Raw genomic sequence first — 115,343 nt, 5'->3', positions numbered from 1 at the left:
TTAACGGCCATGCCGCGTTTGATCTCATTCGCTCTTGCCATGAAATGTACCTTAAATAAAGAAGAGAAATTTTTGTGGCGACACGTTACTCGTCAGGATGGGTTCAGGCAAGAGGGATTTGTGGCTGTTTGGCACCAGACAAACTACCTGAGGGATAAACACCGCAGAAATGAAAACGATGCTAAACCGACCGCGAATGGCACGGATAGCACGAGTAGAGAGTAGTAGCCTTGCGGCCGCCAGCCTGTTAGGCTCTGCGGCCAGCACTAGCGAGGGGAATCCCCGGAGGTCACTGATGGAATGTCGTTCTGATTGTGGTGCTTGCTGTACCGCACCGTCTATCTCCAGCCCGATCCCCGGCATGCCGCAGGGAAAACCCGCTAATACGCCCTGTATTCATCTTGATGAGCGTATGCGTTGTGGCCTGTTCTTTTCGCCCTTACGTCCGGCGGTGTGTCGTGGGTTGCAACCCAGTTGTGACATGTGCCGCAACAGCCGTGATGAGGCGATGCAGTACCTTATCGAACTGGAAGATGCCACTGCGCCCTGAGCGCACCAAACGCCTGTGCATCCATCCTCTATATACTAAACAGCGCTGTCTCAAACGTCGCGGATGCGCCACATGCAGGCGGCAGCACCCGCCAGCATCGCGATAGCGATGACAAAACCGGCATGATAACTCCAGACTTCGGCCACCACCCCAGCCAGTGAGCCGGAAATGATCCAGCCAACTCGGGTGGTATTAGTAAATAGCGTTGTGGCGGCACCGGCCTGACCCGGCATCAGATCCTGAAAATACAGCATGCCCATTCCGGCCAGAATACCGATGAAAATCGCATTCAGCAGTTGCAGCGCCAGCAATGCCCAGTCATTGTTCAGCAATGTCAGACCGGTATAGAAAACCAACCCGGCTATCACCGCTAAACGCATCAGCAGGCGTTTTCCCAATCGACTGGCCAGATACCCTGCCAGCAGCATCACCGGAATTTCCAGCCCGGCGGCGGTCCCCATCATCACCCCGGCTAGTTTCTCCGGTAACTGTAATTCATGCACCAGATATAACGGCATATTGATCAGATAAATACCGTTGCAGGTCCACATCAGGGTACAGGCACTAAACAGTAATAGCGTATCGCGCCGGTTTTGCCGCGGCGATTCCAGCGTAGCGGCGGACTTAACCCGGGTCTTCGGCATCGAGGGCAATAACAGCCATACCAACACCCCGCATAACACGAACACCGCGGCTGCCGTCAGGTACATCACCGGGAACCCGAATCCCAACACTAACGCGAAAGCCACCGGCGGCCCGATGACCCATGACAGTGAAATCTGCGCTCGCATCACGGAGCTGAACATGGCCGCGCCCCGGCCGGTGCGATCAGCGTGTTCCCTTGCCAGCGCAAACAGCTGTGGGTTAGCGGTGGAACCAAAGCTCGACAGCAAGACGCCGATGAACAGCAAAACAAAGTAGTTGCGGTTCCAGGCATACAGCAGGCAGGAAAGCGCACCCAGCAGGCAGCATTGTAGGATCAGTGTTTTACGGTCGCCCTGGCGATCGGAATAGGTTGCTAAAACCTGGCTGACGACGATGCCTATCACCGCGCTGCCGGTATAAAACAGCCCCACCATAACGGGGCGGACCTGGACTTCTGTGGACAAAAACAGGCTCAGGGTGGGGAGTTGCAGCGCACCGGCAATCCCGGTCAGGAAGGCAATCATCAGAAATGCCGAGGATGTCAGGTCGGGCAGACGTCGGGCTACACGGGTGGAAGAAAATGTCATGCTGAATTCAGGTCAAAAAAAGAACAGGAGGAAAACTGAACGCGCTATCTTACGCTGATAGGGTAGAAACGAAAGCCCGTTTCAACTTTTTTTCTTCAGCACCTATTCAGCACAAGTGTGACAAGCTGTTAATGCGCACTGAATTTTCGGGTGAAAATGTGCGTGACCTCTAAGATCTGTCATTTCATCCATGCAGAATGCTTGCATAGCCATAATGAAAAACGCAAAATTTTTGAAACGTTTCAGCGAGGTTTTGCTGAAATTACCCTGAGCGAGTCAGCAAATTATTTCTCATAAAAGCTGAAACGATTCAAGTTCAGCAAGAGAGGAGCATTATGTTTCAGTTGTCACAGCACGACATTCATTTAGGTGCTTCCGCCGGTACGAAAGAGGAGGCCATCCGTCAGGTGGCCGCCGCTCTGACCGAAGCGGGTTGCGTGAGCGAAGGCTATGTCGCGGGGATGCTGCAGCGTGAGCAGCAGACATCGACCTATCTTGGCAGTGGTATCGCCATCCCGCATGGCACGACCGATACGCGAGATCTGGTGAAGAAAACCGGTGTTCAGGTATTCCAGTTCCCGCAGGGCATTGCGTGGGGGGAAGACCAGACCGCGTATGTGGTGCTGGGCATCGCTGCCCGTTCTGACGAACACCTGGCGCTGTTACGTCAACTGACCCATGTGCTGAGCGATGACCGCATTGCGGCCCGTTTGGCCAGTACCACCTCCGCTGACGAACTGCGTGGGTTGCTGATGGGTGAACAACTGGCAGGTGCGTTCCGCTTTGATACGTCGCTGATTAACCTGAATGTGGCGACGGATAACCTGATGACCCTGCAGGCGCTGAACGCTGGTCGTTTGCAGCAGATTGGCGCAGTTGACGCCAGTTTCGTCAGCCATGTTGTCGCCACTAAACCGACCCATCTGGGGCAGGGTATTTGGCTGAGCGATAGTCTGAACGGCAACCTGGTGAGCGCGCTGGCGGTAAGTCGTCCAGCCCAGCCATTCGCACTCGACGGTGAAACCGTTGCACTGTTGCTGACCGTATCGGCTGCCGACGAGCAAGTATTTGCATCGCTGGATTATCTCAGCACGTTGTTGATTGCCGGTAAAGCTGACAGCCTGCTGTCTGCTGACGAAACCACATTGTTGGCGTTGCTGACCAGTGACGAGGCAACTGAAGGTGAAGCCGAGAGCGACGCTCTGGAAGCCGAATTTACTGTCCGCAATGAGCATGGTCTGCATGCCCGTCCCGGCGCGATGCTGGTCAACGTGATTAAACAGTTCTCCAGCGAGATAACGGTGACGAATCTTGACGGCACCGGTAAACCCGCCAACGGCCGCAGTCTGATGAAAGTGGTAGCGCTGGGGGTTAAGAGCGGTCACCGTCTGCGCTTTACCGCCCGTGGCGAAGATGCTGAAGTGGCGCTGAAAGCGATTGGCGAGGCCATTCAGTCTGGTCTTGGGGAGGGCGCAGCATGAGCAGACGCGTTGCCACCATTACCCTGAATCCCGCCTATGATTTAGTAGGGTATTGCCCGGAGATCGAACGGGGTGAAGTGAATCTGGTCCAGACTACGGGGCTGCATGCCGCAGGTAAAGGCATCAACGTTGCCAAGGTACTCAAAGACCTCGGCATTGATGTCACCGTCGGTGGGTTCCTGGGCAAAGACAATCAGGACGGCTTTCAACAGCTGTTCAGCGAGTTGGGCATCGCCAACCGTTTCCAGGTGGTGTCGGGGCGTACCCGTATTAATGTCAAACTCACCGAGCAGAATGGTGATGTGACCGATCTGAATTTCTCCGGTTTTGAAGTGACCCAGCAAGACTGGCAGCGTTTCGTGAACGATTCGCTGAGCTGGCTGGGGCAGTTTGACATGGTGGCTGTCAGTGGCAGCCTGCCGAGTGGTGTTGACCCGGATGCGTTTACCGACTGGATGTCGCGTCTGCGTAGCCAGTGTCCGTGCATTATTTTCGACAGCAGCCGCGAAGCGCTGGTAGCAGGCCTGAAAGCCTCGCCGTGGTTGGTGAAACCCAACCGCCGTGAGCTGGAAATTTGGGCCGGGCGTAAATTACCTACGCTGGCGGATGTGGTAGATGCAGCGCATGCGTTGCGTGAACAGGGTATTGCTCATGTCGTGATTTCGCTAGGAGCGGAAGGCGCGCTGTGGGTCAATGCGTCCGGTGCCTGGCGTGCAATGCCGCCAGCCTGTGAAGTGATCAGTACGGTAGGTGCGGGTGACTCCATGGTGGGGGGATTGATTTATGGCTTATTGATGCGTGAGTCCAGTGAACATACGTTGCGTCTGGCCACTGCGGTGGCAGCGCTGGCCGTTAGCCAGAGTAACGTTGGCATTAGCGATCGTCCGCAGCTGGCTGCGATGATGGCGCGTGTTGATCTACAACCCTTTAATTGACAGCAGGAGATAAACAATGAAAACGCTGCTGATACTCGATAAATCACTGGGACTGGCGAAAAGCCGTCTGGTGAAGAATTTGCTCGGTGCTGCCGCAGCTAACGCAGGACTTACCCTCACTGAGCAACTTGCTGATGCGGAGCTGGCGATCGTGCTGGGTGCTTCCGTACAGGCAGACAGTGGATTGAATGGCAAGAGCGTGTTTGCCGGGGATGTGGAGTTGGCATTGAGTCAGCCTGCTCAGTTCCTGGAAAAAGCGAAAGCTGAGGCGAAGCCGTATCAGGCTCCGGCAGCGGCAGCTCCAGCGGCTGCGCCGACTGCGGCCAAGCGTATTGTGGCGGTGACAGCCTGCCCGACTGGGGTGGCTCACACCTTCATGGCGGCTGAAGCAATTGAAAGTGAAGCGAAAAAACGTGGCTGGTGGGTGAAAGTGGAAACCCGCGGCTCCGTAGGTGCCGGTAACCCGATTAGCCAGGAAGAAGTTGAACAGGCGGATTTGGTTATCGTGGCGGCGGACATTGAAGTTGATCTTAGCAAGTTCGCCGGTAAAAAAATGTATCGCACCTCGACAGGTCTGGCATTGAAGAAGACGGCGCAAGAGTTTGATAAAGCGCAGTCTGAAGCGGTGGTCTTCCAGCCTTCTGCCCAAAGTGGTGCAGCGGCGGCTGACTCGGCCAAAAAAGGCGGCGCAGGTCCGTATCGTCACCTGCTGACCGGCGTGTCCTACATGTTGCCGATGGTGGTGGCAGGTGGTCTGTGTATTGCCTTGTCATTCGTGTTCGGGATTACCGCGTTCAAGGAAGAAGGGACGCTGGCAGCAGCGCTGATGAAGATCGGTGGCGGCTCTGCGTTTGCACTGATGGTGCCGGTATTGGCAGGTTACATTGCGTTCTCCATTGCTGACCGTCCGGGTCTGACTCCGGGTCTGGTTGGCGGTATGCTGGCTGTCAGCACCGGTGCAGGTTTCCTTGGTGGTATCATCGCCGGGTTCCTGGCAGGTTATCTGGCGCGTGCCATCAGCAACCATGTGACGTTGCCACAGAGTATGTCGGCGCTAAAACCGATTTTGATTATTCCGCTATTCGCGACGCTGATAACCGGCCTTATCATGATTTACGTGGTCGGTACCCCGGTTGCGAAAATCCTGACTGGCTTGACTGGCTGGCTGCAATCCATGGGTACGGCGAATGCGGTCATTCTGGGTGCCATTCTGGGCGGCATGATGTGTACCGATATGGGTGGCCCGGTAAACAAAGTGGCCTACGTGTTTGGTACCACGCTGCTCAGTAGCCAGGTGTATGCGCCAATGGCTGCTGTTATGGCTGCCGGTATGGTGCCACCGCTGGCGATGGGTCTGGCGACATTCATTGCTGCCAGGAAATTCACGGCTGGCGAACGTGAAGGGGGTAAAGCGGCGGTGGTGCTGGGACTGTGCTTCATCTCCGAAGGGGCCATTCCTTACGCTGCTCGTGACCCGATGCGTGTACTGCCGTGCTGTATCCTGGGTGGTGCGTTAACAGGTGCCATTTCTATGGCGATTGGCGCTAAGCTGATGGCTCCGCACGGTGGTCTGTTCGTCCTGCTGATTCCAGGTGCGATCACACCAGTTCTGGGCTACCTGCTTTCCATCGTGGCGGGTACGGTTGTGGCTGGCGTGCTGTACGCTGTGCTGAAACGTCCGGAAGAGCAACTGGCTAAAGCCTGACACGTCATGACAATGCAGTGATAAAAACGCCGGTGCGATGTACCGGCGTTTTTTTTACGTTTTTTTCCGCGAGTTTACGCTTTTCCCGCAAGAGAGTTCACTCAACAGCGGTATGATTTCGTCATGCTATGCTCGCTGAAAAGGAGAATGCCATGCCGCGTCATCATGCCAGCCGGGGGATTTTGGTGCTGGAGTCGCCCTGGGAGCTGGATGCGCTGGATGCCAACCGCTCATCCGTCGTGCCGTTTATTGAGGGTATTGCCAAGGTCGCCGGTGACACCGAGGTGTATTGCGCTAATTTCTACGACAAGGCCAGTTTTCGCACCGCACTACAGTGTTTGTGCAAAATCCCCTTCAAAAACATCATTATTTATGTCGCCGCGCACGGTCAGGGGAAAAGAGTAGGAGGCACGCACATTCGGGATGTGCTGCTACCTATCGGCGAGTTGTCGCATCAGTTCAATATTACCGGGTTGCTGCTCGGTGCCTGTTTTGTGGGCGCACATACCGAGTTAATCGAAACCTTTACTCGTGGCAACCCGTTACGCTGGTGTGCCGGGTATGCCTGTGAAACCGAATGGCTCACTGGTACGTTGATCGACTGCGCTATCATCAATCAGATGCTGTCGGTAAAGAAGAACGCCTTCGCTTATCGCGATACGATCATTGATAATCTGGCGCTGGCGATTTCGCCCTTTCACGATAAATACGCTATCGGGCGTGATGAGCAGGGAAGAGCGATGCAACTGCGTGATGCATTTCAGTGCGTTGTGCAGCCTGATGGGCAGGGCCATAAACCGCGCACGGTATCAAACCGAATATTCGAGCGGGCGGCGCAACTCCGGCGGGAGGAAACGGCCTGATTACGCCGTGTAGCGGCCAGTACTGGCCGCGATTTCTGTGTTAGCAGACGAGGTTAACCGGCGACTGTTGTGATTTGAGCCAGGCGATTTCCTGCGGCCAGATATCTGGATTGATGGTTTCCAGAATCAGTGGAATGCCGTCAAAGCGCGAGTCGCGCATAATATAGCTGAACACGGTTTTACCGATGTTGCCTTCGCCCAGACTGTGGTGACGATCCACCCGACTATTAAACTCGCTTTTCGCGTCATTCAGGTGCATACCGCGCAAATAGCCGAAACCGACGATACGCTCCAGTTCAGCAAAGGTCCGCTCGCAGTCAGCCTCGGTGCGCAGGTCATAACCGCCCGCGAACGCATGGCAGGTATCGATACAGACGCCGACCCGACTTTTGTCTTCCACCTGACTGATGATTTCTGCCAGATGTTCAAACCGAAACCCCAGGTTGCTACCCTGACCGGCGGTGTTTTCTATCACTGCGGTGACGCCGCTGGTTGCTTCCAGCGCCAGATTGATGGACTGGGCGATGCGGCGCAGGCAGGTGCTTTCGTCTATCTGACGCAGGTGGCTACCGGGATGAAAATTCAGTAATGTCAGCCCCAGTTGCTGGCAACGCGTCATTTCGTCGATAAATGCCGCCTGCGATTTGCGTAAAGCCTCGTCATCCGGATGACCCAGATTGATCAGATAGCTGTCGTGCGGCAGTATCTGCGCCGGGGTAAATTGATACCGGGCACAGGTAGCCTGAAAACGGTCAATCACCTCCGCCGTTAATGGCGCAGCCTGCCACTGGCGCTGGTTTTTGGTAAACAGCGCGAATGCGGTGGCACCGATGTCGTGGGCGCGGGCAACCGCCTGATCCACACCACCCGATGCGCTGACGTGGGCTCCGACATATTTCATGGTTTTCTCCTTTTTATGCCCGCGCATTATGACATTACCGCGTCACGGTCTGTAGCCCTGTTTCACCCAGACGTTATTTCATCCTGGGGACCGATTCAGGCGAAAAGATGCTGTATCGCCAGATTGATAGCCGCACCGCCTCCCACCAGCCAGATAAACAGCACTGCCGCCAGCAGTAAGGGTTTGACCCCTGCCTGTCGCAGCGTGCTCAGGCGGGTGGCTATCCCCAGCGCTACCATTGCCATGGTCAACAGCACGTTATCGAGTTGCGTGATCAGCGCGACCCAACGAGCGGGCAGCCAGTTCAGCGAATTAAAGCCACACATCAATACGAAGCCCAGCGCAAACCACGGATAACCGGTGGTAGCGGATGTCGCGGTCTGGTGGGCAGGCTGACGCTGTTTGACCCACAAGCCAAGCAGGAACAGGAACGGTGCCAGCATCATGACGCGTAACATTTTACCGATGACCGCCGTATTCTCCGTCTCCGGGCTGATAGCGTGACCTGCGGCGACCACTTGCGCCACTTCATGCACGGTGGAACCGAGGTAGAGTCCGAAAGTCTGCGGGGTAAATAACCAGCCGCTATACTGGATAAAATGTTGGTACATCCAGGGGTAAAGAAACATGGCGGTGGTACCGAACAGGACGACGGTGGATACCGCAACCGCGACTTTATCGGCGGTACTTTTCAGTACCGGGGCGGTGGCCAGTACCGCGGCGGCGCCGCAAATACTGCTGCCAGCGCCAATCAGCAACGCGGTATGTCCGTCCAGTTGAAACCAGCGCCGCCCCAGCCAATAGGCGAGCAACAAGGTAGAGGTCAGCGTCAGCACATCGATAACCAGGCCAGCGCTACCGACGGCGGTGAGTTGCTGGAAGCTCAGCCGAAAGCCGTACAGGATGATGCCCCAGCGCAGCAGGTAATGCCGGGACCACTGAACACCAGCATCACACCAGGGTTGCAGGTGCGAATAAGCCGTATTGCCCAGTACCATGCCAACCAGTATCGCTAATGTCAGGGAACCGAGCCCCAATCCGGCAATGGCTGGCAGGCCGGATAACCATAAGATGCCACGGGTCAGCAGGCCAATCAGGATGATGCCAGTCAACAGATGGCCCACCGAGGATAAAGGGGAAAGTCGTTGTACCCTGGAAGAAAATGAAAACATAGCCATACCCGCTATCAATGTGAGGTTGAGGGCACAGCCTATGATCAGCGCGCTTAAAATAGAAATTGATTATATATTTATAACCTATAGATATTTACGATAAGAGCCCCTATGCACATTACGTTACGTCAACTGGAAGTGTTTACCGAAGTCCTGAAAAGTGGTTCAACCACACAGGCATCGGTGGTGTTGTCGCTGTCACAATCCGCCGTCAGCGCGGCGTTGGCTGATCTCGAAAGCCAACTGGGGGTACAGCTGTTTGATCGTGTGGGTAAACGGCTGGTGGTTAATGAACACGGTCGCCTGTTGTACCCTAAAGCGTTGGCCTTGCTGGACCAGTCGGCGGAAATTGAACAGCTTTTCCGGCGTGATAACGGCGCGCTGCGCATTTATGCCAGCAGTACCATCGGTAATTATCTGATGCCGGCGATGATTGCCCGCTATCGTCAGGATTTCCCTGCCATCCCACTGGAGCTGTATGTGGGGAATACCCAGGATGTGGTCAACGCGGTGTCTGAGTTTCGGGTTGATTTGGGGCTGATAGAAGGGCCGTGTCATCACCCGGATTTGGTCACCCAACCCTGGCGGGAAGATGAACTGGTGGTGTTTTGCGCCCCCGGCAATCCGCTGATTGACCATGATTTTTCGTTACAGACGCTGGCGGATGCGCCGTGGATCCTGCGTGAGCACGGGTCAGGCACCCGTGAAGTGCTGGATCATTTGCTGCTGGCTCGTCTGCCGCATTTCCGGCTGGTGATGGAGCTTGGTAATTCAGAGGCCATCAAACACGCGGTGCGACATGGCATTGGGATCAGTTGCCTGTCGCGTCATGTGATAGCTGAGCAGCTCGCTACCGGGGTGTTGGTGGAGTTACCGGTACCGTTACCGAAACTAAGCCGCACGTTATACCTGGTACACCATCGCCAAAAGCACTTATCGGGCGTACTGCAATGCTTCCTGGAATATTGTCGGGGAGAGGAACGCCCCTAACAGCCCGGCAACATCAACGTTACAAATCTGGCGTGTGTTCCAGAGGGATTACTTATGATACCGGGTGAGTTATGAAGGTCTCTTATAATCCGCGCTATGCGCTATTCAGCAGGTAGCAGATTGCCTACAATCCGCCCTCAAATTTTCAAGGGCATGGATTGTAATGGCTCAACATGATACTGACCTCGCGCAACCGCGGGGAACCACGCTACGCCGTGAGCTGAAAGCGCGGCATTTGACGATGATCGCCATCGGCGGTTCGATCGGTACCGGGTTATTTGTCGCGTCTGGTGCGACGGTATCGCAAGCCGGGCCGGGTGGGGCACTGCTGTCGTATGCGCTGATTGGCCTGATGGTCTATTTCCTGATGACCAGTCTTGGCGAGCTGGCGGCATTTATGCCGGTATCGGGTTCGTTTTCCACTTATGGCGCACGTTACGTGGAAGAGGGATTTGGTTTCGCGCTGGGGTGGAACTATTGGTACAACTGGGCGGTGACCATCGCCGTTGACCTGGTGGCGGCACAACTGGTCATGGGATACTGGTTCCCATCGGTGCCTGGCTGGGTCTGGAGCGCGTTGTTCCTGTCGCTGATGTTTTTGCTGAACTACATTTCGGTGAAAGGCTTTGGTGAAGCGGAGTACTGGTTCTCGCTAATTAAAGTGGTTACCGTGATTCTGTTCATTGCCGTTGGGGTGCTGATGATTATCGGTATTCTGCGCGGTGGTGAACATGCAGGCTGGCACAACTGGCAGATTGGCGATGCGCCGTTTGCGGGCGGATTTTCCGCGATGATCGGTGTGGCCATGATCGTCGGTTTCTCGTTTCAGGGCACCGAATTGATTGGTGTGGCGGCGGGGGAATCCAAAGATCCGCAGACTAACATTCCGCGTGCTATTCGTCAGGTCTTCTGGCGTATCTTGCTGTTTTATATCTTCGCGATTCTGATAATCAGCCTGCTGGTGCCTTATACCGACCCTAATCTGCTGCGTAACGATGTGAAAGATATCAGCGTTAGCCCGTTCACGCTGGTGTTTGAGAATGCAGGCTTGCTGTCGGCGGCTGCCGTCATGAATGCGGTTATCCTGACGGCGGTGCTGTCGGCAGGTAACTCGGGTATGTATGCCTCTACCCGCATGTTGTTCACGTTGGCGCAGGAAGGGAAGGCACCGGCGTGCTTTGGCAAGCTCTCACAAGGCGGGGTACCGCGTAATGCGTTGTACGCGACGACGGTGGTTGCAGGGTTGTGTTTCCTGTCGTCGATGTTTGGCAATCAGACGGTGTACCTGTGGTTGCTGAATACCTCCGGTATGACCGGGTTTATCGCCTGGCTGGGCATTGCCATCAGCCACTACCGTTTCCGCCGTGGTTATGTCGCGCAGGGGCATGATTTGAAGGCATTCCCGTACCGCTCTGGCTTTTTCCCGTTAGGGCCTATCTTTGCTTTCATACTCTGCCTGGTGATCACGTTGGGGCAGAATTATCAGGCGTTTCTGGCTGATAAGATTGACTGGTATGCCGTGACGGCGACGTACATCGGTATTCCACTGTTTCTGGCTATCTGGCTAGGCTATCGTCTGGTGAAAAAATCACGGCTAGTAAAATACAGTGAGATGACCTTCCCGGAATACAAGTAACAGTCCTATAGACCAAAAAAGCCAGTCGGGTTACCAACTGGCTTTTTTTATGCCTAAAAGATTACGCCTAAAAGAAGTCGTATTTAAATGCGGGAATGCACCAGTTTCACACTGCGATACACCGTGAGCAGCAGCGCGAGCAGTGCGAACAGCACCAGCGGCGCGCCGACATAACCGATTTTATCCATGCCCAGATGCAGACTCACCTGGCTCCCCAACAGTGCGCCCCCGCCAATACCGAGGTTGAACAAGCCGGAGAAAATCGACATGGCGACATCGCTGGCATCCGGTGCCAGTGACAAGACTTTGGCCTGCATCGCCAGACCAATCGCCATCATCGCCAGTCCCCAGACCAGACACAGCAGCGTCAGGCTGAAGGGGTGAGCAGACAGCGGCATCAGCAGTGTCAGACAACCTAGCAACAACAACATGGCCGTTACCAGAAACGCCAGCGGGAAACGCTCGCTGTAGCGGCTGTAGAGCATACTGCCCACAATACCTGCACACCCGAATAGTAACAGAATCAGGGTAGTGAAGTTTTCCGGCAGACCCGCTACGGTCTGGATAAAGGGTTCAATATAGCTGTAAGCCGTGAAGTGTGCCGTCACGACCACCACCGTTAGCAGGTAGATACCGACCAACGCCGGGCGGCGGAACAGTTTCGGCACACTGGACAACGAACCGGAATGCTCGCTCGGCAGTAATGGCAGCAAACGTGCCAGCAGGATCATGGCAATAGTCGCGCCTGCGGCGATGGTCAGGAAGGTGATTCGCCAGCCGAGGTATTGGCCGATAACCCTCCCCAGCGGCAGCCCCAGAACCATCGCCAGTGACGATCCGGTGGCGATGAGTCCCAAGGCCTGCGCCCGCTTGCCGTGGGGGGCCATCCGAATCGCCAGGGAGGCGGTAATAGACCAGAATACTGAGTGCGTCAGCGCGACACCGGCTCGGGAAAGGACCAACACGGTAAAGTTCCAGGCAACAGCAGACAGCAAATGGCTGAGAATAAACAGACTGAACAGCCCGATCAGTAACTTGCGGCGCTCAATGCCGCTGGTCAGCAACATGCAGATCAGCGAGGCGAGCGCCACTATCCAGGCATAAATGGTGATCATCAGCCCAACATCTTCAGTTTTCATGGCAAAGGTATTGGCGATGTCACTCAGCAGCCCCACCGGAATAAACTCCGTGGTGTTAAAAATAAACGCGGCCACGGCCAGCGTCACCACGCGTAACCAGGCGGTGGCGCGTGAAGGGGAAGCGGATGTCATAGTCAGATTCCAGTCGGGTATTACTTATGGGGAACGACCCCATTGTAATCAATGGATCGTGACAATGCGATGTAGATCACACTTATTAGCAGGTCTTTTTGTGGGCTACGGATGGAAAGCAGAGGAAGGCATCCCCGCCCTCAGAACCGGCGGGGTGGTCAATCAGTTTTTATGAAGCAACGCGTTAGCGTTTATGAAAATAAGTCATCGCCAGCGCCAGTGCCAGTACTGAGCCTTTGATAATGTCCATCGCGTAGTAGGGCACGGACAGCATGACCAGCCCGTTTTGTAAGACGCCGAGGATCACGGCACCCACCAGTGTACCCAATGCATTCGGTTTACCGGAGCCAGCCAGCGAAAAGCCAATATAAGCCGCCGCGACGGCGTCCATCAGATAACCGCCCCCTGCGTTGACCTGCGATGAACCGATACGGGATGCCAGCAGAATACCGCCCAGTGCGGCTAACAGCGATGAAAGCAGATAGGCCAGCACCCGATAACGCGCGGTGCGGATCCCAGCCAGACGCGCTGCCTCCGGATTACCCCCAATGGCATACATGCGTCGGCCGTGTTTGGTGAGCGACATATACAACTGCACCAGAATGGTTACGACCAGCATGATCACCACAATCACAGGTACATGACCAAGGGTGGAGAACACCTCGGGGATCTCGCCTTCTGCTATCTCGCCACTCGGCAACAGCATATTCTGGGTGATGGAGCCGCCGTAACTGTACGTCATGGCGACCCCCTGAATCACAAAGAGGCTCGCCAGCGTTGCCAGCATGTCCGGAATACGCAGAATCACGATTAAAAAGGCATTAAACAGCCCGACTAACAAACACAAGGCCAGCGTCAGAACGATAGCGCCGGTGGTACTAAAGCCATGCCAGACGAACAGCGATATCACCAGCGCATTCGCCAGCGAGGCGGTAGACCCGACCGACAGATCAAATCCACCCACTGACAGTGAAATGGATACCGCTATCGCTATTACCGTGACGATGGCGATAGAACGCAGGATGTTGATGATGTTGTTTGGATCCAGAAAGTTGTCCGATGCCAGCCCAAACAGGGCAATCAACAAGACGACGGTAATCAGCATTCCCCATTTATAAAACAGGTCGAACAGACGATGGTGAAAGGGGATCGCGTCCTTAGGGGCGCTGTTGGATACGATTGGCTGACTCACGCGGGAGTTCCTCCGGTTGAATAAAGTAACAACGTTTCTTCGTCGGCATCGGCACCGTCGAGTTCAGCGACGATGCGTCCATCCCACAGAACACAAATGCGATCGCACAGCCCGACCAGTTCGGAGAACTCGCCGGAAGCATAAATCACGCCTTTGCCCTGTCGGGCCAGAGCGTCGATCAGGGTGAACAAGTCCTGCTTGGCTTTGATATCTACACCTTTAGTGGGCTCATCCAAAATCAACACTTGCATGTCGCTGCGTAACCATTTGCCGATAGCGACCTTTTGTTGGTTGCCGCCGGACAGGCGTCGCAAGCGCTGCTGCGGCCCGCTGGTGCGAATGGTCAACCGCTGGATCAGCGAGCGGGCCCAGGCCAGTGCCTGACCGTGCCCGAAGAGTCCGTAGCGGGAAAAACTGTCGCAGTCGCTGATGCTGAGATTCATGGTGACGGAATCGTCAATAAAAATACCTTCTTTGCGCCGTTCTTCGGGTACCAGCGCGATCCCCTGCTGCACCGCGTCAGCCGGTGAGGTGGGACGCCAGGGTTGACCCAGATAGTGCCCGGCGTCAACCCGACTGCGGGTTGCACCGAATAGCGCTTTGCACAGTTCCGTCTTGCCAGCACCGGCGAGACCGGCGATACCGAGGATTTCCCCTTTACGCAGCCGCAATGAAATGTTGTGCAGCAGTGTGTCATCGTGCAAGCCGTCTACCTGCAATAACACATTGCCGTCATGCTGCTGGCGACGTGGTGGGAAAATATCATCCAACTGATGACCCAGCATGCGCTCAACAATTTCTTCACCGCTGAGTCCTTGCATTGGGCTGCAACTGACGAACTGCCCGTCACGCAGTACCGTCAATGTGTCGCAGATAGCGCTCAGCTCATGAATGCGGTGTGAAATGAAGACGATGCCAATACCGTCTTGTTGCAGGCGACGCACCACCGCAAACAAACGCGCGCTCTCTTCCTGATCAAGCGGTGCGGTGGGTTCATCAAGAATTAAAAAGCGGCAACGATGAGAGAGGGCACGCGCCAGCAGGATTTGCTGTTTTTCCGCCAGCGTGCAGCGCTCCAGCCGCTGGCGAACGTTGATGCTGACCCCTAACTGTGTCAGCAGCGCCTGTGCCTGTTGATAGAGTGCAGGCCAGTTGAGCACATGGCCGCTTTGCGCCAACTGATCCAGCATAATGTTCTCCGCGACCGACAGCGTCGGCACCAGTGCGGCGTCCACTTCTTGCTGCACCAGATGAATGCCGTGACGTTTGGCGTCTCGTGGCGAATGAATTGCGACTTTTTCGCCATCCAGCAGAATATCTCCGCTGTAATGGTCATAAGCGCCAGAAAGAATCGCCATCAGTGTGGATTTTCCCGCGCCGTTAGCGCCAGTCAACGCATGGATAGAACCGCCTTCCAGCGTGAAATTCACCTGTCTGAGGGCCGGGAATCCGGCAAAAGAGATGGAAATGTAGCGCATTTCCAGACGCGAACGCGGGTTTATGGACATAATTGACAACAACGTGTTCTTAATAGCGATAATGACGAGATGTCGACGTTGAAAAATATCACATTAACCGCAGAATGGAATGCCTGAATGGCACTCCAGACGTCTTAAGACAGAAATGAAAAAGCATAACTTAAGTAAAAACGTTATTAACACGGTGATCCGTTATCCCTAAATATGGTTTTCAATGTGGTATCTCCGAACAGGGTTTCCGGGTAAACCGGGCGTTTATCCCCTCACTAGTCGAACAGGAACGTATCCGTAATGAGTACAACAGATATCCGAGTCCAGGTAGGGCCGGCCAACTATTTTTCTTTTCCAGGGGCGATTGACCAACTCAGCGAGTTTTATCCACACGAGAGACTGTCGCGTGCATTTTGGATTCACGGTGAGCGTGCACTGGCGGCAGCCCAGCCTTATTTGCCCGCAGCGTTTTCTGCGCCGACGGCTCGCACGGCCTGCTTTTCCGCCCATTGCAGCGAAAATGAAGTTACGCGATTAACCGCAGCGGCGGGCGATGATCGCACGGTGGTGATTGGCGTGGGGGGCGGTGCGGTATTAGATACCGCCAAGGTGGTGGCGCGTCGTCTGGGCTTGCCGCTGGTGGCGATACCGACTATCGCGGCAACCTGTGCCGCCTGGACGCCACTGTCGGTCTGGTATAACGAAGCCGGGCAGGCGCTGCGGTTTGAGATTTTTACCGATGCCAATCATCTGGTGCTGGTGGAGCCGCGTATTCTGCTGGCGGCACCGGCGGCGTACCTGTTGGCGGGCATTGGTGACACGCTGGCCAAATGGTATGAGGCGGTGGTGCTCAGTCCCGAACCACAGACGTTATCACTGACTGTGCGGCTCGGGCTGCAAACTGCACAGGACATCCGTGATGTGCTGCTGCGCCAGAGTGAATCTGCGCTGAAGGCGGTGAATACGGCCACACTGAATCAGGATTTTCTGGATGTGGTCGACGCGATCATTGCCGGGGGCGGAATGGTCGGCGGGCTGGGCGAGCGTTATACCCGGGTGGCGGCGGCGCATGCGGTGCACAATGGGCTGACGGTGTTGCCACAAACAGAGTCATTTCTGCATGGAACCAAGGTAGCATACGGTATTCTGGTGCAATGCGCGTTGCTGGAGCAGTTCGATACGCTGCGTCAGTTGAAAACGGCGTTCCGGGTGTTCGGGTTGCCGGTGTCGCTGGCGGAGTTGGGGGTGGATATTGAGGATAACGCGTCAATCAAGGCGGTGATCACGCGAACATTGCAGGCAGGCGAATCCATTCATTATTTACCCGGTGTGCCAGATGCCGGTACGCTGCTGGCGGCGTTTCGCGCTGTAGAACAGACAAACGCGTGATAAAACAACGGGGCGGTTTACCACCTCGCCCCGTTGGTGTGGTATCTGGCAGGGTTACTGCAACTTGTCATACGGAAAGGAGTTCCTGATGTAACGTGCGTAGTAGCGTGCTTTGGCGTTAGAGGCCATCAGCTCTTCATAAATCATCAGTGCCACGTTTTTGTACTGATACAGACTACCGTTCAGTAATTCTACTTCTAATATGCGGTTTTCCGAATCGTACCCCACGGCAAACAGCTCGCTGGAAGATACTCGTTTGCGTTCCAAAACAAATTACTCCCTGTTAGTGGTTGCAATACAACGTTAAATACAACAGTGATGTTACACGCTGTGGTGTTTTGAACAGTTCCGACCTCCCAAGGGCCGGTATGCACCATAAAAACAGACGAAAAATGAGAAAAATATCTCGTTGTTTTTTTAACCTGTATTTCGAGACTGCACGTTAGCAGTGGATGCCACAGCGACAGGCCTCTGTCCTAATGTCAATAATTGACCTTCAGAGTCGATTCCCATCAATCAGTGGCGAACACACTGGCTAAATACGACATCACCACAGATCGCGACAGCCCACGATGAACCGTCCCGTTCTGTGAGGTAATGTTATTAAACAACTCCGTTTAGTTTTCATGCAAGTGTTTTGCATGAAAACGCAGATGATCTTCAATAAAACTCGCGATGAAATAATAACTGTGGTCGTAATCGGGCTGTATACGCAACGTCAACGGCCACTGGCGGGCATGGGCGATAGTTTCTAGTTGCTCGGGCTGAAGTTGCACAGGCAAGAAACTGTCACCATCGCCCTGGTCGATAAGCGTGGGGAGCGGCGAGTCGCTGTGGGCGAGCAAGTGACAACTGTCGTAATCCAACCAATGTTGTGGGTCATCCCCCAGATAAGCGCTGAAGGCTTTTTGCCCCCAGGGCACCTGCGTCGGGTTGACGATAGGGGCAAAGGCCGATACGGAACGAAACCGGCCAGGATGACGCAGTGCCATCATCAGTGCGCCGTGCCCTCCCATCGAATGACCGCTAATGGATAGCCTGTCGCTGGCGCTGATGTGCTGACGTACCAGTGCAGGTAGTTCATCGCTGATATAGTCGAACATTCGGAAGTGTCGATCCCAGGGGGCCTGGGTCGCATTGACGTAAAAGCCCGCACCTTTACCCAGATCGTACTGCGCATCGTCCGGTACGTTGTCACCGCGAGGGCTGGTATCCGGCATAATCAACACCAGCCCCAGTTCGGCGGCGAAGCGCTGAGCACCGGACTTGGTGGTAAAGTTCTCGTCGTTGCAGGTAAGCCCCGACAGCCAGTACAACACGGGCGGCGAGGTATCTCCGGCCACAGGCGGATAAAACACGCTGAAGGTCATGTCACAATTCAGCGAGCTGGACGCATGGCGATAGCGCCGTTGCCAGCCGCCGAATAACCGGTGTTCTTCCAGCAATTCCAGTGATGTCGTCATGGCGAGTGGGTTCTCCGTCATCAGTTGAAATGCACCACAGAACGAATGGATTTGCCTTCGTGCATCAGATCAAATGCCTCATTGATGTGCTCAAGTGGCATGGTGTGAGTGATGAAGTCGTTGAGCTGGAACTCGCCATCCAGATAGCGTTGGACGATCCCCGGCAGCTGGCTGCGACCTTTAACGCCGCCAAACGCGGAGCCGCGCCATACACGCCCGGTCACCAGTTGGAATGGTCGGGTCGCGATCTCTTCGCCTGCGCCTGCCACACCGATAATCACCGATTCCCCCCAGCCTTTGTGACAACACTCCAGCGCGGAGCGCATTACGTTGACATTACCGATACATTCGAAAGAGAAATCCACGCCGCCGTCGGTCATCTCGACAATCACTTCCTGAATCGGCTTGTCGTAGTCTTTCGGGTTGATGAGATCGGTCGCGCCCAGTTTGCGTGCCAGATCAAATTTACTGGTGTTGATATCGATACCGATAATGCGACCAGCTCCGGCCATTTTGGCACCAATAATGGCAGACAGCCCGATCCCCCCGAGACCAAATACCGCCACCGTATCACCGGCTTTCACTTTAGCGGTATTGGTCACCGCGCCCATCCCGGTCGTGACGCCGCAACCTAACAGACAGACTTCTTCCAGTGGCGCGTCTTTGCTGATTTTTGCCACCGAGATTTCCGCCACGACGGTACGTTCTGCGAACGTTGAGGTTCCCATGTAGTGGAAAATCGGTTTGCCGTCTTTAAAGAAACGGTGGGTACCGTCTGGCATCAGGCCTTTACCCTGTGTGGCGCGAATAGCCTGACACAGGTTGGTTTTACCTGATCGGCAGAATTTGCACTCCCCGCATTCAGGGGTATAGAGCGGGATGACGTGATCACCGACAGCAACACTGGTGACGCCTTCTCCCACTGCTTCGACGATGCCAGCACCCTCATGGCCGAGAATTACCGGGAATACGCCTTCCGGGTCTTTGCCGGATAACGTGTAGGCATCGGTATGGCAGACACCGCTGGCGAGGATACGCACCAGCACTTCGCCCTTCTGCGGCGGCATCAGGTCCACTTCTTCGATTGACAGCGGTTGGTTGGGGCCCCAGGCGATGGCAGCACGGGTTTTGATCATTTGCATGGTGAAGCTCCTTGTACAGGTATTGTGAGGTCTATAGATAACAGTCAGTTTTTAGCGAGTTGACTCAGCCTGTTGACGGTGAGGCATCAGGTGCCGAGTTCAATCATCAGTTTTTTCAGTGCCTCGACGTTGGGGCCAAACGCATCCCGTCGCCAGATAAGCCAGGTGGTGACCGACGCCACATCGCCCGGTAATGGGTGGGGCTGAACCTGCTGTCCGGCAGGCAGTGCGTTCAGAACGTCGACAGGCACCATCGCCACACCACTTCCTGCTGCAACGCCTGCCAGCAGCGCGCTATACGATGGCATTTCCACGATAGCAGTCGGGGTGATGCCTTGCCCACGAAACCAGCCTTCCAGTCGCTGCCGGTAGCCGCACCCGGTGGAGAACGCTAGCAAAGGCAGGTGTTTGACCTGAGAGGCCTGGGAGACTGGCGGAATGCCTGCTGCGGTAATCAGCACTAACTGCTGTGAAAAAATGCGGCAACTGTTGATGGCATCATGGGTGACCGGGCCGGTGATCAGCGCGGTTGCCAGCTCGCCCGCATTCACGGCTTCCAGCAATGCGCCGCAGGTATCGCTACGCAGCGCTATCTGAACCTGGGGGTAACGGCGATGATATAACGCCAGTAGTTCGGGTAGTGCTGTGATAAGCAGGCTTTCTACCACCCCCAACGCAAACAGACCGGCGGGTTCACTGGTGTGCGCCATGGCTAGTGCTTCATCACTGAGTGACAGAATACGCTGGGCATAACACAGAAAATTATGGCCTGCCGGTGAAAGACGGACACGTTGGCGTTCACGAATAAACAGATCGGTCCCCAGCTCTTGTTCCAACTGGCGCAATCGGGTGGTGAGGTTAGACGGCACACGTCCAAGCTGGGCGGCAGCTCGCACCAGAGAACCGGTTTCCGCCACCAGACAGAACATGCGCAGTTGAGTCAGGTCCATGTATTCTCTTTTCGTGAATAACTCATTTTAAGTTGTTTATTTCTATTGAGTGTAGCGGTTGTAACGGCGGCTGACAACCCGGGTATGTGCCAGCTTATTTATGCCATATGAATAACGGTGACTGTAGCCACGCTTCAATGATGACTAACGGGACAGTTACCTGATTTTTAATAACGGTATAAATTAAAAAATGAGTTTATTGGATATGGTGTAACGTGATCAACGTCGTTTTTATTTCTTTTATTTAAGGCTTCCTTAATTTTCATATTGTAGCATTAATAGTGAAAGAACAGGTATGTGTTAGCAAATGCAGTTATGTAGAAGAGTATGCGTAAAATAGCGTACCGATGTTATCGATGTTATTACATGCCACGTTTAAACATTATTGTGAGTGATTTTATAGGTTTTTTCAGGGGATGTAAGTAAACCGTACTGAGCAATACTTCTGACAAGATTCGGGAATAGCCAGCTCAGGTGACTATCACTATCTACGTGCCAGACGTGTAAAATTATTTGGAGCCTATTATGACTTTCTTGAGAGATATTACTGTCAGAAGAATGATGTTAATTATTCTCACGCTGTTTACTATTGTATGGGGCGTCACTGCTTTTTTTACACTGTACTCACTGGGTAGCGTCAGTACACTGTTAAATAATGATCAGGTTCAGAAAAAAACCTATTCCATTCTGGTCCATGGCAATGACCAATATTCCCGCGCAGTCACGCGTTTGTCTCGCGTGGCTGAGTTTATCCAGCGAGGTGACCTGGATAATGCACAAAAAACACTGGTGAGTGCGACCGAGGCATTTAAACAAACCAAAGACGCGTTAGCGCAATTCAGAAATAGCCGTCAGGTCGGTGTCAGTGATGAGCTGGTGCAAAAGCTGGTGACATCCTGGGAGCACATTCTTGGTAATGCGATAGAACCAATGACAGCGGCGTTGCAAGCGGGGCGTATAGACGAGTTTAAAGTACTTTATCTGAAACAATACCCGCCGATGAGTGTGGAATTCGGCGAGCTGACGGAAAAATATGCTGCTGCCATTCAGGATGATGCAGGTATTGCAGATGCAAAAAAACACATTGAAGTCAACAAAGGCACTTTACTGGCTGCATTAATGCTGGGTATCACGATACTGTTCCTGAGTGATCGCTACATGGTGAACTATCTGGTGAAACCGATTGGTCAGATCAAACGCCATCTGGAACTGCTGACCGGCGGCAAACTGGGTGTGGAACTCGACGAGTTCGGCCGTAACTGTGCCGGTCAGTTGATCCCTTACATCCGGGCGATGCAGCACAGCCTGCGTGATACGGTGCAGACCATTCATGCCAGTTCGACGGTGATTTATACCGGTGCCAGTGAAATTCGCCAGGGGAATGACGAACTGTCACGTCGTACCGACCAGCAGGCCGCCGCATTGCAGGAAACCGCCGCCAGCATGGAAGAACTGACCTCGACGGTAAAAAATAACGCTGATAACGTGCGTCAGGCACGGCAAATTTCGGAAGAAGCGCAGCAGATGGCACGTCAGGGCGGCGATATTACCAGCAGCGTGGTCACCACCATGCAGGGTATTTCGGAGAGCTCCCGCAGAATAGCGGATATCACCAACGTGATTAACGGCATTGCCTTCCAGACCAATATTCTGGCGCTGAACGCGGCGGTGGAAGCGGCGCGGGCCGGTGAGCAGGGGCGTGGTTTCGCGGTGGTGGCCGGTGAAGTGAGAAACCTGGCGCAGCGCAGTGCGCAGGCGGCGAAAGAGATTGAAACGCTGATTGGCGAATCGGTCAACCGGGTAGATACAGGCTCGACACTGGTTCGCGAGGCAGGCAGCGCGATGGAGGGAATTATCTCCTCGGTCTCGCGGGTGCATGACCTGATGGGTGAGATTTCGGCGGCGTCTGACGAGCAGAGCCGGGGTATCGAGCAAATTGGTCAGGCGGTAACGGAAATGGACGGGGTGACGCAACAGAACGCGGCGCTGGTGCAGGAGGCCTCGGCGGCGGCAGCCTCGCTGGATGAGCAGGCACAGAGCCTGGCAACCGCAGTGGCGTCGTTTGACCTGGGTGACTCGGCGGCAGCGTTACACTCGCCACGCACCGTGACACCGGCACTGAAACGGCCGGAACTGAAATGGCCAGCGTCGAAAACGGCGGCGCTGACAGCCCAGTCATCGCACGGCAACTGGGAAACCTTTTAAACAGGGAAACCTTCTAAGCCTGTACCGACCCTCCTGTTTTACACGAATGCACCGGCTTGCCGGTGCATTTGGCTGCCTGCGAAGCGGTGAGTCATACAGAAACATGTATCAACCATTTAAGGTTCATTTAAGATTCAAAAAACAGTAACGTGGGAAATTAAAAATAAATTGTTGAAAGGAGGTAACGTGATCATCGTCATTTTTATTTTTTTCATTTAAGGCTCACTTAATTTTTGTCCTGTAATGTTAACCATGAAAACACAGAGAACGTGTTGGCAGACGTGGTAGAATGAATGTGAAGAGATAAAAAGGAAACACGGTTTTATTTAACCGTACCTTAGCCGGAATTAAAAAGTGTTATTTGGTTTTTAAGAAAAGTTAGCCAGGGTTTTTCTTGTCACGATACGAGTCAGGTGAGCAACTTAAAAAACTGCTCATTATTTAAGCTGGGGAATAACCAAACACCGGTGGCCATGACTAAGCAAGCGCTGAAGGCGCGACTAATTATCCGGAGTCTACTATGAATATTTTAAGGCACATTACCGTCAGAAAAATGCTGCTCATTATCCTGACGCTGTTTACTGTTATCTGGGGAATAGCCTCTGTTTTCACACTGAGTTCATTTAGCGATATGGCCGATTTGCTGAATGACAATATGTCACAGAAAAAAAGTTATACCCTACTGGTCAAAGGTAACGACCAGTATTTTCGCTCCATGACCCGGATGTTGCGCGCAGTGGACTACCAGCAAACCGGCGATGTAGAGAATGCACAGAAAACGCTCAGCTCAGCAGGCGTTGCACTGAAAAACAGTCAGGATGCACTGGAGCAGTTTAAGCGCAGTGAGCACGTCGGGGTCGACAAAGCGGTCGTACAGCAAATGGCTGAAGTGTGGGGTCGGTTACTGCAAAATGCGGTGGAGCCGATGCTGACGGCGGCTAAAAACGGGCAGATGGAGGATTTTCGCCAGATGTTCCGTAAACAGTACCCACCACTGAGCGTGGAGTTCGGCGCTATCGCGGAGAAATATGCCACCGCCATCCAGTCTGACGATGGCATCATCCAGGTCGAAAAACACATTGGCGTAAATAAAGATCTGTTGCTGGTCGCGCTGATTCTGGGGGTTATCGTGCTGTTCCTGAGCGACCGGTATCTGGTGAACTATCTGGTGAAACCGATTGGTCAGATCAAACGCCATCTGGAACTGCTGACCAGCGGCAAACTGGGTGTTGAACTCGACGAGTTCGGCCGTAACTGTGCCGGTCAGTTGATCCCTTACATCCGGGCGATGCAGCACAGTCTGCGTGATACGGTGCAGACTATTCATGCCAGCTCGACGGTGATTTATACCGGTACCAGTGAAATCCGCCAGGGGAATGATGAACTGTCACGCCGTACCGACCAGCAGGCAGCTGCGCTGCAGGAAACCGCCGCCAGCATGGAAGAACTGACGTCAACGGTAAAAAATAACGCCGATAACGTGCGTCAGGCACGGCAAATTTCGGAAGAAGCGCAGCAGATGGCACGTCAGGGTGGCGAAATTACCAGCAGCGTGGTCACCACCATGCAGAGCATTTCGGACAGTTCCCGCAGGATAGCGGATATCACCACCGTGATTAACGGCATCGCTTTCCAGACCAATATTCTGGCGCTGAACGCGGCGGTGGAAGCGGCGCGGGCCGGTGAGCAGGGGCGTGGTTTCGCGGTGGTGGCCGGTGAAGTGAGAAATCTGGCGCAGCGCAGTGCGCAGGCGGCGAAAGAGATTGAAACGCTGATTGGCGAATCGGTCCGCCGGGTAGATACGGGCTCGACACTGGTTCGCGAGGCAGGCAGCGCGATGGAGGGAATTATCTCCTCGGTCTCGCGGGTGCATGACCTGATGGGTGAGATTTCGGCGGCGTCGGATGAACAGAGCCGGGGTATCGAGCAAATTGGTCAGGCGGTAACGGAAATGGACGGTGTGACGCAACAGAACGCGGCACTGGTGCAGGAAGCCTCGGCGGCGGCAGCCTCGCTGGATGAGCAGGCACAGAGCCTGGCAACCGCAGTGGCGTCGTTTGACCTGGGTGACTCGGCGGCAGCGTTACACTCGCCACGCACCGTGACACCGGCACTGAAACGGCCGGAACTGAAACGACCAGCACCGAAAACGGCAGCGCTGCCAGCCCGGTCATCGCACGGCAACTGGGAAACCTTTTAAACAGGGAAACCTTCTAAGCCTGTACACACCCTCCTGTTTTACACGAAATGCACCGGCAAGCCGGTGCATTTTTTATTGAAGATGAATACACGATGAATAAAGTGCGAGAGTGTGACTGTCGCGTGATATTGCTGTTTTTCTGACGTGGTTTTTATACGAATAACCAGCTGTGCCATCTCATTTTTTCTATCCCTGCCTATACTTGCTGATAAATCAGAACGTGTGTGCGCGTAGTGATTATCCTGCTTATAACTACCCACTGGTATCATTTGCGCTATATGACGACCCCTGCGGTGATATTGGGTGCTGTGCGTTCTGATAGGGTAACTGTCGTATTAATGAGTAAAGGACTCTCTGCTACTTAGCCAATCCTGGAAAACGTCAAATAACATTCGGGAGTTAATTATGTCTTTTCTAAGAAATATCCGTGTAAGAGTGATGATGTTATTTATTATGGGGTTTTTTGTGGTGCTCTGGGGGGGGGTATCCGGTTACAGCCTGCATTCATTAAAACAGGTTACGTTGCTGTTAAATGATAACTCAACCCAAAGTAAAACCCAGAGTTATCTCACCTACGGCAATGACCAGTATTTCCGCTCTGTTACCCGAATGGCACGTGTGATGGATTATCTGCAATTCAACGATGCAGAGAATGCTAAAAAGACATTGGATATGGCGATGACGGCCATCAAAAATACCAAAGGTGCGCTGGAAAAATTTAAAGCAGCACCACAAATTGGTGTGGATAAAAAAATTACTGATGAAATGGTATCAAGCTGGTCAGCATTGATTTCGACGGCGATAGAGCCAATGTATGCCGCACTGCAGAAAAACGATCTGGAGGCGTTTCGCAGCGTATTTCGCAAAGTGTATCCGCCAGCCAGTTGGGCATTTGGTGATGCCGCACAGAAATACACAGCAGCGGTGACAAACGCGGATTTTCTGGGGGTAGTGAATACCCATAATGACTGGACCCGAAATGCTTTAATACTGGCACTGATTATCAGTGTGATCATTTTCCTGGTCAGTGAACGCTATCTGACCAAGTATCTGGTAAACCCTCTCGCTGTCATCCAGGCACACCTTGGCAAACTGATCGCCGGTCGGCTCGATCAGCATCTGGAAGAGTTCGGCCGTAACTGTGCCGGGCGTATGATTCCCGACATCAAAAAACTGCAACTGAGTTTGAAAGATACCGTCTCGTTGATTCGTGATACCGCCGAGACGATTTATCAGGGGGCGACTGAGATCCGGCAAGGCAATAATGATCTATCGGGACGAACCGAGCAGCAGGCATCAGCATTGCAGGAAACTGCCGCCAGCATGGAACAACTGAGTTCTACCGTGCAGCACAACGCAGAAAACGTCCATCAGGCCACCAAGCTGGCGCAGGAGGCCTCCGACGCGGCGATACAAGGCGGGAAAATCACCAATAATGTGGTGGAAACGATGGACAGTATTACCGCCAGTTCCCGTAAGATTGCTGATATTACCTCGGTCATTAACGGTATTGCCTTCCAGACCAACATTCTGGCGCTGAACGCAGCGGTGGAAGCGGCGCGTGCTGGCGAGCAGGGGCGGGGTTTCGCTGTGGTTGCAGGCGAAGTGCGCAGCCTGGCACAACGCAGTGCTCAGGCCGCCAAAGAGATTGAAGGCTTGATTGCGGAATCGGTATCCCGGGTGGATGTGGGCTCAACACAGGTCAAGCAGGCCGGGGAAGCGATGCAGACGATTATCGACACGGTATCGCACGTCAGTAATCTGATTGGTGAGATTGCCTCTGCGTCAGATGAACAGAGCCGCGGGATTTCGCAAATCGGTCAGGCAGTCAATGAAATGGATGGTGTGACCCAGCAGAATGCGACCCTGGTGCAACAGGCAATGGCGGCGATTGCCTCACTGGAAGAGCAGGCACGGCAACTGACGCAGGCGGTAGAGGTCTTCCATCTTGGCACTGAGTACCATTCGGCTACAGGGTATCAGAGGCAGGACAGCAATCTGGCGCTCAAACGCCCGTCACTTAAAGCAACGGCACCCGCGTTGCCACCAGCCGGTAAAAGCAGTGGGCAGGGTAACTGGGAGAAATTCTAACGCCACCATGGGTTAACGTCTGCTGCATTCATCGGTGTGGATGCGGCAGCACATGTCACGATGGCAGGGGCGTGTGATGACAGGGTGGCAAATTGAAGTCTTTTCATCAGCTATGGCACACAATCGCTGGATAATCATCAGTCACTCCATTAGAGTTGTGGCCGACGTTGGCCTCGGGCAACGTTAGCGTGCGAACACCTGCAGGAGAAAAACATGTCGGCTGTATTAACAAAAGAAGCGGCCCTGGTTCACGAGGCGTTACTGGCGCGTGGACTGGAAACCCCACTGCGCGGCGAAATGCTGGAACGTGAAACCCGTAAGCGCCTGATTGCTGAGCACATGACGGAAATCATGAACCTGCTGAACCTCGATCTGGAGGATGATAGCCTGGCTGAGACCCCTCACCGCATCGCCAAAATGTATGTGGAAGAGATCTTTTCCGGCCTGGATTACGCCAATTTCCCGAAAATCACTATCATCGAAAATAAGATGAAAGTCGATGAAATGGTGACGGTACGTGACATCACACTGACCAGCACATGCGAGCACCATTTTGTGACGATTGATGGCAAAGCCACCGTGGCCTACATCCCGAAAGACGGTGTGATTGGGCTGTCTAAGATCAATCGGATCGTGCAGTTTTTCTCTCAGCGCCCACAGGTTCAGGAACGTCTGACGCAGCAAATTCTGGTTGCGTTGCAGACACTGCTTGGCACCAATAACGTGGCGGTATCGATTGACGCGGTACATTATTGCGTTAAAGCACGGGGAATTCGTGATGCCACCAGTGCCACCACGACAACGTCGTTGGGGGGGCTGTTCAAATCCAGCCAGAATACCCGTCAGGAATTTCTGCGCGCGGTGCGCCACCATCATAATTGATCGGTATTGCCGATGTTTTTCTGGCGGTTAATCGCCATCGCCAGAAAAGCATGGGCATTTGTTGTCCCAGTCACTACAATTTGCGCACATATCCCGTCTTTGCTGAAAACCATGTCGCCAACGTCGCCTTCTTCATCTCGTATCCCTATGCTGGACTTCGCCCGTGGGCTGGCAATGCTTGGCATTCTATTGATGAACATCGTTTCATTCGGTTTGCCCCATGCTGCCTACCTTAACCCGGCGTGGCAGGGGCCGCCTTCTACGGCGGATGTCTGGGCGTGGGCGTTAATGGACATGCTGGCGCAGGGAAAATTTCTCACGGTGTTTGCCCTGTTGTTTGGTGCCGGGTTGCAACTGCTGCTAAGACGCGGCAAACGCTGGATTCATGCCAGATTGTTTTGGCTGATGGTTTTCGGCCTACTGCATGCGATTTTCATGTGGGACGGCGACATTCTGCTGGATTATGGCCTGATTGGTCTGGTGAGTTACGGCATGCTGCGTCATGCCGACAGTACCCGCATGCTACTGCGTACCGGTGTGGCGCTGTATCTGATGGGGCTGGCGATGCTGGTGGTTTTGAGCCAGGTGCTGAGCCAGGATGGCGGCAGTTTCTGGCAACCCGGGCTTGCTGAGGTGAATTATGAAGCCTGGTGGTTAACGCAGGGCGGGCCGGAGGCGTGGCGAAATCGACTGTCATTACTGAATGAAAGCCTGCTGTCGCTGGGGATTCAGTATGGCTGGTTGCTGGCCGGATCGATGTTGCTGGGGGCCGCGTTAATGCGCAGCGGTTGGCTGCGAGGCCAGTTTAGCCAGCAGCATTATCGGCGCGTTGCTCTGTGGTTGTTGCCGCTGGCGCTGCTGATTAATGGGGCGGGTGTGATCGCGCAGTGGCAACTGCAGTGGGACTATCGCTGGTGTGGTCTGTTGCTGCAAATTCCGCGAGAGACTGGCGCACCGCTACAGGCGATTGCTTATCTGGCGTTGTGCTACGGATATTGGCCGACGTTGATGAACTGGCGGCTTACCCGTTGGATAGCCAGTGTCGGGCGTATGGCGCTGAGCAGCTATTTGCTGCAAACCCTGATTTGTACCACGCTGTTTAATCGCCTGGGCGGGTTCATGCACTTTGACCGCTGGCAGTTGCTGCTGGTGGTGCCGCCCGTCTGGCTGTGCAATCTGCTGGTAGCACGCCTTTGGTTGGGCACGTTCCGACAAGGGCCAGTTGAGTGGTTGTGGCACTGGCTGACAGCCAAAGTCGCCGGTCCGGTTTCAGCGCAGTCAGCCAATGAGTGATGACTAGCGGGAAGGGGATGTTGTTGGCTTCTGGCGTAGCGGCGGTTCTACTTTCGACTCCTGGTCGGTCATGAATTCTGGCGGCACCGCCGGGTAGCTGGGTTCGTCATGCGAAATTTTGTATTCGGACGGAATCGGCACTTGTGGCCCCAGGAAGCGGGGTTCACGTTTTAGAACATACAAGTCAAACAGGGTGCCAAGCCGGGCACCAAATTCCCGTAATCGTACCTGCCAGATATCTTTCGGTGAGGGGACCGCAAAACACTGTGCCTGAATGCCCTTGTGCAGCGCGATAAATAGCGCGCGCTCGCAATGGAAGCGCTGAGTAATGATCGTGAAATCGTTGGTATCGAATACCTTGCGGGTTCTGACGATGGAGTCCAGCGTGCGAAAACCGGCATAGTCCAGCACGATGCTGGCAGGGGGAACTCCGGCGGCGATCAGGTCGCGCCGCATGGTCATCGGCTCGTTATAGCTGTGCTGGGCATTGTCGCCACTGAGTAGCAAATAACTGACTTTGCCGCTGTTAAAGGCGTTGAGCGCACCCTGAATACGAAACAGGTAATACTGGTTGATCACACCCGCGCGATAGTACTTGGCTGTACCCAAGACCACCCCAACCTGACGTGGCGGCAAATCCTCTACATCCTCGTAGATATAAGGTGCGGTGCGCCAGCTGATACAGCGATCAAGCAGAAAAGCACTGCAGGCTAACACCAGAATGGTGGCGAAAAGACCGAATATCAGGCGTTTCCACATGCTGCTGCCTTCGTCCGCATGGAGTAAAGAGTCATTATGGCGTCGGTAATCATCAGGCAAGGCTACTTGAGGTACTGAAATGACGCAAGGCGAACTGTCTGGAAGTAGTCAGTTGCGCTGTTTTTTTGAGCAAAATCAGGATGGGATGCATTACTGGCCGAGTGATCCCCGGCCAGTTGTCAAGACGATTAGACCAGTGAACCCCACAGATCATATTCATCGGCATGTTCAATTTTGACTGTCACCAGATCGCCCACCTTGACCCGGTTTTCACCGTTCAGATACACCGCCCCGTCGATCTCCGGCGCATCCGCCATGCTGCGACCGATCGCACCTTCTTCGTCCACCTCGTCGATCAACACTTTCAATTCCCGGCCGACTTTGGCCTGTAGACGCTGGCTGGAAATCTGCTGCTGTACCTGCATGAAACGATGGTAACGCTCTTCTTTCACGTCTTCTGGTACCTGATCTGGCAGGTTGTTCGCCGCGGCACCTTCCACCGGGCTATACCGGAAACACCCTACGCGATCCAACTGTGCTTCTTGCAGGAAATCCAACAGCATCTGGAAGTCCTCTTCCGTTTCACCGGGGAAGCCAACGATAAACGTTGAACGCAAGGTGAGGTCCGGGCAGATCTCGCGCCAGCGCTTGATGCGCTCCAGCGTGCGTTCTACCGCACCGGGGCGTTTCATCAGCTTGAGGATTTTCGGGCTGGCGTGTTGCAGCGGGATATCCAGATACGGCAACACTTTGCCTGCTGCCATCAGTGGGATCACATCATCCACATGCGGGTAGGGATACACGTAGTGCAGACGGACCCACAGCCCCAGCGTCGATAATTGCTCACACAGACTGACCATACTGGTTTTCACCGGCTGACCGTTCCAGAACCCGGTACGGTGTTTGACGTCAGCACCGTAGGCAGAGGTGTCTTGAGAGATGACCAACAGTTCTTTCACACCGGCTTCCGCCAGTCGTTTGGCTTCATCCAGCACCGAACCGATAGGACGGCTATCCAAATCACCACGCATGGACGGAATAATACAGAAGGTACAACGATGATCGCAGCCTTCGGAAATCTTCAGGTAAGCGTAGTGGCGTGGTGTCAGTTTGACCCCTTGAGCCGGTACCAGACTGGTAAACGGGTCATGTTCCGGTTTGGGAACATAATGATGCACGTGGTTGAGCACTTGCTCGTAGCTATGTGGGCCGGTGATTTCCAGTACTTTGGGGTGGACCTCACGGATCTGATTCTCTTTCGCCCCCAGACAACCGGTCACAATGACTTTGCCGTTTTCATTGAGCGCTTCGCCAATGGCTTCCAGCGACTCCTGTACCGCGCTATCGATGAAACCGCAGGTATTGACGATAACCAGATCGGCATCGTTGTAGCTTGGCACCACCTGATACCCTTCGGTACGCAGTTCGGTCAGAATTCGCTCCGAATCCACCAGATTTTTCGGGCAACCGAGGCTGACAAAGCCAATTTTGCGGGACAACTCTTTGCTGGCGTCAGTGGATTGATCATTCAGCGCTTTTTGCGGTGCCGACAGTGTGGTGGTTTGTGTGGGATCGAAGGTGTTAACAGTCATAGCATCTCATACATCGGGTTGGGGCGGAAAAATGCGGCGGATTATACCTGAATCGCCGTCAGGAAACAGTCCTGTGTGATTATAAAACAATCAGTGCTCGGGTGTACGTCAGTTCGGGTGGCTGCGATAAGCAGGATGCAAATTTGAGTAAATTCTGCCTGATGGCTGAGGCCAGCATGCTATTAATTTTACCGTCTGCTAATTTTACCCTCTGTATCGTTTTTCATGTGACGAGTGTATCGCTACCACCAATAACTGGGAGAGCCTGGCATGTTGTTTCCCCGCTTTCGTTTTTTTACCTTGCCGGTACTGGCGGCAAGCTGGTTGTTTTCTGCGGGGCTGCTGGCTGCGCCGACCGTTACCGTGTTGCAGGATAATCTTGATCACCCCTGGTCGCTGGCCTTTTTGCCGGACGAGCAAGGCTTGTTGCTGACGGAGCGTTCAGGTCAGTTGCGGCGTTGGCAAGCCGGTAAGGGGCTTTCTGCGCCGATAGACGGTGTGCCGACCGTGTTTGCACATTCACAAGGTGGTTTGCTGGATGTGGTGTTGTCGCCGAATTTTCGTCAGGATCGCCGGGTCTACCTGAGTTATGCCGAAGCCGGGCCGCAAGGGCTGGCGGGAACCACAGTAGGATTTGGCGTGCTATCGGATGATATGCAGCGGCTGAATCATTTTACGGTGATCTTCAGGCAACAACTGCCGAAGCGCTCGACCGGTGCCCATTTTGGCGGGCGGATGGTGTTTGATAAACAAGGTCATTTGTTTATCGCACTCGGCGAGAACCAGCAACGGATGCTGGCTCAGGATTTAGGAAGCCTGCAGGGTAAACTGGTGCGCCTTACGCCGGATGGGGGTGTTCCCATCGATAATCCCTTTGTGAATCACTCCGGTGCCCGGCCGGAAATCTGGGCCTACGGATTGCGAAATCCACAAGGGCTGGCGCTTAATCCGTGGTCTGGCGATGTGTGGGAAAGTGAACACGGGCCGCGTGGCGGCGATGAAATCAATATCCCCCAACCGGGAGAGAATTACGGTTGGCCATTGGCGACCTATGGTATCGACTACTCCGGGCAGAGAATCCCGGAATTTCAGGGGGCGGAAGTGGCGGGCACGGCCCAGCCTGTCTATTACTGGAAAGTCTCGCCCGCTATCAGCGGTATGGCATTTTATAACAGCAGTCGTTTTCCTGCCTGGCGTCACTCGCTATTTATTGGCGCACTGGCGGGAACCAGCCTGATTCGTTTGTCACTGGAAGGCGATCGCATTGTTTCGCAAGAACGTCTACTGACGGAACTGGGGGAACGTATCCGTGACGTGCGCGTCGGGCCAGACGGTTATCTGTATGTGCTGACCGATCAGGATAATGGCAAGTTGTTGAAGGTGGGGCTACCGGATTACTGATGCAGATATGGATGTGCGCCCGGCTTAGGGCGCACGACAAGCGATGACGTCAGGCGAGATGTAATCAACGAGATGCAAAGAGAGACGTTACGTGAGCGGCAGCATGACGGTCTGACGGAAGGCTTCCCGTTCAGTCAGTTGCTGATACCAGCGCTCCAGATGTGGCCGGGGCTGGCGTTCCATCGGCAGGTTGAACCAGCTATACGCGATGCACCCGGTCGGGATATCACCGATACCGAACTCTTCGCCGGAAAGCCAGCGCTGTGTCGCCAGTACGCTATCCGCGATAGCAAAGCGTTTTTCACAACCGGCGATACCCGCTTCGACGCTCTTCATGTCGCGTTTGTCCGGTGCTGTGCGTATCAGATTGATGAATACCTGCTTGTAGGGCTCGGAGAACCCTGCCGCCCAGTCCAGCCATTTGTCGATGCCAGCCTGGGTTTTCGCATTAGCATGATAAAAACGCCCCTGGCCGTACTGTGCCGCCAGATAACGCACGATAGCGTGTGACTCCCATAGCACCAGATCGTCGTCTTGCAGGCAGGGTACCAGCCCGTTAGGGTTCATGGACAAATAGTCCGCGTCATGGTTACGACCGAATTGCCCGCCCGCTGGCACCAGTTCATACGCCAGTCCAAGCTCTGCCGCGCACCAGCGTGCTTTCTTCACGTTAGTCGAGTTTTCACGACCCCAGATTTTCAACATGGCACTACTCCTTTGAGTTGACGTTTGGCGCAATAAAGCGATGTGGGAATGTCGCATGCTGCTCATGCTAATGTCAGACTCTGGCCACTATATCCACAGCAAGGGTTTGATGTCACCGGTTGTTCTAAGCAGTGGTTGTTCTAACGCATGAGGGCTAATGTCAGATGATTGAGGGGGAACCGTCGCTAAAATGCGCGAATATCAATAATTAGTTAGTATTATTTGACTATGTACCCAATGGTCAGGCTGCTGGAAGCCATCCAGCAGCCTGACGGGGAGACGCGTTACGCGAAAAATGAGATTATTTTCTCCGCGACTTGCTTTGCCGCTTTTCTGTTCTCAAGGTCGAGGAAGTGACCCGCTTCAGGAATAGTACTGAACTTGCAGTTATGAATGTATTTTTCCATTTTTTTGATATCATTAGTAGTGGTGTACTCGTCATTTTCACCATTCAAAAAAAGTATATCGGCGTTAATGTTCTTGAATATTTCTATATAATTCTCTTCTTTGAGTGTGAGTACCTGCTCTATGTGGAAGTTAACCTGCTGAAAGGCAAATTCATTCATCGATGAGATATGTTTCAAATTAATGTGTTTTAGTAAAGGAGGTAGAAATTTGCCTACTTCATTATTGAGTAATTCCGCCGCTCTTTCGAATTCTTTTGAGTGAATATAATCCCTGGCGCGTTGGATGTAGTCGCGCATTTTATCATTAAGATGTGCCGAAAACGATGCGATCACCGCCTTCTTAATATGTCTGGGCTTGTTTGACAAAGCTAACATAGAAGACAGCCCACCCCATGATATCGACAGTATGTGGTCTGGTTCAAAGATGTCGATGAGATGGAGCAGGATATTGACCTCATCGTTTTTGGTTATGACCCTGTTTAGCGTGTTGTGGGGCAATGATTCACCAATAAACGGTAAGTCAAAAAGAATGATATTAAACCTGCCGGATAGATTTTTGACGGTATTTTTGAACGCTGCCGTTGTCGATAGTGCTCCGTTAACCATAATGATGGTTTCATGTGCAGGATCGGAGATATGCCTTTCAACATATATTTTCCATGAGTCATGTGTGATAATGCATTTTTCTATTGACATAATAAAGTCCCTTTTTTTGCCCGACAGGGCATGGCGCTATCGTTAGATTTTTTCGTCATGAAATTTAACCGTATTAATAACGCTCCCTTTTAAAAAAGCCGAGGGAAATTTCCTGTTGTAGTTATTGTTAATATATTTACATGGTTAATTTAACACATTATTCGGAATGAGATAAATGCCAGTTAATTTATTTGCACTATTAATCTTCTGAAGTGAAAATAACAGAATAAAAATGTTGGCCTAAGTAGTATGTGAAGACTATTTTATAAAAAATTTTAATCATTTCGAGAGATGTGTGGGGCGACTGAGTCATCGGTGGTGTAATCAAGGAGATTTTCCCCTTTTCGCAGTGTCTGTGACTGATCCTGTCGACAGATTCCGCTGATTTTTTCTTTTTCTTTGATGAACTTTACAGTGTGGTCGGTTTTATTCTCAGATATGTCAGGCTACCTTGTACCGGTTAGGCCCAGTAAACTGTTTGATACTCCTCATTTTTAACAATTTATGGACAGCGCGCATGAAGATAGTGACACCTCGCATTTCCTGGCGACGCATCGTTGCCGCCGCTACCGGGATGTTGATGGCGGTTTCGCCGGTACTTCAGGCCGAGCAGATGACGCCTCCACCGCAAATTGACGCCAAAGCGTTTATCTTGATCGATTACGCCAGCGGTCGGGTGCTGGCCGAGTCAAATGCAGATACCAGACTCGATCCCGCTAGCCTGACCAAGATCATGTCGAGCTATGTGATTGGGCAGGCCATCAAAGTGGGTAAGATCACACCAGACGATAAAGTGACGGTTGGAAAAGACGCCTGGGCTGGTGGTAATCCGACGTTACGTGGGTCGTCACTGATGTTCCTCAAGCCGGGTGATCAGATTTCGGTGTCCGATCTTAATAAAGGGATAGTGATTCAGTCGGGTAATGATGCCAGTATCGCACTGGCGGATTATGTCGCCGGAAGCCAGAACGCGTTTGTCAGCCTGATGAACCAGTACGCCGCGACGCTGGGGTTGACGAATACCCATTTTCTGACGGTACATGGTCTGGATACGCCAGGGCAGTACAGTACGGCCCGTGACATGGCACGTCTGACACAGGCGTTGATTCGCGATGTACCGAGCGAATACGCCTTACATAGTGAGAAAGAGTTCACATTCAATAATATCCGCCAGCCAAACCGTAACCGTTTGCTGTGGAGCAGTAACTTGCGTGTGGATGGGGTGAAAACCGGCTATACCGATGGTGCTGGCCACAGTCTGGTGGCCTCGGCTGTCGATAGTGACATGCGGCTGATTTCGGTGGTACTGGGTGCGCCTTCCGACAGCATCCGTTTTCGGGAAAGTGAAAAATTGCTGACCTGGGGGCTCCGTTTCTTTGAAACTGCGACGTTGATACGCAGCGACACCCCCTTTACGACCCAACGGGTATGGCTTGGTAGCGAAAAGCAAGTCAGATTAGGGGTAGCGCAGGATGCCGCGATGACGGTGCCAAAAGGGCAGGCTAAAAATCTGAAAGCCAGCTTTACGTTGGCGCAGCGGCAGTTGCAAGCCCCGCTGAAAAAAGGGCAGGTTGTCGGCACGATTGATTTCCAACTCGATGGCAACAGCATCGGCCAACGCCCACTGGTGGTGATGGATGACATACCGCAAGCAGGCTTTTTTGGCCGCTTATGGGATACCATTTTGATGACGTTGTCCGGCTGGTTTGGCGGATTATTTGGCTGACAGGAATAAGGCGCTGCAGTGGGCTTAAAATGCCGACTGCAGCGAAGGGTTAAGGGGTCAATAGCTCGATGTTGTTGGCTTTGAGGTAGTGGAGATAGTCATTATCCGGTGCACGGTTAGTGATAATCGTATCAAATAATGTCAGCGCACCAATGCGGGTGGGTTTACGCTTGCCGAATTTGCTGCTGTCCACTGCCAGAATGACCTGTTGAGACAGCGCCATGGCGCGATGCTTTATCGCCAGTTCAGCGAAGCTAAAGCAGGTCGCTCCGGCTTGTGTGTCAATGCCGCCTGCTGAAATGAAGGCTTTGGTTGGACAGATCTGATCCAGTTCGTGCTGGTGCCCCAACGGGGTAAAAATAGCATTGTCAGGATGAAACTCTCCGCCGCACAAAATCACCCGACCGTTCGGTTTGTCCTGTAATGCCATAAACGTATTGAGTGAATAACAGATCGCGGTAAACGGCAGGTCGTCTGGAATAGCGGCAATAATGAACGGGATGGTCGTGCCGCAGTCGAAGAAGAGTGTATCGTTGGGTTCGATGCAGGCAGCCGCCAGTTCACCCACGATGTTCTTTTCTACCACGTGTTTGGTCTGCTGATCGGAGACAAAATAACTGGTCGCACCGTTGTTTTTTGGGTCACAAACGACATAGCCGCCCAGCAGCACTACAGACACATCGGGGTGTGCGTTCAGGTCACGCCGGACCGTCATTTCAGAGACGCCGAGCAGTTGTGCTGCATCCTTCAGGTGCAGTTTATCGGCCTTTTTTAAAGCCTGAGCCAGTTTGTGAAGCCTTGCTGCGCGACGCGTTTCCATGTTTTCCTCAATAAGACCGGTCCAACGCGTTCCAATGCAGGATCACCCCACGCTGTACCATCGTTCATGGCTACACCTGAATCAGGATAAAAATGGGGTAAAAGGAAATGCACCGGGAATGGTTAACCGCAGGCAATGTGTGCTGATTCCTCAGCAGACGGAGCATTAATATAACCTTCATGAAATGCAAGGCGCAAATCTATCGTGCAAATGTTATAACGCGGCGGCGCTTATTAGACCGGCTTATTAACGTAACGCGTCTGCTGTTTACAGTGAGGACGAAGATAACAGAATAAGACAGGAAGCATCGGGGCGGCACAGGTGACGTAAGGTGTGGAAGGGAACTCTTGGGTCATACCTAACGGGCATACCTAAAAGAAAATGCCCGTCGTTCTTGAACCTAACCGGCGTGAACGACGGGCTCCTCAATTCAGGGATATCAAAGAAAAGCAGTGGCATTAACTCAGACTTTACCCCTGGAAAAAAGTTCTGCGTAATTTGAAAAAAAATTGACGTTGCTTTACAAAATCACCTCAGCCGGGCAATTGCGGCCAGATAACCACAATCAACGAACCGGCCAGTGTCAGCAGTACGTTGGCGATGGCATAGGTTCCGGCGTAGCCCAACGCCGGGATATTACTGCGAGCGGTATCGCTGATAATCTCCATAGCGGGTGCACAGGTACGAGCGCCCATGATGGCACCAAATAGCAACGCCCGATTCATGCGCAACACATAGGCACCAAACAGGAAGCAGACCACGACCGGCAGCAGGCTGACAATCAACCCGGACAGCACCATCTGAATGCCAACATCGCCAAAGCTATGATTGATGGTGCTGCCTGCGCTGAGTCCCACCCCAGCCATGAACACCATCAACCCGAACTCTTTCACCATATTCAATGCGCCCTGAGGGATATAACCGAACGTCGGATGGTTGGCGCGTAAAAAACCGAGCATGATGCCGGAAAACAGTAAACCGGCGGCGTTGCCGATACCGAAGGAAAAATTGCGGAACTGGAAGGTAATCAACCCGACCATAATACCGATGATGAAAAAGGCGCAAAACGCCAGCAGATCGGTGACCTGGCTGTGGATGGAAATAAAGCCAATGCGATCCGCAATGCTTTTTACCCGGCGGGCGTCGCCGCTGACTTGCAGGACATCACCTTTGTTCAATACCACGCCGTCATCAATGGGCATCTCGATTTGGCTGCGTACGATGCGGTTGAGGAAGCAGCCGTGATCGGTCAGTTTCAACTGACTTAAACGCTTACCTACGGCATTGTGGTTTTTCACCACAATCTCCTCGGTCACTATCCGCATATCCAGCAGTTCGCGCTCGAACACTTCTTTGCCGTCGCGGAAGTTGGGGTTCAGGCGAGCGTGCGCGTCGGGATATCCCACCAGTGCGATTTCATCCCCTAATTGCAGTACGGCGTCGCCGTCCGGTGTCGCCAGAATGCCATTACGCCGGATACGTTCGATATAACATCCGGTCTGGCGATAAATACCCAGCTCGCGTAGGTTTTTACCATCAGCCCAGGCCACCAGTTCAGGGCCGACGCGATAAGCACGAATGATTGGCAGATAGATTTTACGCTGACTGTCGGTGTCCAGCCCGCGTTCACGGGCAATCTGCTGGGCGCTGGTCGGCAAATCCTGATGCTGTAATTTAGGCAGATAGCGAGCACCAAATATCAGGCTGACCAGACCAATCAGATAGGTCAGAGCGTAACCGAGGCTCAACTGCTCCTGCGTTATCGACAACTGTGGCCCAAGGCTAATGGTGTTACGCAGCGCATCGCCAGCCCCCACCAGTACGGGGGTTGAGGTCATGGCACCGGCCAGCATACCGGCGGTCAGACCTATCCCCCAACCGAATACCTTGCCCAACACCAGCGCTATCAGCAATGCGCTACTGACCATCACCATCGCCAGCATCAGGTAATTTTTACCATCCCGGAAAAAAATCGAGAAAAAGTTGGGACCGGCTTCAACACCTACGCAAAAGATAAAAAGCATAAAGCCAAGGTTCAGCGCCTCGGTATTAATAGCGAAATGTTGTTGTCCCAGTAACAGCGACACCACCAGAACGCCAATAGAATTACCCAGTTGAACCGAGCCGAGCCGCAGTTTCCCCAGACAAAGACCTAAACAGAGAACGACGAATAACAGCAGAATGTAATTCCCGTTTAACAAATCAGCGACGTTTATATTCATGGAATGTAACTTGTTGTTTACTGGTAAATTATTGATATAAAAAATAATTTAGACTAAATTTACCCCATTAAAGGGGCGCTGACCATGTCTGGACGACACTATGATGATAAGAAAGGAGCGGACCCCATTGTTTTTTATCCGGCAACGTCTCAAAAGACGGGAAATACCGTCTGGCATGACGCAGTCATTTTAGTGATTTCTCCGGCGGACAACCAGCCGGTGATACCGATAAATCACCGCGAAGCTGGCTTTTCGTCCCATCAGGGATACCTGCTGCGCATGATGGTAGTGGGCGACAACCGTTGCTCCGTTATGCGCAGGTTTAGTCTATTTCGGGGAGGCTCACATGGCAGGCAATAGAGGGTGGCTGGGCGTTGTCAGCTGTTTTGTCTTGTTTACGTTAGTATTTTTAAGTCAAAAGATGCGTATCGTGGGGACTTCGCTGGAAGACGGCTTTCATGGTGATCCGGGGATGCTGTTGTTTTTATTGCCGGGAATGGCATCAAGCTACTTGTCGCGTAATCGGCGATTGCGTTATCCCCTTATGGGCGCGCTGGTGGCGATACCTGTTTGTCTGTTGGTGCTGCAACTGTGGTATTTCCCCAGTCTGTCGTTCTGGCAGGAACTGGCTTATCTCTGTAGCGCCGTGTTCTGGTGTCTGATGGGAGCGTTAGCGTTTCTCTTCTTACGGGCGGTGAGTCTGCATTATTTACGTTAAGCGCTGATATGCCCGCGACGGGGAGTCACAATCACCAGGGCACTCCCGGTGCCTTGGTGATGAGCAGATAAACTCAGCCGGATTAATTAAGCAGATGCTCTCTGGCATAGGCTTCGAAGTCAGTGCAGCCGCCAATGTGTTTTTCATCCAGGAAAATCTGAGGTACGGTCTCTACCGGTTTACCCACTGTCTTAGACAAATCCGCTTTGCTGATGCCTTCTGCATGAATATCAACGTAGCGGTAATTGAAATCGTCGCGCTCTTCGGTCAATTTTTCAGCCAGTTCTTTGGCTCGGACACAATAAGGACAACCAGGACGACCAAAAATAACTGCGTACATGTAAACTCCTTAACATCTCTATGTTATCTGGGTATCTCTGTTATCACGACCTACCCATAATTGTAAACGGTTTTCGCCAACCGCGTTACTATGCCCGCAATCCGTGGCGATCTGAAGTAGTCATTGCCTGTTATAACGATTAGCGTCATCTATGTCTTGTTTTGTTTGCCTGTACTCATATTGTGTCGTGGTTCGTCGCATCTATTGACCACGATTGACTAAAATCGCGTGTAACGTTGGTCTACCGACAGGTCTGACATATACTCACTGATGTTCTTGATGGCGTGAGACTGCGGTGGTGCCAGGGCGTAGCCTATTGATGCGTGACATTGATGGGGAATGTGAGTGGGCAATGAGAAAGCCAGCGCCTCTGCAACGTGACGTATGGCGGATATAAGTTGTTTATCGCTAAACGATGCGCCCCAAGCCCTATAATTTGTGCAGCCCACGTCGTCAGCGTGTGTCATCTCACCATTGTTTTTCAGGGATATTCAACGTGACGCCAACCATTTCACTGTTACGCCAGCACCGTTCCATCCGATCGTTTACCGACCAGTCGCTTAGTGATGAGCAGCGGACCGCGATTATTGCCGCCGCGCAAAGTGCCTCGACGTCCAGCTTTCTGCAATGCAGTTCGATAATCCGTATTACTGATCAGGCGCTGCGCTCGCAACTGGTGCACCTGACCGGCGAACAGCCGTGGGTGGGGCAGGCCGCTGAGTTTTGGGTATTCTGCGCCGATTTTTATCGGCATCAGCAAATCTACCCGCAGGCCGAACTGGGCCTGGCCGAACAATTGCTGCTTGGCAGCGTTGATACGGCGCTGATGGGACAAAACGCGCTGGTGGCAGCAGAGTCGCTGGGGTTGGGCGGTGTTTTCATTGGCGGCATTCGTAATCAGATTGCTGAGGTTACGCGCCTGCTGGCGCTACCACAGCAGGTACTGCCGTTGTTTGGGTTATGCCTTGGGTATCCGGCGATGCAGCCTGACCTCAAACCGCGTTTACCGGCGGCATTGGTCGTGCATGAAAACCGCTATCAACCGTTGGATAGTGTCTTACTGGCACAATACGATCAGCATATCGTTGAGTATTATCGCCATCGCGACAGCAATCAGCGTATGGAGTGCTGGAGCGACCAAATTCGGCGCACCCTGAGCAAAGAGCGCCGTCCGTTCATGCTAGACTACCTGCACCAGCAGGGCTGGGCCACCCGGTAGTACTGGAGCGCTATGAAAATCGCCATTTTGTCACAGGACGGTTCTCTCTATTCTTGCAAGCGGCTATGCGCGGCGGCGGAAGAGCGGCAGCATGATATCGAGGTGCTCAATCCGCTGTCGTGTTACATGAACATTAATTCTGCCGCGCCATCAGTGCATTACCGTGGGCGTCATCTCGGGCACTATGACGCCGTGATCCCGCGCATCGGCGCCGCCATTACTTTTTATGGTACGGCGGTGTTACGGCAGTTTGAAATGCTGGGCAGCATGGTGCTGAATAATGCGATGTCGGTCATCCGTGCCCGCGACAAACTGCACTCATTGCAACTGTTGGCACGCCAGGGTATTGACTTACCGATCACCGGATTTGCCCATTCACCGGATGATACCGCGGATCTGATCAAAATGGTCGGTGGGGCACCGCTGGTGGTGAAGCTGGTGGAAGGCACTCAGGGTATTGGTGTAGTACTGGCGGAAACCCAGCAGGCGGCGGAAAGTGTTATTGATGCTTTTCGGGGCCTTAATGCGCATATCCTGGTACAGGAATATGTACGTGAGGCACAAGGGAAAGACATCCGTTGTCTGGTGATTGGCGAGCGCGTGGTAGCAGCTATCGAGCGGCAGGCTAAACCGGGCGATTTTCGCTCCAACCTGCACCGGGGGGGAACGGCCAGCCGGGTACGCATCACGCCGCAAGAGCGTGCAACTGCGGTAAAGGCCGCAAAAACATTGGGACTGAATGTGGCGGGTGTTGATATACTGCGTTCGGCACGAGGGCCTCTGGTCATGGAGGTCAACGCCTCACCCGGGCTGGAAGGTATCGAAACCGCTACCGGGCTGGATATCGCAGGGATGATGATCGAATATATTGAACAACATCATCGCTCCGTATCCCGGGTAGCCAGAACCGGGTGAGAGTATTGCGGGTGATATATGTTGCGCCCATGTGTTTTTTAGCGCGTTGACGCGCTGTAATGGCCAGTTCGTGATGACGAGTGGCCCGGCTATTCCTGAGTTAGGCATTGCGTAGGTCAGGTTTTTATCTCCATGAAATATGAGGCGGTCAAGATGGATTCAATCATCGTCCCTGATTTGAATTTGCTTCGGCGGTGGCTGGATCAACTGGGCATTATTTACTTCGAATGTGATTCTTGTCAGGCGTTGCATTTGCCGCACATGCAGAATTTTGACGGGGTGTTTGACGCCAAGGTTGATATGGCCGACAGCGTCATCCTGTTTTCCGCGCTGGCGGAAGTGAAACCCACCGCCCTGATCCCATTGATGAGTAATCTAAGCCAGATCAACGCCAGCTCACTGACGGCTAAAGCGTTTCTTGATATTCAGGACGATAACCTGCCCAAATTGATCGTTTGCCAGACATTCAGTGCCGGTGCGGGGATGACTCTGGAACAGTTCCGCCATTTCATGGAGCAGGCTGAGCAGCAGGTTTCCATGGTTATTATGGAAGCCAGTGCCAATAATCTGCTGTTTTTGGGTGATGAGGAAGAGAGCCCTGCTGAACGATTCAACACCTCAAGCCTGCATTGATTACGTTATGGATCAATAGCTGGTCATCAGTTTTGCTTATTTATTTAAGCCGCATTTACTGCGGTTTTTTATTATCTAAACCGGATGTTTTTCTGCCTTTGCCGTTTCAGGGCGTAGCACATAGATAAATTGTGAATAAATAATCGATAAAACCTGTTTTTTCCTTTCTGGTATGGTACAGGCGGAATAGTGCGGTTATGCTTTATTTCTGTATGGTTCAGATAATAACGTTGTAGCCAATAATGTGTTAATGATGAAAAACGCGGATGCATAGCCATGCATCATCGTTGTTATTCAGAGCCTGTTGTTATTCTGAGCATGAAGAAACATAGAACGGTGTTATTTGCTGACACTGTGCATTCACCCCCCTGTATTTACCCCTGGTATGGAGGAAGGAACGGATGTTCACCCAACGTAAAAAATGGCTTTCGGGAGTGTTAGCCGGCTTAATGGTGGCCGCGTCCGTCACCGCATCGGCGGAAGAGAAAACGCTGCACGTCTATAACTGGTCTGATTATATTGCGCCTGACACGCTGGAAAACTTCCAGAAAGAGAGTGGCATAAAAGTCGTGTATGACGTGTTTGACTCCAACGAAGTGCTGGAAGGCAAACTGATGGCCGGCAGCACAGGGTTCGACCTGGTAGTGCCTTCTGCCAGTTTTCTGGGGCGCCAGATCAGTGCTGGTGTCTTCCAGCCACTGGATAAGAGCAAACTGCCGAACTACAAAAATCTTGATCCTGAGCTGATGAAGCTCATCGAAGAACACGATCCGGGTCATAAGTACGCGGTGCCGTACCTGTGGGCAACCACCGGTATTGGTTATAACGTCGACAAGGTTAAGGCCGTACTGGGTAAAGATGCGCCGGTTAACAGCTGGGATCTGGTGTTGAAGCCGGAGAACCTGGAGAAGCTCAAGAGCTGTGGCGTATCCTTCCTTGACGCACCGGCTGAGATTTATGCCACGGTGCTGAACTATCAGGGTAAAAATCCGAACAGTACCAATGAATCGGATTACACCAAAGACGCCACGGATTTACTGCTGAAACTGCGTCCGAGCATTCGCTATTTCCATTCATCCCAGTACATTAACGATCTGGCCAACGGTGATATTTGTGTGGCGATCGGCTGGGCTGGCGACGTCATGCAGGCAGCCAACCGGGCGAAAGAGGCGAAAAATGGCGTGAATATCAGCTATAGCGTTCCGAAGGAAGGCGCGCTGGCATTCTTTGACGTCTTCGCCATTCCGAAAGATGCCAAGAACCTGGATTCAGCCTATCAGTTCCTTAACTATCTGCTGAAACCGGAGGTGATTGCCAACATCAGTAACCATGTGTATTACGCCAACCCCAATAAAGAGGCGACTGCACTGGTGAAAGATGACGTGCGTAATAACCCGAATATTTATCCGCCAGCGGATATTCGCGCCAAGTTGTTTACGCTTAAGGTGCAATCACCCAAGATTGACCGTGTGATTACACGCTCGTGGACCAAGGTAAAAAGCGGGAAATAACTGCTGTCCTTGACTCCACTTCCATGCAACAGGCGGCTTACCCCGCCTGTTTGTGCTATTTGTGTCGCAGTCATGTGGCTGCGATTTTGTTCTGCTTTTGCCGGAGAGCAAATTAAGTGAACGAAGCGATCCCCCGCCCCAAACCCCAGAAAGCGGCCACGCCGTTGCTGGAAGTGCGTAACCTGACCAAAGCGTATGATGGTCAGTTTGCGGTTGATGACGTCAGCCTGACCATCTATAAAGGCGAAATTTTCGCCCTGTTGGGGGCTTCAGGGTGTGGTAAATCCACACTGCTGCGTATGCTGGCGGGTTTTGAGCAGCCTACCCAGGGACAAATTGTGCTGGATGGACAGGACCTGTCTTTGGTGCCGCCTTACCAGCGCCCGATCAACATGATGTTTCAGTCCTATGCGTTATTTCCGCACATGACGGTGGAAAAAAATATCGCTTTCGGCCTGAAGCAGGACAAGTTATCGCGCGGTGAAATCAACGATCGCGTGGAAGAGATGCTAACGCTGGTGCACATGCAGGAATTTGCCGGGCGCAAACCGCATCAACTTTCTGGTGGTCAGCGTCAGCGTGTGGCGCTGGCGCGCAGTCTGGCGAAACGTCCGAAATTGCTGTTGCTGGACGAACCGATGGGCGCACTGGATAAGAAATTGCGCGATCGCATGCAACTGGAAGTGGTCGACATTCTGGAACGGGTGGGGGTGACCTGCGTGATGGTGACCCACGATCAGGAAGAGGCCATGACCATGGCAGGCCGTATCGCTATCATGAATCGCGGTAAATTTGTGCAGATTGGCGAGCCGGAAGAAATATACGAAAACCCGAATACGCGCTTTAGCGCCGAATTCATCGGTTCAGTCAATATGTTCGAAGGGCTGTTGAAAGAGCGTCAGGACGATGCGCTTATTGTGCAAAGTCCGGGGTTGGTGCATCCGCTGAAGGTCAATTCCGATGTATCGGTGGTGGACGGCGTGCCGGTCTATATTGCGCTGCGCCCGGAAAAAATCATGTTGTGCGACGAAGTGCCAACAGATGGGTGTAACTTTGCCGTGGGCGAGGTGGTGCACATCGCTTATCTGGGTGATCTGTCTATTTACCATGTCCGGTTAACCAGCGGGCAGACGATCAGTGCCCAGTTGCAAAACGCCGACCGTTTTCGCAAAGGTTCGCCCACCTGGGGAGATGAAGTGCGCCTGTGCTGGGATGCGGACAGTTGCGTGGTGTTGACGGTATAACGGGAGAAGACGCAATGGCGATGTTATCTGAACAACATGAACCGCCGGGCCAGCCGATGAGCCCGTTGCGCGCAACGCTGGCGCGCCTGCGCCTGGCGCATGGCCGCAAACTGGTGATCGCGCTGCCTTATCTGTGGCTGTTGTGCCTGTTTATGCTGCCGTTTCTGATTGTCTTTAAGATCAGTTTCGCCGAAATGGCACGTACGGTACCACCGTATACGGATCTGATCGCATGGGCGGACGATCGGCTGCAAATCAGCCTGAATATCGGCAACTACCTGCAATTATTGTCTGACCCGTTATATATCGATGCTTACCTGCAATCGCTGAAAGTTGCGGCGGTTTCGACGTTGTGTTGTCTGGTGGTTGGGTATCCGATGGCCTGGGCGGTAGCGCACAGTAAGCCGTCTACCCGCAATATTCTATTGTTGCTGGTGATCCTGCCCTCGTGGACCTCGTTCCTGATTCGCGTGTATGCGTGGATGGGGATTTTGAAAGATAACGGTATCCTGAATAATTTCCTGCTTTGGCTTGGGGTCATCGATCAGCCACTGGTGATTTTACACACCAATCTGGCCGTGTATATCGGCGTGGTTTATTCGTACTTACCGTTTATGGTCTTACCGATTTATACCGCGCTGACCCGACTGGATTATTCGCTGGTGGAAGCCTCGCTGGATTTGGGGGCTAGGCCGGTCAAAACCTTTTTTAGCGTGATTGTGCCGCTGACCAAAGGTGGCATTATTGCCGGGTCGATGCTGGTGTTTATTCCGACAGTAGGGGAATACGTGATCCCTGAGCTGTTAGGCGGGCCGGATAGCATCATGATTGGCCGTATTCTGTGGCAAGAGTTTTTCAATAACCGTGACTGGCCGGTCGCCTCGGCGGTAGCGATGGTGATGCTGTTCCTGCTGATTATTCCGATCATCTGGTTCCATAAACACCAGAATAAAGCCGCGGAGGATCAGGCATGAACAATTTACCGGTTGTGCGTTCACCGTGGCGGACGCTGATTTTGGTGCTGGGATACAGTTTTCTGTATGCACCGATGCTGATGCTGGTTATCTACTCCTTCAACAGTTCCCGGCTGGTGACGGTGTGGGCCGGGTGGTCTACCCAGTGGTATAGCGCGCTGTTTGAAGATTCAGCCATGATAAGCGCGGTGGCGCTGAGCCTGACTATCGCGGCGGCCTCGGCCACCATGGCGGTGGTATTGGGCACGCTGGCGGCGGTGGTGATGGTACGTTTTGGCAATTTCCGTGGTTCTAACGGGTTTGCTTTTATGCTGACCGCACCGCTGGTGATGCCGGATGTGATCACCGGGCTGTCGTTATTACTGCTGTTTGTGTCGCTGGCGCAAGCTATTGGCTGGCCTGCAGAGCGCGGAATGCTGACCATTTGGCTGGCGCACGTCACTTTCTGTTCGGCGTATGTCACTGTGGTGATCAGTGCCCGCCTGCGTGAGTTGGATCATTCGATTGAAGAAGCGGCAATGGATTTAGGCGCAACACCGCTGAAGGTCTTTTTCATCATTACCGTACCGATGATTGCTCCGGCACTGGTATCGGGTTGGTTGCTGGCCTTTACCCTGTCGCTGGATGATCTGGTGATTGCCAGCTTTGTCTCCGGCCCTGGTGCTACGACCCTGCCGATGCTGGTGTTTTCCAGCGTAAGAATGGGCGTTAACCCGCAGATTAACGCACTGGCATCTCTGATATTGTTGGTGGTAGGCATTATCGGTTTGATTGCCTGGTGGTTTATGGCTCGGGCGGAAAAGCAGCGCCAGCGTGATTTGCAAAAAGCGAGGCGTGGCTGACAGCATTTTGCTTTCCTCCTGAACTTGCCAATTCTCACCACGCCGCCATACTTTTGGTGGCGTGGTCATTTCAGGGGGAATGCAATCATACTGTACGGCAAACGGGAACTGCTACAGCGTGGCGTATTCGCACCTGTCGCGGTGATGGTGGCGGGATGGGCGATTATCGCCACCCGGTGTATGGGTATCGTCCTGACCATCAGTGAACTGGGGTGGAGCGGCTTTGGTGGCTGGCTTAGCAGTAGCGCAAAGCAGTGGGACAGTACGCTGGTGTTGCTGGCGGCCCTGCTGGTGGTATGCCTTGAAATCCGCTGTGGGTTCGCGGTTCTCAGCGGGCTGAACTGGGGACGCTGGTGTTTCCTGATAACCCAGTGTTTGGTTACGGTTTATATGCTGACGGCGTCGTTAGTGGAGTTTTTGCCACCGATTTTTCACGTCAGCGGCGACGGCGTCGGCGAAATCCTTCACCATTTGTTGATGCAGCGATTGCCGGATTTTCTGCTGATTTTGCTGTTGTTCCTGCCCCGGCGTAGCCAGCGTTTTTTTACTCGCCATCCCTAACTTTCCTGCGTGGGGGTGATACAATCGGCCCCCTTTGACGTTAACGACAGATTTCAGATTTTCCATGCAATGTTCCCGCTATACCGACGGTTCGTGCCGTTCCTGCCAATGGCTGGAAACCGACTACCCACAGCAGATAATGGATAAGCAACAGCACTTGTCGACGCTGCTGGCCGCTCACCCGGTCGAACGCTGGCTGACGCCGTTCACCTCACCACAGACCGCGTTTCGCAATAAAGCCAAGATGGTGGTCAGCGGTAGTGTGGAACGCCCGCTATTGGGGATGTTGCACCGTGACGGTTCGGCGGTGGATCTGTGTGACTGCCCGCTCTATCCCGACAGTTTTGCACCGGTGTTTAGCGTGTTAAAAGTCTTTATCGCCCGAGCAGGTTTGACGCCCTATAACGTCGCCCGGCGGCGGGGAGAGCTGAAGTACCTGCTGCTGACGCAAAGTACCCTGAGTGGTTGTTTTATGCTGCGGCTGGTTTTGCGTTCCGAAACGAAACTGGCGCAACTGCGCGCCGCGTTACCGTGGTTACAACAGCAGTTGCCGCAGTTGACGGTGATATCGGCGAATATCCAGCCCGTTCATCAGGCGATACTGGAAGGGGAGCAGGAGATTCCGTTAACGCCAGCACAGGCGTTGGAAGATCGCTTTAACCAGGTGCCGTTGTATATTCGGCCGCAAAGTTTCTTCCAGACCAACCCGACGGTTGCCGCCGCATTGTACGACACGGCACGGCAGTGGGTGTCGACGTTGCCGATACGCAGCCTGTGGGATCTCTTTTGTGGCGTGGGGGGATTCGGTTTGCATTGCGCCGGGCCGGATAGCGCGCTCACCGGTATTGAAATTAGCCCGGAAGCGATTGCCTGTGCGAAGCACTCGGCGACACAACTGGGGCTTCATAATGTCAGTTTTGCCGCGCTTGATTCCACCCGCTTTGCGGTTGGTGAAATGCAGACGCCGGATCTGGTGATCGTTAACCCACCGCGGCGGGGGATTGGTGCTGAACTGTGCGACTACCTGAGTCGCATGGCGCCGCCGTATCTGTTGTATTCCAGTTGTAATGCCGAAAGTATGGCGAAAGATATCGCACGTTTGCCCGCCTACCAGATACAGCAGGTGCAGTTGTTCGATATGTTCCCGCATACCGCGCATTATGAGGTACTGACATTACTGCAATGGCGTGCCTAATCCAGAGAGAAGAGAGAAGAGAGAAGAGAGATACGCCAGAGAGGGGCGTTTGCCGATGTAACCGTTGTCTTTAGTCCTTCCTCGCTCCACCGTTTTTTCCTCAGTACGCTGCCGGCAGCTACCGGCAGCGTGAGGGGCATCAGTTTTACTGCTGCGGGAACCACTTGTCGTTGATGGCTTTGTAGGTGCCATTAGCCTTGATAGCATTCAGCGCACCATTCAGTTTTTCCAGTAACGCCTGATTATCCGGGCGAACGGCAATGCCTAACCCAATGCCGAAATAGGCCGGATCAGTGATCTTCTCGCCGACGGTGGCTAAGTCCGGATTGTTCTTCAGCCATTCGTTGACCACGGCAGTATCGCCGAATACGCCGTCAAGGCGGCCGTTTTTCAGGTCGATAAGCGCATTCTGGTAACTGTCATACGGGACGGTTGTCACTTCCGGGTGTTTTTCCTGCAGGAATTTCTGGTGAGTCGTGCCGTTTTCCATACCGATGCGCTTACCTTTCAGGTCAGCCAATGAATGGAACTTGCCTTTCTGGGCGATGACAATAGCTGAGTTAGCGTAGTAAGGCTGGGTAAACGCCACCTGTTTGCTGCGTTCCGGGGTGATGTCCATACCGGAAATAATCGCGTCGTACCGACGGAATTTCAGCGCCGGAATCAGGCTGTCAAATGCCTGATTGGTGAAGCTACAGGTCGCCTGTAATTGTTTACACAGCGCATTAGCGAGGTCGATATCAAACCCGACGATCTGGTTGTTGGCATCCAGTGATTCGAACGGTGGATAGGTAGCTGATGCAGCAAAACGAATGGTTTCTGTTGCCAGTGAGCTAAAGGTGGTGCTGGCCAGCAGTGCGGCAAGAATAAGTTTTCTCATGGGGTACTCCAGATTATTTTATATATACCAACATAATAACTGTTGGTAAGGATGTAGATACCATGCCATTAAATGTATTTATATGCAAATAATATGACTATAAATTCATTTTATTTTGCGTATTACTGGCTTGGATGCCACAATCAGGGGCTGATCTGAGTAAAAATAAAGCATAATTTACGTTGGTTTTTTCTGGCAGGGATGAGCTTCGTGCATAAAAAACGCCAGCGTAAACGCTGGCGTAATCAGTTATTACGTTATGCTTGCTGATGATTCAGGTGTTGCGTTGTTCAAACCGCAGTGCGCGTCGTTCGATCAGGCGCATCAATAGCGTCAGCAGGCCATTGACGCACAGATAGACGATGCCTGCCGCGCCAAACACCAATACATCGTAAGTGCGACCATACAGCAATTGGCCGTAGCCCATTACTTCCATCAGGGTAATGGTGTAAGCCAGCGAGGTCCCCTTGAACACCAACACCACTTCGTTGGAATACGAAGAGAGCGCGCGTTTAAACGCAAACGGCAGCAGGATACGCAGCGTCTGGCGTTGATTCATCCCCAGCGCGGCACAAGACTGCCATTGGCCGGATGGAATCGCCCGCACGGCACCATAAAACAGCTGTGTGGTATACGCGGCGCTGTTCAACGCCAGCGCGCTGACTGCACACAACCACGGCTGTGATAACAGATTCCATAGCCAGTCTATATGGCGAATCGACTCAAACTGACCCGGACCGTAATAAATCAGGAATATCTGCACCAGCAACGGGGTACCGGTAAACAAGGTGATATAGCCTTTAGCCAGAACGGACAGTACCGGGGTTTTTAGCGTCAGAATCACTGTCAGCACTAGCGAGAGCACTAATGCCAGCAGTAACGACGCCAGCGTCAGCATCAGACTGGTGTGCAACCCTTTAAGCAGTTCGGGAATGTAACCCAGCATCAGGACGGCCTCCGTTCAAAGCGTGTGGCGCGTGTTTCAATTTTCTTCAGGATCACCTGACTTAACAGCGTAATCGCCAGATAGATAGCGGCTGCAATCATGTACCAGGTAAAGGGTTCCTGCGTGCGGGTGGCGATACTTTTGGTTTGCAGCATCAGGTCATTCACGCTGATAAGCGAAACCAACGCGGTGTCTTTGAGCAGTACCAGCCACTGGTTGCCTAATCCAGGCAGGGCATGACGCCACATCTGTGGCATGATTAGACGGCGGAAAATCACGCCTTTGCTCATGCCCAGAGCCTGACCAGACTCCCATTGCCCTTGTGGCACCGCTTTCAGCGCGCCACGCAGCGTTTGCGATGCGTAGGCGGCATACAGCAGCGACAAGGCAATCACACCACACAGAAACGGGCTGACTTCAAAATTATCTATCGCCAGTTTAACGGGGATCTGTACCACACCGAGATTGAGCATGAAGCCATCTGACAGCATCAGCATCAATTGCGATGAGCCAAAATAGATAAACAGCACCACCAGGATTTCAGGCAAACCGCGCAGTAACGTGACGACAGCGGTGCCGCAGGCGCTGATAACTTTCCAGCGCGCGGTTTCCCACAGGGCAAACAGCATTGCCAGCAGTAGCCCTAGCACCAGAGCGCAAACGGCAAGGCCGACGGTCATCCCGGCGGCGCTTGCTAGAGGTTGAAATTCAATCATTGATTTTCTATCGGATTACTGCTGGAACCATTTCTTGTAGATGGTCTGGTAGGTGCCATCCTGCTTGATGTTGTTCAGCGCATCGTTGAATTTTTTCACCAGTTCATCATTGTTCTGGCGAACCGCAATACCTAAACCGATGCCAAAGTAGTCTTTATCGGTCACTTTAGTGCCGACAGATGCCAGGTTCGGGTTCTCTTTCAACCACTCATTCACGACGGCGGTGTCACCAAAGACGGCATCCAGACGGCCATTTTTCAGGTCCAGCACAGCATTCTGATAGCTGTCATACGGCACAACGGTGATGTCTTTATGCTTATCCAGCAGGTATTTCTGGTGTGTGGTGCCATTCTGTACGCCGACGCGTTTGCCTTTGAGCGCGGCGATGTCAGCCAGCTTATCTTTCTGGGCGATGAACAGCGCTGAGTTTTCATAGTACGGCTGGGTAAATGACACCTGCTGCTGGCGTTCTGGGGTGATATCCATACCGGCGATGACCGCATCGTAGCGACGGAATTTCAGGCCAGGGATCAGGCTATCGAATGCCTGATTGCTGAAAGTACAGGTAGCCTGAATCTGTTTACACAGTGCGTTAGCAAGATCGATATCAAAACCGACGATCTGGTTGCTGGCGTCTACCGACTCAAACGGAGGGTAGGAGGCTTCCGTGGCAAAACGAATGGTCTCAGCTGCGCTAGCGGAAAGACTTAAGCCGCCGAGCAGGGCGGCAACGAGCAGTTTCTTCATGTTATTATCCTTATCTATCAGTGAGATAAATAGCCAGCAAACTCGGGCGTTTGTGGTTGGGAAAAGTGTGAGGCGTCGCCATGTTCCACAATGCGGCCATTTTCCATATACACCACGCGGCTGGCGGTTTTACGTGCGAAATCGACTTCATGGGTGACGATGACCTGAGTAATACCGGTTTCGCTCAATTCTTTAATGATACTCACCACCTGAGCGGTGATTTCCGGGTCGAGAGCGGCGGTCGGTTCGTCAAACAAGAGTACCTGCGGTTCCATCATCAACGCGCGGGCAATGGCAACGCGTTGCTGCTGACCACCCGAAAGGTGGAGCGGGTAGCGGTCGGCAAAGTCGCTCAGTCGCAGGCGGCTCAACAGTTTTTCCGCTCGGGTATGTGCTTCCTGACGGTTGAGGCCCAGTACGCGGCAGGGGGCTTCGACCAGATTTTGCTGCACCGTGAGGTGCGGCCACAAATTATACTGCTGGAACACCATGCCGACATTGCGGCGCAGCACACGGATCGCGTTCTCACCGGGTGTCTGGCTAAAATCAAACGTCGTACCGCCGATGCTCAGGGTGCCGGAACGGGGCGTTTCCAACAGGTTCAGTACCCGTAATAATGAACTTTTGCCAGCACCACTGGGGCCGAGCAATACCAGCGTTTCGCCGGATGGACAATCAAGGGTGACATCGAACAGCGCTTGATGTGCGCCATAGAAACAGTTAATGCTGTTTAGTTGAATACTCATGCGCAAGAATTGAATAGACATTGATGCCGCAAATGGTAGCCTCGGCAGAATAGTTATGCAATCGCCACGGGTTAAAATTTGCGAATACACGACTTATTGTCGCTATTTTAGCACAAAATCTCGCTTTGCCGCGATGGTGGTGGATTTGTCAAGGCAATCGCCGTACTGTGGCACACAATCTTCAGCTATAAGGTTACCCGGTTCTGGCGCAGTTCGTTGTTAAAACAGGCGATTGATGACTTCTGTGTTGTAAAATGCGTTGTTAATGGCGGAAATTGCTATAAAAGCGTAAGAAGACTGTGAAAAACACGGTTGGTCAGGCAAATGAATATTGAATACGGGGAGGCATGATGCTGTTATCGACAACACCCACGCTGGAAGGACGGGTTATTGAAACTTATTGCGGCGTGGTGACCGGAGAAGCCATTCTTGGTGCCAACATCTTTCGGGATTTCTTTGCCGGTATTCGAGACATTGTTGGTGGTCGTTCCGGTGCCTATGAAAAAGAGTTATGCCATGCCCGGCAAATTGCCTTTCGTGAAATGCAGCAGCAAGCCGAGGAATTGGGGGCGAATGCTATCGTCGGTATCGATATTGATTATGAAACCGTGGGGAAAAACGCCAGCATGTTGATGGTGTCCGTCAGCGGCACGGCGGTTGTGGTCCGTGGTTCATGACAAGAAAGGCGATTCGGTTGGTGTGGCGAAGCGCAGTACTGATGGCGGTGATCGTGCTGGCAGGCTGTCAGGCACATAAGCGGTATGTCGATGAAGGCGATTACCAGCTAGATCTATCGTCTTCGGCGGTCAGTCGCGGTGAGCGAGTCCGTTTTTTGGTGTTACATTACACGGCTGAAGACCTGGATTCGTCGCTGGAGACGCTCACGGCTGAGCAAGTCAGTGCGCATTATCTGGTTCCCGCTTATCCGCCGCAGGTAAACGGTAAACCCGTGGTGTGGAGACTGGTGCCAGAATCACAGGCTGCCTGGCATGCGGGTGCCAGTTACTGGCGTGGCTACAGTCAGTTGAACGCGACGTCCGTCGGCATCGAGCAGGAAAACTCCGGCTGGCGTCAGACGGCGTCTGGCACGCATTGGTGGCAACCCTACACACCGCAGCAAATTGCACTGGTCACCCATCTGGCGCGTGACATTATCGCACGCCATCACATTGCCCCGCAGGATGTGGTGGGTCACAGCGATATAGCACCCCAGCGCAAGGTTGACCCAGGCCCGTTATTCCCTTGGCGGCAACTGGCACAGTCGGGGATCGGTGCCTGGCCGGACGCGGCGCGAGTGCGTTTCTATCTGGGTGACAGAGAGAAAACGATGCCGGTCGACAGAACCGTGTTGCTCACAAAACTGGCGTGTTATGGCTATGAGGTCAAAGAGGGGATGACCGACCGTCAGCAGAAACAGGTCGTGGCGGCATTCCAGATGCATTTCCGGCAGCAGCGCTACGACGGTGAGGCTGATGCGGAAACCGAAGCGATTGTTGATGCTCTGTTGGAAAAATACGGCGCGGCATCGTGTAAGGGCGCAGCATGAGGTTTTTCCTGCGTCTCCTCTGTGACAACACGAACGGTATGGCACTGCACCGCACAGTGTGAAACCTGCCTTGTTAGCCAAGGCAGGTGGGCTGTCAAGGTAGATGATTAATCGTGATGAGAAAGGCGAACGATGTCTTGTTGTTCCACTTCCTGCGCCAGCGCGGCGATACGGCGTGCCATGCCACGGAATATGAATAAATGTGCGGGCATCATCAGGAACCAATAGCCTAACCCGCTGCAACCTGCCGGATGCCACCAGGCTCGAACATCCAGCACCCGGTAGGTGCCACGCTCGTCAATAGAAAACGCCAGTCGCCCAAGCCCAGGGGCTTTCATTCCAAACAACAGCACCAACTGGTGCAGCGGTTTTAGCCGAATGACTTTCCAGCCGTTGATAAGGTCGCCTTCCATCAATTCCGACCGCTCCGGGCGACTATAGACCACCTGATTGCCATACAAGTCATCTATTTTGGCCCTAATGGTCCACAACGGATTGGCGTAAAAATAACCGTGCTTCCCACCGACTTGCTGCACGATGTTCCACAGTGCCTGACTACTGGCGTTGGTCTTGTGGCTGTAACCGGCTTGTTTCGGGTAGAAGGCGTAATCAGGACGCCAGCGCGCCTGTACATCCGGGTCAAATGCCCAGTCAGGGTGTTGTGCCGCCGCTTTCTCATCATCCAGCGTAGCCCGCACCGCGTCGTCAAAGGTCAATAACCGCTGCGGAATCAGACGTCGCAGTTTGCTATCGTCCATTGGCAAGTCATGCCGTAGCCCTTGCACCAGCGCCCGGGCGGTAGAACTGGACACTGAGGTTATCAGGTTGAGAAACCAGGCGGAGATCAACGCGGTTGGTACGGGAACCGGAAGCAACAGACGGCGTTTGCCGGTCAGGCGAATAAACCGTTCGAACAGGGTTTGGTAGCTGAGGTACTCCGGCCCGGCGGCATCGAAAATGCGATGCTGTTCGGCAGGGTGGTGCCGTATTTCTGCCAGATAGGTGAGCAGGTTTTCCAGCGCGATCGGTGAGGATTTCGAGCGTACCCAGCGTGGTGGTGTCAGCACCGGTAAATTGTTGACCATATCACGCATGATTTCGAAAGCAGCGGAACCCGGGCCGACGATGATCCCCGCACGCAGTTCAGTGACCGGTATACCGCTACTGCGCAGAATATCACCCGTCAGTTTACGTGCCTGCATATGGGTCGATGGGTGCTTGTCGGTCTGTGCTGAACCCAGATAGATAATCTGGCGGATACGACTGGTACGGAGTACCTGACGCAGGTTTTGCGCCGACTGGTATTCCCGCTCCAGAAAATCGGTACCGTCACCCATGCTGTGCGCCAGATAATAGAGCGTATCGGCCTGCCATAGCCCCTCAGGCAGCGTATGGGGCTTCATTAAATCGATGTATTCACAGCGCACACCGGGAAGATGGAGCGCTGCCAGAGAGTCAATATGACGTGAGGCGGCGATCAGCGGTTGACCTTGTTGACTCAGTCGTGTGAGGAGGTGTCGGCCGATATAGCCGCTGGCACCAAGGATAAGAATCGGGGCGGGTTTGACGGTCATCATGTATCTTTGCTCCTGCCACAACAACGCAACTTAAAACGGCAGCGGTGTCCCTGTCGATATTTACGTCCGCCATGCAGACCCTACGAAATAATAGGCCATACGAGCTAACCGGCCATAAGAAACAATAGATTATGTAAAAGATAGATTATGTAAAAATCAGCTATGCAAATGTAGCCTAAAAACAGGCAGTCAGCGCACGGCATGTCTTAGCGTGTAGGCATGCTATAGCGCGGCGATTGCATCACGTACCAGGCGTGATACCGCCTAATATAGCGGGAAGCTGGAAGGGGAAAAACCCCGCCTTATTGGTTTTGTAACGAAAATGCGGGGTAGGTCCAGAGGTTGATGAGAACCATTGGCGGGTAGGGTAAGGGAAATCAGGCTAGCTCAACATCCCCTTGTAACTGGCAACTGCAGGCCAACACATAACCGTTTGCAATGTCTTCTGGCGTCAACGTCATGGTGCTGCTGGTGGTGTAGTGGCCGCTGAGAATTCGTGTCTTACAGCTACCGCATACGCCAGCACGACAGGCGGCATTCACCGGTAACTGGTGACTTTCCAATGCCGCTAGCAGGCTGATGCCGATTGGAACTTTCACTTGCTGTAATGAATGGCGAATAGACATCGTGAGTTGTTCGCCGTCATCATCCACTGCCATATCCGGGGCGCCAAACTGCTCTTTAAAAATACGATCGCGTGGCACACCGGCCTGTAAGCAGAACGTTTCCACCTGCTGCATATACGGCTGAGGACCGCAGGTCATCACGGTACGGCGGGTGATATCAGGTACCTGTTGCAGCAGGACTGATTCCGTCAGTCGCCCGCTGAGGAAACCGACTTTTGCCTGTTGCTCTGCCATCAGCGTGAGGTGCAGTTGCTGCGGGTAACGCTGACAGAGCGTTTGCCACTCCGAAGCAAAAATCACGTGTTGCGGGTCGCGGACGTTGAAGATGACCTGAATGTCGGTGTGTGGGCGATTCGCCAGCAGCCAGCGGGTCATCGACATAATCGGCGTGACACCACAACCAGCAGCCAGCATCAGGTAACGGTCACTGACGGCGTGGGTGCAGGTGAATTCGCCTTGTGCGTCGGAGATCCACAAATAATCGCCGGGTTTTACCTGCTCTGTCAGCCAGCGTGAACCAACGCCGTTTTCCAGCCGCCGTACGGTGAACGTGATAAAGGGACTGACTCCCGGTGATGAAGACAAGGTATAGGCACGCAGCGTTTCGCTACTGTTGGCGATGCTGACCAGTGCGTACTGGCCGGGTTGCCAGGGATAAAAATCGTGGTTAATCAGCGAAATCGTCCAGACATCCGGCGTTTCCTGATGAAGAGAGTGCACCTGCATGCGGTTAGGGCATTGCGGGGTAGGCATAGTCATGGGGTGTCTCCATAACAGCCTTCCGCCGGGTTGCAGCGGAAGGCAAAGGTCAACAAACCGATCAGGCGGTGAGGATATCGTTCAGGTCTTGCTCAACGGTCGTGATAGAGCGCATACCGAATTTCTCGTTCAGGATGGCCAGCAGCGACGGTGTCAGGAAGCCCGGTGCGGTAGGGCCGGTGTAAATATTTTTCACACCCAGCGCCAGCAGCGTCAGCAGGATGACAATCGCTTTCTGCTCGAACCATGACAGCACCAGACTCAGTGGCAAATCGTTGACGCCGCAACCCAGTTTTTCTGCCAGATTGACCGCCAGCATGATGGCGGAGTAGGCGTCGTTACACTGACCGACATCCAGCAGACGTGGCAAGCCTTCCAGTGTACCGAAATCAAGCTTGTTGAAGCGGTATTTACCACACGCCAGCGTCATGATCAGGCAGTCTTGCGGTACGCTACGGGCGAAATCGGTGTAGTAGCTACGTTCGGTACGGCTGCCGTCGCAACCACCAACCAAAAAAACATGGCGCAGTTTTTTGCTGGCGACCAGAGCAATCACGGTATCTGCCGCATTCAGCAGCGTCTGGCGGCCAAACCCGACGGTAATCAGGTGTTCAATCTCACTGTACGGGAAGCCCGGCAGTTGCTGTGCCTGGGCGATGACGGCGCTGAAATCATCCCCTTCGAGGTGCTGAGCGCCCGGCCAGCCGACGATACTACGAGTCCAGATACGGTCGGTATACTGGCCTACGTTAGGGTCAATTATGCAGTTGGAGGTCATCAGGATCGGGCCGGGGAATTTGGCGAATTCGGTTTGCTGGTTCTGCCAGCCGCTGCCGTAATTACCGACCAGATGGGCGAATTTTTTCAATTCCGGGTAACCGTGCGCTGGCAGCATTTCACCGTGGGTATAAATATTGATACCGGTCCCTTCGGTTTGTTCCAGCAGCATGCGCAGGTCTTTCAGGTCGTGGCCGGAGATCAGGATGGCTTTGCCTGCCACCGGACGGACGTTAACCTGAGTCGGTTGCGGATGACCGTAGGCGGAGGTTTCACCCTGATCCAGAATCGCCATCACGTTGAAGTTCATTTTGCCGATAGCCATTGCATTGCCGAGCAGCGTATCGACATCGGTAGGCGAGGTGCCAAGCCAGGCCATAAACGCATGGTAGTCGGCGTATAAGGCGTCATCATGCTGCCCCAGTACGTGGGCGTGTTCCATGTAGGCCGCCGCGCCTTTCAGACCATACAGGCACAGCATGCGCAGCCCGTGGATATCGTCGCCAATCGCGGCTTTATCTTTGTTCAGCGCGAACTCGGCAGACTGCTGTAACAGGGGCGGGATGTCGTCGCCCGCCAGTTGCAGTTCTGCCATCGGGTGGTCGACGGTAACACTGGCGTCTTTCAGACGGCAACGGGTTGCCAGACCTTCGCGCAGGCTAATGGCTTCGCGGGCATAACCGATGATGCGCGGCGAGTCAAAGTTTACATTGGTCAGGGTAGAGAAGAAGGCGCGAGGAGCAAAGCTGTCGATGTCGTGATCGATAATGCCCAGCGCGCGTGCCTGCAACGCCCAGGCCGATAATCCCTGGAGAACAGCGACCAGCAGGTCTTGCAGGTCAGAGGTTTCGGCGGTTTTACCGCACATGCCTTGCGCGTAGGCGCAGCCGTTGCTGGCCGGGGTTCGGATGGTCTGTTCACATTGCACACAATACATGATGGCTTCCTTTATTAAAGTTGCATTTGTAATGCCTGTTATGAGGATAGAACGGTTGCGGGTGTCTAAAAAGGCTTTTTATATGCAATTTAAGGTGAACTTGATTTAGCGCAATTTTCACGTGTGGATGAAAATCACTCGCATCTGTGGGGCATTTTTATGCGTCGCGAGGCAGATCCGTGGCATAGGGCTTGACCCTGTTGTGCTTTTATCGTCATGCTCATCAGGAAAGCACAGCACTGGAGGCACGGATGTATCTGGAAAGAGTCGAGATTGTTGGATTCCGGGGCATTAACCGACTGTCGCTAACACTGGATGAGAATACGGTTCTGATCGGTGAAAACGCCTGGGGAAAGTCCAGCCTGTTGGATGCACTTTCGCTGTTGTTGACACCGTCGCCGCCGCTTTATCACTTCGATTTGCAGGATTTTCATTTTACACCCGGCGATGAAACCAGCCGGGAACGTCACCTGCAGGTGATCTTTACGTTTTGTGAGTCTGCTCCAGGTCACCACCTGGCTCCCCGTTACCGCTCGCTGTCACCGGTCTGGATTAAAGGTGAAGGACGATTGCACCGTATTTTTTATCGTCTGGAAGGGGAAATGGATGAAAGTCAGGCGATTTTTACCTGGCGCAGCTTTCTGGACGCCAATGGACAGGCGCTGGTGCTGGAGAATATCGACTGGCTGGCCAGCGAAATAGTCCGGTTGCACCCGGTGTTGCGGCTGCGCGACGCCCGTTTTATCCGCCGGTTTCGTACCGGTACATTGATGCCACAAGTCGATGATAATGAGCTGCTATCACGCCAGTTCGAAACACTGGTGCGAGAATTAGCGCAGAATCCCAATCGACTGACGAATCAGGAACTGCGTCAGGGGCTGGTGGCGATGCGCCAACTGGTGGAGCACTATTTTTCTGAGCAGGGTGCTGACCCGAGCGACAGACGTCACCATCGTCATGCGCGAGCCGGTAATGGCCGGGCCTGGCGCTCGCTGGATAACATCAACCGCATGATTTCCGGCTCTCACAATCGCAGCCGTCGCATTATTCTGCTGGAGCTGTTTTCTACGTTGTTGCAGGCCAAAGGTTCCGCTGTGCTAGACCCGCACGCCAGACCCTTGTTGTTGATAGAAGACCCGGAAACCCGCTTACATCCGATCATGCTGTCGGTAGCATGGGGGCTGCTGACGCAATTGCCATTACAGAAAATCACCACCACGAATTCCGGCGAGCTGCTGTCACTGGTGCCGGTAGAGCAGGTGTGTCGTCTGGTGCGCGGGTCGGCGAAGGTAGCGACCTATCGCATTGGGCGGCAGGGCATGACGCAGGAAGACAGCCGCCGTATTACCTTCCATATTCGGTTTAATCGCCCAACGTCGCTGTTTGCGCGCTGTTGGTTGCTGGTAGAAGGCGAAACCGAGGTCTGGATGCTTAGCGAACTGGCGCGCCAGTGCGGGCACCATTTTGAAGCGGAAGGGGTGCGTGTTATCGAATTTGCGCAGGCAGGGCTAAAACCGCTATTGAAATTCGCCTACCGCATGGGTATCGAATGGCATGTGTTGGTGGATGGTGATGACGCCGGGAAAAAATACGCGGCTACCGTTCGCAGCCTGTTGCAGTCGCAGGGGGAATCGGAGCGCGATCACCTGACGATGTTGCCCGCGCTGGATATGGAACATTTCATGTACCGCAATGGGTTTAGTCAGGTCTATCACCGGGTGGCGCAATTACCGGAACCGGTGCCGTTGTCAGCGGCTAAAATCATTACTAAGGCAATCCACCGAACGTCGAAGCCGGATCTGGCGATTGAGGTAGCGATCGAGGCTGCAACGCTTGGGGAATCGGCAATCCCGCCGTTGATTCGCAGCATGTTTTCTCGGGTGTTATGGCTGGCGCGCGGACGGGCGGATTAAGAGCCTATCCTTAGTAGGATAAATAGGCTAAGAATACTGGCCACCCGATGGCGGCCAGTATTGGAGTCGTTTGACCTGGTCACAGGAATTAAAGGAGAAAGACCGGAAAGCGTAAGGTGAGCATTCAGGCGACCGTTTCACCGGCGATCGGTACGATCAGACTGGCGTGATTTCCTTTCGGTCCCTGGTGCAGGGTAAATTGCACGACCTGACCTGCTTTTAGCGTCCTGTAGCCGTCCATCTGAATGGTTGAATAGTGGGCGAAAATATCTTCACCACCGCTTTCGGGGCAAATAAAGCCAAAGCCTTTGGCGTTATTGAACCATTTAACAGTACCTGTCTCCATGCATCTTCATCCTTCGCTAGAGTGTTCTCTAAGGTGAGGTTATTGGGTTAAGGCAAACCGAATTGATTAAAACAGCATCAATCCAACTCTACACTCTATTGAAATCACCTTTGCCGTCAAGCGCCCGGTTCGGACACTTTGCAGCAGGTTTGTGAAAATTTGATGCAGGTAACGCTATCGACGGGTTTTATTGCCGTTAATATCAGGAAGGGAGTTTGTGGGGCCAGAGCGATTTTGAGCAGGCGGTGATAGAATAAAAATCAGGTATGCTGTTGTAATGACAGCCAGCGATTAAGTATCAGAACTGATTTTGGGTAGAAGATGGGAAATCATAGCACTGGGCCACAGACCGACGACCTGACTAAAGAGCATTATACTGAAGCCTTGCAACCGCCATCGATGTATAAAGTGATACTTAACAATGACGATTACACGCCGATGGAATTTGTTATTGACGTTCTGCAAAAGTTCTTTTCTTATGATATTGAACGTGCAACGCAACTGATGCTTACGGTTCACTATCAGGGCAAAGCCATCTGCGGAGTGTATAGCGCCGAAGTGGCTGAAACCAAGGTAGCGCAAGTGAACCGCTATGCCAGGGAGAACGAGCATCCGTTGCTCTGTACGCTGGAAAAGGCCTGAATAGGGCAATTTATTGGGGGAGGTGCCTATGCTCAATCAAGAACTGGAACTCAGTCTCAACATGGCTTTCGCCAGAGCGCGCGAGCACCGGCATGAGTTTATGACCGTGGAGCATCTGTTGCTGGCGTTGCTCAGTAACCCCTCCGCACGAGAGGCCCTGGAGGCCTGTACTGTCGATCTGGCGGTTCTGCGTCAGGAACTGGAAACCTTTATCGAACAAACCACGCCGACACTGCCACAAAACGATGAAGAGCGTGATACACAACCCACACTGAGCTTTCAGCGCGTGCTGCAACGTGCTGTGTTCCACGTGCAATCGTCGGGGCGTAGTGAGGTGTCGGGTGCCAACGTTCTGGTCGCCATCTTCAGTGAGCAGGAGTCACAGGCCGCCTATCTGCTGCGTAAACACGACGTCAGCCGGTTGGATGTAGTGAATTTCATTTCCCATGGTACGCGTAAAGAAGAGTCCGGCCCGGCTGCAAATCCGGAGAATCCGGTTAACGAAGAACAGGCTGGCGGGGAGGAGCGTATGGAAAACTTCACTACAAATCTCAACCAGCTTGCCCGAGTGGGTGGCATCGACCCGTTGATTGGCCGTGACAGCGAGTTGGAGCGCACCATTCAGGTATTGTGCCGCCGTCGTAAAAACAACCCCTTGTTGGTCGGCGAATCCGGTGTGGGGAAAACTGCGATTGCTGAGGGGCTGGCCTGGCGCATTGTGCAGGGCGACGTACCGGAAGTCATGGCTGGCTGCACGATTTACTCGCTGGATATCGGCTCGTTACTGGCCGGCACCAAATACCGTGGTGACTTTGAGAAGCGCTTTAAATCGCTGCTCAAACAACTGGAGCAGGATCAGAGCAGCATCCTGTTTATCGATGAAATCCATACGATTATCGGTGCTGGTGCGGCGTCCGGTGGTCAGGTGGATGCGGCTAATTTGATTAAACCGTTGCTGTCTAGCGGCAAGATTCGCGTGGTAGGCTCCACCACTTATCAGGAATTCAGCAATATCTTTGAAAAGGATCGTGCGCTGGCCCGCCGCTTCCAGAAGATCGATATCACTGAGCCGAGTGTGGAAGAAACGGTACAGATCATTAACGGTCTGAAGACGAAATACGAAGCGCACCATGATGTGCGCTATACCGCTAAAGCGATTCGCGCCGCAGTAGAACTGGCGGTGAAATACATCAACGATCGTCATTTGCCGGATAAGGCCATCGACGTTATCGATGAAGCGGGTGCGCGCTGCCGTCTGTTGCCAGCCAGCAAACGCAAGAAAACCGTCAATGTGGCGGATATTGAATCGGTGGTTGCCCGTATCGCTCGTATTCCGGAGAAAACAGTCTCCGCCAGCGATCGTGATGTGCTGCGTAGTCTGAGTGACCGCCTGAAAATGCTGGTCTTTGGACAGGATAAAGCTATCGAAGCGCTGACCGAAGCCATCAAGATGAGCCGTGCAGGGCTGGGTCATGAGCGTAAACCTGTTGGGTCGTTCCTGTTCGCCGGGCCTACGGGGGTGGGGAAAACCGAAGTCACGGTACAACTGGCGAAAGCGCTGGATATCGAGTTGTTACGCTTCGATATGTCGGAGTACATGGAACGCCATACGGTCAGTCGCCTGATTGGTGCTCCTCCGGGTTATGTCGGTTACGATCAGGGCGGTTTGCTGACTGACGCGGTCATCAAACACCCGCATTCGGTATTGCTGCTTGATGAAATCGAGAAGGCGCACCCGGATGTATTCAACCTGCTGTTGCAGGTGATGGATAACGGGACGCTGACGGATAACAATGGTCGCAAAGCGGATTTCCGTAATGTGATCGTTGTGATGACGACTAACGCCGGGGTGCGTGAAACCCAGCGTAAGTCGATTGGCCTCATCCAGCAGGATAACAGCAGCGATGCGATGGAAGAGATCAAGAAGGTCTTTACGCCGGAATTCCGTAACCGTCTCGATGGCATCATCTGGTTCAACCATTTGTCGGCAGAGGTGATCCAGCAGGTTGTCGACAAGTTCATCGTCGAACTGCAGGCGCAACTGGATGCCAAAGGCGTGTCGCTGGAAGTCAGTGAAGAAGCACGCAACTGGCTGGCAGAGAAAGGCTACGACAAAGCGATGGGGGCCCGGCCGATGGCGCGAGTCATTCAGGAAAACCTCAAGAAACCGTTGGCGAATGAATTACTGTTTGGTTCGTTGGTGGACGGCGGCTCTGTGAAGGTGGAACTGGATAACGCTGCCCAGCAACTGACTTACCGTTTCCTGAGCGCCCAGAAAAACAAGACGGAAGGTGTGGTTCACTGAGTGGGTTTAACGGAGTGTGTGGCACTGAGGTAAGCACACTCCTCAAACCAAATAGGTTTCATACCGATATATAACACCTCGAACGAAAATAGAAAGGGCATCGACAGATGCCCTTTTTCATAACGGTATGACCGTCTTTGTGTGCCCACGGGCACCCGAGTCGTTTGAATTAATAGGTGGGTAAGTAACGTGCCGCCTTAAAATGCAAACGCCCTCGCCAGAGGCAAGGGCTGAAAGGTAAACATACCGGCCTATCGCTTCAGACGATAGTGCGGTTGTTAACGGCTACGGAAGACAATGCGGCCTTTGCTCAGGTCGTACGGGGTCAGTTCCACAGTCACTTTGTCACCCGTCAGGATGCGGATATAGTTTTTACGCATTTTACCGGAGATATGAGCGGTAACCACGTGCCCGTTTTCCAGCTCAACGCGGAACATGGTGTTGGGCAGCGTATCCAGCACGGTGCCTTGCATTTCAATATTGTCTTCTTTGGCCATCGAGTCCTCTAGGTGTAATTACCTTAGTTTTTAACCGGCAAGATAATGCCGAAAAACCCTCATTATGTAAAGGCGCGTGAGCAGCCACCGTTCATTTATCGCCCGCGGATGTCGCCCCGACAAGGGGAGAAGGCAGTGACTGCGGGTGCCAGCATCCGTCGAGTAAGACCTTATGTTGCAACTGCTGCAACCAGTGCAGAAACTCGCGTCTGGGGATATCTGTCGCCCCCAGAGAGGCGGTGTGGTCGTTAAGTACCTGACAGTCAATCAGTTGGCCGCCGTGATGCACAAAGTGCTGTAGAAACGTCGTCAGAGCGTATTTGGAGGCATTGTCCGCCCGGCTAAACATGGATTCGCCACAAAACAGCGCACCCTGAGCGATGCCATATAATCCTCCGACCAGATGTTCGCCGTGCCAGACCTCAACCGAATGGGCCACACCGGCCGAATGCAACTGGCAATAGGTGCGAATAATCTCTTCGCCAATCCAGGTACCTTCCTCACGTTCGCTGGCACAGGCGGAGATAACGGCTTCAAACGCCTGATTGAGTGTGACGCGATAATCGGCGCGGCGCATGAATTTTCGCATGCTACGACTGAGGTGGAATTGCGCCGGAAACAGTACCGCCCGTGGGTCAGGGCACCACCATAGAATGGGGTCATCCTGAGAAAACCATGGGAAAATGCCTTGCCGATAGGCACTTAATACCCGCTCGGGCGACAAGTCGCCGCCGTAAGCCAGCAGACCGTTAGGGTCGCGCAGCGCCGTTTGCGGGTCGGGAAACTGCAGTGAGAACGGGGAGAGTTCACACAATAACATGCTCACCTCAGCCTACAGGTGTTGATGAAATTGCCAGTAGCGCCCCTGCAACGCCATCAGGCTGTGATGTGACCCCTGTTCTACCAGTTTCCCGCCATCCATCACGAACAGCCTGTCCATGCTTTCCAACCCGTTGAGACGGTGGGTAATGACGATCAGGGTCTTACCAAGACAGTGTTGCCGCAACAATTGCAGTATACGCTGTTCGGTATCGGCATCGAGCCCTTCGGTAGGTTCATCCAGCAACACTAACGGGGCCGGGTGGAGCAAGGCTCGTGCTACGCCAATACGGCGTTGTTCGCCGCCGGAGAGCTGGCGTCCCCCTTCGCCCAGCCAGGCGTTCAGCCCCTGGTCATCCAGCAATTTTTCCAGCCCAACCTGAGTGAGCACGGCGCTGAGCTGCTCGTCGCTGGCAGACGGTGCCGCCAGACACAGGTTTTCCCGCAATGTCGCACTGAAAATATGCACCCGTTGTGGCACTACGCTCATGGCATCGCGCAATGTCGATTCCGGCCATGCGGCAAGCGGCGAGTCATTCAGGCGAATTTCGCCAGTGTTGCAATCCCATGCACGGGTCAGTAACTGCAACAGGGTCGATTTACCACAGCCGGTGCGACCAAGCAGGGCGACATGCTCGCCCGGTGTCAGCGTGAGTGACACGCCGCTCAGCGCCGGTTGGTTTTGTTCCGGGTAGGTAAAACTCACGTTATCCACCGTAAGCTGAACCTGTTTTACCTGCTCAGGCCCCTGGGTGGGGAAGGTGACCGATGGGCGTAATGTCAGTAACTGGTTGACCCGTGTGGCGGAGGCCACCACATGACCGATGTGTTGAAATGCACCCGCCACAGGGGCGAGTGTTTCGAATGCGGCAAGGGCGGTAAACACAAATAGCGCAATGAGCGCTCCCGGCTGACTATCACCACCTACGCCGCCAGCAGCCAGCCATAACAGCAGGGTGGCGGTCAGGCCGCTGGCCGCAATCAGGATAGCTTGCGACAGTGCACTGAGCCCGGCTTGTTGGCGTTGTCGTTCAAACCAGCGCAGTTCCAGCATTTCCAACTGCTGACGAAAATGTGTCAACGCGCCGAAGACAGCCAGTTCTGCCTGCCCCTGAATCCAGGTCGTTAGTTGTACCCGGTAATGCGCACGCAGCATGGTCAGGTCAGCGCCGATAGGTTGCCCGGCACGATAAAAAACCAACGGTAGCACCACCAGCAACGCCAGCATGATGGCTGCCAGCGTCAACGCCAGCGAGGTATCGAGAAAGCTGAGCCCATAGGCCAGCGCCACAATTACCACCAGTGCGCTGATCAGCGGTGAAATGACGCGCAGGTAGAGGTGGTCCAGTGTATCTACGTCCGCTACCAGTCGGTTGAGCAGTTCTGCCTGGCGAAACCGAACCAACCCACCAGGTGACAACGGCAGAATGCGGCTAAAGGTGAACACCCTAAGATGCAGCAAGACGCGGAAAGTCGCATCGTGGCTTACCAGTCGCTCAAAGTAACGGCTGACGGTACGCAAGATGGCCGCGCCACGTACACCCGCAGCGGGCAGCATATAGTTGAACGTGGCTAATCCGGCCAGCCCAGCCAGCGCTGACGCGGCCAGAAACCAACCTGACAGTGTTAACAGACCGATACTGGCGAGCAACGTAAGAATCGCCAGTATGATGCCCAGTCCGAGCCGAAAGAAATGGCGGCGATACAACGCTAAAAAGGGTTTAAGTACCTGCATTACGCGAATTTTTTCCATCTTACAGTTCCCCCCGGCGGTGTGTCAGTAGCGTGGCGAAGGGGCCGGCTACCTGACTCAGCGTGAGGTAATCGCCTTGCTGGACTAACTGCCCATCGACCATGACCCAGACGGCATCGTAGTCGCGAATTTCGCTGAGCTGGTGTGTCACCAACAGTGTAGTCTGCGAACGTGAGGCATCGTTTAGCGCACTCATCACCCGTTGCTCACTGTGTGCATCCAGACTGGCGGAGGGTTCATCCAACAGCAGCAATCGACATGGATGAAGCAGCGCACGCGCCAGCGCGACCCGCTGTGCCTGACCCACCGATAGTCGGGCGGCACCGTCGCCCAGTGGCGTGTCCAGGCCTTGCGGTAACTGCGGCAAAAATTCGTGGACATAAGCGCGCTCAAGCGCCTGTTGCAGCGCCTGCTCCGAGGTGTCCGGTCGTCCCAGCAACACATTCTGGCGTAAAGTTGATTCGGGCAAATGCGGATTTTGTCCCACCCAACTCAGGTGTTGTCGCCATGACGTGGGCGATAGGGTGTGCAATTCTTCACCGTTGACAGTGATTGAGCCGCGATACGGCAGGAAACCTAACAGCAGATTCAGCAGCGAGCTTTTCCCTGCACCACTCGGGCCGACCAGTGCGACGCGTTGACCGGCTTCCAGCCTGAAGCTCAGCGGTCCTGCCAGCGTCTTGCCTTCAGGCGACAAGATAATGAGTTCATCGGCGATGAGCGTGACAGGGGTATCACTGTGAAAAAGGTGCGTACCGTTTCCGGTTTCTTCGCTGGCGGCCATCATAAAGCGGTGCAACGCTTCTGCGGCACCAATTGCCTGCGCTTTGGCATGGTAGAAGGTGCCAAGGTCGCGTAACGGTTGAAAGAATTCTGGTGCCAGAATCAGTACCAGGAAACCGGCAAACAAGGTGACTCCGGTACCGTAACTGCCGAAATGTAACTCACCAAGGTAGGAAAAACCAAAATAGACGGCGACTACCGCGATGGAGATGGAAGCGAAAAACTCCAGCACGCCGGAAGAGAGGAAGGCCATACGCAGCACTTCCATGGTCCGGCTGCGAAACTGCTCAGATGCCTGACGAATCTGTTCGACCTCTGCTTCGCCGCGATGGAACAGGCGCAACGTGTCCAGACCGCGTAATCGATCAAGAAAGTTACCGCTCAGTCTGGCCAGTGCCTGAAAATTGCGCCGGTTAGCATCGGCTGCACCCATCCCGACCATCGCCATGAACAACGGGATCAACGGCGCGGTTGTCAGCAGGATTAATCCTGCCGCCCAGTTCACCGGAAACACAACAATCAGTATCAGTACCGGGATGATCACGGCCAGATACATTTGCGGCAGGTAGCGAGCATAGTAATCATGCATGTCGTCGACCTGCTCCAGAATCAGCGTAGCCCAACTTCCCGCCGGTTTGCCTTGAATCCAGGCAGGCCCCAGTTGCTGCAGGCGATCCAATACCTGCTGACGGATATGCTGGCGAATGGTTTGTCCGCAGCGAAAACCAACACGCTCACGTACCCAACTCACTAAGGCGCGTAATACGAAAGTGGTCGCCAATAGCAGAAATGTCATCACTACGTGATTTCGCGGCGTATGGTCGATAATCAGAGCGTGCAGCAGTGATGCCAATAACCATGCCTGCGCCATAATCAGCAGGCCGCTTACCATGCCCAGCAGGAGAGACAGTCGTAGCCAGCGATGTGCCAGGCGGCTTTGCTGTTTCAGCCAGTGGGTCAGTTCTCGTTGTCGGGTGTCTTTCATCAGGTGCAGGTCGGTTCCAGTTGCTACATGAAAATAACGCTTATGTAGCCGTTACTTAACACAATCATGTGTGTAATGGCTGTTGTGGCGTCATGTTACCTCGGTGTTGGGGTTGTGCAAATGAAAAGCCGATACCGGTGTGGGTGAACGATCAATTTTTATCTCGGCGGCAGGCAATAAAAAACCCGGTCATGATCACGACCGGGTCTGGAAGGCGGGCAAGGACAGTAATGATTATTTTGCGAGCGCGTCTAAATAGCGTTCAGCATCCAAAGCCGCCATACAGCCGGTACCGGCAGAGGTAATGGCCTGGCGATAAATATGGTCCATCACATCACCAGCGGCGAAGACACCGGGAATACTGGTTTGTGTGGCGTTACCGTGAATACCGGATTGCACCTTGATGTAACCGTTTTCCAACGCCAACTGGTCGCCAAAAATAGCAGTATTCGGGCTGTGGCCGATAGCGATAAATACCCCGGCGACATCCAGCTGTTCGGTTGCTTCGCCAGTTGCTTCGCGCAGGCGCACACCGGTTACGCCCATTTCGTCACCCAGCACTTCATCCAGCGTGCGATTGGTGTGCAGAACGATATTGCCGCTGTTGACCTTGGCCATCAGACGGTCGATCAGAATTTTTTCTGCACGGAAACTGTCGCGGCGGTGAATCAGATGCACTTCAGCCGCGATATTGGACAGATACAATGCCTCTTCGACAGCGGTATTGCCACCGCCGACGACCGCCACTTTCTGGTTACGATAGAAGAAACCGTCACAGGTAGCACAGGCGGAGACCCCTTTGCCTTTGAAAGCGTCTTCAGACGGCAGCCCCAGATAGCGGGCCGATGCGCCGGTAGCGATGATCAAGGCATCACAGGTGTACTCGTCGCTGTCGCCAAACAGGCGGAACGGGCGAGTGTGTAGATCAACGCGTGTGATGTGATCAAACACGACTTCGGTATTGAACTTGACTGCATGGGCGTGCATGCGCTCCATGAGCAACGGACCGGTGAGGTCATCCGCGTCACCGGGCCAGTTTTCCACTTCAGTGGTGGTCGTCAACTGACCGCCTTTTTCCATCCCGGTGATCAGCAGTGGACTTAGGTTTGCCCGCGCAGCATAGACCGCGGCGGTATAGCCTGCCGGGCCTGAACCCAGAATCAATAGTTTACGATGTTTGGCAGTGCTCATGAGTTCCTCATTTCACTCGAACGGACGATGTAGCCGATTGTAAGGAAATTACCTGCGTAAAAAAAGTGTGGAGAAATGTTGTTGGCTATTGGTCCAATCGTTACGAAATATCGACAGGCGCGGGTAATGCGTCTACTTGACGGCAGATGACGTATGAAAACGCTGCACTAATGGAGTGCAGAGGCTGAATCTGGCACTTTCTTCTGATTTTAATTGTTTTACTTTGACAATCGGCTGCGCTTTTGCGAAAACATCCTTGGAAGAGGAAATATTTTGTATGTGAATAGTTGAATGCTCCGGCTTTTATGCGTTTGGGTCTGAATCGGCGGCGTCGGCCCGGTTATCGATAACCGGTATTTTTATAACGTTTCCGTAAACGCGGTTGGAACAGAGCAGGACCACATTACAAAAGGCAGGGGTCTTCTTTAGGGGTGGCTCTGGTACATTGAAGTTGGTCAGAGACAGCGGTTTAACAGGGAAGGGTGAAGAGAGACAATAAGAATGGTAGACACGAAAAAGCGTCCGGGAAAAGATCTTGATCGTATCGATCGCAACATCCTGAACGAATTGCAAAAAGACGGGCGTATCTCCAATGTGGAACTTTCCAAACGGGTCGGCCTTTCGCCAACCCCGTGTCTGGAGCGCGTTCGGCGTCTGGAACGACAGGGTTTTATTAATGGCTATACCGCACTGCTGAATCCGCATTACCTCGATGCGTCGTTGTTGGTGTTCGTTGAAATCACCCTCAACCGTGGTGCGCCGGATGTATTTGAACAGTTCAATTCAGCCGTGCAAAAACTTGAGGAAATCCAGGAGTGTCATCTGGTTTCTGGGGATTTTGACTATTTGCTCAAAACCCGTGTACCGGATATGTCGGCATACCGTAAGTTGCTGGGAGAAACGCTGTTGCGTCTGCCGGGCGTGAACGATACCCGCACCTATGTGGTGATGGAAGAAGTGAAGCAAAGCAACCGGCTGGTCATCAAGACCCGCTGACAGCAAGGGTGCATAACCTGATAAATTCAGCTACACTCCTGTGAATCTGTACAGTATGGCGCCGGGTGATACTCGGCGCTTTATCATGAAACATTTACAGGGAACCTGGAGAGACGCTTGAGCCAGGAATACACAGAAGATAAAGACATCACGCTGAAAAAACTCAGCGCGGGTCGACGTTTACTGGAAGCGATGTTAATCGTCGTGGTGCTTTTTGCCATTTATCTGGCGGTAGCGCTACTGAGTTTCAGCCCTTCGGACCCCAGTTGGTCACAGACTGCCTGGCATGAGCCAATTCATAATCTGGGGGGCGGGGTAGGGGCCTGGCTGGCCGATACTCTGTTTTTCGTTTTTGGCGTACTGGCGTATGCCATTCCTGTTGTGATGATTTCACTGTGCTGGGTTGTCCATCGCCAGCGCGGACAACGCGCCACATTGGATTATTTTGCCCTCTCATTGCGCCTTATCGGCACATTAGCCTTGATACTGACGTCCTGTGGGCTGGCGGCGCTTAACGTAGACGACATTTACTATTTCGCCTCTGGCGGCGTACTCGGCAGCCTGCTCAGCAGCTCAATGATTCCGCGCTTCAACAATATTGGTGGCACCATGATTTTGTTGTGCGTGTGGGCGGCAGGGTTGACTCTGTTCACGGGCTGGTCCTGGTTGACGATTGCGGAAAAGATCGGTGCCGGTGTCATGGGATGCCTGACACTCTTTTCCGGCCGTCGTCGTGAAGAGGACTACCTTTACGATGACGATGATGTCGATGAGCAATCCGTAGACGCGCAACACGACACTGTCCGTCACGATACTGTCCGTCACGATGGTTTGCGTGAAGATCTCGCGCATGACGTCGCACATGCCGATAAAGACGATGTGCTGATGACACCTGCACCGTCCCCGGCAGACGAGGATGAAGACGACGTGCTGTTTTCCGCACCGGCTGTGACGGCCATATCGGCAGTGGCGGCCGCATCAGCACAGGCTGATACCCCAGTCGTTAACACAGTAGCGGCAGCAGTGGATGTGAGTGTGGATGTGCAGAGGGAAAATCAGAGTCAGCTTACGACGGCGATGCCTGATGCGGAACCGGTGCTGAAACCACATCCAGAACCGATAGCGATGACGCCGTTGCCAGAACCGACCGCGTACTCGGTGCCATCGCCCATGAAACCCATACCAGAAGTCGCTCAGCGAGCGGATGTTCCTCCGGTGACGACGTCCTATCCGCCATCGTCGTCTGTCTCTGGTGGTGTCATGCCCTCACCGTTTGGCTCTGCGCCATCCTTACCGGAAACTATGCCGGACTGGCAGCCGCTGACATTGCAGGCAGACGATCGGATTGGCCGGACAGCAGCAACGGTGACAACTGTGGCTGCCGTTGCGAGTACTGTCGCGGCAATCAGTGAACCGGAGCCTAAGAGTGCGACGCCGTTTATGCCGGCATTCACTACCGATGAAGAGAATAACCCGCAGGTGAAACGCGGTATGGGGCCGGAATTGCCGCGACCCAATCCGGTACGCATTCCTACCCGGCGTGAGCTGGCATCGTATGGTATCAAACTGCCTTCACAGCGGCTGGCTGAACAGCAGGCTCGTGAGGCCGAACGGGCACAGGCATCCCATGCAGAGCAGTCGATAGCGGCTTCAACAACGCAAAATGGGCTAACTGCATCAGAGGGGGTACTGGCACAGGAGGGGGTTGGTGTAACGCCATCAGATACGGTGCCGACATTGGCTGCTCAACCATCGCTGCATTCTGCGCAACCGGCACCGACAGGCTTTTCTGATGATGATCAGGAGGCGTTGGCCCAGGAGGCAGCATTGCGGCAAGCCTTTGCTGACCAGCAACGTGAGCGCTACGGCGACACCTACCCAGACCACGAAGAAGCACAAGATGCGCTATTGCAGGCGCAACTGGCGCGTGACTTCGCTGCTATGCAGCACTCCCGTTACGGTGAAACCCATGAGCCAGAACCGGAAGAGATTGAAGTGCCGCGCGCCATCGTGGCTGAACCGCCCGTAGCCACAGGCAGTCATGTCTCTGACCATGTGCTGAAAACCGAAGCACCACGCCACTCAGCAGTACATCAGTCAGCAGTACATCATCAGCCAACAGTACATCAGGCAGAAGCACCTCAGACAGAAGTGCCCAAGACAAAAGACAGCGTTTATGCCATTTCGCCGTTTGCCGATCTTGTGGATGATGGTCCATCGGAGCCGCTGTTTACCCTCTCGGCCCAGGAGTCGTTCCCGGATGATGAGCCTGCCTCAGCGCAGGTTGAGCCTAAAACGGCGGAAGTGGAATCATCACCGTCGATTATGGATAGCCTGATTCATCCCTTCCTGATGCGAAATGATCAGCCATTGCAGAAGCCGACAACGCCATTGCCGTCGTTAGATCTGCTAACGCCTCCGTCGATGAATGATGCACCGGTTGATCGGGTTGCATTGGATGAGATGGCGCGTTTGATTGAAACCCGGCTGGCGGATTATCGCGTCAAGGCAACGGTGGTGGATTACCATCCCGGGCCGGTGATCACACGGTTTGAGCTGGATTTAGCGCCTGGCGTCAAGGCCGCCCGTATTTCCAATCTGGCGCGTGATCTGGCGCGTTCGTTGTCGGTGGTAGCGGTGCGTATTGTCGAGGTTATCCCCGGCAAACCTTATGTGGGGCTTGAACTACCTAACCGCCACCGTCAGACCGTCTTCCTGCGCGAAGTGCTGGATTGCGACAGATTCCGTGACAACGCGTCGCCGCTGGCTGTGGTATTGGGCAAAGATATCTCTGGTCAGCCAGTCGTTGCCGATCTGGCGAAGATGCCGCACTTACTGGTGGCCGGTACCACCGGCTCTGGTAAATCAGTCGGTGTGAACGCCATGATCATCAGCATGCTGTATAAAGCGACGCCCGCGGATGTTCGCTTTATCATGATCGACCCGAAAATGCTGGAATTGTCGGTATACGAGGGTATCCCACACTTGTTGACCGAAGTGGTGACCGACATGAAAGACGCTGCTAACGCGCTGCGTTGGTGTGTTGGTGAGATGGAGCGTCGCTATAAACTGATGTCAGCGTTGGGCGTGCGTAATCTCAGTGGCTATAACGAGCGCGTGATGCAGGCTGAATCGATGGGTCGCCCGATCCCGGATCCGTTCTGGAAGCCAGGTGACAGTATGGATACCCAGCCGCCGGTGTTGGAAAAACTGCCTTATATCGTGGTGATGGTTGACGAATTCGCTGACCTGATGATGGCGGTGGGCAAGAAGGTGGAAGAGCTGATCGCTCGTCTGGCGCAGAAGGCCCGTGCCGCCGGGATACATCTGGTGCTGGCAACGCAGCGTCCGTCTGTCGATGTGATTACAGGTCTTATTAAGGCCAACATCCCGACCCGAATTGCCTTTACCGTATCAAGCAAGATTGATTCTCGTACCATCCTCGATCAGGGGGGCGCAGAATCGCTGCTGGGCATGGGGGATATGCTGTATATGGCACCCAACTCGTCGATCCCGATTCGTGTTCACGGCGCGTTTGTCCGTGATCAGGAAGTGCATGCGGTGGTTCAGGATTGGAAAGCGCGTGGCCGTCCTGAGTATATCGATAGCATTATCAGTGGTGATGACGATGGCGAGGGCGGTAGCCTGGGCTTTGACGGAGACGAAGAATTGGATCCGTTGTTCGATCAGGCGGTAGCGTTCGTGGTGGAAAAACGGCGTGCTTCAATTTCTGGGGTACAGCGCCAGTTCCGCATCGGTTATAACCGCGCAGCGCGTATCGTTGAACAGATGGAAATGCAGGGGATTGTCAGCAGCCCCGGCCATAATGGCAACCGTGAGGTGCTGGCTCCGCCACCGATGGAGTAATGTTCAGTGGTGATGTCGCTTCCTGCACCCGTCCTGCAAAGAAGCGTAAAATGTCGTAGATAACAGATAATTCGTCTGTCATGCCGCTTCTGGCTGGGATACAGTAGCGCCCAGCCGAGTCGCGTTCGGTTGAGCGCGACGCCTGTGGTTAGCCGCAGTCGCGGTAAGAACACGCAAAGGATTTTTTGTATGATAAAAATAGGGTTGATAACGGGCTGTTTGCTCACCAGTCTGGTTTCCAGCGCAGTCTATGCTGATGCTGCCAGTGATTTGCAGAGCCGTCTTAGCAAAGTGAATAGCTTTCATGCCAGCTTTGCGCAGAAAGTCACGACGGATGATGGCGCGGCAGTGCAAGAAGGGGCCGGTGAACTATGGGTAAAACGCCCGAATCTGTTCAACTGGAAAACCACGTCACCGGATGAAAGTACGCTGGTGTCCGATGGCAAAACGTTATGGTTTTATAACCCTTTCGTGGAACAAGTCACGGCAACCTGGGTGAAAGACGCGACAGGTAATACACCGTTTATTCTGATTACTCGTAACGACCCGAAAGACTGGGGCAAATATAACGTGAGTCAGAAAGGGGATGAGTTTGATCTGACCCCCCGAGTGGCGAGCGGTAACCTCAAGCGGTTTTCTATCAACGTGAGCAGCGATGGCACGATTCATGGTTTTACCGCCACCGAACAGGATGGGCAGCGCAGTGCCTATACGCTGAAGAATCAGCAGAATGGCGATGTGGATGCCGCGAAGTTTCGTTTTACGCCGCCAAAAGGCGTAGCGGTGGACGATCAGCGTCAGTGAGGCGTGTGTGAGTAACCTGTCCCTCGATTTTTCCAATCAACAGTTTCAGCCACTGGCCGCGAGAATGCGGCCGGTTACTCTGGCGCAGTACATTGGCCAGCAGCACCTGTTGGGGCCAGGTAAACCGCTACCACGCGCGATTGAAGCCGGGCAGCTTCACTCCATGATTCTGTGGGGACCGCCCGGTACCGGGAAGACGACGCTGGCTGAGTTGATTGGCCATTACGGTCAGGCTGATGTCGAGCGTATTTCTGCGGTGACGTCTGGCATCAAGGAGATCCGCGAGGCGATCGAGCGGGCCCGCCAGAACCGTGATGCCGGACGGCGTACCATCCTGTTTGTGGATGAAGTACACCGGTTTAACAAAAGCCAGCAGGATGCGTTTTTACCCCATATCGAAGATGGCACCATCACGTTTATTGGGGCGACCACGGAAAACCCATCGTTCGAACTTAATTCGGCGTTGTTGTCGCGCGCACGTGTTTATCTGCTCAAAGCATTGAGTGTTGATGATATTGAGCAGGTACTGTTGCAGGCGTTACAGGACAAAGAGCGCGGATTAGGTGGGCAGCAGATTGTTCTGCCGGATGAAACCCGCCATTTGCTGGCAGAACTGGTCAACGGCGACGCTCGCCGTTCATTGAATCTGTTAGAAATGATGGCGGATATGGCTGAAGCCGATGCCACTGGCCGACGCCTGTTGACGCTTGAATTGCTGAAAGAAGTTTCAGGTGAACGTAGCGCCCGCTTTGACAACAAAGGTGATCGTTATTACGACCTGATTTCAGCGTTGCATAAATCGGTTCGTGGTTCGGCGCCGGATGCCGCGTTGTATTGGTATGCCCGCATCATTACCGCCGGTGGCGATCCACTGTATGTTGCCCGGCGTCTGTTGGCGATTGCTTCCGAGGACGTCGGTAATGCCGATCCCCGTGCCATGCAGGTGGCAATAGCCGCCTGGGATTGTTTCACCCGTGTCGGTCCGGCAGAAGGTGAACGGGCTATCGCTCAGGCGATAGTGTATCTGGCGTGTGCGCCGAAAAGTAATGCCGTATATACCGCGTTTAAATCGGCGATGCGTGATGCCCGTGAAAAACCGGATTACGATGTGCCGGAGCATTTACGCAATGCACCCACCCGCCTGATGAAAGAGATGGGCCTGGGCGCAGAGTACCGTTACGCACATGATGAAGTTAACGCTTATGCCGCTGGCGAAGTGTATTTTCCCCCTGAAATGGCAGAAACACGTTATTACCAGCCGACTTCTCGTGGTTTAGAGGGCAAGATTGGTGAAAAGCTGGCCTGGCTCGCTGCTCAGGATCAAAATAGCCCGACAAAACGCTACCGCTAGCATTCACGTTGCGGTAAGGTTATTGCGAGATTTTCTGCTGCACGGTGCCGCCACTGGCACCCTGTAATTATCAATATCCCCTTAATAATACAAGCACAGGACTAGCATGCTCGATCCCAATTTACTGCGTAATGAGCTAGACGCAGTCGCCGAAAAATTACTGGCTCGCCGAAATTTTAAACTGGATGTAGAAGCGCTGCGTAATCTGGAAGAACGCCGCAAAGTGCTTCAGGTTGAAACAGAAAATTTGCAGGCAGAACGTAACTCGCGATCGAAAGAGATTGGGGCGGCTAAATCGCGTGGGGAAGATATTGAACCACTGCGTCGTGATGTCAATGAATTGGGTGAGAAGCTGGATGCCGCCAAGGCTGAATTACAGCAGGTGCAGAGTGACATTGAAGCGATTGCTCTGACGATTCCCAATATGCCTGATGATTGTGTGCCACTGGGCAAAGACGACACAGAAAATCAGGAAGTCATGCGTTGGGGTGAAGCACGTCAGTTTGATTTCCCTGTGCGCGACCATGTCGATTTGGGTGAACTGACGGGCGGCTTGAGCATGGCGCTGGGCGTGAAGCTGACGGGTTCCCGTTTCTCGGTGATGAAAGGTCAGGTAGCCCGGTTACATCGTGCGTTGGCGCAGTTTATGCTCAACCTGCATACCGCTGAGCATGGCTATGAGGAGGCGTATGTCCCTTATCTGGTCAACCATGCCACATTGTATGGCACGGGGCAGTTGCCTAAGTTTAAAGAGGATTTGTTTCACACCCGCCCTCTGGAAGAAGAATCTGAAACCAGCAACTATGCGTTGATTCCAACCGCGGAAGTGCCGTTAACCAATCTGGTACGTGATGAAATTCTGGATGAAGAGTCGCTGCCGATCAAACTAACCGCACATACACCATGCTTCCGCTCTGAGGCTGGCTCTTATGGTCGGGATATGCGCGGTCTTATCCGTGTACACCAGTTCGATAAAGTCGAAATGGTGCAGATCGTCCGTCCGGAAGACTCTATGCAAGCGCTGGAGGAACTGACCGGTCATGCAGAGAAAGTACTGCAACTGCTAAAGCTGCCGTATCGCAAAGTGCTGCTGTGCAGCGGTGACATGGGCTTTGGCGCATGCAAAACATACGATCTGGAAGTCTGGTTGCCGGCGCAGAATACCTACCGTGAAATCTCTTCCTGCTCCAACTGTGGGGATTTCCAGGCCCGCCGTATGCTAGCGCGTTGCCGCAGCAAAGGTGATAAGAAAACCCGGTTGGTACATACCCTGAACGGCTCTGGTCTGGCTGTGGGGCGTGCGCTGGTTGCGGTGCTGGAAAATTATCAGCAAGCCGACGGCCGGATCGAAGTGCCAGAAGTGCTGCGTCCGTATATGAACGGTGTGCAGTTTATTGGTTAACCTTCGCCTATTTTAACGTTCTCATTAAAGCGCTCTTCGGGGCGCTTTTTTTATCCTTTGAAATCCATCCTGTCCTGATGACACGGTGTGGAATAGTCTGATTTCACGTTTATAGCGACGTTGATAAGAGGATTCAGGCATCCTCTTATGGAGCGCAGGCTCATCGGGTTCTAAGTTTTTTGTCATTGCACTGACCGGGCGGCTTTCAAAAGAAGAAAGGCAAGGGCAGCACGATGAGAAGAAGGGGGGGAACTCCTGAGGATTGAGCCAGCGAGGTGATTTATGCCACGACATATCGTTAGTCTGACCGGGCGCTTACTGGGTGCGCTACTCTATTACTCACCTGATGATGAACACAATGTCGCATTGATTGAACGGCTGAGGCACGCTGCGTGGCAGCAGACATGGCCGTGTGGTAACCAGGCCGATATTGCCACTGTTGCCCGACAAATTCATAGCGGGTTACAACCCGGTTACGATGAGCGGTTATCGCTTGCCTGGAAGCGATGGCTCAGTGGTGATGAAGGCATGCCCGTTCCACCCTGGGGGTCGGTATACCTTGACAGGCAAAACGTGTTGTTTGGTGATTCGACACTGGCGCTGCGGCGCTGGCTGCGGGAGTTGGGTATTGAGCCGCGTTGTGATCGCCGTGAACCGGAAGATCACATCGGGTTGATGCTGATGCTGGCAGCGTGGTGTGCGGAAAATCAACCAGACAGCCTGCCGGAACTGCTTAGTGAACATTTGCTACCGTGGGCGATGCGTTATCTGGATTTACTGGAGCGCCATTGCGGCCATCCGTTCTATCAGGGCGTGGCTCGGTTAACACACATTACCCTGCAGGACTGGCAGGGGCGTTTTCAGTTAATCCAGAAGGAGAAGGCGCTTTTTTATTAATCCTCATTGAGTAATACCCCCGGCTCTATCTGTGAGTAGTGGGGGGGATTGATGTGTGTAGTGCCTGTTGAATACTTTATCCGTATCGTGCAGCTCGCTGCCAGGCAGGTCGTGCCCGCATTGCTTCCAGTAAACGCCAGAGGTGAGGGCGAGAAGGTGAGATCCAGCCGCGTTGAGCGGCGATATCCAACGGGAATCCCATCATGATATCCGCTGCTGAGAAAGTATCACCGGCCAGCCAGCGAGAGGTTGCCGCTTCTTGTTCCAGAAAATCGTAATGCAGGTTGCATTGGGTATTGACCATATTGCGGATTGGCCAGCCGAACGGACCCATCTTGTACGCCACCAGTTTGAGTAACATAGCCGACATTAACGAGCCCTCGGCGTAGTGCATCCAGTACCGGTAACGCCAGAAATCCGTGCTATCAGCGGGCGGTGCCAGATGCGGGCCAAATGTCGCAACCAGATATTCCAGAATCAGTCCCGTTTCTGCCAGAACCTTGCCATCGTGTTCAATGACCGGTGCTTTCCCCAGCGGATGAATATCGCGTAACGAGGCCGGTGCGCGCATCGTGGCTTTATTACGCTGGTAATTGATCACGTCATACGGCACATCCAACTCTTCCAGAAGCCATAAAATCCGCTGCGAGCGCGAGGTATTGAGATGATGAACTCGAATCATTAGATCGCCCTGTGTGCTTTTCTGATGAAAGGACTACCATCCCATATCATGCCCGGCGAAAAAAAAATCAGATGCCTCGTCTGGACTGGAGCAACCCGCTGTTTCTGATAGCGTTGTTCATGAAATAGCGGGTTGAATGTGGGCTACTGATTCTCTTCTACCAGTTTGAGCAGGTAGTTATGCCAGTCGTCTGCTCGTCCCAGCCAGGGCGCGATGTTCAACGTGGTAAAAATATCGTCTACCGCGAAAACGATGGTGGGGAAACCGGCACCGCCTGATTGGGTCAGCCACTGGCGGCTTTCCTCAATGTGCTTACGGGTGGGTAAACCACGCCAGTGTATGCAGGCGTTTTCAAAGTCTTCCAGCGGCAAACCAATTTCTACCGCCATTTTCAGTAGTACCGATGTTTCGGAGATGCACAGCCCTTCAACATAATGGGCGCGTTGCAAACGCTCGAGTAAATCAATTCCCCGGCCACCGAGCTCCTCGGCTGCCAGAATGGCTGTTGTAGGGGGTTCTGAATCCAGCGTTGCGGTAACATCCCACAGTAGGCCATTGAAATAACCATCACCGAATGGCTGTCCGCTCATCTGGGCAATGCGACGATCGTGCGGCTGAACGTAATCCCGCCATTCCGGCGTGATGCGCCGCCGGTTCGGTCCGGTCATCATGCCACCAGCGTGCAGCACGACAGGCAGCCCTTCAATTTTGCGAGCTGCATGGATTAACGGCGCTGCGGCGTAACACCAACCGCACAGAGGATCGAAGATGTAGTGTAGCCTGTTCATTCATACGCTCCGTATGTTGCCCGATGGATGGGGCACATCAGCAAAGGGAAAGAGACTGGTTATCGCGCCACAAACCTTCCCGAGCAATTGCCAGAGTGGCCTGCTATGACTACCTGTGTGACGCTCTGTCTTAATTATTGTCTATTTCCTGAGAGTTAGCAGGCGGTGGTGTCATTTTATCCTTCCGGTTCTGCGATCACAGATCGCAAACCTGAAAGAAAAGTCCCCACCGCCAGGCATCAAGGTGGACCGTGTCGCGGCAACCGCAGATATTATCCGGTGAATATTAAGGCCACTGCATTTCGCTTTTGATGACCCTGGCGCTCAGTTCCAGCGAGGCGGCCTCACCGAGATCCGGGTAAGCGAGTTTCATTGCCTCAACCAGCGCAGTGCTATTCGCCGATATCGGAATGTTCTTCTCGAAGGTTTTCAGGTAATCCCGGGTAAAGCTCACATTCTGCAGTGACCAGGGTGATGAGCCATCCTTGTTAGGCAGGTAGTGACCGGGTACTACCGTGGTTGGGTTGAGCTTGTCGATAGTATCCAGATCGCTCAACCATGCCTGACGTGAGGCGGTAGTTTGGGTATCTGCGACCCACACATGGATATTGGCTGAGGTTTGCACGCCGCCGATGACGGCTTTCAGTGACGGGATCCAGACAAAGGTTCTGTCCGGCGTTGCCCCTTTCAGCCCCATGATATCGATGTTGCTGCCTTCGAGTGTCAGGTGATCGGTGTTTAGCGGCTGAGGAGTGATGACCTGTTTCGGCGCATTTTCTTTCAGTATGGGGCCCCAGTAGGCGATTTTCTTGTCTTTAGTCGCGTTGATGGCCGCGATAGTTTGTGGTGTGGCTACAATCTGTGCGTCAGGGAAGGCGGCCTTCAATACATCCAGACCAAAATAGAAATCCGGGTCATGATGGCTGATGTAGATAGTCTTCAGTTTTTTTCCGGTAGCGCGGATTTTTGCCACCAGATTCTCGGCGTCGTTACGCTGGAACTGGGCATCAATGAGTAAGGCGTCATGTTCCCCGGTGATGATTTCAGACGACACCGGGAAGAGGGATTTTGCTCCGGGGTTATAGACTTCCATTTTTAATGCCGCGGAAGCGGAAAATGCCATAGACGCTAACAGCGTGGCAAGCAGGGTGCGTTTTAACATGGGGAATACTCCTTCCTGAATGAGAGGACGTCATGATAAATTTCATTTTCATAAAGAAAAATCCTCACTTTCGGTCGTCTTTGTTGCATAAATCGGACAAATAATGGATAGAATTACCGCCGCTCAGGTATTTGTCACTATCACCGAACAAGGTAGCCTGACTGGGGCGGCCGACGCGCTGGAGATGTCCCGTGCGATGGTGACCCGGTATCTGGCTGAAATGGAGCGTTGGGCTGAGGCTCGATTATTGCACCGCAGCACCCGGCAACTGAGCCTGACCCATGAGGGCGAAACGGTGTTGCAGCATTGCCGTGAGTTGTTGGCTGTATCGCACAAACTCGATATGCCAGCCAAAGGCAGGAAGGAGCCCTCGGGCTTACTGCGGCTGACCTGTTCTCCGTCACTGGCGCAGGCGACGTTGGTTGCAGCCATTACGACTTATCTGCTGCGTTATCCCAAAACAGCGGTTGACCTACAGGTCGCAAGCCATACCCTGAATCTGATTGAGGAGCGTATCGATCTGGCTATTCGTATCACCAGTCAGTTAGATTCGGGGTTAATTGCTCGCCGGTTGGGAGGCTGTCCGTCGGTCGTGTGTGCGGCCCCTTCGTATCTGGCGGCGCACGGTACACCGCAGCGCGTGGAAGACCTGGCCGTACATAATTGCCTGACCTATTCGTTCTTCGGTAAGAGCCTGTGGCAGTTTACCCGTAAGGGAGACACGATAGCGGTACCGGTCAGCGGTAGCTTCAGCGCCAATGATTCGTTGATGTTGCTGGAGGCGGCGCTAAATGGCGCTGGAGTAAGTTTACAACCGGTCTATTCCGTTACCGATCTGATCGCCAGTAAACGGCTGATTGCCCTATTTCCGGAATCACAGCCGCAAGAGTTGGATATTTACGCGGTGTATCACTCGCGCGAGAGAATGTTGCCTGCGTTGCGAGCGCTGGTGGATTTTCTGGCGGAATGGTTCGGTAATAATCTGGAATGGAAGCGTGTAGCCCGGCGCTGAGATGTCCGCCAAGGCACTGCATCGGCTGGCAATCGGGACGCATGGACAAAATGTGCGACAGCCGGTGAGAAGGCGATTGACTTTGCCATTGTCAGTGGCATGATGCGCGCAAAATATCCTCTCTTTTCGGTTTGCCTTTCCATGTCAACCTATACACGCCCGGTTCTGCTGTTGCTCTGTGGGCTGTTGCTGCTTACTGTTTGTCTGGCCGTGTTAAATACACTGGTGCCGTTATGGCTCAATGATCGTCAATTGCCGGTCTGGCAGGTAGGCGTTGTAGGGTCAGCCTATTTCAGTGGGAATTTGGTGGGTACGCTGGTGGCTGGCAGGTTAATTCGATACAGCGGTTTTAATCGCAGTTACTACCTGGCAGTACTGATGTTTGGCGGTGCGACGGCCGCGTTGGCATTATCGCCGGATATTTGGAGCTGGATTCTGTGGCGCTTTGTTGCCGGGATTGCCTGTGCGCTGATTTGGGTCGTAGTAGAAAGCGCGCTACTGTGCAGCGGTAATGCGCTCAATCGAGGGCAATTGCTGGCCGCGTACATGATGGCCTACTATTTGGGCAGCGTTGTTGGGCAGTTGCTCCTGAGCATGGTGTCTACCGCACTGTTCAGTATTCTGCCCTGGCTGGTGGCGTTGGTGCTGCTGGCTGCTCTGCCGTTACTGTTTGCCCGCATCCCACCTCCTCAGCCCGTTACGCACCGTGTCAACGTCTGGCGGATGCTACGCTATCGCACTGCCCGCTTGGGGATTCAGGGGTGTGTGATTTCCGGGATCATTCTGGGGTCGCTGTATGGTTTGATGCCGCTGTATCTGGCTCATCAGGGGATGAGTGACGCCAGTGTCGGTTACTGGATGGCGTTATTAATCAGCGCGGGTATTCTCGGACAATGGCCAGTCGGACGAATGGCGGATCGCTACGGTAGATTGCTGGTGCTGCGAGTGCTGGTGTTTGCCGTGATCCTCGGTTCACTGGCGATACTGCTTCCGGGGCGATATAGCATGGCATCGTCGCTGTTTCTGCTTGGTGCCGCCGGGTTTACGCTGTATCCGGTAGCAATGTCGTGGGCTTGCGAGAAGGTGGCACCCAATGAACTGGTCGCCATGAATCAGGCGTTACTACTTAGCTATACCATTGGTAGCCTGTGCGGACCGAGCCTTGCCGCTATGCTGATGCAGACCTATTCCGACATGTTACTGTTTGTGCTGATTGCAGCGGTATCGCTGGGGTATTTGATTATTCTGCTGAAAAAAGCCGACCATCACCCCCGACCGCTGGCGGTATGAGGTGACTGCCGACGCCGACTGATTTACAGTCGGCGTCGACGATAGGCTGGCGAAAGTTGCCCGATTTCGGCAATGTTGTTCCACAGGACTTCAGCCACCGGGCTTAATCGCTGTCTGGCGTTGCGAACCAGATAAAAAATACTGTTAAGCCGCAGGTCTTCCGGTGCAATGGCCGTCAGCATGCCTTCCTGCACCCAGCGTGAAGCATAATGGTCCGGCAAGAAGCCCACGTGCGTGCCAGCTAAAATCAGTAGCATGCAACCTTCCTCGCTACAGGCAATCTGTTGTTGTCCTTGTTTGGCCACCGGTCCGAGCTGTTTGCACATCTCGTTCATGGCGTAACCACCAACCAATAACCGCTTTGGGTTAAGGGTGCCGTCACGCCATTCCTGTTCAATACGTCCAGCGTGTTCTGCGGCTGCATAGAATGAACTGTGCTCAATAAAAGCCGGCTGGAAGAAAATATCAGGTGGCACATCATCTGGCAGGACGGTCAATATGACATCCAACTCGCTGTTGCGTAGCCGCTCCATCAGCGACTGATGATCGCTGATGTAGAGGTTCATTGATGCATCGGGGCTTAACTCAAGTAAACGGCTTATGGCTAATGGAACGGCTCGCTCCGGGTGCGAAACAATATTATCCAGACAGCCCAGTCTTACCTCACCAATCAGCTCATGTTTGATCCGAGCCAGTCGATTGGCAAAGTCATCCAGTGTAGCGATAACCGAACGCGCTTCCTGATAAACCAACTCACCCTCTGTCGTGAGTAAAAACCCACTGCGGCCGCGCTCACACAGAATCAGCCCTAGCGTGTCCTCAAGTCGCGACAGGTAGTGACTCAGCACTGGCTGACTCAGACCAGTGGCCTCCTGTGCATTGGTGATCCCTTTATTCTCAACAATCTTGCAGAATAGTTTCAGCCAACGAATTTCCAGTTTATCGAGCCGCATAATGTGTCCCTGAAGTACAAATACCCAGCGTAGTTCAGGTTGCCAGCAGGCTGTCAGCATCACGCTACTCCGCATTGTGCAGGTGTCTGCGCGAGCGCTGGTCCTGAGGTGTGATTACTTTGGGTATAAGCTGGTTCAATTAGCATTGAACGCCATCCATTGTGTTCTATGTCTTGTTTCTATGGCGTATACCTCTCGCCTTATCTCAGCGAGTCGATATCCCGCAATGTGTGATGCACGATGCCCTGAGTTTTTCCATCTAGCCTCATTGAGTGGCGCGCTGCTCTCTGTCACATCATCGCTATCATGCTTTATTTTTATCGTGCGCGCTTGCTTCGTATTGTGACACGTGACGAGTAAGGAACATGGTGATGCCTGTGGACAATACCACTGGATAGGCCAGCGAGTGGGAGAAGGAGAAACGCTGGCGATAGCCAGCCAGAGTGCGTTAGCAGATGACGTTGACCCAGACAGGTCAGCAAGGCAGGCGGTTTTCCCTGCCTTGAGCGGTGGTGTTTACCGATTAATACACCACTTTGTGACCGTAACTGGCCAGAATGGACTTAACGCGATCCATGGTGTCGGCTTTAGGCGGCTTCACGCCATCCAGCTTGTATTCCTCGCCCATGGCTGTCCATTTGTGCTTGCCTAATTCGTGATAGGGCAATAGCTCGATCTTTTCAATGTTACTCATCCCTTGGGTAAACTCGCCCAGCAAATGAGCGGAGGCATCGTCATCACTCCAGCCAGGCACGACCACATAACGAATCCAGGTACGTTGGTTGCGTTTGGCAAGATAACGGGCGAAATCCAGTGTACGGTGATTGGATACCCCCACCAGGTTCTGGTGGATCTCGTCGTTAAGCTGCTTGAGATCCAACATAACCAGGTCGGTGGCATCCAGCAGTTCGTCAATTACCGGGTCGTAGCGTCGTACAAAACCGTTGGTATCCAGACAGGTATTAATCCCTTGCTCATGACAGGCACGGAACCAGTCGCGAACGAATTCAGCCTGTAGAATAGCCTCTCCGCCTGATGCTGTTACACCACCGCCGGACGCATTCATAAAATGGCGATAGGTCACCACTTCCTTCATCAGCTCTTCCACTGTGATTTCCTTACCGCCGTGGGTATCCCAGGTATCACGATTGTGGCAGTAGAGGCAACGCATCAAGCACCCCTGGAAAAAGGTGATGAAGCGAATACCGGGGCCGTCTACGGTGCCACAGGATTCGAAAGAGTGAATGCGACCAATAACTGACATGCGAGGTTTCTCCAGGTTGGGCCGGGAAATAACGGCCTGCAATGAGCGCAGTAACAACAGGGTAGCACGAAGGGCTACACCACGGTGTTCGGCGTCGAATCTGTTTTGTCAGCCTGCCAGCCGATGAGAGCAGGCTGACAAAACAGGTTCTGATTTATTTCGGCAGGAGTGGTGAAAAAATTTCTGGAAGAAATCTTTAGCGCCGCTGGGCGGCCCACAAAGAAAACGGACTGGATACCCGTTATAAAAAGGCCCCACCGATGTGGAGCCTTTAGTTTACGCCTTTTCAGACAGACATGTAATTACATGGACTGAGTGAAAGTACGGGTAATAACGTCTTGCTGCTGTTCTTTGGTCAGCGAGTTAAAGCGAACGGCGTAACCTGATACACGGATGGTCAACTGCGGATATTTTTCCGGGTTTTCCATCGCGTCGAGCAGCATTTCGCGGTTCATTACGTTGACGTTCAGGTGTTGACCACCTTCGATAGACGCTTCGTGGTGGAAGTAACCATCCATCAAACCAGCCAGGTTGGTTTTACGCACGTCATCGTCTTTACCCAGTGCGTTCGGCACGATAGAGAAGGTATAAGAAATACCATCTTTTGCGTAGGCGAACGGCAGTTTAGCGACGGAGGTCAGAGAGGCAACGGCACCTTTCTGGTCACGACCGTGCATCGGGTTGGCACCCGGTCCGAACGGTGCACCAGCGCGACGACCATCCGGCGTGTTACCGGTTTTCTTACCGTATACCACGTTGGAGGTGATGGTCAGTACGGACTGGGTCGGGGTAGCACCACGGTAGGTATTCAGTTTCTGAATTTTCTTCATGAAACGTTCAACCAGGTCACAAGCCAGGTCATCGACACGCGGGTCGTTGTTACCGAACTGCGGGTATTCACCTTCGATGTTAAAGTCTACCGCCAGACCATTTTCGTCACGAACCGGTTTGACTTTGGCATATTTGATAGCAGACAGGGAGTCAGCTGCAACAGACAGACCTGCGATACCACATGCCATAGTACGGAACACGTCACGGTCATGCAGAGCCATCAGCGATGCTTCGTAGCTGTATTTGTCGTGCATGTAGTGGATGATGTTCAACGCGGTGACGTACTGTTTAGCCAGCCAGTCCATGAAGTGATCCATACGTTCCATCACTTCGTCAAAGTTCAGTACATCGCCTTTGATCGGTTCAGATTTCGGGCCGACCTGCATTTTCAGTTTTTCGTCCACACCGCCGTTGATAGCGTACAGCATGGTTTTCGCCAGGTTAGCGCGGGCACCGAAGAACTGCATTTGTTTACCGACAACCATCGGGCTTACACAGCAAGCGATAGCATAGTCGTCATTGTTGAAGTCCGGACGCATCAGGTCATCGTTCTCGTACTGCAGAGAAGAAGTATCGATAGACACTTTAGCGGCGAATTTCTTGAAGTTCAGCGGCAGTTTTTCAGACCACAGGATGGTCATGTTCGGTTCCGGAGACGGCCCCATGGTGTACAGGGTGTTCAGGAAACGGAAGCTGTTTTTGGTAACCAGCGTACGACCATCCAGACCCATACCAGCCAGAGATTCCGTTGCCCAAATCGGGTCGCCGGAGAACAGTTCATCGTATTCCGGGGTACGCAGGAAACGCACCATACGCAGTTTCATTACCAGGTGGTCGATCAGTTCCTGGGCTTCCTGCTCGGTGATTTTACCCGCTTTCAGATCGCGCTCGATGTAGATATCCAGGAATGTGGATACACGACCGAAGGACATTGCTGCGCCGTTCTGAGATTTAACTGCAGCCAGATAACCGAAGTAGGTCCACTGTACCGCTTCCTGAGCGTTTGTTGCCGGACCAGAAATGTCGCAACCGTATTTGGCAGCCATTTCTTTGATCTGACCCAGCGCACGGTGCTGGTCGGCAATTTCTTCACGCAGACGGATGGTCGCTTCCAGATCTTCACCGTTTTCCAGTTTGGATTGCAGAGAAGTGAACTGGGCGAATTTGTCTGCCATCAGGTAGTCGATACCGTACAGCGCAACACGGCGATAGTCACCGATGATACGACCACGGCCGTATGCGTCAGGCAGACCAGTCAACACACCGGATTTACGGCAGCGCAGGATGTCCGGAGTATAAACGTCGAACACACCCTGGTTGTGAGTTTTGCGGTAGTCAGTGAAGATTTTTTTCAGCTGCGGATCCAGTTTACGACCGTAAACTTCACAGGAACCTTCCACCATCTTGATACCACCGAACGGGATAATCGCACGTTTCAGCGGAGCATCAGTCTGCAGACCAACGATTTTTTCCAGGCTCTTGTTGATATAGCCTGCGTCGTGGGAAGTGATGGTAGCTGCAACGTCGGTATCGAAATCAACCGGCGCATGGGTACGGTTTTCCTGTTTGATGCCTTCCATCACCTTGTCCCACAGGGAGCTGGTTGCCTGGGTAGCACCGGCCAGGAAGGCTTCGTCACCTTCATACGGCGTGTAGTTTTTCTGAATGAAGTCACGTACGTTGACGCCATTCTGCCATTCGCCTTTGCTAAAACCTTCCCAAGCCTGGGCGAGTTTCTGATTAAGTTCGGTCATATTACACCTACCTTTGATTTGGATTTTTATAACCCGACGTTGCGGCCGACAGCAGCTTAGTGCTGATCCCCACCGCGCAAATAAATGACCCAATAGGTCAAGCCTACCAGCAGTCCACCACCAATAATGTTGCCGATCGTGACAGGAATCAGGTTATCGACAATAAAGTTGCTGATGGTCAAGTGTTCAAACTGGCCCGGCGTCATGCTGATGGCGTGCCAGAAAGTTTCTGGAGCGAAGTTCTTAACCACAATCCCCATCGGGATCATGAACATGTTGGCGATACTGTGCTCGAAGCCGCTGGCGACGAACATCGCGACAGGCAGAATCATTGCCAGCATTTTGTCAGTCAGTGTACGGCCAGAATAGCTCATCCAAACAGCCAGACAGACCATCAGGTTTGCCAGTATCCCAAGACATAACGCTTCAACGAACGTATGTTCCAGTTTGTGATTAGCCGTTTGCAGTACATTCAGGCCCCAGGCACCATTTGCCACCATGTGTTCACCGGAAAACCACATCAACGCAACGAAAAACAACGCGCCAATCAGGTTGCCGACATACACATTGAGCCAGTTTAATCCTAGCTGTTTCCAGGTAATACGCCCGCTAGCTTTAGCGATAACAATCAGCACTGTCGATGTGAATAAATCAGCACCGCAGACAACCACCAGCATCAATCCCAGGGAGAAGCAGATACCCCCAACCAGTTTAGCCATCCCATACGGCATGGACGAGGAACCGGTGGTCGCGGTGATATAAAAAACGAATGCGATTGAAATAAATACGCCAGCAGTGATCGCCAGGAAAAACGTAGTAAGCGGTTGTTTTGTTGCTTTATACACACCGGCATCTTCTGCGACTTTCGCCATCGCTGGTGGTAATAACAAGGTGAAGGGGTTGTCAGCTTTCACACTAACTCTCTCTTAAAAATTATCTACGGTGAGATACTAACAAAGGGTTATTCGCCATAATTTGACGTGGATCATACCGCTGGAATTTATTAGGCTGATCAGGAGGAGGTTTTGGGGTAATTTAATGCATATCCTATTGTTTTTTATGTAGAAAATTTTTTTTAAAAATTATCAAAACAGTTGAATATTGGGTTGAAATTAGCCCGTATGACGTTAAATAAAATAAGTCTTTGTAGTGATATCATATTTCAAGTTTATATTATTTAATTTGCCATTTACCATTCGATAACAATAACGAATTTATAAAAGTCATTTCGGTGTACTTCAAATTAACCATAAAAAATATGTGGTTAAATCGGTATATTGGGCGACGAAAGATCTGCAGGGCTGATGAACCGGTATAAAATAGGTCATATCCCTGTCATTGCTCACGTTGCAACGGTGTCGGCGCGCTTACTTGCCTGGTCAATAGGCTTCGATTTGCATACCAGCTCGTGGTGTTGTTCAACACGTGAGTGCGTTGTTTTGCAAGTCAGCTTGTGGGTGTAAACGCAGCGTCTGCCTGATACGCAGTGGTCTGTGTCGCAAACAGCAACCGGATAACGATAACGTCATCCGGTCTGCTGAGATAACGCTTACTTCACCTGCCAGTGTGCACGCTTAGCACGCTGCAATTTTTCATAGGCTGCCAGCAGGGACTGATGAGCGGGCAGTGCTTTCAAATCGGCATCAACGGTGAATAAGCCATAGAAGCATTGCTCACCGGCAATCGCTGCGCTGGCGGCATCGACGGCATCCTGGCCGTACATACGGACAAAGGCATCGTAGTACTGAGCAGGGTCGCGTTCAGGCTCCAGCGCCAGTTGCAGCAGTGTTTGCAGGCAACGGTAATAATTACCGCGCGCTGCAGAGAAGACTGACTGGTTGAAATCCAGTGACCATTCGGCCCAGCTCAGTGCTTGCTCCAGATCGCCGCCTGCCAGTGCCAGCATGGATTTCAGCTCGCCAATACGCAATGTGAACCAGCCGTTATCTTTACCGGTTGCTATCCCCAGCAATTCGCGCACTCGGGTAAAATCATCCAGGCCTTCATCATCCAGTTGCTGTAGCAATGCCAGATAGTCTTCTTTTTCCCACTGGCTGTCCGGCAGGGACAGTAGTGTTTCGCGCAGATGCGCTCCCATACTGTTGTTTGCCAACAGCAGGTCTTCTGCCGGATAGATATCCGACATCCCCGGCACCAGAATACGGCAGGCATACACTGAGAGATGCTCATAATCCGCGATGTAAACTTCTTTATCTTCCTTATTGAAGATGGCCATCAGTGTCGCGAATTCTTGCTCGGTAGTGCCGCTGAAATTCCAATCGGCGAAGTCATAATCTGACTGGGTTTTAAACAAATCCCAGGAGATAAGACCGCTGGAATCGATAAAATGGGTTTCCAGATTGGTGTGTTCGGCAACTTCCTCATTATCGAATGTCGGCGGTGTGAACACGTCCAGATCTTTCAGTCCACGGCCCTGAAGCAATTCGGTCACCGTTCTCTCAAGCGCTACGCCAAAATCTGGATGCGCGCCGAACGAAGCAAAACAGGTGCCATTAGCCGGGTTGAACAGCACGACACAGATAACCGGGTACTGACCACCGAGCGAAGCATCATAGGCAAATATTGGGAAGCCTTCTTGCTCCAGTGTGGCAATGGCTTCTACCACGCCGGGATAACGTGACAACACCTCCGCCGGGATCGACGGCAGGCTGATGGACTCGGCGATAATCCGGTTTTTCACATAACGCTCGAATACTTCTGACAGCCCCTGAACACGCGCTTCATTGCGGGTATTGCCTGCCGACATGCCGTTCGACACGTACAAATTACCGATGATGTTCATCGGGATGTAAACCGTCTGCTGGTCAGACTGGCGGGTAAACGGCAGGGCGCAGATGCCGCGCTCGTGGTTGCCAGATTGCAGATCGATAAGATCGCTGGCGACCAGTTGCTGCTCCGGGTCGTAGAAAGCATGCAAACGAGCATCCAGAATGCCTTCCGGCAGGCTGTCATCTTCAGGAAGCGGGAACCACTTCTCGTCAGGGTAATGCACGAAGTCACCTTCGGCGATGTGTTGTCCCAGATAGAAGTCGGCAAAAAAGTAGTTGGTGGACAGACGTTCGAAGTACTCACCCAATGCGGAAGCCAGCGCCGCTTTGCGGGTCGCGCCTTTACCATTGGTGAAACACAGTGCGCAGTCGCGGTCGCGGATATGTACCGACCAGACGTTGGGCACCGGGTTCAGCCAGGAGGCTTCTTCGATGTTAAACCCCAGGTCGAGGAGTTGTTGTTGAAAACGGGCGATGGAATCTTCCAGGGCGGCGTCTTTGCCTGGGATAAACGTTTGGGTCATGGTTCGAACCTGAATGTGTGATGAGGAGGCTGCATCATACGTGGTTTTGTGTACTGACTCTATCCCGCATGTTGTGTATTGCGCGGCGCTTCCCGATGACGATGCAACAGTGGGGTAACAGAAACCGTAACAGGCGGGGGAGTCCGCAAGTTTTCCGCCATCAGGGCAATAAGCGTTGCAGGCAAGAAAGACGAATGATAAAACCGATAGCAAGGTAAACTGATGCGACGTAGACAGGTCGCTATTGATATGTGGTGAAGGGAAATGACTCAGGTTTTTAATTTTAGTGCTGGTCCGGCCATGTTACCGGTAGAAGTATTACGTCGAGCAGAACAAGAACTGTGCAACTGGCACGGTTTGGGTACCTCGGTGATGGAAATCAGCCACCGCAGCAAAGAATTCATGCAGGTGGCCAGCGAATCTGAACAGGATTTGCGTGATTTGCTGAAAATCCCCTCGAATTACAAGGTATTGTTCTGTCATGGTGGTGCCCGTGCCCAGTTTGCGGCGGTTCCGCTCAATCTGCTGGGGGAGAAAACCCACGCTGATTATATTGATGGCGGGTACTGGGCGCACAGCGCGGTTAAAGAAGCTGAGAAATATCTCACACCGACCGTTATTGATGTGAAAACCCGCGTTGATGGTCTGCGTGGTGTGAAGCCGATGAGTGAGTGGGTGCTGTCAGATGACGCCGCTTATGTACATTACTGCCCGAATGAAACCATCGACGGTCTGGCAATCGAAGAAGAGCCGGATTTCGGCGATAAAATTGTGGTGGCGGACTACTCTTCCAGTATTTTGTCGCGTCCGCTGGATGTGAGCCGTTACGGCGTTATTTATGCTGGTGCACAGAAAAACGTAGGGCCAGCTGGCCTGACGCTGGTGATTGTGCGGGATGACCTGCTCGGCAAGGCTCGCCGTGAATTGCCGTCAATTCTGGATTACAAAATTCTGGCGGATAACGACTCCATGTTTAACACGCCGCCGACATTTGCCTGGTATCTGTCTGGCATGGTGTTCAAGTGGCTGAAAGAGCAGGGTGGCCTTTTGGAGATGGAAAAACGCAATCAGGCGAAGGCCGATCTGCTGTATTCCGCCATTGATGGCAGCGATTTTTATCGTAATGACGTTGTCCCGGGCAGCCGTTCGCGTATGAACGTGCCATTCCAGTTGGCTGATGCTGCGTTGGATCCGGTATTCCTGCAGGAAGCTCAGGCTGCCGGGTTGCATGCGCTGAAGGGCCATCGTGTTGTGGGCGGGATGCGTGCATCTATCTATAATGCTATGCCGCTGAGTGGTGTAAAAGCACTGACGGAGTTCATGGCAGACTTCGAGCGCCGTCACGGCTGATAACGTGATAAAACGTGATAAATAGAGCGCGATAGCGTGCTGTTTTTTTATTTAAAACCCCGGTTATCTGGCCGGGGTTTTTATGTAAACTTTTGGAGAACATGTTTCACATGCAGGAATCCCTGACCCTACAACCGATCTCATTAATTGACGGCACCATTAATTTGCCGGGTTCTAAAAGTGTGTCTAACCGCGCTTTGCTGTTAGCGGCGTTGGCGAAAGGGACAACGCGGCTGACTAATCTGCTGGATAGCGATGATGTGCGCCATATGCTCAACGCCCTGAGTGCTCTGGGCGTTGAATATCAGTTGTCTGCCAGTCGTACGGAGTGTGACATTGTGGGACTGGGCGGTGCGTTCACTGCGTCTGCACCACTGGAGTTGTTTTTGGGAAATGCCGGAACAGCGATGCGTCCACTGGCGGCAGCGCTATGCCTGACAGAGGGCGATATCGTGCTGACTGGTGAGCCGCGCATGAAAGAGCGACCGATCGGCCATTTGGTGGATGCGTTACGCCAGGGGGGCGCGCGTATCGATTATCTGGAGCAGGAAAACTACCCGCCATTGCGTTTGCGGGGGGGCTTTCAGGGCGGCGAAATTAGCGTAGATGGTTCCGTATCAAGCCAGTTTCTGACCGCTCTGCTGATGACTGCACCGCTGGCAGCACAGGATACGCAGATCACTATCAAGGGTGATCTGGTTTCCAAGCCTTATATCGACATTACCCTGCATATGATGCAAACCTTTGGCATCACGGTTACTAATAATAATTACCAGACTTTTGTGGTTGCCGGTAATCAGCATTATCAGTCACCAGGGCATTATCTGGTGGAAGGTGATGCCTCGTCGGCTTCCTATTTCCTGGCCGCTGCCGCTATTCGGGGTGGAACGGTGCGTGTGACTGGCGTTGGTCGCAACAGCGTGCAAGGGGATATCCGTTTTGCTGATGTGCTGGAGAAAATGGGCGCGCAGGTTCGTTGGGGAGATGACTATATCGAATGTCAGCGTGGTGAGTTGCATGCGATTGATATGGACATGAACCATATTCCTGATGCGGCGATGACCATTGCCACCGCCGCGTTGTTCGCTGAGGGGGGAACGACGACGCTGCGTAATATCTACAACTGGCGCGTGAAAGAAACCGATCGTCTGGCTGCGATGGCGACAGAACTGCGTAAAGTCGGTGCTGAAGTGGAAGAAGGTCATGATTACATTTGTATTACGCCGCCGAAGCAGCTAAAAGCCGCAGAAATCGGGACCTATAATGACCACCGTATGGCGATGTGTTTCTCTCTGGTGGCGTTATCAGATACGCCTGTCACTATCCTTGACCCTAAATGTACTGCCAAAACGTTCCCGGATTATTTCCAGCAACTGGAACGTCTGAGCCAGCACGGCTAACGCGTTAACGCACGGAGTGGCTGGACTGATCAGCTCTGTGCGTTATTATTTAGCGTTATACTCTGGGTATCACAGTATTTGCACGATTTTCTGCAGTAATAAGCCTTTAATCTCACGCTTGCTGCCACAGCAAGGTATAATGGCGACATGTATTATCTGTATGAATGTTGTCTGCAATGACAGGCGATTTCCCGGTTTTAAAGGAGTGAGAAATGGCGGTGACTGCACCGGTAATTACGGTCGACGGGCCCGGTGGCGCAGGCAAAGGGACCTTGTGTAAAGCGCTGGCTAATGCACTGCAATGGAATCTGCTGGATTCCGGTGCGATTTATCGTGTGCTGGCGTTGGCGGCGTTGCACCATCAGGTTGATATCATGTCTGAAGAGGCGTTAGTGCCGATAGCATCACACCTGGATGTGCAGTTTGTGCCGGAAGATGAGCAACTCAAAGTGATTCTTGAAGGCGAAGATGTCAGTAATGAAATTCGCACTCAGGAGGTTGGCAATACTGCGTCGCAGGCGGCGGTGTTCCCACGGGTACGTGAAGCGTTATTGCGCCGCCAGCGTGCGTTTCGTGATGCGCCAGGGCTGATTGCCGATGGCCGCGACATGGGAACGGTGGTTTTTCCTGATGCTCCGGTGAAGATATTTCTGGATGCCAGTGCAGAGGAACGCGCGAAACGTCGCATGCTCCAGTTGCAGGCGAAAGGCTTTAATGTTAACTTTGAACGTCTTTTGTCCGAGATTAAAGAGCGTGATGATCGCGATCGTAACCGTTCGGTTGCACCACTGGTGCCAGCACCGGATGCACTGGTTCTCGATTCCACGCACATGACGTTGGACGAAGTGGTCAAGCAGGCTCTGGCGTATGTTCGTCAGGTATTGCCGCAATTGGCCTGATTATATTTCTTACCCCGCCGCAAGGATGCCTCGGGGATGTGAAACAACCCCATCGGGCAGGATGTCAGGTGGACGTTAAATTTGAAAACCCAAAGATTATCAACATGACTGAATCTTTTGCTCAACTCTTTGAAGAATCCCTGAAAGAAATCGAAACCCGCCCGGGTTCCATCGTTCGTGGCGTTGTGGTTGCTATTGACAAGGACGTAGTCCTGGTTGATGCCGGCCTGAAATCTGAATCTGCCATTCCGGTAGAACAGTTTAAAAACGCCCAGGGTGAAATTGAAATCCAGGTTGGTGATGAAGTTGACGTAGCTCTGGATGCGGTAGAAGACGGCTTCGGTGAAACCCTGCTGTCCCGTGAAAAAGCTAAACGTCACGAAGCATGGCTGATGCTGGAAAAAGCTTACGAAGAATCTGCCACTGTTACCGGTGTTATCAACGGTAAAGTAAAAGGTGGTTTCACCGTCGAGCTGAACGGTATTCGTGCGTTCCTGCCAGGTTCTCTGGTTGATGTTCGTCCGGTACGTGACACCCTGCATCTGGAAGGCAAAGAGCTTGAGTTCAAAGTGATCAAGCTGGACCAGAAACGCAATAACGTCGTCGTCTCCCGTCGTGCTGTTATCGAATCTGAAAACAGTGCTGAGCGTGATCAGCTGCTGGAAAACCTGCAGGAAGGCATGGAAGTCAAAGGTATCGTTAAGAACCTCACTGACTACGGCGCATTCGTTGATCTGGGCGGCGTTGACGGCCTGCTGCACATCACCGATATGGCGTGGAAACGCGTTAAGCACCCGAGCGAAATCGTCAATGTTGGCGACGAAATCACTGTTAAAGTGCTGAAGTTCGACCGCGAACGTACCCGTGTTTCTCTGGGCCTGAAACAGCTGGGCGAAGATCCGTGGGTAGCTATCGCTAAACGTTATCCGGAAGGCACCAAGCTGACTGGTCGTGTAACTAACCTGACTGATTACGGCTGCTTCGTAGAAATCGAAGAAGGCGTTGAAGGTCTGGTACACGTATCCGAAATGGATTGGACCAACAAGAACATCCATCCGTCCAAAGTGGTTAACGTGGGCGACGTAGTGGAAGTTATGGTTCTGGATATCGACGAAGAACGCCGTCGTATCTCTCTGGGCCTGAAACAGTGCAAAGCCAACCCGTGGCAGCAGTTCGCTGAAACCCACAACAAGGGTGACCGCGTAGAAGGCAAGATCAAGTCCATCACTGATTTCGGTATCTTCATCGGTCTGGATGGCGGCATCGATGGTCTGGTGCACCTGTCTGACATTTCCTGGAACGTGGCTGGCGAAGAAGCCGTTCGCGAATACAAGAAAGGTGACGAAATCGCCGCTGTTGTTCTGCAGGTTGATGCAGAGCGTGAGCGTATCTCCCTGGGCGTGAAACAACTGGCTGAAGACCCGTTCAACAACTACCTGTCTGTTAACAAGAAAGGTGCAATTGTTACAGGTAAAGTCACTGCAGTTGATGCCAAAGGTGCTACAGTTGAATTAGCTGACGGCGTTGAAGGTTACCTGCGTGCTTCTGAAGCCTCTCGTGACCGTATCGAAGACGCTACCCTGGTTCTGAACGTCGGTGATGAGGTCGAAGCCAAATACACTGGCGTTGATCGTAAAAACCGCGTTGTTAGCCTGTCCATCCGTGCTAAGGATGAAGCTGACGAGAAAGATGCCATCGCTTCTGTTAACAACAAACAGGAAGAAGGTAACTTCTCTAACGCCATGGCTGAAGCGTTCAAAGCTGCAAAAGGCGAGTAATGACGGTGGGTTGGGCAGCGTACTTGCTGCCTGACCTCAAACGGTAGTAAGTTAACGTGGTATTTACTGACCACATGCTTGGAGGAATCATGACCAAGTCTGAACTTATAGAAAGACTTGCTGGACAGCAATCTCATATCCCGGCCAAGGTGGTTGAGGATGCCGTGAAGGAGATGCTGGAACAGATGGCCACAACACTGGCCAGCGGTGATCGCATCGAAATCCGTGGGTTTGGCAGTTTTTCACTCCACTACCGTGCACCGCGTGTGGGGCGTAATCCGAAAACGGGTGAGAAAGTGGAACTGGAAGGCAAATATGTTCCCCATTTCAAACCGGGTAAGGAATTGCGCGATCGCGCTAACATTTATGGCTGATTAGTCAGTCATAACGCCTGTTTGATAGATAGCACCCAATTAATCGGGTGCTATTTTTTTTACCTAATGAAACAGCCTGTTGCTGTTATTTGCGCATGTAGCCTGAAGAGGAATACCAAGGTTCTTTCTTACTACTATGGATGGAATACGGGACGGTGCTTTTCTCTCAGGAAATAAGCTCGATATACCTTATTTCGGTAGTAATACATAAGCGATAATCGGGGTTACGCTCTTTTGCTTCAGGTAATTGTTGAACACATTCCCCAGTCCCATACCACGGTATTCCTTGTCGCATTCTCCGCTGGCAACCGCAGCTTTACCTTTTTCACCTAAAATAAAGCTGCCGCCGCCTTCTTGTTTGACAGGGCAATGATGGCGTGTGACAAAGTCTTCATAGAGCCATCCTTCTTTCGGTGTACTGAATTGAATCAGAATACCGGCTTTTTCTTTGGATAACGATTTTTGGGTATAAGAGTACTCCAGCGTCAGCTTGCAATCCGTATATTGCTGTGTGCAAGGCAACGCGGTTAATCCGTTGGCTTCAAAGGTACGATATTCCGCCAATGGCATGGCGTGATACCAGTATTTAGCATTACGGGTTGTACTCTGTGGCGTCTCGACTAGCGCCTTATTGACCAGTGTCAGTGTGTGAAGCTGTGTATCTTCTTTTACGCTTAACTCACCATTACGGTAAAGCGTCATAATGTGTGTATTGTCTAATCCATTGCGTTTAAGTACGTTTTCCACGTCAGATGACGTGGCCTGCGACGGCTGAGAGAAAAGCACTACTGTTGTCGCCAGAATACTTAACGGTCTAACGCAGCTATTGGTAAATTTCATCGTTTGCCCTTATGAGTCAGTAAGATAAACAGAACCCTCACAGCACAGGGCTTGTCGTCATCGCCTTGTGGTGTGAAGTGCACATTAAGGGTAGGGTAAATAAAGTGAGCTTGAGGGTACTTGGCTGAAATGCGGGTAGATGCTGTCAGACGCGGCATGCCAGAGGATCGAGGAGAAGCCCGTTTTAATAACGCTAAAACGGGCTGGGAAGATTATTTAGTATGACGCTCTTTCAAGCGCTGGATAATGGTTCCTAAATCCAGTTCCTGATCCTGTAACAGCACCAGCAGGTGATAGATCAGATCAGAGGCTTCGTTGGTCAGTTCTTCGCGGTCGTGCACCGTCGCGGCGAGTGCGGTTTCCAGACCTTCCTCGCCAACCTTCTGGGCGATGCGCTTAGTGCCGCTGGCGTACAGTCTGGCGGTATAGGAGCTGGTTGGATCAGCGTGCTTACGCTCTGCCAACAACTGCTCCAACTGGTACAAGAATTGCCACTGAGTTTCAGCCGGGTGGAAGCAACTGGTATTGCCGAGATGGCACGTCGGGCCGACTGGATTGACCAGCACTAACAGCGTGTCGTTGTCGCAGTCCGGTGTGATCGACACCACGTTGAGAAAGTGGCCGGAGGATTCCCCTTTGGTCCACAAACGCTGCTTGGTGCGGGAGTAGAAGGTGACGTGACCGGTCTCTTGCGTAACCTGCAACGCATCCTGCGTCATGTAACCCAGCATCAGTACTTCGCCCGAAACGGCATGCTGTACGATGGCAGGCATCATGCCATCGGTTTTTTGCCAGTCGAGCTGGCTTTGTTGTTGTTCGGTTAACACACCCGGATCTCCACGCCTTGTTGCTTAAGGAACTGTTTGAGTTCGCCAATATTGATAATTTGTTTATGGAATACCGATGCTGCCAATGCACCGTCCACCCCGGCATCCTGAAATGCATCAAGGAAATGCTGCATGGTGCCAGCACCGCCGGAGGCGATTAACGGTACCTGGCAGACATCGCGCACCTGCCGCAGTTGCGTCAGGTCATAGCCGTTGCGCACGCCATCCTGATTCATCATATTCAGCACGATCTCACCGGCACCGCGTTTTTGCACTTCCTGTACCCAGTCAAGGGTTTCCCATTGCGTGACGCGGGTGCGCGTTTCATCGCCGGTATATTGGTTGACATGATAGCGGCCGGTTTCGGCATCATGCCAGGTATCGATGCCGACAACGATGCATTGTACGCCATAACGATCAGCCAGACGTGAAATTAGCGTTGGGTCAGCCAGTGCTGGTGAGTTGATAGAGATTTTATCCGCACCAAAAGACAGTATTTGCCCGGCATCTTCGACACTTTTGATGCCACCCGCGACGCAGAACGGAATATCGATCACTTCCGCTACGCGAGAAACCCAGCTTTTATCCACCACCCGGCCGTCGGATGATGCGGTGATATCATAAAATACCAGTTCATCTGCGCCTTCTTGTGCGTAGCGTTGAGCCAGGGGCACGATATCACCAATAATCTCATGATTGCGAAACTGTACGCCTTTTACGACCTGGCCGTCACGCACGTCCAGACAGGGGATTATCCGTTTTGCCAGCATGAAATCGCCTCCGTCACGTTGAATTTACCTTCTAGCAAGGCGCGGCCGACGATAACACCACGCACGCCACTGTCACGCAGCGCAGCAATATCTGACAGTGAACCGATACCGCCAGATGCCTGAAAAGCGACCTGTGGATAGCGAGCACTGATTTCTCGATACAGCTCGACGTTAGAGCCTTGCAATGTGCCATCGCGGGAGATATCGGTACAGAGCACGTGTTTCAGACCGAAGGGCAGGTAACGTTCCACCGTTTGCTCCAGCGTGATGCCGGAGTTTTCCTGCCAGCCGCTGATGGCGATGTTTTTCACTCCCGTGGCGTCAATACGGACATCCAGCGCCAGTACCAGTGCGTCAGCACCGTAGCGGGCGAACCATTGCTGCACTAGTTCAGGCTGTTTTACCGCCGTTGAGCCGATAACCACACGCGTGGCTCCCGCTGCCAACAGTGCTTCTACATCGTGTTCGGTACGAATGCCGCCACCGACTTGTACCGGTACAGAAACCCCGGCCAGCAGTGTTTTCAGCAGTGGGATCTGGCGCGCTGCCGGGTCTTTGGCCCCGGTCAAATCCACCAGATGTAATACCTGCGCCCCTTGCTGTTGATAGTCTTGCAGACGTGGTAGCGGGTCGCTGCCGTATTGACGCTGCTGACCATAATCACCCTGATGCAAACGGACCACCTGTCCATCAATCAGGTCTAATGCGGGAATAATCATGTCCGTTTACATCTCCAGAAAATTCTTCAGTAGCTGGGCACCCGCCGCACCAGAGCGTTCCGGGTGGAACTGAACACCGTAGAAGTTATCCTTCTGTACTGCTGCGGTGAAGGCATCGCCATAATGCGATTGGGCAATAGTATTGGCGCAAATCGGCATCGCGTAACTGTGTACAAAATAAAAGTACGAGCCATCTGGAATATCGCGGAACAGGCGGTGGCCAGCTTGCGATGTCACCTGATTCCAGCCCATATGTGGCAAAGGCAGACCACGATCTGCCATCTGCACCACGGGGGTATCGATAATGCCTAGCGTATCGATGCCGCCGGTTTCGTCACTGCGGCTGCCCAGTAACTGCATGCCAAGGCAGATGCCTAATACGGGTTGGGTACAGGCTTTAATCAGGGTAATCAATTGGCGTTCAGCCAGTTGGTCCATTGCCGCTTGCGCGGTACCCACCCCTGGCAGAAACAACTTATCGGCCCGTAATACCACTTCCGGCTCACGGCTGACCTGCGGCTCATACCCCAGGCGCTTAACCGCATACATCACGGATGACAGGTTGGCGCAGCCGGTATCCAGGATCACCACGTTCATCACAGCACTCCTTTGGAGCTGGGCAGGGTATCACCCTCCACCCGAATAGCCTGGCGTAGCGCACGGCCAAAGACTTTGAACAGGCTTTCGACGCGGTGGTGATCGTTACGACCTTTGGTTTTCAGATGCAGAGTGCAGCCCATCGCGTAAGAGAGCGAGCGGAAGAAGTGTTCGACCATTTCGGTACTCAGGTCGCCGACGCGTTGGTAGTTAAACTCTGCTTTGTACTCCAGATGCGGACGGCCAGAGATATCAAGCGCACAGCGTGCCAGGCATTCATCCATCGGTAACACAAACCCGAAACGACCAATACCGCGCTTGTCACCCAGCGCCTTGTTCAGTGCTTCGCCTAATGCCAACCCGGTATCTTCCACGGTATGGTGATCGTCGATATACAGGTCGCCTTTTACATCAATATTCAGGCGAAAACCGCCGTGGGTGGCAATTTGATCCAGCATGTGGTCGAAGAAGCCGACACCGGTATGGATCTTGCTGCCGCCTTCGCGATCCAGCCACACGTTGACATCAATAGCGGTTTCACGGGTGACCCGGTTCACGTGGGCGTGACGGTCACGTTTGGTTAACTGGGCGGTGATCGCCTGCCAGTTGAGGCCATCGCGTTGATAGCGCAGGCCAGTGATGCCCATGTTGTGCGCCAGTTGAACATCGGTTTCACGGTCGCCAATCACAAAGCTGTTGGCGCTATCCATTACGTTGTCTTTCAAAAACGCATCAACCAGCGCGGTTTTCGGTTTCCGGCAGTCACAGTTGTCGCCAGGGAAATGTGGGCAAATCAACACCCGCTCGAAGCGAATACCTTGTGAGGTGAAAATTTGCATCATCAGGTTGTGCGGCGGATCGAAATCTTCCTGCGGGAAGCTGCTGGTACCCAGGCCATCCTGATTGGTGATCATCACCAATTTGAAACCGGCTTTTTGCAAGGTGAGCAGTGACGGAATAACATCCGGTTCTAAAGCCAGCTTATCCAGCCGATCAACCTGATAATCCTCGGGCGGCTCGGCAATCAGCGTGCCGTCACGGTCGATGAAAAGATACTTTAATCCCACGGTGCTTCCTCAAATTATGCTGTTTTGCCCGACAATGCCTGCAACGCGCTGATTACGCGCTCGCATTCGTAGCGGGTGCCGATAGAAATACGCAGACAACCCGCCAGACCCGGCTGTTTGTTCTGGTCACGTAAAATAATGCCCTGATCCCATAAGGATTTGAAGACGGCGGGTGAATCGGTGAAACGCACCAGCAGATAGTTGCTTTCACTGGCGTATACCGTTTCCACGTTTGGCAGCGTTTTCAACGAATCGCTTAGCCAGCGGCGATTCTCACTGAGTTCGGCCACGTTGCGTCGCATGGTTGCGATGCCGTCTTCACTCAGCGCCTGTGCGGCGATATCCGCAACCGGTAACGCCAGCGGGTAGGGGGCGATCACTTTCAACAGGAGTTGGATAACCTCGGCACTGGCGAGAGTAAAACCGCAGCGCAGACCAGCCAACGCGAAAGCCTTGGACAGGGTACGCAACACCACCTGATGAGGATAGTGGGCCAGCCAGCCAGCTGTTGTCGCTTGCGGGCAAAATTCGATATAGGCTTCGTCGATAGCGACGATAGCACGGCCACGCGCCAGTTCCAGCAACTGACGTAAATCGTCCGGGTTGACAAGATTGCCGGTCGGATTGTTAGGCGAACAGACGTAAATCACCTTGACGTTATCCAATGCGCCTTCAATAGCGGCTAAATCCAGTTGCCAGTCGGTGGTTGTTGGCACGATACGACGTTCCACCCCCAGCGTTTCTGCGCTGACAGCGTACATGCCGTAGGTCGGCGGACAGAACAATACCGCGTCTTTGCCCGGTTCGCAGAACGCACGGATTAACAGCTCAATAGCCTCATCAGCCCCACGGCTAACCAGCACTTGCTCCGGTGCAACACCGGCGTATGCCGCATAACGTTCAATGACTTGTGCCGGCTGACATTCCGGATAACGGTTGAGCGTCTGCAAGGTCAGTTGATAGTTCGGCGCTTGTGGATATTCATTGGCATTGAGCCACACGTCGCCTTTTCCCCCCAGGCGGCGAGCGGACTGATATGGGGTCAGGCGGCGGACGTTATCGCGAGCCAGATTCTCAATACTCATGCTTGCTCCTTGAGGGCGTTGACGCGCAGGGTAACGGCATTCTTGTGGGCGGTCAGTTGCTCGGCCTGCGCCATGATCTCAATGGTTGAGGCCAGTCCCAGTAAACCTTGCGGCGACAGCTGTTGTACCGTCATTCGCTTTTGAAAGTCCGCCAGCCCCAGACTGGAGTAAGTGGCGGTGTAACCGTAGGTCGGCAATACATGATTGGTACCGGAGGCATAATCACCGGCGGACTCTGGTGACCAGTCACCTAAAAACACCGACCCGGCGCTGGTGATGCGATCGACCAGCGTTTCGGCGTTACGCGTTTGAATAATCAGGTGTTCCGGGCCGTACTGATTGCTGATGTCGATGCACTGCTCCAGATCGCGTGCGATAATCACCCGGCTGCTGGCCAGCGCCTGACGGGCAATATCAGCACGGGAGAGCGTTGCTAACTGGCGTTCTACTGCATCGATCACCGCTTGTGCCATAGCGGCATCAGGCGTCAATAGAATCACTTGCGAATCGGGGCCATGCTCGGCTTGCGACAGCAAGTCGGAGGCAACGAAATCCGGCGTGGCACCGCTATCGGCAATCACCAACACTTCAGACGGACCTGCCGGCATATCAATGGCCGCGCCATCGAGCAACTGGCTAACCTGGCGTTTGGCTTCGGTGACATACGCGTTGCCTGGGCCAAAAATTTTATCGACCTTCGGTACACTATCGGTGCCGAACGCCATTGCGGCGATCGCTTGTGCACCACCGAGCTGGAACACTTCCTGCACGCCGCACAGTTTTACCGCATACAAAATCTCATCGGCAATTGGTGGCGGAGAGCACAGAATCACACGCTGGCACCCGGCGATGCGAGCTGGGGTTGCCAGCATCAGCACCGTGGAGAGCAGCGGGGCAGACCCACCCGGAATATACAACCCGACGCTGGCAATAGGCCGGGTTACTTGTTGGCAACGTACGCCGGGTTGGGTTTCTACGTTGATTGGCGGAAGTTTTTGTGCGTTGTGAAAGGTTTCAATGTTGCGCACGGCGGTTGCCATCGCCTGTTTGATATCATCGCCCAGGCGTGCAACGGCAGCATCAATCGCCTCGGCGGATACGCGCAGGCTGTCGACCTGAACTTTGTCGAAACGGGCACTGCAGTCGCGCAGTGCCGTGTCGCCATCTTTACGCACGGCAGCCAGAATCTCGCCCACAATCGTGCTGATACGGTCAGAGGCAGAGATTGCCGGGCGAGTCAGTAACCGGCGTTGTTCCTCTTGCGTACAGGCTTGCCAGTCAATCAAGGTATCGAAGCGGTTGTTCATGGCATTACTCCATCATCTTCTCAATCGGCAATACCAGAATAGAGCTGGCACCCAGCACTTTCAGTTTTTCCATGGTTTCCCAGAACAGCGTTTCGCTGCTGACCATGTGCATGGCGACACGGTTCTGGTCACCTGCCAGTGGCAGAATGGTGGGGCGCTCGGCACCCGGCAGCAGTGCGATCACTTCATCCAGACGTTCGCTGGGCGCGTGCAGCATGATGTATTTGGATTCACGTGCCTGAATAACGCCTTGCATGCGGGTTAACAGTTTGTCGATCAACTGCTGTTTCTCTGCAGGCATCTCCCCATCGCGCTGAATCAGACAGGCCTTGGAGCGATAAATCACTTCCACTTCACGCAGACCGTTGGCTTCGAGCGTTGCACCCGTGGACACCAGGTCACAGATAGCGTCAGCCAGACCTGCGCGCGGCGCGACTTCTACCGAACCATTCAGCAGACAGGATTTGAAGTTAACACCTTGTTTATCCAGGTATTTCTTGAGCAAGTGCGGATAAGAGGTGGCGATACGCTTGTTCTGCAGACATTGTGGACCGGTGTATTCCTCATCAAGCGGCATCGCCAGTGACAGGCGGCAACCACCGAAATCCAGACGGCGCAGGGTGAAATAGCGCGGGTCTTCCCCTTGAGCACGGCGATTGAGCAACTCTTCTTCCAGCACGTTTTCGCCGATAATCCCCAGGTCAACCACGCCATCCATCACCAGACCGGGAATGTCGTCGTCGCGTACACGCAAAATATCGATAGGCATGTTTTCGGCAAAGGCGATCAGGCGTTGCTGATGCAGGTTGATTTTGATACCGCAGCGAGCCAGTAATTCTCGGGAGTCATCGCTCAGGCGGCCTGATTTCTGCATCGCAATACGCAAACGTGTTTTATCCAGCATGTGAACCTCAATTTATCCTGTCTGTGATGCCTGTTAAGCAGGCTTTTTTAAAAAATTCCGGCCAAAAAAAAGCCCCCGGAATCGATCTTCCGGGGGCTTTTTACGCGTTCACCGCCACTGGAAGATCTGAATGTCTTCCAGCACCTATCGCCTGAAAGACTAGTCAGGGTGATGGTGATGATGGTGGTTGAAATTAACGCGTAACATAAATTCGTCTCTATTTTTGTAAACGTAGAGTGGTGTTGTCTGTTGGTTAACCTAAACCATGTTGATGTGATAGCGCAACATTTTTTTACCTGCAGCGTATAAATCACATTGCCGCCAGATGGGCAATAAGGGTACATAATGAAAAACGCAGAGTATTCATCCGAAGAACAACGCCGGGAAGTCAGGAGAACGACGATGAAAAAGATAGCGATAATCGGGCTTGGCTGGCTGGGTATGCCGTTGGCGCTGGCGCTACAGAGCCGGGGATATCGGGTGGTCGGGAGCAAAAGCACCGATGATGGTGTAACAGCGGCGCGTCTGTCCGGTGTGGAGTGTTATCGCCTGTGCCTGACGCCCGATCTGGTGTGTGAGCCGGACGAGCTGGACGCACTGTTGAATGTGGACGCACTGATCATTACCTTGCCGCCGGGCCGGGTTGAACGTGCGGGCGGCGCGTATTTACAGGCGGTGCAGCAGGTAGTCGATAGCGCTCTGGCTCATGGCGTACCACGCATTATGTATACCAGCTCTATTTCTGTTTACGGCGCAGTTAGCGGTAGGGTGAGAGAAAGCGGTCCATTACAGCCAGAAACCGGAACCGGTAAGGTGCTACAGGAACTGGAGCAATGGCTGCATGCGTTGCCACACACCGAGGTGGACATTTTACGACTGGCTGGATTGGTGGGGAATAATCGCCATCCTGGGCGGTTTCTTGCCGGTCGGCATGATCTGCCGGATGGCAGTCACGGAGTCAATCTGGTCCATCTGGACGATGTCATTGGGGCAATCATGCTGCTGTTGCAGCGCCCGCATGGTGGGCATCTCTATAACCTGTGTGCACCGGGACATCCCGCGAAGCAGGACTTCTACCCGGAACAGGCGCGTCGCATGGGGCTGGAGCCACCGAAATTTTTATCAGGCGATCCGCTGAAAGCGAGACTGGTCGACGGACAACGAATTTGCAGTGAACTGGGGTTTGAATATCAATATCCAGACCCGATGACGATGGTGTTTTGATTTAAGTTGGGTTGCCGTTTCCATGGCAATGGTTAGCGGTTGCCAAACGGTATAAGCGCCTATCGTAAACAAGCGACCCGCCAGCGGCGGGCCGTTTGTGTTCATTAGCGTAAATAGCGCCCGCACGTGGGGCGCTTAAAAAGAAGTCCAGTCATCCTGATGATTTTTAGCGGCAGGTTTTGCTGAGGCTTTAGCAGTAGCGGGTAGCGCCTGTAACGGACGGCGTGGATTATTCAGCGCAGGTGCAGGGCGTGATGACGGTGCTGCGGCGTTGGATAACCGGAAGGTGGCCATCAGTTTTTCCAGCAACATGGCTTGCTCTTCCAGCGCATTGGCCGCGGAAGACGACTGCGAAACCAGTGCGGCGTTTTGCTGCGTCGTGCTATCCAGCTCAGTAATGGCGCGGGAGATTTGTTCAATCCCCCGGCTTTGCTCCTCCGACGCGGAAGAGATTTCACCCATAATATCGTTAACACGAGATACCGATTTAACGATGCTATCCATGGTTTGTCCTGCTTCGGCGACCAGCGTACTGCCCGCGTTTGTGCGCTCTACGGACTCGGTAATCAGGGCGGCGATATCTTTTGCTGCCTGAGAGCTGCGCTGAGAAAGGCTACGCACCTCGCCAGCCACGACGGCAAAGCCACGGCCTTGTTCACCAGCACGGGCGGCTTCCACCGCTGCGTTTAATGCCAGAATATTGGTCTGGAACGCAATGCTGTTGATGACGGCGGTAATATCGGCAATTTTGCGTGAACTGGCAGCGATATCATCCATCGTTTTCACTACGTTTTGCACCACTTCGCCGCCTTTATGCGCATTTTGGGAGGCATCCGACGCAATCTGGCTGGCATGGCGGGCGTTTTCCGTATTGTTCTTCACCGTTGATGTCAATTCTTCCATGCTGGCGGCGGTTTGCACCACCGCAGCAGATTGCTGCTCAGTTCGGGAGGCAAGATCACTGTTGCCAGCGGCGATATCCGCGGCTGAATGGGTCACATGTGCCACACTGTCGCGCACATCGGAAATCATGTGGCGCAGACGATCATTCATGGCTGCCATCGCAGCGGTTAACTTGCCCAGTTCGTCGTGACGGTCCACCTCGATGGTGGCTGTCAGGTCACCACTGGCGATACGTTCTGCCAGTGTCAGGTTATGCAGAACCGGGCGGGTAATTTGGCGAGTGATATAAACGGCGATCAAAATTCCGATGATGACGGCTATTACGCCAATCAGTAATGTCGCGCTGGCCGAACCATACGCCAACGCATCATTCTGGTTTTTCACGACAGTAATCAGGGATTTGATCACCGCGCTGCTTTTATCCCCACCGGTTTTCACCGCATTTTCCGCTTTTTTCAAATCCCCCCAGGCGCGGGCATAGTCTTGATTCAGCGTGGCGTATTGCGAGGTGTATTTCCAGAGTGATTCAGCCAGTTTCTGTGTGTCGCCGGTTAATGTTGGCTGCAAGTCTTGATACGTTTTTTGTACTTCTGCATAGCGGCTGGCAAAGGCTTTAGCCGCATCATCGGTACCAGCAAGCTGCAATTCGTAAGAGAGGTTTTTCAGTGATTCGGTGGCGTATGCCAGTTCCTCAACACGCTGGTATAACGCGTTATCCAGTTGCTGGTTTCGCAGGCCGTCACGGAAACTTTTAACCGCATTTTGTGTATTCATCGCACCAATTTGTTTTCTCAGTGCGACAACCTGTTGTGTGGAGGTCGACATATCGGCGACTGACTTTTGGAAATCTACCATGATCTTATCCAGATCATTGATATAAGCCAGTTCGTCGGTGCGCCACGACAGCGTGTGGGCGCTTTGGGTCAGTTCGGCCGCATGTTTAACGAAGCCTGTTAACACGGTCTGTGTGCTGTCATCCGGTGTATAGAAATATTTGAGGCGGTTAATTTTGGCCTGAAAAACTTCAATGTTGATGTTGTAAATCAGGTTAGTTTTTTCGTAGATATCCCGAATGTCACGAAAACGCATGGCGCTGAGCGTTGAAGCAATCGCTACCAGCAATAACACTACGCCGAATCCCAGGTAGAGTTTGTGAGAGATTTTTGTATTTTTTATTGCGCTACTGAACCCCATTGCCATGCTCCTTAAAAGAATTACCTGAGTATTGTTATTGATTGGGTGCGGTGAAGGTTAGTGGTTTATCAGAGTCTGCGATTTGCAGCACCGGGTAGTGTGTTATCGGCAGTTGTAGTACAGATGTTTAGTTGTACTTGTACCGTGTGAACGTTTTTGTGACATCAGGCTATTCATCCGGTGAATTGCCCAAAAAAAGCCAGGCAGTTGACTAAATCAAACGGATTTAATACCGAGTGATTGGCGGGGAGGATACAGCACGCCAGTGCGTAATAACATTGGAGGGGAGCGCCTGTCGGCCCTGAGCATGATCTTCATTTTCAAGGCATATTGGCCAACGGCGACAACAGTAATGCCATACCCGCGAAAGGCGTGTTCAGGCGCGGGTATGGCATAAGAAAATCACAAGCCTCAATCGAGGTGCTTTTTACGATAGAGACGCCGCGGGTGCCCAATCTTGCCATAACGCATTTCTACATCCAGAAACTGGTTTTCCAGCCCATATTCCAGATAGCGTCGGGCTGTCGTTTTGCTGAGACCAGTTTTTTCTACGACCTCATCGACGGAGAACAAAGTTTCCGGCTGATCCTGAAAGATCTGTTTGACCAGATTGAGGGTGTTCTCTTCAATGCCTTTGCTGCCAGGCCCATTAGGTACGGTCGATGCCTGTAACTGATAGAGGACGTCCACATTCTGCTGATCGACGACTTTGTAAGTATGCTGCGTTTTGACAAACTGGATGAATCGCTCAAGCGACGAGCGTAGTCGTGGGTAGGACACCGGTTTGATAATGTAATCAAAAGCGCCGCAGCGGATAGCCTGTGCGCAGGTGTTCATATCGCTGGCGGCGGTAATAAAAATCACTGAGCAGTTGCTGCTGCGCATCAGTTCACTTTCAATAAGCTGGACGCCTTCACCGTCTGGCAGATAATTATCCAGCAACATCAGCCGGGGTTTGTATTGCTGCAGCATACGCCGGGCTTCGTTCAGGGTTGACGCCGTACCTACCACTCGCAGCGCGAAATTCTTTTCGATAAATTCCGCGTGGATATTTGCCAGCTTTCTCTCGTCTTCAACGATCAGTACATCGAAATTTTCAATCGTTCGTTCAGGTGGCATGGTGCTCGCAATCGGCATGGTACTTGTTTTCCCCGGTTATTGGTTATTGATTATTTTTGGAATGAAGATAGAAAAAATAGCGCCGTGAGGCGAATTGTCAGAAACTTCGATCACACCTTGTGCCTGACTAACATAGCTGGCAACCAAATGCAGACCCAGACCGTGATCGCCTTCTTTTTTACTGGTGACACCCATCTCAAATACCCGATCTGCAATTGTGGGGTCAATCCCTGTCCCTTGATCAGCCACTTCAATGACTAATTCCTGTTCACCGTCGTAGATATACACTTCGACAGGATAGTAACTCGAGGTACAGGCCAGTGTCGCTTCCACCGCATTATCAATTAAATTCCCAATAATTGACATCAGCTCTGTTTCATTGAGTGATGCAGGGATACTGTTAAGCTGGCAACGAGGGTCAAAACGCAATTCAATACCTTTCTCGCGTGCGCTGGCGAATTTACCCAGTAACAGCCCGCAAAGTGCCGGCGAACAGAAACGACTGGAGATAAAATCCAGCACCACCTGCGCTCCTTCAGACTGGGCTTCAATGTACCGCACGGCTTCATCATAACGGCGCAAATGCAACAATCCGGCCAGCGTAGCCGTCCAATTCAATTGTTCATGGCGCAGAATACGCAGGCTGTTGGCATAACGTTTGACCTGACTGAGTTGCATGCTTAGGGTGTGAATGTCGTTTTTGTCACGAAAACTGATTACCCAGCCTTGCAGTTCATCTTCCAGCATAATGCGCACGCGGCTGGCGATAACCGTGGTCTGATTGAAGCGGCAAATCTCATCATGGGTATCGGTTATCCAAATATCTTCATTAGAGAAAAATGGCACAGGGGTAATGATGTCATCGATCGGTTTGCCGCGTAATTGATACGAAGGCATCGTCAGGTCCAGCAAATCTTTGGCGGCATGGTTGATCACCGCAATATTGCGTTGCTTGTCGATGGCGATCACACCTTCATAAATAGACTCCAGCAATGCCTTTTGTTGCCTGACCAACAGCCGGATCTCCAGCGGCTCCAGCCCGAACATCTGCTTTTTCAGGTTGCGGGAGAACCACCAGGAAAAGAAAAACAACGCAACCAGCATCGCGACGATAGGCAGCCCGATATGCGCTACTTTGCTGAATGTCAGGTTATCGATGCGCTTTTTCAAATACCCGACCGACACGATGCCGATAACTTGATCTCCATCCATGATCGGCGCTTTGCTACGCAGTGAAATACCAATCGCACCGCGTCGCAGCGTGATAGAGCTTTGTCCTTCCAGCACTTCTTTATTGTCGCCGCCTATCATTTCTGTGCCGAGCAGTGACGGTTCTTCAGAATGATATAAGTGGGTTGCGTTACGATCGCCGATAACGATAAAGCTGGCGTCGCTGCGTGCTTTGATTTGATCGACCAGATTGTCGATGGTGGCGGTATCTTTATATTTCACCGCCTCGATGAGCGAAGGAATAATCGCGATTTCTCGTGCCTGAATCTGCGCCCGGCTGCCTAACTCGTCATAGAGTTGGCGATCGACGGCCCGATAGTAGTAAAGCCCTGCGGTGATCAACAACAGAGAAAAAAAGATCATCAGGTAGATGAACAGCTTGAGATGGAACGAGAGCCTGACTGTCATAATGTGCTAATCACCGAGAAAACGCGCAAACGAAGATGGCTAATTTATCATGAAAGGCGTAAAAGAAAGGGACTAAAAAATAGTCTTGTGAAGCGTTTCGCGCAGATTGTGAAAATGGTATTTTTGTTTCAGTTGTTTTAAATAATACGTAAATTGCTTGTCACTGAGACTGGACATTTTAATTACTTTTTCACAACATATTATTTCTTTATCGAAATAAGGGCCATTTGAACCATACAAACCATAAAAACCACGCCAAAACTCCCCGTAATCTAAAAATATAATTCATTGATTTTTTAATGAAAAAATAATTAAAACCATAAAAACCATAAGTACCATTAAAACTCATTTTTTAATTTGATGGTTATCACATAATAACGTGTGTTGACCTCTTAAGATGCACGGGAAAATAACAAGGGGAGAAGGTTATGAGTACCACTGATGATTCTTATATCGTTGTAAAAGATGAAGCCTCTGGGAAGGTTTCATTAAAAGAAAAATGGTGGCACATACTGGATAACTATAAAATTGGTGTTATTCCGGTGCCACTGTTTATCCTGGCTGGGCTATTAATTGCGTTGGATTGTTTGGAAGGCAAGTTGCCCAGTGACATCGTGGTGATGGTTGCCACGTTGGCGTTTTTCGGTTTCGCCTGTGGTGAGTTCGGTAAACGCTTGCCGCTCATCGGCAAGATGGGGGCAGCGGCGATTTGTGCCACGTTTATTCCGTCTGCACTGGTTTACTACGGCTTGTTGCCGCATGTGGTTGTGGATGCCACCACTAAGTTCTACAAATCCACCAACATTCTGTACCTCTATATCTGCTGCATCATTGTCGGCAGCATTATGAGTATGAACCGCCAGACGCTGATTCAGGGCTTCCTGCGCATTTTCTTCCCCATGTTGTGTGGTGAAATTGTAGGCATGGTGGTTGGTATGGGCGTGGGCATGATGTTGGGCTTGGATCCGTTCCAGATCTTCTTCTTCCTGGTACTGCCGATTATGGCTGGTGGTGTGGGTGAAGGGGCGATTCCTCTGTCTATCGGTTATGCCACCTTGCTACACATGGAGCAAGGCGTCGCGTTGGGTCGTATTCTGCCAATCGTTATGCTGGGTAGCCTGACTGCCATCATCCTGGCTGGTGTGCTGAACCAACTGGGCAAACGTTACCCGCACCTGACCGGTGAAGGTGAACTGATGCCGAATAAAGGTATCGAGGGTGAAAAAGCGCCGGTCTCTTTGACGAGTACACTGAGTGGAAAAATGGACCCGGCCAACCTGGCTGCTGGTGCGTTGCTGGCCATCCTGCTCTACATGATCGGTATGTTGGGGCATAAGCTGATTGGTCTGCCGGCTCCGGTAGGCATGTTGTTTGCCGCCGTAATCGTGAAGCTGATTAATGGTGCGTCTCCGCGTCTGCTCGAAGGTTCTCAGGTTGTTTACAAATTCTTCCAGACTTCTGTGACCTATCCGATTCTGTTTGCTGTTGGCGTGGCGATCACCCCATGGGAAGAGCTGGTGCACGCTTTCACAATAACCAACCTGCTGGTGATTGTGTCCACGGTTGTGGCACTGGTTACCACTGGTTTCTTTGTTGGCAAGAAAATCGGTATGCACCCGATTGACGTTGCCATCATCTCCTGCTGCCAGAGCGGGCAGGGCGGTACCGGCGACGTGGCGATTCTCACCGCTGGTAACCGTATGGTGCTGATGCCGTTCGCTCAGATTGCTACCCGTATCGGCGGTGCAATCAACGTCTCCGTGGCCTTGCTGGTACTCGGCAAGTTCCTGGTGTGACGGTTGTATGACAAAAAAACAAATAACGCCGCGATAGCTCGCGGCCTTATTTAAACGGGAAAGATTATGAAACTTGCAAGTTATCGCCATCAGGGCAAAAACAGTTACGGGATCCACACACCGGCAGGGCTTATCGATTTGGGCAGCCGTCTCGGTGACCGCTACGCCGACCTGAAAGCCCTGCTGGCCGGGCAGGCGCTGCA

General features: G+C 53.0%; 97 protein-coding genes, 3 pseudogenes and 1 other annotated feature (1 of these 101 running past the window's edge). Of the genes and pseudogenes, 47 read left to right on the top strand and 53 right to left on the bottom strand.

Features of this window, described 5'->3' with window-relative positions; all coding sequences use genetic code 11:
* Positions 1-41: the 5' end (the start) of an elongation factor P-like protein YeiP gene (gene yeiP / locus FAZ14_RS14180; protein ID WP_016942532.1), read on the bottom strand. The gene continues 532 nt to the left of window position 1, outside the view; 41 of the gene's 573 nt are visible here — the first part of the coding sequence; the start codon lies at positions 39-41; the stop codon falls past the left edge of the window.
* Between the two features lie 254 nt (positions 42-295).
* Between yeiP and FAZ14_RS14175 the strand changes: the two genes are divergently transcribed.
* Positions 296-550 (top strand): YkgJ family cysteine cluster protein, encoded by a 255-nt coding sequence (locus FAZ14_RS14175; RefSeq protein ID WP_153508731.1) that lies wholly within the window; start codon positions 296-298, stop codon positions 548-550.
* A gap of 50 nt (positions 551-600) precedes the next feature.
* Here FAZ14_RS14175 and FAZ14_RS14170 read toward each other — a convergent pair whose 3' ends face one another.
* A complete protein-coding gene (locus tag FAZ14_RS14170; RefSeq protein ID WP_153508730.1) occupies positions 601-1,782 on the bottom strand; it encodes a sugar efflux transporter in 1,182 nt (393 codons plus the stop codon).
* Between the two features lie 335 nt (positions 1,783-2,117).
* On the opposite strand from FAZ14_RS14170, the gene fruB reads away from it, so the two are divergent.
* From fruB to FAZ14_RS14150, 4 genes are all read left to right on the top strand, one after another.
* Positions 2,118-3,263, top strand: a complete 1,146-nt coding sequence (gene fruB / locus FAZ14_RS14165; protein WP_016942528.1) for a fused PTS fructose transporter subunit IIA/HPr protein — start codon at positions 2,118-2,120, stop codon at positions 3,261-3,263.
* Positions 3,260-4,198 carry a 1-phosphofructokinase gene (fruK, locus tag FAZ14_RS14160; RefSeq protein ID WP_016942527.1) on the top strand — a complete coding sequence of 313 codons (939 nt, stop codon included), beginning with the start codon at positions 3,260-3,262 and terminating at the stop codon, positions 4,196-4,198. The genes fruB and fruK overlap by 4 nt, the downstream gene beginning before the upstream one ends.
* A gap of 16 nt (positions 4,199-4,214) precedes the next feature.
* Positions 4,215-5,903 (top strand): PTS fructose transporter subunit IIBC, encoded by a 1,689-nt coding sequence (gene fruA, locus FAZ14_RS14155; protein ID WP_153508729.1) that lies wholly within the window; start codon positions 4,215-4,217, stop codon positions 5,901-5,903.
* 152 nt (positions 5,904-6,055) lie between these two features.
* Positions 6,056-6,766, top strand: coding sequence for a hypothetical protein (locus tag FAZ14_RS14150; protein ID WP_016942525.1), 711 nt, complete (start codon positions 6,056-6,058; stop codon positions 6,764-6,766).
* A gap of 40 nt (positions 6,767-6,806) precedes the next feature.
* On the opposite strand, the gene nfo is transcribed toward FAZ14_RS14150, so the two are convergent.
* Both nfo and FAZ14_RS14140 read right to left on the bottom strand, forming a co-directional pair.
* On the bottom strand, positions 6,807-7,667 hold the full coding sequence (nfo, locus tag FAZ14_RS14145) for a deoxyribonuclease IV (RefSeq protein ID WP_153508728.1): 861 nt from the start codon (positions 7,665-7,667) through the stop codon (positions 6,807-6,809).
* A 95-nt stretch (positions 7,668-7,762) separates the two neighbouring features.
* The gene (locus FAZ14_RS14140) at positions 7,763-8,845 is read right to left on the bottom strand and encodes a YeiH family protein (RefSeq protein ID WP_016942523.1); all 1,083 of its coding nucleotides are present in this window, start codon (positions 8,843-8,845) and stop codon (positions 7,763-7,765) included.
* Positions 8,846-8,950: 105 nt separating this feature from the next.
* Between FAZ14_RS14140 and yieE the strand changes: the two genes are divergently transcribed.
* Together yieE and FAZ14_RS14130 are read left to right on the top strand one after the other, a co-directional pair.
* Positions 8,951-9,829 carry a DNA-binding transcriptional regulator YeiE gene (gene yieE, locus FAZ14_RS14135; protein ID WP_016942522.1) on the top strand — a complete coding sequence of 293 codons (879 nt, stop codon included), beginning with the start codon at positions 8,951-8,953 and terminating at the stop codon, positions 9,827-9,829.
* Positions 9,830-9,992: 163 nt separating this feature from the next.
* On the top strand, positions 9,993-11,465 hold the full coding sequence (locus tag FAZ14_RS14130) for an amino acid permease (RefSeq protein ID WP_153508727.1): 1,473 nt from the start codon (positions 9,993-9,995) through the stop codon (positions 11,463-11,465).
* Between the two features lie 83 nt (positions 11,466-11,548).
* Here the strand turns inward: FAZ14_RS14130 and FAZ14_RS14125 are convergent, their stop codons facing one another.
* The 3 genes from FAZ14_RS14125 to FAZ14_RS14115 form a co-directional block, all read right to left on the bottom strand.
* On the bottom strand, positions 11,549-12,736 hold the full coding sequence (locus tag FAZ14_RS14125; RefSeq protein ID WP_038926315.1) for a sugar transporter: 1,188 nt from the start codon (positions 12,734-12,736) through the stop codon (positions 11,549-11,551).
* Positions 12,737-12,920: 184 nt separating this feature from the next.
* Positions 12,921-13,841, bottom strand: a complete 921-nt coding sequence (locus FAZ14_RS14120) for an ABC transporter permease (RefSeq protein ID WP_235914571.1) — start codon at positions 13,839-13,841, stop codon at positions 12,921-12,923.
* A gap of 83 nt (positions 13,842-13,924) precedes the next feature.
* Positions 13,925-15,436: a sugar ABC transporter ATP-binding protein gene (locus FAZ14_RS14115; protein WP_016942518.1), complete on the bottom strand. Its 1,512-nt coding sequence runs from the start codon at positions 15,434-15,436 to the stop codon at positions 13,925-13,927.
* 261 nt (positions 15,437-15,697) lie between these two features.
* Here FAZ14_RS14115 and FAZ14_RS14110 point away from each other — a divergent pair, with 261 nt between their 5' ends.
* Positions 15,698-16,786, top strand: a complete 1,089-nt coding sequence (locus FAZ14_RS14110; protein ID WP_153508726.1) for an oxidoreductase — start codon at positions 15,698-15,700, stop codon at positions 16,784-16,786.
* A 54-nt stretch (positions 16,787-16,840) separates the two neighbouring features.
* On the opposite strand, the gene FAZ14_RS14105 is transcribed toward FAZ14_RS14110, so the two are convergent.
* The 4 genes from FAZ14_RS14105 to FAZ14_RS14090 all read right to left on the bottom strand — a co-directional run bounded on the left by FAZ14_RS14105 (position 16,841) and on the right by FAZ14_RS14090 (position 20,341).
* On the bottom strand, positions 16,841-17,053 hold the full coding sequence (locus FAZ14_RS14105) for a KTSC domain-containing protein (protein ID WP_016942516.1): 213 nt from the start codon (positions 17,051-17,053) through the stop codon (positions 16,841-16,843).
* A gap of 350 nt (positions 17,054-17,403) precedes the next feature.
* A complete protein-coding gene (fghA, locus tag FAZ14_RS14100) occupies positions 17,404-18,249 on the bottom strand; it encodes an S-formylglutathione hydrolase (protein ID WP_153508807.1) in 846 nt (281 codons plus the stop codon).
* Positions 18,250-18,269: 20 nt separating this feature from the next.
* A complete protein-coding gene (locus FAZ14_RS14095; RefSeq protein WP_038926310.1) occupies positions 18,270-19,391 on the bottom strand; it encodes an S-(hydroxymethyl)glutathione dehydrogenase/class III alcohol dehydrogenase in 1,122 nt (373 codons plus the stop codon).
* A gap of 86 nt (positions 19,392-19,477) precedes the next feature.
* A complete protein-coding gene (locus tag FAZ14_RS14090) occupies positions 19,478-20,341 on the bottom strand; it encodes a LysR family transcriptional regulator (protein WP_038926309.1) in 864 nt (287 codons plus the stop codon).
* Positions 20,342-20,866: 525 nt separating this feature from the next.
* Between FAZ14_RS14090 and FAZ14_RS14085 the strand changes: the two genes are divergently transcribed.
* From FAZ14_RS14085 to yeiB, 5 genes are all read left to right on the top strand, one after another.
* Positions 20,867-22,546 (top strand): methyl-accepting chemotaxis protein, encoded by a 1,680-nt coding sequence (locus tag FAZ14_RS14085; protein ID WP_153508725.1) that lies wholly within the window; start codon positions 20,867-20,869, stop codon positions 22,544-22,546.
* 520 nt (positions 22,547-23,066) lie between these two features.
* Complete coding sequence (locus FAZ14_RS14080) at positions 23,067-24,746, top strand: methyl-accepting chemotaxis protein (protein WP_153508724.1); 1,680 nt, start codon at positions 23,067-23,069, stop codon at positions 24,744-24,746.
* A 405-nt stretch (positions 24,747-25,151) separates the two neighbouring features.
* Positions 25,152-26,837: a methyl-accepting chemotaxis protein gene (locus FAZ14_RS14075; RefSeq protein WP_153508723.1), complete on the top strand. Its 1,686-nt coding sequence runs from the start codon at positions 25,152-25,154 to the stop codon at positions 26,835-26,837.
* Between the two features lie 213 nt (positions 26,838-27,050).
* The gene (gene folE / locus FAZ14_RS14070) at positions 27,051-27,719 is read left to right on the top strand and encodes a GTP cyclohydrolase I FolE (protein ID WP_012885004.1); all 669 of its coding nucleotides are present in this window, start codon (positions 27,051-27,053) and stop codon (positions 27,717-27,719) included.
* Between the two features lie 111 nt (positions 27,720-27,830).
* The gene (gene yeiB, locus FAZ14_RS14065; RefSeq protein WP_038926470.1) at positions 27,831-29,012 is read left to right on the top strand and encodes a DUF418 domain-containing protein YeiB; all 1,182 of its coding nucleotides are present in this window, start codon (positions 27,831-27,833) and stop codon (positions 29,010-29,012) included.
* A 3-nt stretch (positions 29,013-29,015) separates the two neighbouring features.
* On the opposite strand, the gene sanA is transcribed toward yeiB, so the two are convergent.
* Together sanA and rimO are read right to left on the bottom strand one after the other, a co-directional pair.
* Positions 29,016-29,771 (bottom strand): outer membrane permeability protein SanA, encoded by a 756-nt coding sequence (sanA, locus tag FAZ14_RS14060; RefSeq protein WP_016943716.1) that lies wholly within the window; start codon positions 29,769-29,771, stop codon positions 29,016-29,018.
* A 188-nt stretch (positions 29,772-29,959) separates the two neighbouring features.
* Positions 29,960-31,363 carry a 30S ribosomal protein S12 methylthiotransferase RimO gene (gene rimO, locus FAZ14_RS14055; RefSeq protein ID WP_193744089.1) on the bottom strand — a complete coding sequence of 468 codons (1,404 nt, stop codon included), beginning with the start codon at positions 31,361-31,363 and terminating at the stop codon, positions 29,960-29,962.
* A gap of 270 nt (positions 31,364-31,633) precedes the next feature.
* Here rimO and FAZ14_RS14050 point away from each other — a divergent pair, with 270 nt between their 5' ends.
* Positions 31,634-32,764: a PQQ-dependent sugar dehydrogenase gene (locus FAZ14_RS14050; protein ID WP_153508722.1), complete on the top strand. Its 1,131-nt coding sequence runs from the start codon at positions 31,634-31,636 to the stop codon at positions 32,762-32,764.
* 87 nt (positions 32,765-32,851) lie between these two features.
* On the opposite strand, the gene FAZ14_RS14045 is transcribed toward FAZ14_RS14050, so the two are convergent.
* Both FAZ14_RS14045 and FAZ14_RS14040 read right to left on the bottom strand, forming a co-directional pair.
* Complete coding sequence (locus FAZ14_RS14045; protein ID WP_016943719.1) at positions 32,852-33,469, bottom strand: glutathione S-transferase family protein; 618 nt, start codon at positions 33,467-33,469, stop codon at positions 32,852-32,854.
* A gap of 284 nt (positions 33,470-33,753) precedes the next feature.
* Positions 33,754-34,572 carry an alpha/beta fold hydrolase gene (locus FAZ14_RS14040; protein WP_016943720.1) on the bottom strand — a complete coding sequence of 273 codons (819 nt, stop codon included), beginning with the start codon at positions 34,570-34,572 and terminating at the stop codon, positions 33,754-33,756.
* Positions 34,573-35,089: 517 nt separating this feature from the next.
* Here FAZ14_RS14040 and FAZ14_RS14035 point away from each other — a divergent pair.
* Positions 35,090-36,298, top strand: a complete 1,209-nt coding sequence (locus tag FAZ14_RS14035; RefSeq protein WP_153508721.1) for a serine hydrolase — start codon at positions 35,090-35,092, stop codon at positions 36,296-36,298.
* A 49-nt stretch (positions 36,299-36,347) separates the two neighbouring features.
* Here FAZ14_RS14035 and deoR read toward each other — a convergent pair whose 3' ends face one another.
* Together deoR and FAZ14_RS14025 are read right to left on the bottom strand one after the other, a co-directional pair.
* Positions 36,348-37,118, bottom strand: coding sequence for a DNA-binding transcriptional repressor DeoR (gene deoR, locus FAZ14_RS14030; RefSeq protein ID WP_016943722.1), 771 nt, complete (start codon positions 37,116-37,118; stop codon positions 36,348-36,350).
* Between the two features lie 533 nt (positions 37,119-37,651).
* Complete coding sequence (locus FAZ14_RS14025; RefSeq protein WP_012884995.1) at positions 37,652-39,340, bottom strand: aspartate:alanine antiporter; 1,689 nt, start codon at positions 39,338-39,340, stop codon at positions 37,652-37,654.
* A gap of 346 nt (positions 39,341-39,686) precedes the next feature.
* On the opposite strand from FAZ14_RS14025, the gene FAZ14_RS14020 reads away from it, so the two are divergent.
* Entirely contained in the window at positions 39,687-40,058 is a 372-nt protein-coding gene (locus tag FAZ14_RS14020) for an inner membrane protein YbjM (protein ID WP_038926437.1), read from the top strand.
* Positions 40,059-40,140: 82 nt separating this feature from the next.
* On the opposite strand, the gene FAZ14_RS14015 is transcribed toward FAZ14_RS14020, so the two are convergent.
* Positions 40,141-40,398: a GrxA family glutaredoxin gene (locus FAZ14_RS14015; protein ID WP_016943724.1), complete on the bottom strand. Its 258-nt coding sequence runs from the start codon at positions 40,396-40,398 to the stop codon at positions 40,141-40,143.
* A gap of 496 nt (positions 40,399-40,894) precedes the next feature.
* On the opposite strand from FAZ14_RS14015, the gene nfsA reads away from it, so the two are divergent.
* From nfsA to rlmC, 9 genes are all read left to right on the top strand, one after another.
* Positions 40,895-41,617: an oxygen-insensitive NADPH nitroreductase gene (gene nfsA, locus FAZ14_RS14010; RefSeq protein WP_016943725.1), complete on the top strand. Its 723-nt coding sequence runs from the start codon at positions 40,895-40,897 to the stop codon at positions 41,615-41,617.
* 12 nt (positions 41,618-41,629) lie between these two features.
* The gene (gene rimK, locus FAZ14_RS14005) at positions 41,630-42,532 is read left to right on the top strand and encodes a 30S ribosomal protein S6--L-glutamate ligase (RefSeq protein ID WP_016943726.1); all 903 of its coding nucleotides are present in this window, start codon (positions 41,630-41,632) and stop codon (positions 42,530-42,532) included.
* Positions 42,533-42,685: 153 nt separating this feature from the next.
* A complete protein-coding gene (locus FAZ14_RS14000; protein ID WP_012884989.1) occupies positions 42,686-43,165 on the top strand; it encodes a YbjN domain-containing protein in 480 nt (159 codons plus the stop codon).
* 401 nt (positions 43,166-43,566) lie between these two features.
* The gene (gene potF, locus FAZ14_RS13995; RefSeq protein ID WP_016943728.1) at positions 43,567-44,676 is read left to right on the top strand and encodes a spermidine/putrescine ABC transporter substrate-binding protein PotF; all 1,110 of its coding nucleotides are present in this window, start codon (positions 43,567-43,569) and stop codon (positions 44,674-44,676) included.
* 116 nt (positions 44,677-44,792) lie between these two features.
* Entirely contained in the window at positions 44,793-45,920 is a 1,128-nt protein-coding gene (gene potG / locus FAZ14_RS13990; RefSeq protein WP_038926434.1) for a putrescine ABC transporter ATP-binding subunit PotG, read from the top strand.
* A 14-nt stretch (positions 45,921-45,934) separates the two neighbouring features.
* Positions 45,935-46,894 carry a putrescine ABC transporter permease PotH gene (potH, locus tag FAZ14_RS13985; RefSeq protein ID WP_016943730.1) on the top strand — a complete coding sequence of 320 codons (960 nt, stop codon included), beginning with the start codon at positions 45,935-45,937 and terminating at the stop codon, positions 46,892-46,894.
* Positions 46,891-47,736: a putrescine ABC transporter permease PotI gene (gene potI / locus FAZ14_RS13980; RefSeq protein WP_012884985.1), complete on the top strand. Its 846-nt coding sequence runs from the start codon at positions 46,891-46,893 to the stop codon at positions 47,734-47,736. The genes potH and potI overlap by 4 nt, the downstream gene beginning before the upstream one ends.
* A gap of 108 nt (positions 47,737-47,844) precedes the next feature.
* Positions 47,845-48,297, top strand: coding sequence for a YbjO family protein (locus FAZ14_RS13975; RefSeq protein ID WP_268906968.1), 453 nt, complete (start codon positions 47,845-47,847; stop codon positions 48,295-48,297).
* 64 nt (positions 48,298-48,361) lie between these two features.
* Positions 48,362-49,492: a 23S rRNA (uracil(747)-C(5))-methyltransferase RlmC gene (rlmC, locus tag FAZ14_RS13970; RefSeq protein ID WP_153508720.1), complete on the top strand. Its 1,131-nt coding sequence runs from the start codon at positions 48,362-48,364 to the stop codon at positions 49,490-49,492.
* A gap of 145 nt (positions 49,493-49,637) precedes the next feature.
* Here rlmC and FAZ14_RS13965 read toward each other — a convergent pair whose 3' ends face one another.
* From FAZ14_RS13965 to artP, 5 genes are all read right to left on the bottom strand, one after another.
* A complete protein-coding gene (locus tag FAZ14_RS13965) occupies positions 49,638-50,372 on the bottom strand; it encodes an arginine ABC transporter substrate-binding protein (protein WP_153508719.1) in 735 nt (244 codons plus the stop codon).
* Positions 50,373-50,646: 274 nt separating this feature from the next.
* Positions 50,647-51,318, bottom strand: coding sequence for an arginine ABC transporter permease ArtM (artM, locus tag FAZ14_RS13960; protein WP_016943734.1), 672 nt, complete (start codon positions 51,316-51,318; stop codon positions 50,647-50,649).
* Positions 51,318-52,034 carry an arginine ABC transporter permease ArtQ gene (artQ, locus tag FAZ14_RS13955; RefSeq protein ID WP_153508718.1) on the bottom strand — a complete coding sequence of 239 codons (717 nt, stop codon included), beginning with the start codon at positions 52,032-52,034 and terminating at the stop codon, positions 51,318-51,320. Before artQ ends, artM begins: the two co-directional genes overlap by 1 nt.
* A 15-nt stretch (positions 52,035-52,049) precedes the next feature.
* Positions 52,050-52,781: an arginine ABC transporter substrate-binding protein gene (gene artJ, locus FAZ14_RS13950; protein ID WP_016943736.1), complete on the bottom strand. Its 732-nt coding sequence runs from the start codon at positions 52,779-52,781 to the stop codon at positions 52,050-52,052.
* Positions 52,782-52,798: 17 nt separating this feature from the next.
* The gene (gene artP / locus FAZ14_RS13945; RefSeq protein ID WP_192810590.1) at positions 52,799-53,527 is read right to left on the bottom strand and encodes an arginine ABC transporter ATP-binding protein ArtP; all 729 of its coding nucleotides are present in this window, start codon (positions 53,525-53,527) and stop codon (positions 52,799-52,801) included.
* Positions 53,528-53,877: 350 nt separating this feature from the next.
* Between artP and FAZ14_RS13940 the strand changes: the two genes are divergently transcribed.
* On the top strand, positions 53,878-54,204 hold the full coding sequence (locus FAZ14_RS13940; RefSeq protein ID WP_016943738.1) for a heavy metal-binding domain-containing protein: 327 nt from the start codon (positions 53,878-53,880) through the stop codon (positions 54,202-54,204).
* Complete coding sequence (locus FAZ14_RS13935; protein WP_016943739.1) at positions 54,201-55,073, top strand: N-acetylmuramoyl-L-alanine amidase; 873 nt, start codon at positions 54,201-54,203, stop codon at positions 55,071-55,073. The genes FAZ14_RS13940 and FAZ14_RS13935 overlap by 4 nt, the downstream gene beginning before the upstream one ends.
* Before the next feature lie 107 nt (positions 55,074-55,180).
* On the opposite strand, the gene FAZ14_RS13930 is transcribed toward FAZ14_RS13935, so the two are convergent.
* From FAZ14_RS13930 to hcp, 3 genes are all read right to left on the bottom strand, one after another.
* Positions 55,181-56,650: a DUF2867 domain-containing protein gene (locus FAZ14_RS13930; protein ID WP_016943740.1), complete on the bottom strand. Its 1,470-nt coding sequence runs from the start codon at positions 56,648-56,650 to the stop codon at positions 55,181-55,183.
* 377 nt (positions 56,651-57,027) lie between these two features.
* A complete protein-coding gene (gene hcr / locus FAZ14_RS13925; RefSeq protein ID WP_016943741.1) occupies positions 57,028-58,035 on the bottom strand; it encodes an NADH oxidoreductase in 1,008 nt (335 codons plus the stop codon).
* 61 nt (positions 58,036-58,096) lie between these two features.
* Complete coding sequence (hcp, locus tag FAZ14_RS13920) at positions 58,097-59,749, bottom strand: hydroxylamine reductase (protein ID WP_153508717.1); 1,653 nt, start codon at positions 59,747-59,749, stop codon at positions 58,097-58,099.
* A gap of 251 nt (positions 59,750-60,000) precedes the next feature.
* Between hcp and FAZ14_RS13915 the strand changes: the two genes are divergently transcribed.
* A complete protein-coding gene (locus FAZ14_RS13915; protein ID WP_016943743.1) occupies positions 60,001-61,662 on the top strand; it encodes an ATP-dependent endonuclease in 1,662 nt (553 codons plus the stop codon).
* A gap of 124 nt (positions 61,663-61,786) precedes the next feature.
* Here FAZ14_RS13915 and cspD read toward each other — a convergent pair whose 3' ends face one another.
* The gene (gene cspD, locus FAZ14_RS13910; protein ID WP_016943744.1) at positions 61,787-62,008 is read right to left on the bottom strand and encodes a cold shock-like protein CspD; all 222 of its coding nucleotides are present in this window, start codon (positions 62,006-62,008) and stop codon (positions 61,787-61,789) included.
* Positions 62,009-62,329: 321 nt separating this feature from the next.
* Between cspD and clpS the strand changes: the two genes are divergently transcribed.
* Both clpS and clpA read left to right on the top strand, forming a co-directional pair.
* Entirely contained in the window at positions 62,330-62,650 is a 321-nt protein-coding gene (gene clpS / locus FAZ14_RS13905; RefSeq protein ID WP_012884971.1) for an ATP-dependent Clp protease adapter ClpS, read from the top strand.
* A gap of 28 nt (positions 62,651-62,678) precedes the next feature.
* Entirely contained in the window at positions 62,679-64,955 is a 2,277-nt protein-coding gene (gene clpA, locus FAZ14_RS13900) for an ATP-dependent Clp protease ATP-binding subunit ClpA (protein WP_016943745.1), read from the top strand.
* 278 nt (positions 64,956-65,233) lie between these two features.
* Here the strand turns inward: clpA and infA are convergent, their stop codons facing one another.
* The 5 genes from infA to trxB all read right to left on the bottom strand — a co-directional run bounded on the left by infA (position 65,234) and on the right by trxB (position 70,983).
* Positions 65,234-65,452 carry a translation initiation factor IF-1 gene (infA, locus tag FAZ14_RS13895; protein WP_002211347.1) on the bottom strand — a complete coding sequence of 73 codons (219 nt, stop codon included), beginning with the start codon at positions 65,450-65,452 and terminating at the stop codon, positions 65,234-65,236.
* 91 nt (positions 65,453-65,543) lie between these two features.
* Positions 65,544-66,272, bottom strand: a complete 729-nt coding sequence (gene aat / locus FAZ14_RS13890) for a leucyl/phenylalanyl-tRNA--protein transferase (RefSeq protein ID WP_023639852.1) — start codon at positions 66,270-66,272, stop codon at positions 65,544-65,546.
* Between the two features lie 12 nt (positions 66,273-66,284).
* Entirely contained in the window at positions 66,285-68,006 is a 1,722-nt protein-coding gene (cydC, locus tag FAZ14_RS13885; RefSeq protein ID WP_029456642.1) for a heme ABC transporter ATP-binding protein/permease CydC, read from the bottom strand.
* Between the two features lie 19 nt (positions 68,007-68,025).
* Entirely contained in the window at positions 68,026-69,792 is a 1,767-nt protein-coding gene (cydD, locus tag FAZ14_RS13880; protein ID WP_016943748.1) for a heme ABC transporter permease/ATP-binding protein CydD, read from the bottom strand.
* Positions 69,793-70,026: 234 nt separating this feature from the next.
* Complete coding sequence (gene trxB / locus FAZ14_RS13875) at positions 70,027-70,983, bottom strand: thioredoxin-disulfide reductase (RefSeq protein WP_153508716.1); 957 nt, start codon at positions 70,981-70,983, stop codon at positions 70,027-70,029.
* Between the two features lie 501 nt (positions 70,984-71,484).
* Here trxB and lrp point away from each other — a divergent pair.
* The 7 genes and pseudogenes from lrp (at position 71,485) to dmsD (ending at position 80,300) form a co-directional block, all read left to right on the top strand.
* Positions 71,485-71,979, top strand: coding sequence for a leucine-responsive transcriptional regulator Lrp (lrp, locus tag FAZ14_RS13870; RefSeq protein WP_005967536.1), 495 nt, complete (start codon positions 71,485-71,487; stop codon positions 71,977-71,979).
* A 192-nt stretch (positions 71,980-72,171) separates the two neighbouring features.
* Positions 72,172-72,609: pseudogene (locus FAZ14_RS20485) on the top strand (DNA translocase FtsK 4TM domain-containing protein); the annotation flags it as partial.
* Between the two features lie 804 nt (positions 72,610-73,413).
* Positions 73,414-75,846 (top strand): annotated as a pseudogene (locus FAZ14_RS20480) (DNA translocase FtsK); the annotation flags it as partial.
* A 189-nt stretch (positions 75,847-76,035) separates the two neighbouring features.
* Complete coding sequence (lolA, locus tag FAZ14_RS13860) at positions 76,036-76,650, top strand: outer membrane lipoprotein periplasmic chaperone LolA (RefSeq protein ID WP_016943751.1); 615 nt, start codon at positions 76,036-76,038, stop codon at positions 76,648-76,650.
* Positions 76,651-76,657: 7 nt separating this feature from the next.
* Positions 76,658-78,001: a replication-associated recombination protein A gene (locus tag FAZ14_RS13855; RefSeq protein ID WP_016943752.1), complete on the top strand. Its 1,344-nt coding sequence runs from the start codon at positions 76,658-76,660 to the stop codon at positions 77,999-78,001.
* Positions 78,002-78,107: 106 nt separating this feature from the next.
* Positions 78,108-79,403: a serine--tRNA ligase gene (gene serS, locus FAZ14_RS13850; RefSeq protein ID WP_038926425.1), complete on the top strand. Its 1,296-nt coding sequence runs from the start codon at positions 78,108-78,110 to the stop codon at positions 79,401-79,403.
* Between the two features lie 282 nt (positions 79,404-79,685).
* Complete coding sequence (gene dmsD, locus FAZ14_RS13845; RefSeq protein WP_016943852.1) at positions 79,686-80,300, top strand: Tat proofreading chaperone DmsD; 615 nt, start codon at positions 79,686-79,688, stop codon at positions 80,298-80,300.
* 76 nt (positions 80,301-80,376) lie between these two features.
* Here the strand turns inward: dmsD and FAZ14_RS13840 are convergent, their stop codons facing one another.
* The 3 genes from FAZ14_RS13840 to FAZ14_RS13830 all read right to left on the bottom strand — a co-directional run bounded on the left by FAZ14_RS13840 (position 80,377) and on the right by FAZ14_RS13830 (position 82,932).
* Positions 80,377-80,982: a glutathione S-transferase family protein gene (locus FAZ14_RS13840; protein WP_016943851.1), complete on the bottom strand. Its 606-nt coding sequence runs from the start codon at positions 80,980-80,982 to the stop codon at positions 80,377-80,379.
* Positions 80,983-81,125: 143 nt separating this feature from the next.
* On the bottom strand, positions 81,126-81,770 hold the full coding sequence (locus FAZ14_RS13835; protein ID WP_012884959.1) for a DsbA family protein: 645 nt from the start codon (positions 81,768-81,770) through the stop codon (positions 81,126-81,128).
* Between the two features lie 286 nt (positions 81,771-82,056).
* A complete protein-coding gene (locus FAZ14_RS13830) occupies positions 82,057-82,932 on the bottom strand; it encodes an MBL fold metallo-hydrolase (RefSeq protein WP_153508714.1) in 876 nt (291 codons plus the stop codon).
* A 103-nt stretch (positions 82,933-83,035) separates the two neighbouring features.
* Here FAZ14_RS13830 and FAZ14_RS13825 point away from each other — a divergent pair, with 103 nt between their 5' ends.
* The gene (locus FAZ14_RS13825) at positions 83,036-83,944 is read left to right on the top strand and encodes a LysR family transcriptional regulator (RefSeq protein WP_153508713.1); all 909 of its coding nucleotides are present in this window, start codon (positions 83,036-83,038) and stop codon (positions 83,942-83,944) included.
* A gap of 141 nt (positions 83,945-84,085) precedes the next feature.
* Positions 84,086-85,234 (top strand): MFS transporter, encoded by a 1,149-nt coding sequence (locus tag FAZ14_RS13820; RefSeq protein ID WP_153508712.1) that lies wholly within the window; start codon positions 84,086-84,088, stop codon positions 85,232-85,234.
* A gap of 23 nt (positions 85,235-85,257) precedes the next feature.
* On the opposite strand, the gene FAZ14_RS13815 is transcribed toward FAZ14_RS13820, so the two are convergent.
* The 5 genes from FAZ14_RS13815 to ycaO all read right to left on the bottom strand — a co-directional run bounded on the left by FAZ14_RS13815 (position 85,258) and on the right by ycaO (position 93,349).
* Entirely contained in the window at positions 85,258-86,187 is a 930-nt protein-coding gene (locus FAZ14_RS13815; RefSeq protein ID WP_153508805.1) for a LysR family transcriptional regulator, read from the bottom strand.
* A gap of 523 nt (positions 86,188-86,710) precedes the next feature.
* On the bottom strand, positions 86,711-87,451 hold the full coding sequence (pflA, locus tag FAZ14_RS13810) for a pyruvate formate lyase 1-activating protein (RefSeq protein ID WP_153508711.1): 741 nt from the start codon (positions 87,449-87,451) through the stop codon (positions 86,711-86,713).
* 302 nt (positions 87,452-87,753) lie between these two features.
* Positions 87,754-90,036, bottom strand: a complete 2,283-nt coding sequence (gene pflB / locus FAZ14_RS13805) for a formate C-acetyltransferase (RefSeq protein WP_153508710.1) — start codon at positions 90,034-90,036, stop codon at positions 87,754-87,756.
* A 56-nt stretch (positions 90,037-90,092) separates the two neighbouring features.
* Positions 90,093-90,950, bottom strand: coding sequence for a formate transporter FocA (focA, locus tag FAZ14_RS13800; protein WP_012884951.1), 858 nt, complete (start codon positions 90,948-90,950; stop codon positions 90,093-90,095).
* A 635-nt stretch (positions 90,951-91,585) separates the two neighbouring features.
* Positions 91,586-93,349: a 30S ribosomal protein S12 methylthiotransferase accessory factor YcaO gene (gene ycaO, locus FAZ14_RS13795; RefSeq protein WP_019846570.1), complete on the bottom strand. Its 1,764-nt coding sequence runs from the start codon at positions 93,347-93,349 to the stop codon at positions 91,586-91,588.
* Positions 93,350-93,613: 264 nt separating this feature from the next.
* Here ycaO and serC point away from each other — a divergent pair, with 264 nt between their 5' ends.
* From serC to ihfB, 5 genes are all read left to right on the top strand, one after another.
* Complete coding sequence (serC, locus tag FAZ14_RS13790; protein WP_016943843.1) at positions 93,614-94,699, top strand: 3-phosphoserine/phosphohydroxythreonine transaminase; 1,086 nt, start codon at positions 93,614-93,616, stop codon at positions 94,697-94,699.
* A 110-nt stretch (positions 94,700-94,809) separates the two neighbouring features.
* Positions 94,810-96,099, top strand: a complete 1,290-nt coding sequence (gene aroA / locus FAZ14_RS13785) for a 3-phosphoshikimate 1-carboxyvinyltransferase (RefSeq protein WP_029456661.1) — start codon at positions 94,810-94,812, stop codon at positions 96,097-96,099.
* Positions 96,100-96,311: 212 nt separating this feature from the next.
* The gene (gene cmk / locus FAZ14_RS13780; protein WP_153508709.1) at positions 96,312-96,998 is read left to right on the top strand and encodes a (d)CMP kinase; all 687 of its coding nucleotides are present in this window, start codon (positions 96,312-96,314) and stop codon (positions 96,996-96,998) included.
* A gap of 104 nt (positions 96,999-97,102) precedes the next feature.
* Positions 97,103-98,776: a 30S ribosomal protein S1 gene (rpsA, locus tag FAZ14_RS13775; RefSeq protein WP_029456660.1), complete on the top strand. Its 1,674-nt coding sequence runs from the start codon at positions 97,103-97,105 to the stop codon at positions 98,774-98,776.
* An 89-nt stretch (positions 98,777-98,865) separates the two neighbouring features.
* Entirely contained in the window at positions 98,866-99,150 is a 285-nt protein-coding gene (gene ihfB / locus FAZ14_RS13770; RefSeq protein ID WP_012884945.1) for an integration host factor subunit beta, read from the top strand.
* Between the two features lie 189 nt (positions 99,151-99,339).
* Here the strand turns inward: ihfB and FAZ14_RS13765 are convergent, their stop codons facing one another.
* The 10 genes from FAZ14_RS13765 to hisL form a co-directional block, all read right to left on the bottom strand.
* Positions 99,340-99,990 (bottom strand): hypothetical protein, encoded by a 651-nt coding sequence (locus FAZ14_RS13765; RefSeq protein WP_153508708.1) that lies wholly within the window; start codon positions 99,988-99,990, stop codon positions 99,340-99,342.
* Between the two features lie 212 nt (positions 99,991-100,202).
* Complete coding sequence (gene hisIE, locus FAZ14_RS13760) at positions 100,203-100,817, bottom strand: bifunctional phosphoribosyl-AMP cyclohydrolase/phosphoribosyl-ATP diphosphatase HisIE (protein ID WP_016943837.1); 615 nt, start codon at positions 100,815-100,817, stop codon at positions 100,203-100,205.
* A complete protein-coding gene (hisF, locus tag FAZ14_RS13755; RefSeq protein ID WP_016943836.1) occupies positions 100,811-101,587 on the bottom strand; it encodes an imidazole glycerol phosphate synthase subunit HisF in 777 nt (258 codons plus the stop codon). Before hisF ends, hisIE begins: the two co-directional genes overlap by 7 nt.
* Positions 101,569-102,306 (bottom strand): 1-(5-phosphoribosyl)-5-[(5-phosphoribosylamino)methylideneamino]imidazole-4-carboxamide isomerase, encoded by a 738-nt coding sequence (hisA, locus tag FAZ14_RS13750; protein WP_153508707.1) that lies wholly within the window; start codon positions 102,304-102,306, stop codon positions 101,569-101,571. The genes hisF and hisA overlap by 19 nt, the downstream gene beginning before the upstream one ends.
* A gap of 6 nt (positions 102,307-102,312) precedes the next feature.
* Positions 102,313-102,903, bottom strand: a complete 591-nt coding sequence (gene hisH, locus FAZ14_RS13745; RefSeq protein WP_153508706.1) for an imidazole glycerol phosphate synthase subunit HisH — start codon at positions 102,901-102,903, stop codon at positions 102,313-102,315.
* On the bottom strand, positions 102,903-103,970 hold the full coding sequence (hisB, locus tag FAZ14_RS13740) for a bifunctional histidinol-phosphatase/imidazoleglycerol-phosphate dehydratase HisB (protein WP_038926416.1): 1,068 nt from the start codon (positions 103,968-103,970) through the stop codon (positions 102,903-102,905). Before hisB ends, hisH begins: the two co-directional genes overlap by 1 nt.
* 14 nt (positions 103,971-103,984) lie before the next feature.
* Positions 103,985-105,055, bottom strand: coding sequence for a histidinol-phosphate transaminase (hisC, locus tag FAZ14_RS13735; RefSeq protein ID WP_038926415.1), 1,071 nt, complete (start codon positions 105,053-105,055; stop codon positions 103,985-103,987).
* Positions 105,052-106,362 carry a histidinol dehydrogenase gene (hisD, locus tag FAZ14_RS13730; protein WP_153508705.1) on the bottom strand — a complete coding sequence of 437 codons (1,311 nt, stop codon included), beginning with the start codon at positions 106,360-106,362 and terminating at the stop codon, positions 105,052-105,054. The genes hisC and hisD overlap by 4 nt, the downstream gene beginning before the upstream one ends.
* A 4-nt stretch (positions 106,363-106,366) precedes the next feature.
* On the bottom strand, positions 106,367-107,266 hold the full coding sequence (gene hisG / locus FAZ14_RS13725) for an ATP phosphoribosyltransferase (RefSeq protein WP_016943830.1): 900 nt from the start codon (positions 107,264-107,266) through the stop codon (positions 106,367-106,369).
* Between the two features lie 63 nt (positions 107,267-107,329).
* Positions 107,330-107,450: a sequence feature (His leader region), on the bottom strand.
* Positions 107,426-107,473: a his operon leader peptide gene (hisL, locus tag FAZ14_RS13720; RefSeq protein ID WP_107768459.1), complete on the bottom strand. Its 48-nt coding sequence runs from the start codon at positions 107,471-107,473 to the stop codon at positions 107,426-107,428. It overlaps the preceding feature by 25 nt.
* A gap of 195 nt (positions 107,474-107,668) precedes the next feature.
* Here hisL and FAZ14_RS13715 point away from each other — a divergent pair, with 195 nt between their 5' ends.
* On the top strand, positions 107,669-108,490 hold the full coding sequence (locus FAZ14_RS13715) for an SDR family oxidoreductase (protein ID WP_016943829.1): 822 nt from the start codon (positions 107,669-107,671) through the stop codon (positions 108,488-108,490).
* Positions 108,491-108,625: 135 nt separating this feature from the next.
* On the opposite strand, the gene FAZ14_RS13710 is transcribed toward FAZ14_RS13715, so the two are convergent.
* The 3 genes from FAZ14_RS13710 to FAZ14_RS13700 all read right to left on the bottom strand — a co-directional run bounded on the left by FAZ14_RS13710 (position 108,626) and on the right by FAZ14_RS13700 (position 113,344).
* Positions 108,626-110,587, bottom strand: a complete 1,962-nt coding sequence (locus tag FAZ14_RS13710; protein ID WP_153508704.1) for a methyl-accepting chemotaxis protein — start codon at positions 110,585-110,587, stop codon at positions 108,626-108,628.
* Positions 110,588-110,998: 411 nt separating this feature from the next.
* On the bottom strand, positions 110,999-111,724 hold the full coding sequence (locus FAZ14_RS13705) for a response regulator (protein ID WP_016943827.1): 726 nt from the start codon (positions 111,722-111,724) through the stop codon (positions 110,999-111,001).
* Positions 111,725-111,742: 18 nt separating this feature from the next.
* The gene (locus FAZ14_RS13700) at positions 111,743-113,344 is read right to left on the bottom strand and encodes an ATP-binding protein (protein ID WP_016943826.1); all 1,602 of its coding nucleotides are present in this window, start codon (positions 113,342-113,344) and stop codon (positions 111,743-111,745) included.
* A gap of 428 nt (positions 113,345-113,772) precedes the next feature.
* Here FAZ14_RS13700 and FAZ14_RS13695 point away from each other — a divergent pair, with 428 nt between their 5' ends.
* Together FAZ14_RS13695 and FAZ14_RS20320 are read left to right on the top strand one after the other, a co-directional pair.
* Complete coding sequence (locus FAZ14_RS13695; protein WP_016943825.1) at positions 113,773-115,140, top strand: 2-hydroxycarboxylate transporter family protein; 1,368 nt, start codon at positions 113,773-113,775, stop codon at positions 115,138-115,140.
* 66 nt (positions 115,141-115,206) lie between these two features.
* A pseudogene (locus FAZ14_RS20320) lies at positions 115,207-115,343 on the top strand (fumarylacetoacetate hydrolase family protein); the annotation flags it as partial.

Origin of the sequence: Dickeya oryzae, assembly GCF_009372235.1 — a bacterium.
Lineage (GTDB): Bacteria > Pseudomonadota > Gammaproteobacteria > Enterobacterales > Enterobacteriaceae > Dickeya > Dickeya oryzae.
The sequence above is the reverse complement of the archived record's forward strand: the minus strand, read 5'-3'. Positions and strand labels throughout refer to the sequence as shown.

Coding starts and splice junctions, on each gene's coding strand:
- FAZ14_RS14175 (WP_153508731.1), top strand. CDS start 296: ATGGAATGTCGTTCTGATTGTGGTGCTTGCTGTACCGCACCGTCTATC.
- FAZ14_RS14170 (WP_153508730.1), bottom strand. CDS start 1,782: ATGACATTTTCTTCCACCCGTGTAGCCCGACGTCTGCCCGACCTGACA.
- fruB (WP_016942528.1), top strand. CDS start 2,118: ATGTTTCAGTTGTCACAGCACGACATTCATTTAGGTGCTTCCGCCGGT.
- fruK (WP_016942527.1), top strand. CDS start 3,260: ATGAGCAGACGCGTTGCCACCATTACCCTGAATCCCGCCTATGATTTA.
- fruA (WP_153508729.1), top strand. CDS start 4,215: ATGAAAACGCTGCTGATACTCGATAAATCACTGGGACTGGCGAAAAGC.
- FAZ14_RS14150 (WP_016942525.1), top strand. CDS start 6,056: ATGCCGCGTCATCATGCCAGCCGGGGGATTTTGGTGCTGGAGTCGCCC.
- nfo (WP_153508728.1), bottom strand. CDS start 7,667: ATGAAATATGTCGGAGCCCACGTCAGCGCATCGGGTGGTGTGGATCAG.
- FAZ14_RS14140 (WP_016942523.1), bottom strand. CDS start 8,845: ATGGCTATGTTTTCATTTTCTTCCAGGGTACAACGACTTTCCCCTTTA.
- yieE (WP_016942522.1), top strand. CDS start 8,951: ATGCACATTACGTTACGTCAACTGGAAGTGTTTACCGAAGTCCTGAAA.
- FAZ14_RS14130 (WP_153508727.1), top strand. CDS start 9,993: ATGGCTCAACATGATACTGACCTCGCGCAACCGCGGGGAACCACGCTA.
- FAZ14_RS14125 (WP_038926315.1), bottom strand. CDS start 12,736: ATGACATCCGCTTCCCCTTCACGCGCCACCGCCTGGTTACGCGTGGTG.
- FAZ14_RS14120 (WP_235914571.1), bottom strand. CDS start 13,841: ATGCTGATTACCGTCGTCTTGTTGATTGCCCTGTTTGGGCTGGCATCG.
- FAZ14_RS14115 (WP_016942518.1), bottom strand. CDS start 15,436: ATGTCCATAAACCCGCGTTCGCGTCTGGAAATGCGCTACATTTCCATC.
- FAZ14_RS14110 (WP_153508726.1), top strand. CDS start 15,698: ATGAGTACAACAGATATCCGAGTCCAGGTAGGGCCGGCCAACTATTTT.
- fghA (WP_153508807.1), bottom strand. CDS start 18,249: ATGACGACATCACTGGAATTGCTGGAAGAACACCGGTTATTCGGCGGC.
- FAZ14_RS14095 (WP_038926310.1), bottom strand. CDS start 19,391: ATGCAAATGATCAAAACCCGTGCTGCCATCGCCTGGGGCCCCAACCAA.
- FAZ14_RS14090 (WP_038926309.1), bottom strand. CDS start 20,341: ATGGACCTGACTCAACTGCGCATGTTCTGTCTGGTGGCGGAAACCGGT.
- FAZ14_RS14085 (WP_153508725.1), top strand. CDS start 20,867: ATGACTTTCTTGAGAGATATTACTGTCAGAAGAATGATGTTAATTATT.
- FAZ14_RS14080 (WP_153508724.1), top strand. CDS start 23,067: ATGAATATTTTAAGGCACATTACCGTCAGAAAAATGCTGCTCATTATC.
- FAZ14_RS14075 (WP_153508723.1), top strand. CDS start 25,152: ATGTCTTTTCTAAGAAATATCCGTGTAAGAGTGATGATGTTATTTATT.
- folE (WP_012885004.1), top strand. CDS start 27,051: ATGTCGGCTGTATTAACAAAAGAAGCGGCCCTGGTTCACGAGGCGTTA.
- yeiB (WP_038926470.1), top strand. CDS start 27,831: ATGTCGCCAACGTCGCCTTCTTCATCTCGTATCCCTATGCTGGACTTC.
- sanA (WP_016943716.1), bottom strand. CDS start 29,771: ATGTGGAAACGCCTGATATTCGGTCTTTTCGCCACCATTCTGGTGTTA.
- rimO (WP_193744089.1), bottom strand. CDS start 31,363: ATGACTGTTAACACCTTCGATCCCACACAAACCACCACACTGTCGGCA.
- FAZ14_RS14050 (WP_153508722.1), top strand. CDS start 31,634: ATGTTGTTTCCCCGCTTTCGTTTTTTTACCTTGCCGGTACTGGCGGCA.
- FAZ14_RS14045 (WP_016943719.1), bottom strand. CDS start 33,469: ATGTTGAAAATCTGGGGTCGTGAAAACTCGACTAACGTGAAGAAAGCA.
- FAZ14_RS14040 (WP_016943720.1), bottom strand. CDS start 34,572: ATGTCAATAGAAAAATGCATTATCACACATGACTCATGGAAAATATAT.
- FAZ14_RS14035 (WP_153508721.1), top strand. CDS start 35,090: ATGAAGATAGTGACACCTCGCATTTCCTGGCGACGCATCGTTGCCGCC.
- deoR (WP_016943722.1), bottom strand. CDS start 37,118: ATGGAAACGCGTCGCGCAGCAAGGCTTCACAAACTGGCTCAGGCTTTA.
- FAZ14_RS14025 (WP_012884995.1), bottom strand. CDS start 39,340: ATGAATATAAACGTCGCTGATTTGTTAAACGGGAATTACATTCTGCTG.
- FAZ14_RS14020 (WP_038926437.1), top strand. CDS start 39,687: ATGGCAGGCAATAGAGGGTGGCTGGGCGTTGTCAGCTGTTTTGTCTTG.
- FAZ14_RS14015 (WP_016943724.1), bottom strand. CDS start 40,398: ATGTACGCAGTTATTTTTGGTCGTCCTGGTTGTCCTTATTGTGTCCGA.
- rimK (WP_016943726.1), top strand. CDS start 41,630: ATGAAAATCGCCATTTTGTCACAGGACGGTTCTCTCTATTCTTGCAAG.
- FAZ14_RS14000 (WP_012884989.1), top strand. CDS start 42,686: ATGGATTCAATCATCGTCCCTGATTTGAATTTGCTTCGGCGGTGGCTG.
- potF (WP_016943728.1), top strand. CDS start 43,567: ATGTTCACCCAACGTAAAAAATGGCTTTCGGGAGTGTTAGCCGGCTTA.
- potH (WP_016943730.1), top strand. CDS start 45,935: ATGGCGATGTTATCTGAACAACATGAACCGCCGGGCCAGCCGATGAGC.
- potI (WP_012884985.1), top strand. CDS start 46,891: ATGAACAATTTACCGGTTGTGCGTTCACCGTGGCGGACGCTGATTTTG.
- rlmC (WP_153508720.1), top strand. CDS start 48,362: ATGCAATGTTCCCGCTATACCGACGGTTCGTGCCGTTCCTGCCAATGG.
- FAZ14_RS13965 (WP_153508719.1), bottom strand. CDS start 50,372: ATGAGAAAACTTATTCTTGCCGCACTGCTGGCCAGCACCACCTTTAGC.
- artM (WP_016943734.1), bottom strand. CDS start 51,318: ATGCTGGGTTACATTCCCGAACTGCTTAAAGGGTTGCACACCAGTCTG.
- artQ (WP_153508718.1), bottom strand. CDS start 52,034: ATGATTGAATTTCAACCTCTAGCAAGCGCCGCCGGGATGACCGTCGGC.
- artJ (WP_016943736.1), bottom strand. CDS start 52,781: ATGAAGAAACTGCTCGTTGCCGCCCTGCTCGGCGGCTTAAGTCTTTCC.
- artP (WP_192810590.1), bottom strand. CDS start 53,527: ATGAGTATTCAACTAAACAGCATTAACTGTTTCTATGGCGCACATCAA.
- FAZ14_RS13940 (WP_016943738.1), top strand. CDS start 53,878: ATGCTGTTATCGACAACACCCACGCTGGAAGGACGGGTTATTGAAACT.
- FAZ14_RS13935 (WP_016943739.1), top strand. CDS start 54,201: ATGACAAGAAAGGCGATTCGGTTGGTGTGGCGAAGCGCAGTACTGATG.
- FAZ14_RS13930 (WP_016943740.1), bottom strand. CDS start 56,650: ATGATGACCGTCAAACCCGCCCCGATTCTTATCCTTGGTGCCAGCGGC.
- hcr (WP_016943741.1), bottom strand. CDS start 58,035: ATGACTATGCCTACCCCGCAATGCCCTAACCGCATGCAGGTGCACTCT.
- hcp (WP_153508717.1), bottom strand. CDS start 59,749: ATGTATTGTGTGCAATGTGAACAGACCATCCGAACCCCGGCCAGCAAC.
- FAZ14_RS13915 (WP_016943743.1), top strand. CDS start 60,001: ATGTATCTGGAAAGAGTCGAGATTGTTGGATTCCGGGGCATTAACCGA.
- cspD (WP_016943744.1), bottom strand. CDS start 62,008: ATGGAGACAGGTACTGTTAAATGGTTCAATAACGCCAAAGGCTTTGGC.
- clpS (WP_012884971.1), top strand. CDS start 62,330: ATGGGAAATCATAGCACTGGGCCACAGACCGACGACCTGACTAAAGAG.
- clpA (WP_016943745.1), top strand. CDS start 62,679: ATGCTCAATCAAGAACTGGAACTCAGTCTCAACATGGCTTTCGCCAGA.
- infA (WP_002211347.1), bottom strand. CDS start 65,452: ATGGCCAAAGAAGACAATATTGAAATGCAAGGCACCGTGCTGGATACG.
- aat (WP_023639852.1), bottom strand. CDS start 66,272: ATGTTATTGTGTGAACTCTCCCCGTTCTCACTGCAGTTTCCCGACCCG.
- cydC (WP_029456642.1), bottom strand. CDS start 68,006: ATGCAGGTACTTAAACCCTTTTTAGCGTTGTATCGCCGCCATTTCTTT.
- cydD (WP_016943748.1), bottom strand. CDS start 69,792: ATGAAAGACACCCGACAACGAGAACTGACCCACTGGCTGAAACAGCAA.
- trxB (WP_153508716.1), bottom strand. CDS start 70,983: ATGAGCACTGCCAAACATCGTAAACTATTGATTCTGGGTTCAGGCCCG.
- lrp (WP_005967536.1), top strand. CDS start 71,485: ATGGTAGACACGAAAAAGCGTCCGGGAAAAGATCTTGATCGTATCGAT.
- lolA (WP_016943751.1), top strand. CDS start 76,036: ATGATAAAAATAGGGTTGATAACGGGCTGTTTGCTCACCAGTCTGGTT.
- serS (WP_038926425.1), top strand. CDS start 78,108: ATGCTCGATCCCAATTTACTGCGTAATGAGCTAGACGCAGTCGCCGAA.
- dmsD (WP_016943852.1), top strand. CDS start 79,686: ATGCCACGACATATCGTTAGTCTGACCGGGCGCTTACTGGGTGCGCTA.
- FAZ14_RS13840 (WP_016943851.1), bottom strand. CDS start 80,982: ATGATTCGAGTTCATCATCTCAATACCTCGCGCTCGCAGCGGATTTTA.
- FAZ14_RS13835 (WP_012884959.1), bottom strand. CDS start 81,770: ATGAACAGGCTACACTACATCTTCGATCCTCTGTGCGGTTGGTGTTAC.
- FAZ14_RS13830 (WP_153508714.1), bottom strand. CDS start 82,932: ATGTTAAAACGCACCCTGCTTGCCACGCTGTTAGCGTCTATGGCATTT.
- FAZ14_RS13825 (WP_153508713.1), top strand. CDS start 83,036: ATGGATAGAATTACCGCCGCTCAGGTATTTGTCACTATCACCGAACAA.
- FAZ14_RS13820 (WP_153508712.1), top strand. CDS start 84,086: ATGTCAACCTATACACGCCCGGTTCTGCTGTTGCTCTGTGGGCTGTTG.
- FAZ14_RS13815 (WP_153508805.1), bottom strand. CDS start 86,187: ATGCGGCTCGATAAACTGGAAATTCGTTGGCTGAAACTATTCTGCAAG.
- pflA (WP_153508711.1), bottom strand. CDS start 87,451: ATGTCAGTTATTGGTCGCATTCACTCTTTCGAATCCTGTGGCACCGTA.
- pflB (WP_153508710.1), bottom strand. CDS start 90,036: ATGACCGAACTTAATCAGAAACTCGCCCAGGCTTGGGAAGGTTTTAGC.
- ycaO (WP_019846570.1), bottom strand. CDS start 93,349: ATGACCCAAACGTTTATCCCAGGCAAAGACGCCGCCCTGGAAGATTCC.
- serC (WP_016943843.1), top strand. CDS start 93,614: ATGACTCAGGTTTTTAATTTTAGTGCTGGTCCGGCCATGTTACCGGTA.
- aroA (WP_029456661.1), top strand. CDS start 94,810: ATGCAGGAATCCCTGACCCTACAACCGATCTCATTAATTGACGGCACC.
- cmk (WP_153508709.1), top strand. CDS start 96,312: ATGGCGGTGACTGCACCGGTAATTACGGTCGACGGGCCCGGTGGCGCA.
- rpsA (WP_029456660.1), top strand. CDS start 97,103: ATGACTGAATCTTTTGCTCAACTCTTTGAAGAATCCCTGAAAGAAATC.
- ihfB (WP_012884945.1), top strand. CDS start 98,866: ATGACCAAGTCTGAACTTATAGAAAGACTTGCTGGACAGCAATCTCAT.
- FAZ14_RS13765 (WP_153508708.1), bottom strand. CDS start 99,990: ATGAAATTTACCAATAGCTGCGTTAGACCGTTAAGTATTCTGGCGACA.
- hisF (WP_016943836.1), bottom strand. CDS start 101,587: ATGCTGGCAAAACGGATAATCCCCTGTCTGGACGTGCGTGACGGCCAG.
- hisA (WP_153508707.1), bottom strand. CDS start 102,306: ATGATTATTCCCGCATTAGACCTGATTGATGGACAGGTGGTCCGTTTG.
- hisH (WP_153508706.1), bottom strand. CDS start 102,903: ATGAACGTGGTGATCCTGGATACCGGCTGCGCCAACCTGTCATCCGTG.
- hisC (WP_038926415.1), bottom strand. CDS start 105,055: ATGAGTATTGAGAATCTGGCTCGCGATAACGTCCGCCGCCTGACCCCA.
- hisD (WP_153508705.1), bottom strand. CDS start 106,362: ATGAACAACCGCTTCGATACCTTGATTGACTGGCAAGCCTGTACGCAA.
- hisG (WP_016943830.1), bottom strand. CDS start 107,266: ATGCTGGATAAAACACGTTTGCGTATTGCGATGCAGAAATCAGGCCGC.
- FAZ14_RS13715 (WP_016943829.1), top strand. CDS start 107,669: ATGAAAAAGATAGCGATAATCGGGCTTGGCTGGCTGGGTATGCCGTTG.
- FAZ14_RS13710 (WP_153508704.1), bottom strand. CDS start 110,587: ATGGGGTTCAGTAGCGCAATAAAAAATACAAAAATCTCTCACAAACTC.
- FAZ14_RS13705 (WP_016943827.1), bottom strand. CDS start 111,724: ATGCCGATTGCGAGCACCATGCCACCTGAACGAACGATTGAAAATTTC.
- FAZ14_RS13700 (WP_016943826.1), bottom strand. CDS start 113,344: ATGACAGTCAGGCTCTCGTTCCATCTCAAGCTGTTCATCTACCTGATG.
- FAZ14_RS13695 (WP_016943825.1), top strand. CDS start 113,773: ATGAGTACCACTGATGATTCTTATATCGTTGTAAAAGATGAAGCCTCT.